A 98114-nucleotide genomic window follows, 5' to 3' on the forward strand; every position below is an offset into this window, starting at 1 on the left:
AGGACACCAACAACATCTGCCCGTCATAGGAAACGAAAAGCCCGCATCACCATCAACTGGAAACAACCATATCGGGGAGCACCGACAAGATCGGCTGACAAGCGTTTGTGGAGGCTTGGTTTCGATACGCACGCTCGTTCCTCGCGGGCTACTCAACCAGCAGGATGGGTACACGCGCTTTGTTCGCGGCTACTCGACCAGCGGATGGGTACACGCGCTTTGTTCACGGTTATTCGACGAGCGGGATGGGCGCACCCGGCTGGTCGAGAACGCCTACCGTCTCGCCGACGAGCTCCTCTTCCCGGCAGCGGCGGAGGTGGACCACACCGGCGTGATCCCGGCCGGGCATTGGCCCGCGATCGCCGACGCCGGGCGTTCGGGATCGCGGCACCCGAGAAGTCCGGCGGGCCCGGCCTTGAATTCGCACAGCTCATCGAGGTGATGGAGGTGATGGCCAGCGGCTGTCTCACCACTGCGTTCACCTGGTTGCAGCATCACGGCGTGGTCATCACCCTGGCCGCCACCACGAACGGGGCGCTGCGCGATGAACTCTTCGAGGCCACCGTCTCTGGAAGGCTACGCGCCGGGGTCGCCTACGCCGGCGTGGTACCCACACCGCCTCGGATGCGGGCCACCCGCGTCGACGGCGGGTGGCGCTTCGACGGGTACGCGCCGTTTGTGAGCGGTTGGGGCATCGTCGATCTGTTGCAGATCTCCGCACGCGACGTGGCCACCGACGAGGTGATCGCCGCGATCCTGCCGATCGAGCCGGCACCGTCGGCCGTCACCGTCACTTCCCGTTGCATCTGGGCGCGGCCGACGGGACCCGAACGGTGTCACTGAAACTCGACGGTCTCGTGATTCCCGACTACCGGGTGGTGAGCCGGGTCGATCTCGACGTCTTCTTCGCGTCGCAGAACATCGGCGTCCGGATCAACGGCACACTTCCGCTGGGGCTGCTCCGACGATGCGCAGCACTGCTCGACGTCTCCGGCCACACCGATGCCGCCCGCGCCCTGCGCGAGCGCAGCAGCATCGTGCGGACGCGGCTCGACGACGGCATTACCGATGCGGCCGGGCTGATCTCAGCCAGGGCCGAAGCCGCCACGCTCGCCCTGGACGCCTCGGCCGCGCTGGTGGCCGCCGAGGGCGGACGCCGGCTGCTTCGCGGCAGCCACCCCGAGCGCCCGGCACGCGAAGCCGTGTTCACCCTGGTCGCCGCGAGCCGTCCCCAGCTGAAAGACCTTCTGGTGGCCCAGATTCAACTCCGGCTGAGGCGGGTGGGGTACTCCCGCAGGAACATCGCCTCCACCGCCGCCATGTTCTCGATCTCGGTGGGATCCACACTCTCGTTGGGTGCATGGATGAGGCAAAGTGGCTCCTCGACGCCGAGGAGCATGATCTCCGCGTCCGGGAACGTCTGGGCGAACACATTGCACAACGGGATCGAGCCACCCTGCCCTTGCAGCAGGACGTCGGTGCCGTAGGCGGTCGTCATGGCGTCGACCATGGTGTCGAAACCGGCTCCCGAGGTGGATCCCGTGAAGGGCGACCCATCGGCCTCCCGCTCGAACGAAACGTTCACGTGCCACGGGGCCGCATCCTCGAGATGTGCGATGAGCGCATCCTGCGCATGACGGGCGTTCATCCCCGGCGGCACACGGAGGTTGATGCGGGCGCGGGCCTTTGCCTGAATGGCCGCCGACGACCCGACGACCGGCGGGCAATCGATGCCCAGCACGGTCGCGGCCGGGCGCGCCCAGACCATGTCCGACACTCGTCCCGAGCCGACGAGGTCCACGCCGTCGAGCACGGTGGCGTCTCGCCGGAACGCGTCTGCCGGATAGTCGACGCCCTCCCAGACCGCATCTGATCTCAGGCCGGCCACGGTGGTGTTGCCGTCAGCATCCCGGAGGCTTGCGAGCATCGAGATCAGCGCCGCCAACGCATCCGGCGCCGCACCACCGAACATTCCGGAATGCATTGCCGACGAGAGGGTTTCGACGCTGACGACGATGTTCGCGATACCTCGGAGGCTCGTGGTGAGGCTCGGTCGCCCCACCGCGAAGTTGCCTGCATCGCACACCAGGATCGCGTCTGCCCTCAACAGTTCGGGGTTCTTCGGCACAAAATCCTCGAGACCGCCGGTGCCCTGCTCCTCGGAGCCCTCGCCGATGATCTTGATGTTCACCGGGATGTCGCCGTCCAGTGCGCGCAAAGCGGTCAGGTGGGTCGCGATGTTGCCCTTGCAGTCCGCTGCCCCGCGGCCGTACCAGCGACCGCCCCGCTCGGTGAGCGACCAGACTGGCGAATCCCATGCCGCATCGTCCAGCGGGGGCTGCACGTCGTGGTGGAAATACAGCAGCACGGTCGGCGCATCATCGGGCCCGGCGAGGCTACCGGTGACCGCCTTGCTCCCGTCCGATGTCTCGTGCGCCGCCACATCGGACAAGCCGAGTGATGTGAAGGTCTCCTGCAGCCAGTCGACCATCTTGTCGCACTCTTCGGGCGGCGACTGCGCCGGATCGTGGACGGAGCGGAATCCCACCATCTCGGTGAGATCTGCCTGAGCCTGCGGCATCAGACCACGGATTCGTTCGCGCAAGGCTTCGTCACTCATCGCTGTCCCTCGATCTCGACTGTTGTTTCCAGGTTCTCATGACTCGCCGGTTCCGTCTGCCGTCCCGGCATCCTGACGCGGCCACACCCACCAGACCACCAGCGTCGCCGCCGCGATCAGTACCGCGGTGGCAACCGTCGTCACGGCCAGACCGTGGGTGAAGGCATCGACGACGGCAGCGGTGACCTTCTGTTGCAGTTCGGCCGGCAGTGTCGCCAACGCGTCGGTGTATGAGGACGAGTTGACGAGCGCGGCATGCGCCTGATCGACCTCGCCAGAGCTGAGTCCCGATTCCTGCACCGCCTCGTGGGAGTCGGCGATCGTCAGCCCGTGCGTGATCGCGGTCAGCAGGGCCACCCCGACCGCACCGCCGACCATACTCGACATCTTGAAGACGCCTGCGGCTGTTCCCGAGAGGCGTTCGGACACACCGCCGACGGCCGTGTTCGACACCGGCGTGGACAGGAGGCCGAGACCGGCGCCGATGACGATCAACGCGATCACCACCAGCCACAGGGACGAATCGGGTTGCAGCGGACCGAGAACAGCCGTCCCCACGGCCAGCACCACCAATCCGACGAGCACGGGGAGGCGGCCGCCCACACGTGCGTCGAGCCGGCCACCGATCGGGATGAGCGCGAAGATGCCGAAGGTCGCAGGCAACAGGAGCAGACCCGCCTCGACCGCGCTGTATCCGCGGGCGTTCTGCAGCCAGAGAACGAGCACGTAACTGAGTCCCGCATAACCGAGATTCATCATGAGGTTGGCGACGAGGGCACCGTCGTAGGGCCGGAGACGGAAGAGCGAGAGGTCGACGAGTGGGGACGCCACCGTGCGTTCGATCAGCACCCAGGCAACGGCGAGAACCACGGCGGCGATGAACAATCCGATCACCACCGGGCTGTCCCAGCCGGCCGTCGGACCATCGGTCAGGGCGTAGAGCAACGCGAAAACCGCGAGCCCGATGGCGCCGAGACCCACCCAGTCCACCGAACGATTCGCTTTCTCGTCGCTCGCCTCGGGAGTGGCCCAGCGGATCACCAGCAACGCGATGATCGCCAGCGGCACGTTGATCCAGAACATCCACCGCCAGCCCGGACCGTCCGTGATGAGTCCACCGACGGTGGGCGCCAGCGCCTGGCCACCCCATGCGACCGCCTGCCATACCCCGAAGGCGGTCAGTTGCGTACGCCCCGAGAACTGCATCGGGATCAATGCGAGAGTGGCCGGAAGGATCAGGGCCGCACCGATTCCCATCAGTCCGCGACCGGCGATCAGAGTGGTGACCCCGGGCGCCAGTGCCGCGACGATGGAGAACACCCCGAACACGGCGATGCCGATCTGCAGCACCCTCCGCTGACCGAACATGTCCCCGAACTTGCCGGCCGCGATGACCAGGGCACCGGCCACCAGGCTGAAGGCATTGTTCGCCCACTGCAATCCGGAGAGATCCGCGTGCATCTCGTCGGCGATCGTCGGCGTGGCCACACCGAAGTCGGCGAACGCCAGCCACACGAGCCCGGCCGCGGTACAGGTCGCCGCCAGCGAGATCCAGCGGCGAGAACCCACACCAGCGGATTCCGCGTGGATCATTGTGCGTAGCGCTGATCAGCGATGAAGTCCCGCACGGTCGAGATGTTCTCCGGGCAGTAGACCTGGACTATCAGCCGAAACCCTTCGAACACGTTCTCCTTCAGGATTATCGGCCGGACATAGAACTCGCCGCCCACTCCGATCTGAGTCTTCAGTTGCCCGAGCTGCGCCTCGCTCCCGGCGGCGGCGCACACCGTGCCGCCGTCGTCGCCGAGAACCTGGGCGACCTGATCCACCGAGAACGATGTCGCCAGACCATTCGCCTCATAGGCAGAGATCAGACTGGCTGCCTTGGCACGCGCCTCAGGACTGTTGCGGTCGTAGTCGAAGCTGACCAGCATCACGACCAGCAGCACCGCCAGGACCGCGCCTACGGTCCAATAGATCGCTTTGGGGCTCATGCCTTCTCCCCCTCGGTCTCGACCGGGAGATGCCAACTGGGTTTCCGGAATGCGATGAGCGCGGCCGGGATGATGAGGCCCAGGAGCAGGATGCCGCCGCCGACGATCGCGACGAACACCCACGGACTGCCACTGCCGAACTGTGAGGGCGGCACGAAGCTGATCGCGATCGCCGCGATCGACGAGAGGAACCCGACCGCGCACAGCAGGGGGAGAGCCGGAGCGCGGTACCCGCGCGGGTGATCGGGAGCGATCTTGCGCAGTCGATATGCGGCGATGAACAACCACAGGTACACGAGCAGATAGACCGACGTGGTGATGGTCATGAAGATCCAGTAGGCATTCGACACCGCGGGCACGAGCGCGAACAACAGCGCGAGCACGGTGGTCACCCACCCCTGGACGACCAGGATGTTCTGTTGCACACCGGCTTTGTTGGTCTTCTGCAGATAGGGCGGCAGATACCCGCCGTCCCTCGCGACGAGCAGGAGACTCCGCGACGGACCGGACAACCAGGTCATGAATCCGGCCAGGGACGCGATCACGATGGCAAGACCGATGAGAGGTACCAGCCATTGCAGGCCGAAGTGTGCGAACACCACCTCGATGGCCTGCATCACCCCGGCCGTGAGACTGATCTGGTCCGAGGGCACGACCCACGAGATCGCCAGGGGCGGCAGGATCAGGATCACCAGGACGAGGGCCACCGCCACGAACATCGCGCGCGGGAACTGTTTCGCCGGCTCCTTCAGCTCGTTGACGTGCACGGCATTCATCTCCATGCCCGAGTACGCGCCGAAGTTGCTGACGATCAGCACGACACTGGCGATACCGGTCCACGCCGGGAGCAGATGGCCACCGGTCATCGGCGCCGCCGAGGGGTTGCCCTGGAGCAGGTAGATGATGCCGAGCAGGACCAGCAGGGCGCCCGGGATGAGCGTGCCGATCAGGACACCGCTCGACGCGAGTTTGGCGATCACGCCGATCCCGCCACGCAGGGCCAGCAGCACGCCCGACCAGTAGACGACGATGATCACGACAGCCGTGAACACCCCGTTCGACGCGAGGTCCGGATCGATCACGTAGGCCAGCGTGCTCGCGACGAAGGACAGCAACGTCGGATAGTAGAAGATCGTCATCGCGAACTGATGCCAGGCCGCGGCGAAGCCCATGTTGGGCGAGATCCCCTCGGTGACCCAGCGATAGACGCCACCGGACCACCCGGACGCCAGCTCCGCCGACACCAGTGACGTCGGGATCAGGAACAGGATGGCGGGCAGCACGTAGAGGAACACACAGGCCAGCCCATACACCGCCATGGTCGGCGCCGGCCGCAGACTCGCGACCGACGACACCGTCATCAGCGCGAGGGCAGTCCAGGTGATGTAGGTGACCGGCCGCGGGGTGGCAATCGTCCCGGCTCGCCCCTTGGTCGCAGAATCGTCTTCTGCGGAATGCTCGCCCATCCAGCACACTCCTACACCGAGAACCGCCGCCGGCGACGATTCGTTGAGAGAGCTCAGCATTCCGACAGTCGCACCTGCACCGTCTCCGCACCTCACCCGCCGCGGGTGAATTGTCCAGGCACCGCTCCCGAGTCCCGTGCGTGCCTCTTCGAAGAATGGCATGGTCGGTCACTGTCGTTGTGTTGCATATGATTTGGCCACGATCTGCATGCCTCACGACGCCGGCGACGAGAATCCACCCGCACCTCACCCCTCACGGATGATGCCCCGACGACGGCCGGTGGAGGACCATCGGCAGGGGGAAGCGGACCCCGGACCATGCGGCAGGTGGACGTGAGCGCAGAGGAATACGAGTTCGTCGTCGACGGGACGTTGTCAGACCGCGCGATTGCATGTTTTCCGGAGCTGACCGCCGACATCGATCACCGACACACCACCACCCGACTCACCGGCGCGCTCACCGACACCGCGGCCGTCCGGGGAGTGATGGCCAGAATCGACACCCTGGGACTGGTTCTGCTGGAGTTTCGCGTTCGCTGATCCCCCGGCCCGCGCGGGTCAGATCAGCCCGGTCGAGCGGGCCACACTCACCGCGTCGCGTCGTGACCCGACACCCAGCTTCCGGTACACACCCCGCATGTGTGTCTTCACCGTGTTCACCGACACGGACAGGAGCTCGGCGATCTCGCCGGCCGTCTTGGCCGACGGGAGCATGCTCAGCACCCGCATCTCGGAAGGGGTGAGGCGGGCATGGTCGACCCGGTCAGAGGTGGTCGCCAGCAACAGCACCCGGTCCGCGAGACCGTCGAGATGCCCGAAGGTCCCGATGTCACGCGCCAGAGCGTCCGTCACCGCAGCGCCCGCCTCGAGGAGCGGAGCCACCACACCGGTCCGATCCGCGACGCCGAGAGCCGCACTCAGGGCCAGGTGAACGGCGCGGGTCTCGCCCAATTCGCACGCCACCGCCGCCTCGAGCGACCACGCCGACGACGCGGTGTGGGGATGCAGACGTTCCGCATCACACAGGACCGGGGCCAGCGTGCGGTGCGCCGACTCCCAGCGACCATGAAAGACCTGGACCGCGGCAGACGCGACCGCAGCCTCGGGGCGAGGTCCGTGGGAACGATCCGCGATCGCGATCAGCTCGGTGACCCAGTCCGGCCGACCCACCGCCAGGCACATGTGGGTCACGCTCATCAGCAGCACGCAGGCCGGCACCGGGGCCGGGTCGTCGGCCGCCATGACCGCGAGGATTCGGCGTGCGCGGTCCGCCGACACATAACGCTCGGCAGTGCGATCGAAGGTGGCGATGAGTTCGCTCAGCTCCGTCAGGGCATCGACCACCACCACCACCACCGCGTCGGGTTCGTGCGGCTGCCCGATGAACGACAGATCAGCGGCGCCTGCGACATCGTCACGGTCGCCGAGAAGGTAGTCGGCCATCGCCACCGTCGCCGCACACCGGGCGATGTCGTGTACGCCGATGGCGCGAGTACGTGCCAGTGACATCGCGCTGACAGCAAGGGATCTCATCGACAGCGCGTCGCCCCGACACCAGGCGAGGCGCGCCAATTCGGTACCGACCCGGACGCGCAGCGGCGGCCGCGCGGCACCTTCGGCCAGAGCGAGCGCTCGCCGAAGGCGCCGCTCGGCGGAATCATGCTCTCCCACTGCACGACATCCGATGCCGGCCGCGATCAGTCCGACGATGACGAGATCGTCCGGGGCACCAGACGGCGGGTCGTCGAGAGCGGGGATGAGTCCCACCACATCGCGGCCCCGGATGCGGGCGGACACCCGCACCAGCAGTGCCCGGTACAGATGCGTAATCGCATCGTCCCCCGGGTGGGGATCATCGAGCGCCGGCGCAAGTGCCACGGCATGGTCGAGATGGGTGCTCGCACTATCGGGATCACCGGTGTCACAAGCGATCAGCGCGTGCAGCAGCGGTGACAAAGGGCTGCCCGCGAGCACGGTGTGGGCGGAGTCCAGCAGCGCGAGAAGATGATTCAGGTCGCCATCGATCGCCATCGGCAGTCCGCACTCGAGGAGGGTCGTCTCGAGCACACCGCCATCGGCGAGATCGAGCGCGAGCCGGAGTGCGCCGTGGTTTCGCCGGTTCCGCACGGACCAGGCGATCGCAGCCGTGATGATCTGCTTCCGTGCCGCAGGCTCTCGGGTCCGCAATTCCCCTCGCAGATACGCGCGGACGATACCCGGGTAGGTGTACGACCTGATACCGGAGGTGAGTTCGCCCGCGACGACGGGGAAGTTGTGGTCGACCAGGCCGCGGAGCGCACGAGCCGCGTCGACCGAGCAGATCGCGTCGGCGAGCTCCAGCTCGAACTCCGGCAGGACCGCGGTCGCGGAGACGAAGTCGAACAGATCTGCCGGCAGCGCGGTGATCAGATCGCCCACCAGGTAGTCCGACACCGGCCGTGGGGAGCGCTCGAGTTGATCCAGCGCGCCGGCGACGTCCGATCTCCCGGCGAGATGATTCGCCGCGACCCTGACCAGGGCCGCCCATCCGCCGGTCAGGAACAGGAGCCGCTCGGCCGCGCCGTCGGTCAGCTCGGTGTGCTGACGGAGCATCACATCGCGTATCTCGGCCACCGTCAACGACAGAACATCTTCGCCCATCCGCGTGAAACGCGCTTCGCGGGCGTACCGATGCCACGAAAGCGGGGGATCGTGTCGCGCGATCAGCACGACCGCGACATGGGCCGGCAACACGGCGAGGAAGGTGTCGAGGCTGTGCACTCCGACGGGATCGGTCAATCGGTCGACGTCGTCGACGATCAGGACGACCGGCCGATCCGACCGCGCCAGCCGCTGCTCGAGTCGTCGCGCCGTATCGGCGAAGTCCGTCGACGGTCCCGCGGACGACAATTGTCCCGCGATCTGTGCAGGCCGGGTATCCGTCGCCTCGAGTCGCTCGTGGCACCGTCGCCAGATACGTTCCATTGATTCGGCGGGCGAGACGGCGATCTCGATGGTCAGCACATCCCGAAGTGTGCGGACCCAGGCACCTACCGCCGAGGTCTTGCCGGTATTCGCCGGGGCGCTGACGAGGATGATCGGCCCGCGTCGGGAATCAGTGGCCCGCTCGGAGGTCGGCGCGATCGCCTGATCGAGGAGTCCCGCGATCCGTGGGCGCTCCGTGACGAACGGACCTGCCTCGGCCCCGTGCACGTCGATCGGCACGTCCGCGGCACTGGCCGACATACGCTCCACCACACACCCTTCTGCGTACCCCCACCCATCATCTTGCCCGAGTCGATCGGACGTCTCGTGGATTTGGTGGGCCGTTCGCCCGGCGTGTGCCGTCAGGTCGTACCACGTTCACCCTCCGGGGCTCAGCGCAGCTCGTTCGACGGCACATCGCCACGCTCGATCGCGGCGACGAGCGACGCGTGATCTGTGTCGTTGAGCTCCGCGTACGCCGCCGCGAAATCGGAGATGGCGGAGGCGAATCCCTTGCCACTCCGGAGAAAGTCGACGATCGCCAGTCGGTCCACCGTACGCGCGTGTGCCTGCGCCAGGACACGGCCGCACAGCCGCGCATAGAGATTCATCTCGTCGGGCGTCAATGCCTCGATGACCACCGATCCCTTGCCATCGCGCAGCTGACGCACATAGAGATCGCGTCTCTCGTCGTTCTCGTCCAATCCCGAAGTCCACCCGAGGAACAGATCGCTCGCCGCCTGCAACAGTCGCTGTCCCTCGACCACTCGTTGACCCTGGTTCGGATAGGGCTGCACCGGAACATGATCCATGATCACCGACCGCTGCGCCTCTTTGAGTTGCAGGAAGAGCGGATCGCCCTGCGGTCCACGCATCAGCACGATCCAGGAACGGGTGCCCACACTCCCGACGCCGACCACCTTGCGCGCGCTGTCGACAACGGTGAACTGATCGAACAGTGCTCGGACGTAGTCCGGCAGCATCGACCGATATCCATCGATGCGCACCGCGATCCGTTCGGCGACGACGTCGGCATGGTGATCCGGGAAGAGTTCGTCGATGGGTACCAGGAGTGGTGGGTCGCTCCGGATCCGGAGGTTGCCGTCGTCGTCGGTGACGCACAGCTTGCCCACCGCCTGCAGGCTGTTGCGGTGGCGGGCCTTTCGGAGGCCTTTGACGGTGCGGGCCGCCGTGGACGTGTCAAGCGTCGAACCCACCGTCGCCAGCATCTCGTCGGCGTCGATCCGCGCATACCAGCAGTCCATGGTCGACTGGTCGGCACTGGCCACGATCCATCTCCGGTACGACTTGGCCACCTCGCGGGCGATCGCCCGGCTGGTCTTCGCGTCGAACCCGTTGTAGCGTGCCGCGACCACGAAGCTGGCCGCCAGCCGTTTCACATCCCATTCGAAGGGGCCCGGGCTGGTCTCGTCGAAGTCGTTGAGATCGAAGATCATCCGGCGCTCGGGCGTGTAGAACAGACCGAAGTTGCTCAGGTGGGCATCTCCGCACAGCTGAGCATTGACCCCCGAATCGGGTGTTGCGGCGAGATCGGCGGTCATTACGGCAGCGGCGCCGCGATAGAAGGTGAACGGGGTCGCCGCCATCCGGGCGTTGCGCACCGGGACCAGCTCTTCGACCCGCGAGGTCGCCTGCGTGGTCAGGATCCCTACCGGGTCGGCCCGGCCGGCAGGGTCCGGGCAGGTCGCCAACTCGGGAATCGTCGCGGACATCTGCGCCTCCTCGTCCCCCGAACGAGAATTCTCCCACTCGATGCGCCCGAGTGGCGCGGATTCAGCCGGTCGCAGCTCCGGAGCCCAGGCGCGATCGATTCAGGCGCAGTCTCGCCGTCGGAGGTTCAGCACCACCAGTTCGTCGTGGATGCGTTCGGAGTCGGGGCCGAATCCGAACGGCACCCGATTCAGGTGTGAGGTCTGTCGGTCGGCTCGGTACACGAGGACGATGGCGGGCGCGACGATGACGACGAGCAGGGTGATCATCAGGAATGCGTTCATGACAGAAAGTATTTCTCCGTCAAGATCCCGCCAACAGTGGCTTGAATGACATCGTTCACAAATTTGCTGCCATAATGGTGAGATGTTGAGCAAGGTCGCGGTACTTCTCTATCGACGGGTCTCCTTGTTCGAATTCGGCGTGGTCAACGAAGTGTTCGGGCTCGACCGCACCGACGACGGCGTGCCGCCGTTCGAGTTCGTGGTGGGATCACCGGAGCCCGGCGTCCCGCTGAGCATCGGGAACGGTGCATACGTGATACCGCCCGCAACGCTCGAGGACTGTCTCGATGCAGATCTCGTCGCCATCCCCGGAGGCAGCACCGACCCCGACTTCCCGCCCGAGATCCTCGACACGCTACGTGGCGTGGTCGACAACGGCGGCCGCGTGCTGACGGTGTGTTCGGGCGCGTTCGCGGCAGGCGCCGCAGGTCTGCTCGACGGCAGGCGCTGCACCACCCACTGGCGGTTCGGCTCCCAGCTCGCGGAGACATTCCCGAAGGCGATCGTCGACACCGACGTCTTGTTCGTCGACGACGGGCCCATCACCACGAGCGCCGGCACCGCCGCCGGCATCGACGCGTCACTGCATCTCGTACGGGAAGAGTTCGGCCCCGAGGTGGCCAACCGGATCGCACGCCGCATGGTGGTACCGCCACATCGCGACGGCGGCCAACGGCAGTTCGTCGAGTCGCCCATGCCGGAATGCGAATCGGACGGCTTCGCCGCCATGCTGGAGTGGATGATCGAGCACATCGACCACGAGATCTCCGTCGACGAACTGGCGCGCCGGATGCACATGTCGACGCGCACCTTCGCCCGGCGATTCGTCGACGAGGTGGGCATCTCACCTCACAAATGGCTGACCGAGCAGCGGGTACTCCACGCGCGGCGCCTGTTGGAGTCGACCGATCTGGCCGTCGACGAGGTGGCCGGCTCGGTCGGTTTCGCCTCCGGCACCCTGCTCCGTCACCATTTCAACGCCACGGTCGGGGTGACCCCGACGATCTATCGGAAGCGCTTCGCGCGCTGAAGAGCGATTACTCCGTCTCGGCGGAACCCGCGTACGAATCGGCAAACGACACCCGCGGTGTCGTCGCGGTGTGGAAGACGGCCAAGGCGGCGAAGGCCACGGCCCCGATCCCGAAGCCGACCGCGACGATGATGGCGACGATGTGCACGACCGAGTACAGGAGGCCGTCACCGGGCCCGGTTGCCAGCGCCGCGGTGACTGCCAACACGGCACCCAGGAGCGCCCAGGCGGCACTCCGGATACGCGGCGCGACCACCGACGCATAGAACAGGCGCTGGTAGATGGCCAGCTCGAACTCATCGACGGCGGCGACGCGTACGTCGTCGCCGCCCGCGAGGTCACGCATTTCGCGGGCCAATGCAACGTCTCGCTGCAGAGTGGTCGTCTCTCGTTCTCGATAGCGGACGAACGCGATCACGCTCACCGCTGCCGCGAGTAGTCCCAACCCCACAACTGCTCCCCAACTGTCCACGCTGACACGCTACATGCGACCGAATCGGCGGAGTGCGCCCGGTCACACCGGACTTTTGGTCCGAACACGACGAAACGCGCGCCGTCCGTTCGGTCGCGCACGGGGATTCCGTGCACGCCCGGACGAACGACGCGCGTCCGCGACCGAGGCTGACGGTCGCGACGACCGGGGCTGACGGTCGCCACTGCGCGGGTGGGGTCAGGCGGCCTGCGCCTGCCACATCCAGTGCAGCTGCTCCAGCTTGGAGGCGAATCCGATCAGCAGGTCCTGGGTCACCGGGTCGGCCTTCTCCGTCGCGTCGATCCGCTCGCGCAACCCGGCGATGACCGACTTGAGATTGTCGACAACGGCGGCCACCACATCGGCATCCTGGGTCCAGCCCTCGCCGAAGCCCTTGGTGTGCGCGGTCTTCGCCACCGTCTCCGCACGTCCGTCGGGGCTGACCCCGATGGCGGTCGCACGCTCGGCCGCCGCGTCGGTGAACTCACGGCACACCGCGACGAGCTCGTCGAGTCCGAGATGGACCGACCGGAACTGACGTCCGACGACGTTCCAGTGAGCCTGCTTGGCGATCAGCGAGAGATCGATCAGGTCGACGACGGTGTCTTGCAGGGCCCGGCCGGTGACCGACTGCTGCTCCTCGGTCAATGTGCTGGTGATGGGGGTCTTGGTGGTCATGTCACCACTCCTTTCGCGGCACGGCGCTCGCCGTGCTCATCTGACGTCCGAGGTCACACCGTGACGGTGACGGTCTGAGCGATGTTCCCTCGCGTGGCCTTGGAATACGGGCAGAAGGCGTGGGCGCCGTCGGCCAGCTTCTGGGCGGTGGCCTCGTCGACTCCCGGGATGTGGGCCTCGATGGTCGCGGTGAGCCCGAATCCGCCGTCCGCCGGATCCTTGCCGATGCCGATGGTTACGGAGACCGTCGAGTCGTCCGGAACCGGCGATCCGGCCTGCTTCGACGTGGCCCGCAGCGCGCCCAGGAAGCATGCCGCGTAGCCGGCGGAGAACAATTCCTCCGGGTTGCTGCCGTCACCGCTGCCGCCCATCTCCTTCGGCGGCCGCAGCTCGAGGTCGATCTGACCGGTCGCCGAGACGACCTCTCCGTCGCGGCCTCCGCCGGACGCCTTGGACGAAATCGTGTATACCGGGTCGATTGCCATCGTGTTCTCCTCCTGTGGGTCGATACTTTTTCGGTGAACTGTCTTCTACTTCAGCAGTTCTCGGCTTTTGTTCATTTCGGGTTGATCTGTGAGCTTCGTCGCGTAGATCGCCCTTGTCGATCAAAGTCCCTGTCGGACAATCTCTTCGACCTTCTTGCGGAGATCGTTTCGGATGAACGGCATCGGTTGGGCTGCGATGCGATCGATGAATTCGGTTGTGGTCGAGGTGTCACGAAACCGGTCGGGCGGCCGCGCTCTGGCAATCGGGGCACATTCCCCAGAAGATGACCTCCGCCTCGTCGATACGGTATCCGTGGTCGCGATCCGGGGCCAGGCACGGCGCGTCACCCACCACGCAATCGATGTCGGTGATCTCTCCGCACGTGCGGCAGATCAGGTGGTGATGGTTGTCCGAGGTCCGGGTCTCATACCGCACCGGCGACCCCGCAGGCTCGATCCGCCGCAGCAGGCCGCGATCCGTGCACGCGCGCAGCACGTCGTAGACGGTCTGCGTGGACACCGCGCCGAGATTCTCGCGAACGCCCGCGGTCACGAAGTCCGCCGTCGAATGCGGATGCTCATGCAGGATCTCCAGCACCGCGAGTCGGGGCGCAGTGACGCGCAGACCGGCCTCTCGGAGCTGTCGATGGAGCATGTGGCGATCGGACATGACTCAACCGTACGCCCCTTTCTGGAGTTGTTCCAGAAATTGGATGAACTCCAGAAAATGAGGGAAACCTAACCTCGGCCACGCTCAGGTCAGCACAGTCGAGTCGCATCCTCTGCCGTCGTGCCCTAATCTGTGGTGGACGAGATCGTGTGTAGCAGCGGGCCGGAGTTCCCACTGTTCGCGTCCGCGATGTCCCTCTCTCAGGCTTCGCGTCGAAAAGCGCACGCGAGCTCACGCACACGAGAGAGAACACCCATGTCCGACATCACCACACTGTCCGACGACCACCGGCCCGAGGCCGCCGCGCCTCGACCGGGCGAGCCCTACGGGATGACCGAACTCAATCGCGAAGCATCGATGGGCGGCCTCGGCACCGAGACCACCGACCGCGAGGTACGACGGATCAGCCTCGCCGACTTCGATGCCCGACGCGACCAGATCACCGACGAACTGTGGTCCGCAGCAACAGATATCGGGTTCTTCCAGGTCGTCGACCACGGCATCGATCTCGACGATGTGGCGCACGCGTTCGACATGTCGGCCAAGTTCTTCGCGCTACCCGGCGACGTCAAGGCGCAGTACCCGCTGAAGAAGGGCCAGAACGCCGGGTGGGAGCACACCTCCCAGGTCCGCCCCTCGGTCGGCACGCCCGACCAGAAGGAGTCCTACCAGCTCACCCTGCCCCGGATGGACGGGCTCTGGCCGTCCGGCGCCGAACTCGCGGGATTCCGGACGACGATCCTGGAGTTCGAGCGCAAATGCTGGCGTCTCGCGATGGATCTGCTGGGGTGTTTCGCAACCAGGCTCGGATTCGACAGTGAATTCTTCACCCGCGCACATGATCCCGGTGTCGACACCTACCAGAGCACTCTTCGCTTGTTGCATTATTACGCCTTCCCCGAGGAGTTGCTCGGCGCGGACAACGCGTGGCGCGCGGGTGCGCACACTGACTTCGATGCGCTCACCCTGCTGTTCCAGCGGACAGGCCAGGGTGGCCTGCAGGTGCTGCCCGGCGCCGAGGCGAACGGCCAGGCCTGGACGTCGGTGGAACCGTCCGACGAGGCGATCACCTGCAACATCGGCGACATGCTGATGCGCTGGTCGGATGACCGCCTCCCGTCGAACTTCCACCGGGTGCGCGCACCGCGCCGAGACGAGGACACCGGTCCGCGCTACTCGATCGCGTTCTTCGCGCAGGCGAACACCGACGCGGTCATCGAGAGCGCGGCAGGAAAGTACCCGCCCATCACCGGGGGCGACTACATCGCCCAACGCATCGCGGCCAACTTCGCGAAGTAGGACCGACGTCATGACACCATCCGACGCCCCCGCCTCCCACTCCCCCTCCTTCAGCGACGTCACCGTGTTCTCGGGCGGCGCGTGGCACACACACCAGGATGTCCACATCGCCGGCGGCGTGGTCGCCTCGATCACCGACACACCGGCGCCGGCGGACAGCGGAAACGGCTTCCTGATCCCGGGATTCGTCAACACACACACGCATCTGCAGCAGTCGCTGATGCGCGGGATCGCCGAATGCACCCCCCTCCTCGAGTGGCTGCTGGCGGTGGGTGAGGAATCGGTCGCGATCACGCCCGAGCGCGCCTACCTCGCCGCGGTGTCGGCCTGCCTCGAATCGCTGCGGTCGGGCACCACCACCGTCGTCGAACACATGTGGCCCCACCCGTCCGACGAGGTGCACGGCGCAGTGATCCAGGCGTTGCGCGACACCGGGATTCGCGCCGTACTGGGCCGTGGTGTGGCTGATCGTGCCGACGCGTCCCGGAAGTGGGGCTTCGAGCCGCGCCTGATGCAACCGCTCGGCGATGTCCTCGAACACGTCGATCACCTTCGTGCACAGGTTAAGGACGCGCCGATCACACTCGCGCTCGCCGTGCCCAACCCGCGGTCGGTGACCGAGACCGGGATGATCACGCTGCGCGAGTTCGCACAGGCGCGGGATCTGCCGGTGTCGATCCACCTGCTGGAGACACCGACGGACGACCGGATGTGCCTCGAGCACGCCGGGGTGGGTGCGGTCGAGTACCTGGACAGCAATGGATTCCTGTGGGATCGGGTGCTCGCCGTCCACTGTGTCGAGCTCGACGACATCGGGCAGGGCATCCTCGCCGACCGTGGTGTCGCCGTCTCGCACAACCCGCTGTCGAACATGCGGCTGGGCAGTGGCATCGCACCCATCCCCGCAATGCTCGACCGTGGGCTCGCCGTGGGACTCGGTGTCGACGGCGCCGCCAGCAACGACACCCAGGACATGCTCGAGACCTTCCGGATCGCGTCCTATGTCCAACGTGCGGTACACAAGCGCGCCGACCTGCTGGGCTTCGGCGAGATGCTCGACATCGCCTGCGGAGGCGCCAATGTCGCGCTGGGGCTGCCCGCGGTGGTCGGCGGCGTGAGCGTCGGGAGGCCGGCGGATCTGACCTTGATCCGGTTCGACCGCGACTACGCGACCCTGCCCGTCCGGGACCCGGGGGCATCGCTGCTCACCACGGGCTCACGATCGATCGTCGACACCGTGATGGTCGACGGGCAGATCGTCGTCGAGGACGGGCGCAGCACCCGGGTCGACGAGGCGGAGTTCACCAAGGAGTTGCTCGCGCTCCGGTGATCGGGTGGTGGTCTCGATACGTCGCTCGCGAGCTCGCTCCTACTCGACCAGCAGGAGCGGGTTCGCTGATCGGGCAGCCCGAGCAACGATCACCGCGCTCGCATCATCTTCGTCGGACGCATCCGGGTGGATTCGGGGAGCCATTGATTGACGCTGCGGCGCACGGTGAAGATCGCCGCGACGACCAGCAGGGCGAACTGGATCCACGAGATCACCACCATCGCCGACCACACCTCGGGGTACTGGAACAACAGGTCGATCCCGATCGGGATGCACAGCAGGTTGACCACCACGGCCGCGAGGAAGAAGTTCCGGCAGTTGCGGCTGCGGTGATGCACCGCGGCGACGAGCAGCGCGTATTCGACCGCGAGGAACACGACGATCATGATCAGCATGAACGGCGGGAAGAAGCCGGCCAGCGAGTCGACCTGACCTTGCGGACTCGCATTGCGCGGGTCGTCGATCACACCGTCGAGCAGTCGTTGCCGCAGCGCGTCGCTGATCAGTCCCAGATTGACGAAGCCGTACACGACGCTGACCAGCCCCGCGACCGCCGCGCCCCAGAACGCCACGCGGGCGTGCAGCGACAACGCCACCGGCGCGGGTCCCGGGTCGTCGGCACGGGGCGGGTACAGATTCGCCTGGTCGCGGTCCCGCGAACTCCGCTCGATCTCCGCCAGGTCCTCCGCGTCGAGCTCGGCCTGGGACGGGATGCGATCAGGGTCGTCGGGTTGGGTCATGGGCCGATTGTCCCATGCAGCGCGACGCGCTCCGGCCGGGTCATCGAGCGATCTTCAGCATCCGGCCGAGGGTCGCCTGCCACATGGTCCCGTCGCGGGCGATGGTTCCGGTCAGTTCCAGCGGCTCGTCGATGGGCGCGTCACCGACCTTCAGGGTCCGGACACGACGTCCGGTCGCGAAGTCGGTGGCCACGTAGTCGACGGGTCCGAGCTGCTGAACGGCGCCCGGCACGTACGGCCCGTACCCGAGCGCGTGGATGAGGCCGTCGGCGCGCGACAGGTGGGGCAGCGTCGCGATCCGGTCGTTGTTCTCCCAGATCCGGCGGCAGCCCTGCGCGGACACGTCGACGCGGGTCGATCCCCCGACGAACGGCGCGTTGGCCGGCACGCTCGGTCCGGTGACCGCCATGGGCGGGTATTGGTAGCCGTAGGTGCTCGGGATGACCAGCGAATCACCCCAGGCCATCGGCGAGTTCTCGGTGCCCTGGCCGGAACGGTCGAACGCCGGCATCCGGCAGACGGTCGAGCCGGTATCACTGTCGTAGACGATCAGCTGTGGGCGCCGGGCGTTGTCGACGATCGCGACCCAGCCGTCGCCGCCCGGCCCGAAGTAGGTCGGCGTGGTGCCGGATCCCCAGGTCAGCTGGCCGGGCATGCGGGCGGTCCCCCGGTCGTACGCGCGGCGCCACACCACTCGCGGGACACCGTTCGCGTTCGCCCGCATCTCGTAGAGCGCATGGGTCGTGAGGACGGAGGCACCGTCGGCGCGGATGGAGAGCCCGTTACCGAGTTCTTCCCCGCGCGGCAGATGCATCGACCGGACGTTGCGTGCCTTGTCCACGGTCCCGACGACACCGTGGGTCGTCGCGAACCAGACCCGCCCCGAGAAATCGGGAGCCAGGCCGGTGATCGCGTCCCCCGCCGGGATGTGCTTCGCCACGTCGATCCGGTCAGCGACGTAGACCTGCCACCCGCGTGCCGTCTTCCGGTGCGCGACACGGAGGATGGCGCCGGACCCGTCGGCCACGACCACCCGGTCACGGTCGTCGAGATAGCCGTAGACGCCTCCCAGCAGACCGCCCTTGGCCAGCTGCAGACGCGCGCGCGGAGCCGCGGTCGCCGGATCGAACAGGGTGACTGTGGGCACCGCGACGGTGGGTGGTCCGGCGCCGGGAGCGGAGCGAGCGGGCCGATTCGTAGCCACCGTCCCGACGAACTGGGTGCAGAGTGACACCGGCAGGCCGTCGTGCCCGATGAACGTTGCCGCGCAGGCACCCCCGGGCACCGACGATGCGGCGAGCCGCGCCCCCCGGCCCGGACCGGGGAAGGGCGTCGAGTCGGTGGACCACAGATCTCCGTGCATCAGCGAGGTGCCGGTCGGGCCGACGCCCGTGGACGGCGATGGCGCAGCCGGCGCGGCATCCGCCGCCGAGCCGAGCAGACCCCATGTCAGCAGGGCCGCGACAAGAACCGCCGACCACCGAAACCGACCACCGCGCAACGCTCCACACCCCGACGACACCGCGACAGCAAACCACATTTCGGCGGACGTCGGAAGCTTCTCGGTCAGCTCACTTCGGTGGTGCCGTCCACTCCCGTCATCGATCGAAGTTGGCCAGCAGGAAGTTCGTCGCCGGCAGGAGTGTGGTCAGCATCGGCAGCGCGTGGTTGACGACGAGGCCCGGGAAGATCGGCGGGATGCCGTTGGTCACCATCCGCACATCGGCTCCCTGGGCACGCCAGTCACGCTCGAGCGCGACGACCTGACCGTAAGGGATCACGTCGTCGTTGATGCCGCCCTCGAGGAGCACGGGCGCATTGGGCTTCAGGGTGCCGATCCGCTGTTCGGCCACCACCTTCTTCGCCTCCGGAATCCTGTCGATCACCTGCGACAGCGGCTGGCCGGTCCTGGTCCACTGGTTGGTCCGCTGAAAGCCGAAGGCCAGGCCGGTGTCACCGATGCACTGGGTGGCCACCTGCGACAGCACCCGCTTGCCGGCCGGAGTGGTCTCCCGGTCCAGGATCGGCCCCAGCTCCGGGTACCGCGCGGTCAGACCGTTGATCGCATAACCGATCCCGCCGACGATGAACGTCCCGTCGATGCGGTCGATCACCTTGGCGAGGTCGGCGGGCGGGGCACCTGCGTAGGTAGCCTTCACGTTCAGATCGGGTGCGTACGTCGCGGCCATCTCCGCCGCCGACGCGGCCGCGCCACCGCCCTGGGAGTAGCCGGAGAAACCGACCGGAGCGTCGGCGCCTGCCTTCGACAGCCGCAGTGCGGCACGCGCGCCGTCGAGCATGGCGGCGCCCGACTCACGACGGTTGACGTAGGTGTGGATGCCGGGTGTACCCATCCCGATGTAGTCGGTGATGAACACCCGCACACCGTTGATGAGCAACAGGTTGAGTTCGGGCGCCGTGTAGTTCACCGCGATACTCGGCTTCGCCGGGTCGATGGCGAGCGGGAAGTTCATGAGTTTCGAGCCCGCGCACTGGTCGCCCTGGCCCACCGTCCCCGGTCCGAGCACAATCGTCGGTCGTTCGCCCTTGCCGCGCCACGCCGCGGTCGGTTCGACCAGGGTTCCGGTGACCGGCGCCGGCTTCCCGTCCTGGTAGCTCGACGTGTACATGACTCGAGTGGCGGTCCCGGGCCACTGGTTCTTCACGCCGGGGATCTGCAGGAGCAGCGGACTGGGCTGACTGCGGATGACCGAGCCCGGTTGGGACGCGAACGTCGACGGCGGCGTATAGAAATCACCGGCCGCCGATGCCGCCGGCGATGCCATCGTGATACCTGCGGCCGCCACCAGACCGGTGGTGACCAAGGCCGCCAAGCGTTGCGTCGACCTCGATCTACGTGCCGATCGACCGAACAGTTTCCCCCACGTTCTCCTCATGGAGAGGTAAGCTACCGCACAGTAACTTGGTCAGGTGACCCGGGTCATCGTAGGTGGTGGAATTCGGACATCGCAGGTCAACGGGCCGGCATCACGCCGTTCAGGAATGTCATCGTGTCGTCGAGGCCGCCTTTGTCACGCACGTCCTCGTGACCGGAGTTCACCACGTGGAACTTGGCGGGGATATCCCGAGGTGTGTCAGCTCGTCAGGTCGTCGAGCCCGTCCACCGCCGCCGCGATCAATTCGTGCACATTATTTGCGACGTCGACGGTCGATCCCGCCTCGTCTTCGCGCAGCGGTTCGAGGGTCTCGAACTGAGACGTCAGCAGGGTCGAGGGCATGAAGTGTCCCGACCGTCCGGCCTGACGGCGTGCGATGAGCTCGGGAGACCCCGCGAGATGCAGAAACCACGTCGACGGCTCGTGTGCGCGCAAGCGGTCCCGATAACCCCTGCGCAGCGCCGAACAGCTCATCACGCCACCATCGGAATGCCGCGCCAGCCACGCCCCGACCTCATCGAGCCAGGGCCACCGGTCCGCGTCGCCGAGCGGATGCCCGGCGGCCATCTTGGCGATGTTCGACGGGGGATGCAGATCGTCGGCATCGGCGAACGCCACGCCCAGCCGCACGGCGAGCGCCGCACCGATCGTGGACTTGCCGGAACCGGAAACACCCATCACGACCACGGGTGGCGTGATGGGTGTCCGCACGGTCGAGTGGATCTCAGACCAGCAGTTCGGCGATCTGGATCGTGTTGAGCGCAGCGCCCTTTCGAAGGTTGTCCCCCGACACGAAGAGCGCCAGCCCACGGCCCTCGGGTGCACCCTCGTCCTGACGGATCCGACCCACCAGCGACACGTCCTTGCCCGCGGCGTCGAGCGGTGTCGGCACGTCGACCACCTCGACCCCGGCCGCACCGCCCAGGATCTTTCTGGCCTGTTCCGGTGAGAGCGGATTCGCGAACTCGGCGTTGATGGACAGCGAGTGGCCGGTGAACACCGGCACGCGCACGCAGGTGCCGCTCACCAGCAGACCCGGGATGTCGAGGATCTTGCGCGACTCGTTGCGCAGCTTCTGATCCTCGTCGGTCTCGCCCGACCCGTCGTCCACCAGCGAACCGGCCAGGGCAACCACGTTGTAGGCGATCGGCGCGACATACTTGACGGGCTCGGGGAACGACACCGCGCCGCCGTCGAGCACCAGCTTCTCGGCATCGTCTGCGCCGGCGCGGATCTGCCCCGCGAGTTCCTCGACGCCGGCCAGGCCACTACCCGACACCGCTTGATACGACGACACGACCAGGCGCTGCAGGCCCGCGGCATCATGGAGCGGCTTGAGCACCGGCATCGCGGCCATCGTGGTGCAGTTCGGGTTCGCGATGATGCCCTTCGGCGGGGTCTTCGCGAGTTCTCCGTTGACCTCCGCGACGATCAGCGGGACGTCGGGATCCCTGCGCCAGGCCGACGAGTTGTCGATGACGGTGACACCGGCGGCGGCGAACCGCGGCGCCTGCTCCTTCGACATCGTGCCGCCGGCGGAGAACAGCGCGATGTCGAGGCCGGTCGGGTCCGCGGTCGCGGCATCCTCGACGACGATCTCGCCGTCACCCCACGGCAGCTTCTTGCCTGCCGACCGCGACGACGCGAAGAAGCGCACCTCGTCGGCCGGGAACTTGCGCTCCGCCAACAGGGTTCGCATGACGCCGCCGACCTGACCGGTCGCGCCGACAACTCCGATGCTGATACCCATGCCTACCGCCCCGTTCCTGCGTAGACGACCGCTTCTTCTTCGCCGCCGAGGTCGAAGGCCTGATGCAGCGCGCGCACGGCATCGTCGAGTTCGGTGTCACGGCAGAGCACCGAGATGCGGATCTCCGAGGTCGAGATCAGTTCGATGTTGATGCCCGCGTCCGACAACGACTCGCAGAAGGTCGCGGTCACGCCGGGGTGGCTCTTCATGCCCGCACCGACGAGGGAGACCTTGCCGATGTGGTCGTCGAAGAGGAGCTCGGTGAAGCCGATCTCGTTCTGCAGCTTGGTCAGCTTCTCGACGGCGGTCGGGCCGAGCTCACGCGGCAGGGTGAAGGTGATGTCGGTCTTGCCGGTGTCCACCTTGGAGACGTTCTGCAACACCATGTCGATGTTGATGTCTGCCTCGGCGACGGCCCGGAACACCTTGGCGGCGTACCCCGGCTTGTCGTCGAGACCGACAACGGTGACCTTCGCCTCGCTGCGGTCGTGTGCAACTCCGGTGAGAATGGCTTCTTCCACTGGAATGTCCTCCATCGAGCCGGCCACCATCGTGCCGGGTTTTGTCGAGTACGACGAGCGCACGTGAACGGGAACGTTGTAACGCCGTGCGTATTCCACACAACGCAGCATCAAGACCTTCGCCCCGCACGCCGCCATCTCGAGCATCTCCTCGAAGGAGACGGTCTGCAGATGTCGCGCGTTCGGCACGATGCGCGGGTCGGCGGTGTAGATGCCGTCGACGTCGGTGTAGATCTCGCAGACATCGGCCTTCAACGCCGCGGCGAGCGCGACGGCGGTCGTGTCGGAGCCACCGCGGCCGAGCGTGGTGACGTCCTTGGTGTCCTGGGAGACACCCTGGAATCCGGCGACCAGGACGATCTTGCCGTCGTCGAGGGCGCTGCGGACTCGACCCGGCGTCACGTCGATGATCTTCGCGGCGCCGTGGGTGCCGGTGGTGATCACACCGGCCTGCGAGCCGGTGAACGACTGCGCCTGCGCACCGAGGGAGCTGATGGCCATGGCGACCAGCGCGTTGGAGATGCGCTCGCCGGACGTCAGCAGCATGTCCATCTCCCGCGCCGGCGGCGCGGGGCACACCTGGTTCGCGAGGTCGAGCAATTCGTCGGTGGTGTCGCCCATCGCGGACACCACCACGACCACGTCGTTGCCTTGTTTCTTGGTCTCGACGATGCGTTCGGCGACCCGACGGATGCGCTCGGCCGTCGCGACCGACGATCCGCCGTATTTCTGCACAACGAGTGCCACGTCGAACCACCTTCCGGGATTGTCGGATGCATCGGTTCGGATGCATCGCCCCTGCTCGGGATCGGTCTCCGATTGAGCATTCGGGGCCTTCCTTGCGGGCATCACCTTACCGGCGGCGCGGTAAGTGCCCGAATCGAGCGCCGTTCGCGCAGGCCAGACACGACGTCGGCGCGAGCGCCGGACGTGCAGAAAGTCCGGTGGACATCCGGACTCGGACGGTGTTGTGGTCGTCGGCGGCGCATCGCCCTAACATCGCTCAGGTGGCCACTGGAACCGACGTCGGCACGACCCCGGCTGGTCGTCGCGAGCCGGACGACCGTCGGTCGGGTCCGCGATCGGGTCGGCAGCGCACCGACGACCGTCCGTCGCGCCTGAGGCCTCGGCCTCAGGCGCCGGTGCGGACCTGGCTCCAGCCCATCCTGTTGTTCCTCGCCATCCGAGGTGTCGGCATCCTGGTCCTCGCGCGTTTCGCCCAGCTGAGGGACACCACGCTCGGCGATGCGCTGTGGCTCTGGGACGGCAAGTGGATGGTGGCGATCGCCGAGTACGGATACACCGATGTGCCGTTCACCCAGACCGACGCCCGTGGCCTGCACACCCCGGACACCGCATATGCCTTCTTCCCCGGTTATCCGATGCTCGTCGGCGCCGTGGCGAAGTTGCCACTGATCACGCCCTATGGAGCCGCGATCACGGTCAATCTGGTTCTGGGCTGCATCGCCGCAGTGGGGGCTGCCCGCCTCGGTGCCCTGTGCGCACGCGCGATGGCCGACAAGTCCCCGATCGGAGCGGCGAATCCCCGTCGCACGGGACTGTTCCTCGTCGCCCTCTTTGCCGCGACGCCGATGTCGGTGGTGCTGAACATGGCCTACACGGAAGCGCTGTTCTGCGCCCTGGCCGTCTGGGCGCTGATCGGCATCCTGGAGCGGAACTGGCTGCTCGCCGGCATCTGTGCCTGCCTCGCCGGTGCCAGCAGGCCCACGGCGATGGTGCTGATCGGAGTGGTGATGCTGGCGGCATTGCTGGCACGACACGACGGCTGGCGGGCGTGGACGGCGGTGGTGATCAGTCCGCTCGGATATCTCGGCTACCTCGCCGTCGTGTGGGCCCATACGGGATCGCCGACAGGCTGGTTCACGATCCAGACCGTCGGCTGGGGCACCGAGTTCGACTGGGGCCGAGCCACCTTCAATTTCGTGAACGACGCACTCGTGCACGCCGGAGAGGTCGCGCCGGTCGCCTCGGCGTTCATCATCCTCTCGACGATGGCGATGCTGGTGATCGCGGCATGGTCGAGGCTGCCGTGGCCGGTGCTGCTCTACGGTGCGCTGGTCATCGCGTCCATCGTGCTCTCGAGCGGGTTGATGATGAGCCGCGCCCGACTTCTCCTGCCGGCCTTTGTCCTGTTGGTTCCAGTCGCGATGGTTCTCGCCCGCTGGCGCCCCGCCGTCGGGATCGCGACGATGGTGCCGATCGTCATCGGCAGCGCATGGTTCGGAGCCCACATGCTCACGGTCTACCCACACGCGATGTAGCCCACCCCTGCTGATCGAGTAGCGCGAACGGAGTGAGCGCGTATCGAGATCTCGCGCTGCAGGTCTCGATAGGTCGCTCGTTCCTCGCGACTACTCGACCGGCGGGGGGCGGGGCGCAGGTGGCGGGTGGCGCGACCGGCGGGGGCGGGGCGCAGGCCGCGGGTGGAGCGAACTGCAGTGGGCAGCAGGCCGACCCGATCACCGACCCGGCGGCCGCAGACCGTCGAGGACCACGCCGATGAGCCTCCGGCGGGTCTCCTCGGTGTCCTCGGCCACGCACGTCATCGACAGACCGCCCATCAGACGGGTGATGTCCGCGGGCTCCACGTCGTCGCGAAAATCTCCACTGCGTCGACCGGACTCGAGGATGGCGGTCATCAGTTCTCGCGAGTTGGTGCGGGTCTCCTCGAAGACCGGCGCATCGTTGCCGACCGCGACCAGGATGGCCTCGCGCATCCCACGCTTCGTACCCGCCGTGGCCATATAGGCCGCGAACATACCCTCGAGCGCGACGACGGCGGACTCGCTGTCGAGCAGACGCCAGCCGTCGGCGACGATCTGCGCCGAGTAACTGCGGAACGTCGCCTCGAGCAGCGCGGTGCGATTCGGGAAGTGACGATAGAGCGTCCCGACCCCTACCCCGGCCTCGGCGGCGACCTTGTCCAATGCGACATCCGTGCCCTCGGTGGCGAACAGTTCCTGTGCCGCCGCGACCAGCTTGTCGTAGTTGCGAGCGGCGTCGGCGCGGGTGGGGCGCTTGGATGCCAGGGCCGGCGCCTTCGTCTCGTCATCAACGGCCTTCGCGACATCGACGGCCTTCGCGGCAGGACGGGATCGGGCGCCCACGACATCCACTCCTCTCGGTCGGTACAGCACCTGTTTCGACACCACTGGTTCCACAATGCTGTTGCCAAACGGAGGAATCCTCCGTATATTAATCGGAGGAAGCTTCCGTTTCACCGCTGAGTGTACTCCACAATCCCTACTCGAAAAGAGCTCATCAATGTCTCTTTCGCCCTCACTCGAACGCATCCGGATTCCGGGACAACCGTCACTCACCCACCGGCTGTGGTCACGGATCAACACCGACGCACTGGTTCTCCTGGCGGTGCTCGGATGCCAGCTGATGGTGGTCGTGGACGCCACGATCGTCAACGTCGCCCTACCCGATATCCAACGGTCCCTTGGCTTCTCGACCTCGAGCCTGTCCTGGGTACTCAACGCCTACACTCTCACCTTCGGCGGCCTGCTCCTGCTCGGCGCCCGACTCGGCGACATCCTGGGTCGTCGGGGCACCTTCCTCGGCGGACTCACCCTGTTCGTCTCGGCATCGATGTTCGGCGGTTTCGCCACCGATACCTCGATGCTGTTGGTGGCCCGGGCATTTCAGGGCGTCGGTGCCGCACTCGCTGCGCCGGCCGCGCTGGCCCTGCTGATGACCCGATTCCCCGAGGGAAACCAACGGACACGCGCATTGGCGCTGTTCACCGCGGTGTCGATCGGCGGATTCTCGCTGGGACTCGTGCTCGGCGGCGCTCTCGTCCAGTGGCTGGACTGGCGTTGGGTGTTCTTCGTCAACGTGCCCATCGGTGCGGTCGTGATGATCGCCGGCCTGCTGTCGCTGCCACGAACCGCGGCCCAGCCCGGCGCGTTCGACCTCCAGGGCGCCCTGTACTCGACGGCCGGCATCGGAGCCATCGTCTATGGTCTCGTCAACGCTGCCGAACACGGATGGTCGTCATCGGTGACGATCGCGGCGCTGATCGTCGGACTCGCCTTCCTGATCGGTTTCGTCTACACCGAAAGCCGTGCACCACAACCCATCACACCGCTGCGGCTGTTCGCGAGCGTGTCTCGCAGCTCTGCCCACCTGGGCCGGCTGGTGATGGTCGCCGGGTTCATGGGCATCATGTTCTTCCTGACCCAGTACCTGCAGGAGGTCCTGCACTACGGCCCGTTGGAGACCGGTGTCGCCTACCTCCCGATGACGGTGGCCACCTTCGCCGCCTCGCAGGTGACCGCACGCGTGCTGGTGGGGCGGTTCAGTACTCGCACCCTCCTCATCACCGCGTTCTCCGTGGCGGCGGCCGGCCTGTTCTGGCTGACCACTCTCGATGCCCAGACGCCGTATCTCGCCCTCCTGGGACCGTTCGTGCTGATCGGTGCCGGTGGCGGAATGGCCTTCCTGTCGCTGACCACCGCAGCGCTGCGGGGTGTGCACCCAGACGACGCCGGGGCGGCATCCGGGCTGGTCAACACTGCACAGCAACTGGGCGGCACCGTCGGTCTCGCCATCATGGTCGCCGTGTTCGGGGCCGCGACACGCGGCCTCTCACCCTCGACGACCACCTTCGCGCACGGCATGACCGTCACGGTCCTGGCGGCCGCCATCCTGCTCACCGTCGGCGCGGTGCTGATGGCGATCACCCAGGGTGAGCGTCGGGCGCTTGCCCCGGCAACTACCGGCCCCGTGCGGTGAATCCGGCACACAGATAGGCGATCCCGTCGTCGAGGCGCGATCGCGGGTCGAGAAGCCGTGGCGCCGTGTCACATCCGGACAGTTCGGAGAGATGCGGCGCCGCGGCCTTGCTCCGGCCCCCGATCAGGTCCTCGAGTCCGTCCGGCCGCTCCGAGGGTTTCTCGGTGCGCAGCAGGTCGTCGCTGACGGCCACCAGCGCGACGCCGTGCACATGCGTCCAGACCGCGAGCGCCATCCCGGTGGCCTCGACGAGGTCGACACCGAGATCCAGGAAGCCGGCGGCGAACCAGTCCAGACACCGTAGCGACTCGTCACCGAAGCTGTGCCTGGGTGACGAATATGCGAGCACCACCCAGGGATGGCGGCGATACAACTCCCAGTCGATCTCGACGACGATCCGCACCCGCTCCTGCCACGACGACGGCTCCGCCTCGTCGACCGGGTACGGGAACCGCCTGCCGATCTCCTCCGACATCTGCTGGAGCAGGGCGTCCTTGTCGGCGACGTGCCGATACAGAGACATCGCGCCGACACCGAGTTCGTCGGCGATCCGGCGCATCGACAACGCGCCGATGCCGTCCCGGTCGGCGACGTCGATCGCGGCGTCGACGATCACGGCGAGAGTCAGCCTCGCGCCGACCACGGACTTGTCTGGAGCGGACTTGTCTGGAGCGGACCTGTCTGCAGCGGATTTCTCGTCAGGCGACAATCTGTCGATTCCTCTCCCGGTGCCGTCCACCGATCACGCCGGTGACCTGTGGGAATAATTCATTTGCGTACAGCGTACCCATTCTCGTACCCTTCGAAGCGTACGGCGTACGCGGCCATGGGCGGCGTACGCCTTCGCCAGTATTGCGAGATCCAGGAGAGTTCGACATGTCCACCCTCATCCCATCGTCAGATCAGCGCCAACGGGATCCCTCCGGCGCCGACCGACGCATGTGGTGGGGACTGGGTGTCCTGACCCTCCCCGTGTTGTTGGTGTCGATGGACTTCTCGGTCCTCTACCTCGCCATCCCGGCGATCACCGAGGCTCTCGACCCGTCGGCCGCCCAGCAGCTCTGGATCCTCGACATCTACGGATTCCTCATCGCCGGCCTGCTCATCACGATGGGCAACGTGGGTGACCGGCTCGGGCGTCGGCGCATCCTGCTGGCCGGTGCGGCGCTGTTCGGGGTCGCCTCGGTGATCGCCGCGTTCGCGCCCACCGCCGGGGTGCTGATCGCCGCCCGAGCCCTGATGGGCGTCGGCGGTGCGACCCTCATGCCGTCGAGCCTGTCGCTGATCGCCAACATGTTCCCGAACGCCCGTGACCGGGCCAGGGCCATCGGCGTCTGGACGGCCGCGTTCGCCGGCGGCAGTGCGCTCGGCCCGGTGATCGGCGGCGTGCTCCTGCACCACTTCTGGTGGGGCGTCGTGTTCCTCATCAACGTGCCGGTGCTGGCGGTGCTGTTCATCGCCGGTCCTCGACTGGTGCCCGAGTACCGCGCGCCCAACACGACGCGGTTCGACGTGGTCGGCGTGGCCCTGTCGATGCTGGGCATCCTGCCGCTCGTCTACGCGGTGAAGACGATGGCGGCCGACGGTTTCAGCGCAACCGTCGTCGCGATCGGTGTCTTCGGTGTCGCGATGCTCGCACTGTTCCTGGCCCATCAGCGTCGGGTGGCCGCCCCACTGCTCGATCTCGCCTTGTTCCGGAACCCGCAGTTCAGCGCCGCTGTCTCGGTGGCACTGGTCGGCATGATGGCGCTCGGCGGGATGTCGTACCTCACGGGCGTCTACCTGCAGTCGGTTCGCGGGTTCGACGTCCTCACCGCGGCCCTCGCCGGGTTACCGATGGCGGTCGCGGTGGCGGTCTTCTCGATCGGCGCGTCTCGGGTCGTCGCGGCGGTCGGACTGCGAGCCGCCTTTGTCGGGTCGGTGCTGCTCGCGGCGGTCGGCAACCTCGGCCTGCTCGCGCTGTCGATGTCCAGCCCGCTGTGGATCTACCTCGTGTTCACCTCGATCGCGGGCATCGGATACGGCATCCAGTTCAGCCTGGTCTCCGATGTGGTCGTCGGATCGGTCCCGGTCGAGCGCTCGGGTGCGGCGTCGGGGATCTCCGAGACGAGCTTCGAGCTCGGCACGGCCCTCGGTCTCGCGCTGCTCGGATCGCTGGCAACGCTGGTGTTCCGGGAGAACTCCGGCGGCTGGACCTTCGGCGACACACTCGGCGACACGATGCATCGCGCCCTCGAGATGGGAGACGGCGGAACAGGATTGGTGGACGCGGCCCGCAACGCCTACGTCGACGGGATGCATGCCGCATCCCTCCTGAGTGTGATCGCACTCGGCGTGCTCGCCGTCGTGCTGACCGTCGTCATGCGCGATCGCACCGCAGCCGACGTGCGGCAGGACTGATCGGATCGGACGCGCTAGCCTTGCCTCGTGCACGAGCTGATCGAAGGACGCTGGAGCGCGCGAGGTTACGACCAGGACGCGACGATCTCCACCGACGACGTGACCTCGATCCTCGAGGCCGGCCGCTGGGCGCCGACCTGGGGTCGGGTCCAGCCGGTCCGGTTCGTCGTCGGTGTACGGGGCGACGCGACATTCGGGAAACTCACCGACGCACTGACCCGCGGGAACGCCGGGTGGGCGCCTGCCTCGGCGGCGCTTGTCCTGGTGTGCACGGCCGCCGAGCCCGACGACGAGAAGGCCCGCACCTACGCCACGGTCGACACCGGACTCGCGGTGGCGCAGATGATCCTGCAGGCCGCGAACCTGGGTTTCAACGGTCATCCCATGGCGGGGTTCGATCCCGAGCGCGTGCGGGAACTGTTCGCCATCCCCGACGACCGGCGCCCGTTGGTTCTGCTGGGCATCGGCAAGCTCGCCGATCCCGCGACAGTCGCGCCGGAGATCCGCGAGCGCGACGAACGCCCGCGCACCCGGCTACCACTCGACGAGGTGGCGTTCATCGAGACCTGGGGTCACGCCTTCGGAAGCCCCTGACCCCGCCGACCGGGCACAGTCCCCCGCCGACCGGGCACCAGCCCGGGTTCGTGCGCACGCTGGGCGCGATCCCGCGCACGATCGATGGAGTCGTTGGCCCGGTCGGCGAGTCAGTGACACGCAGGACCGATCAGAACTGCTCGCAGGTCGCCTTGGCCTTCTTGATCGCGTCGTGGTTCTTCTTCATCTCCGTACGCATCGGCGGCATGATGTGGTGATCCCGCATGAACTGCCTGATCGATGAACGAGTGGGGTGGTTCTTGCGGAACTCCGCACGCTTGGCCTGCTTCTGTTCCTTCGTCATCGTCATCGCCGACTCGAAGTGCTTCTTCATCTTCGGATGGCCGTCGATGCGCTTCCACAAGGCCGGGTCCTGCTTCGAGAGAGCGCCCTCCACCTGGGACACGCTGCAGTGGGTGCCTGGCACGCTCGAGTGCGGCGCGGGTGCCGCCGGGGCCGCAGTGGCGACGCCTCCGACCGCGATGGCCGACGCGATGCCGGCGCCGGCGACGCTGCAGGCGACACCGCGGGCGAACCGCTTACCTGGGCGAGTGGAATGAGTCATGCACACATCCTTCGTTGTCGGTCGAACGACAGAGCCGTCGCGTGACATGCACGGCCCAACGGGCCGGGCATGCGACGAAAACTAGCGGCGCCACATGAGATACGACTGAGAATCACCCAACAGTCTGCGTTTATTTTTCGCTGGTCAGAGCGTTTTTGCCGGGTTTGTGCCCACATGCCCGAATCCGCGGGCGGCGATTTGGTGGGCACACCCGGGGTGCCGACGGCATTTGATCGGCGCCGTCGGTGAGGAGTACAGTCCGAGACATGCAGCGCGCGCTCCTCCTCGGTTGCCGCGGCGGGGTCTGAATGACCGGCCCTCCGTCGCGGGCCTACTCATGCGCCGGTCATCTTCCCCATTCGATTCACGGAGATTGACCACCAATGGCAGCAGCAGACTCATTCACTTCCGGCACGAGCCGTATCGTCGAGCCGTCCGGCCCCATCCCCTCCGGCCAACCGGTCTGGAACACCCAACGCAGTTCGGCGATGCCGTCTCATCGTTATCGTCAGTTCGCCGATGAGGTCGAGAACGTCGCCGTCCCCGATCGCACCTGGCCCGACAAGATCATCTCCGGCGCTCCGATGTGGTGTGCGGTGGATCTCCGCGACGGCAATCAGGCCCTGATCGACCCCATGAGTCCGGCCCGTAAGCGGCGGATGTTCGATCTGCTGGTCCGTATGGGCTACAAGGAGATCGAGGTCGGTTTCCCGGCGGCCAGCCAGACCGACTACGACTTCGTCCGGGAGATCATCGAGGAGAACGCGATCCCCGACGACGTCACCATCCAGGTGTTGACGCAGTGCCGCGACGAGCTCATCGAGCGCACCTTCGACGCGTGCCGCGGTGCCGCCAATGTGATCGTCCACTTCTACAACTCGACGTCGGTGCTGCAGCGCCGCGTGGTGTTCCGCGCCGACAAGGGCGCCATCAAGAAGATCGCCACCGACGCCGCCCACAAGGTGCTCGACGAACAGAAGAAGTACCCCGACACCAACTGGCGCTACGAGTACTCGCCCGAGTCGTACACCGGTACCGAACTCAGCTTCGCCAAGGACGTCTGCGACGCCGTCACCGAGATCATCGCGCCGACCCCGGAGCGTCCGATGATCCTCAATCTGCCGGCCACCGTCGAGATGGCGACCCCGAACGTCTACGCCGACTCCATCGAGTGGATGCATCGCAACCTGGCCCGTCGTGACTCGGTCATCCTGAGTCTGCACCCGCACAACGATCGCGGAACGGCCGTCGCCGCAGCCGAACTCGGCTACCAGGCCGGCGCCGACCGGATCGAGGGCTGCCTGTTCGGCAACGGCGAGCGCACCGGCAACGTCTGCCTGGTGACGCTGGGCATGAACCTGTTCAGCCGTGGCGTCGACCCGCAGATCAGCTTCTCCGACATCGACGAGATCCGCCGCACGGTCGAGTACTGCAATCAGCTGAACGTTCCCGAGCGCCACCCGTACGGCGGCGACCTCGTCTACACCGCCTTCTCGGGCAGCCACCAGGACGCCATCAACAAGGGCCTGGACCAGATGAAGATCGACGCCGATGACGCCGACCAGGACATGGACGACATCCTGTGGCAGGTGCCGTATCTGCCCATCGACCCCAAGGATGTCGGCCGCAACTACGAGGCCGTGATCCGGGTCAACAGTCAGTCCGGCAAGGGTGGCGTCGCCTACATCATGAAGGCCGACCACGGCATGAACCTGCCGCGTCGCCTGCAGATCGAGTTCAGCCGCGAGATCCAGAAGATCACCGACGGCGAGGGCGGCGAGGTCAACCCGAAGGCCATGTGGGACGTGTTCGCCGAGGAGTACCTGTACCCGGTCCGACCGCTCGAGCGCATGCGCCAGAAGGTGGATGCGGCCGAGGTCGACGGCGGCGAGGACAGCATCACCGTGGTCGTCAAGGTCGACGGTGTCGAGCGCGAGATCAGCGGTAGCGGCAACGGACCGCTCGCGGCGTTCGTGGACGCGTTGTCCACGGTCGACTTCGACGTCCGGGTCCTCGACTACAGCGAGCACGCACTCACCGCAGGCGGAGATGCCAGCGCAGCGGCCTACGTCGAGACCGAGGTCAACGGCGAAACCGTCTGGGGCGTCGGCGTCGCGTCGTCGATCACGACGGCCAGCCTCCGCGCGGTGGTCTCCGCGGTCAACCGCGCGAACCGCGTGACCGCGCCGGCCCCCGACGATGCCGCCGCCGCACCGCGCACCTGGGCCCCGTAGCCGCGAGCAGCCTCCCCCCGCCGATCGAGTAGCGGCGACGTAGAAGCCGCGTCTCACCCGCCGATCGAGTAGCGGCGACGTAGGAGCCGCGTATCGAGATCACCAGCGCGCCAACCCCATTCGGCGCGCCACCAGACCCACGATGGTCGGGCGACCCCCGATTCACCGTGCCCAGGCGTGGGCCGGGATCCATCGAACAGCGGGCGATCCCTGCTGCCGGGTCCCGGCCCACTCCCTTTGGCGTTCGATGCGATTGTCGTGATCATCCTTTCCGGATGACGACTTCCGCCCCGGCGCGGGAGAGACTCCAAGGAGAGGATCGGGCGCATCGTCCGCGCGGCACGGTCCACTCCGCGAGAGGGGTCAGCATGGCCGACCCGGCCGAGCTCGGGCCGATCGACTACATCGTCGTCGAACTCCCCGACGACACAACGACTCTCATCGACCACATGATCGCAGAGATCGCCGCGCTCATGGCGACCGGCACCATGCGCGTCCTCGACCTGGTGGCGATCTCCGTCGACGTCACCGGCACGGTTGACGTGACCGAGGTCGAGAAGGTCGGAGATCCCCGGCTCGCGGACCTCTCTGCATCACTCGCCGAGATCCTCGCCCTCGAGGACGTGGAGAACATCGCAACCGCGGTCACACCAGGGCGGAGTGCCATCGTGATCGTGTGGGAATACCTGTGCGCCCGACCTTTTGCCACGCTCGCGCAGATGTCGGGGTCGCAGATCATCGCCCAGGGACGCATCCCGACCGGGGCGATCGTCGCGGCGCTGTCGACCGAGCCCCCCGGATGAGGCCGTATCGACGATCAGATCAGGTCCTGTTCGCGGGCCCGGTCGACGGCCTCGCGACGGGTCGACACCCCCAGCTTCCGATAGATCGACTGCTGGTGGGTTTTCACGGTGTTGACCGAGACGAACAGATCCGCGGCGATCTCCGACGCCTTGTACATCGTCGGCAGGTATCGCAAGATCACCAGCTCCCGCTCGGTGAGCACGCCTACCGGCGAGCCATCGACCGGTCCAGCAATGCCACCGCACGCCGCGACGAGCTGCCGGATGAATCCGGCGTTGTCGTCGGCCAGGTGCTGGTGCTTGTCGAGCAGCGCCCGCACCGGCGGCCCCGCCGTCACGAACGGCCGTATGTGACCGATCGGCGCCGCCAGCCGCGTCGCGTCGCCGATGCGTTCGAGCGCGACCGACTCGCGTTGCAGCCGCGCCGAGGCCACCGCCGACAGCACCGCGGCCTCGACGGCCTGCAGACGGTGCGGTGCAAAGGTACTCGTCGCGCCCAGCACGTCCGCCGCGTCACCGGGTCGATCCGTCGATAGGTACGCCCTGGCGAGGGTGACCCTCGTCAACGCACCGGCGTACGAATCGGCACGAGCCGGATCGCGTAGCCGTGTTATCACCGCCTCGGCCTCGCCGGCGAGTATCTGCACCTCAGCCGACGTGGCCTGATACCACGTGCTGAGCAACGAAGGCAGCCGGCCGGCCTGCTCACGTGCGGCCTCGAGCCGCTTGGATGCGGCTCGCGCGGCATAGAGATCACCACGCACCACCGCCAGCCAGACCGCCGAGATCTCCAGGATCAACCAGGCCCCACTGTCCGTACCCAGCTCGACAGCACTGCGCCCCATGGCGATCGCGCGCTCGGCCTCCTCGAGCTCATGGCTCTCGAGGTGGGTCAGCGCGGACGCCGCGTAGAGCGCCATCGCCTGCGGCTGACGCGTCCACCCGCGCCGCTCGGCGAGCGACCTGACCGCCGTCGTCCGGGCACGGACCTCCGGCAACGCGCCGCCAGCGAGATCGACGAGCGCCAGGTAGGTGTCGGCCGCCATCGACATCAGACTCAGCCCCGCACCGGCGGCGCTGACCCGGCTGGATTCGAGTTCTTTTGTGGCCAAGTCGATCTCACCACGATGGAACAGTCCGATGGCCCGGTTGTTCCTGGCTATCAACGCATAGGCCTGGGCGGCCGGCACCTCACTCCGCGACACTCCGGCCACCAGTCCGAGCACCTCGTCGCACCTGTCGACGACATCGTCGAGCGAGCTCAGCCGTGCACGCACCATACGTGTCAGGGCGAGCACGATCTGTGTTGCCGCAGGCGGAGTCGGACTGGTGCGCAAGGCATTCGTCGCGTCTTCGGCGTCTCGGATCATCGAGTCGTAGTCGCTGCGGTGATACGCCAGGATCGACGCCACGATCAGCGTGTCGGCCGTCGGCTGTCGGCCGGCTTGCGCGGCCGTCGGCGCCAATGCCGCTGCGAGGGCAGGCGCCTGCGTCGACAACACCAGGGGCAGAGCGATCCGGCACAGCACCTCCGCCACCTCGGCCCAGGCGTGTGCCAGACCGAAATGTCGGATGGCCGAGATCGGATCACCGCTCTCGGCGAACCATGCCGCCGCTCGACGATGGAGATCGGCAGGGGCATCAGGGTTCTCGGCAGCGAGACGATCCAGCAACAGTTCACGGAACAGTGGGTGATAGGCGTACCAGTCCGGCCGATCGGACAGCCGAACGGTGAGCAGATTGTCGTCGACCAGGCTGTCGAGGACGTGCCGACTGTCGATCCGACCGGTCAGGGCACGCGCGAGATCACCGGTCATCATCTCCACGATGCTGCTCGACAGCAGGAATTTCCGATCTGTCGGTGCCAGATTCTCCAGCACCTCCTCCACGAGATAGGCTGCGACGGTCTCGTTGCGACCCCCGAATTGCGCCAGTGCATCGTGGATGTCGGCGTCGCGGGTACTCAGCAGTGCGAGCCGGAGGCCTGCGGGCCAACCCTGCGTCCGCACCAGCAACGTGTCGAGATCCGCGTCGGAGACTTCTGCTCCTGCGCGCGTGCAGAATTCGAGTGCGTCGGCGTGGGTGAACGCCAGCTGATCGGAACCGATCTCGGTGAGCCGATCCGTGAGTCGCAGTTTCTGGAGCCGGAGTTCGGAGGCCGCACGGGTGATCAGGATCAGCCGCAGTTGCACGGGCTGACGGGAGATCAGGTACCGGACGGACTCGAGAACCGCCTGGTCGGCGATCCGATGTAGGTCGTCGACCACCAGCGTCACCGGCGTCTCGGTGGCCGCGAGGCCGTCGATGACGAGCTCGACCTCGCTGCGATCGAACCCGACTCCTGGGACCACATCGGTCACGGCCGTGCCATCACGAAAAGCGCCGGCGGCCGACAGGGCCCCGACGACGCCGCCCCAGAACGACCGGAGACCATCCGAGTCGTCGGCCGCCAGCCACGCCACCGGTTCCGTCGCGATGTGACGGCTCCACGCAGCAACCGCAAGTGTCTTCCCATAACCGGGCCCCGCCGACACCACGGCGACCTGACCCGGGCGGCACTTGGTCAACGCACGGTCGATTCGACGCAGCCGGACATGACCCGGAGGTAGGTCCGGGCGCGAGATACGCAGCCTGGCACCCGGCGCTAGGTGACCGATCGACTCGTTCACACGGATCCCGTCTACGACGCCCCGACTGGCCCGGGGTGCCTGCAGAGAGTCTAGTCCGTCCGATCGTCGGACCCGTTCACTCATTCGAATGGAATGGCGACAGCACGGTGTCCGGTCTGTGACGATCAGATGAGCACGCGGCGAAGCATCGCCGCAGGCACGGAGGAGGTGGTGGCCGTGGCCCTACGCCCCGGACGGTCGAACCGTCGGGCCGTCATCGGTCATCCCATCGTTCGATCGACGCCACATCCGGAGTCCGCTGCCCTGCTCGAACGCGCCATCTCCCGTCGCCGAGACGACTCCGGGGCGGGTGGGCCTGCGCACTCCACGAAACACGCCGACCACAGTCAGGGTCGCGACGAATGATCAGTCCTCATCGCCGCGGGCGCTGACGGGCGAGTCGGTCGGTTCCGCCGTCTCGTCATCGGCTGTGTCCTCGTCTGCTGTGTCCTCGTCTGCTGTGTCCTCGTCTGCTGTCTCTTCGTCTGCCGTGCCCTGATCCGCAGTGCCCTCGGCCACCGGGACCGGGGCGCGGCGCGCGGGCTGCATGGCCACTTCCAGTGCCGCCAACACCACGCACGCGATCACCACCGTCCAGATCACCACCAGACCCGTCGGATACGGCCAGAACATCAACACCAGTGCGGCAATCGCGACCACGCCGATCCGCACCGCGATCCGCGCCTGCCAGAGGACGCGCTCGAATGTGTTGGGCTGTCGTGCGGCCCGACGGGAGTCGATGGCCCCGACACCGCGGGAGAATCCGTGACGGACCGCGAGGGCCGACCGCGATCGACCGGAGAGGAACGCCGCCACCGCCACTACGAGGCCCACCACCGCGACCGCCCGCAAGGCGAGACGTAGGGGCGCCACGACGGTGTCGAAGATGACCCGTGCGGCATCGGGTGCGAGCACGTCCGGCGGAACCTGGCCGAGATAGATCGCCCGTCCGGCGAGCAGCCCCAGGGCCAGGACGAGCATGCTGAGGGCGATCGCGATCCCCACGATGGCGAGCATGCGGAGTCGTCGTCCCGCCCCGATCAGCAACACGGCACCCACGCCTGCGAGGATGGCCAGCCACGGCAGGATGGACGCGATCTTGTCGAGCGCCCGCACCCACCGCTGCGCCTTGGCCAGGTCGGGCGACTGGAACACGACGAATTGCTTGTCGACCTTCGGGATGCTGCCGGCGAAGCCGAAGCCGCGGTCCTGGAGTCGCTGCTTCACCTGTTCGATGATGGGGCCCAGCTGGATGCTGATCGTCCCGTCCGAACCGATCTCCACGGCATCGCGCTGGGTTTCGCCGGTGACCGCGGCGACCACCGATCGATGAGCGGCGCGATTCGCCGCCACCCAGAGGTCCTTGAACGCCGACGAGCGGACGAAGTCGTCGACGGTCTTGTGCACGAACGACTCGGCCTGCGATGCGAGAACGGGCGCCAGACCGACGAGCGCCTGATCGACACGGGGCCGGTCTGCGGGGGTGAGATCCACGATCTGCTGCAGCGCTTGCTGGGTCATCTGCTGGATGTCGACACGCGAATCGATCTGCTCGGTGACCGCGGCGGAGACCTGCGCCTGCACAGCGGGATCGGAGGCCAGCGGCGTCACCGTGGTCAAATAGTGCTCGGTGTCGAGGAGCTCACCACGCACATAACGGGTGGTCACAGAGCTGAGCGCGAGGAGCGCACACAAGATGACCAACACGGTCGCACCGATTCGGCGCCATACCGACGGCCCTTCCCGCCGACGGTCGGATCGGGCCGCCACCTCGGCTCTGAGGCGCTCGAGTTCGGCGCGTTCGTCGGCGTCGAGGGGGCGAGCGTCGAGGGGGCGAGCACTGTCGGATCCGGCTTCCGCCACGTCCGGGCCTCCTAGTAGTCGGCGATCGCTTCGATCGCACCACGGTCGATGGCCGCCACGAAGGCGGCGTGATCGCGGGCGTTGCATTCCGCGTATCTGAGAGCGAATCGTCCCATGGCGCGATCGAATTCGTCGGTCGACCCGAGGAATTCCGAGATCGCGATCGGATCCCCGGAGCGCGCGTGACCGTATGCGAGGACGCGACCGCACACCCGCCCGTACGCCAGGAGTGCGGCGGGATCGAGGCTCTCGATCACCACCGAGCCCTTGGCATCTCGCAACTGGCGGAGGTAGAAATCCCGGTACACACCGTCGAAACCGACACCGGAATCCCAGCCCAGGAACACGTCGCTGACGGCCTGGATCAGCCGCTGGCCGTTGACCACCCGCTCGCCCTGGTTGAGGTGCTCGGGACCGTCGAGATAGCGCGCGAGCACCGACTCCTGCGCCTCCTTGGCCTGCAACAGCAACGGGTCGCCGTCGTCCTTGCCGCGGAGCAACACCACCCAGGCCCGCGTCCCGACGCTGCCCACGCCGACCACTTTGCGCGCCATCGCGACGAGTTCGAACTTGTCCAGCAGGACACGATGATGCGGCGGCATCGTCTCCCGGAAGTCACCCAGCCGCTCGCGGAGTTCGGCATAGGCGCCTTCCATCTCCGTCGGGTCCAGCAGCTCTTCGACCGGCACGATCAGCGGCGGCGAACTGACAAAGCCGATCTTCCCGTCGATCACCGTGGTCAACTTCGAGAGTGCTTGGAGGCCGTTGTGCCGCCACGCCTTCTTGATCTCCTTCTCCAGGTGCTTGACGGTCGAGGCGTTGATCGTCTGCCGGATCCCGTTCAGGTTCCCGGCCGGCTCGGTGTGGCTGTACCAGCTGTCCAGGGTCCCGAGATTCGCCTGCGCGGCCATCGTCTCGCGGTATTCGCAGGCACACGCCCGCGCGATGGCCTTTCCCTCTTTGCGTCCGAATCCGTTGTCGAGCGCGGCCACCACCAGGCTCGCCGCCAACCGCTTGACATCCCATTCGAACGGACCGGGATATGTCTCGTCGAAATCGTTGACGTCGAAGGCGAGTCGACGCTCCGGTGTCGCGAAGAAGCCGAAGTTGCTCAGATGGGCGTCCCCGCAGAGTTGTACGGTCATGCCACTGTGCGGCGTCTGCGAGAGATCGTCGGCCATCGGGAGAGCTGCACCGCGATAGAACGTGAACGGGGACCGCGCCATCCGCCCGTGACGGATCGGCACCAGTTCGGGAACCCGGGAATCGGCCTGCTGCAAGAGCAATTCCATCGGGTCCCGGTGGGTGCCCGCATCGAGCACTCCGGGCGGCACCTCGCCGAGGTCACCCGGCGCCACCCGCTTCCTCGCGGCGCGTCCGGACGCCACGCGCTCGGCGATCGAGAGATAGCCGGGGCCGGCGTGCATCACCGGCTCACCGCCGGTCGCGTTGACTGCCGTCTTCATCATCCGACGATGACAGTTCTGCCGATGAGCAGGCATCACCCAGGCGGTATGAAGATCCCCGCGCCGCCTGCGAAGTCACCCGCTCCGGATGAGCCGCCGGCACTCGGTGCACTCGCATAATGAGGCGAGCCCGACACCTCAGAGGTATCGGGTGCCTCGGTATCGAAGGAGACGACCATGTGGGATTCATTCTGGGACTTCATCTGGTACACGCTGGTCGTGTTCGCCTTCTTGGCCTACCTGATGATCTTGTTCTGGATCATCACCGACCTCTTCCGCGATCGGGCATTGTCCGGCTGGTGGAAGGCGGTGTGGGTGGTGTTTCTGATCATCGTGCCCTGGCTGACGGCACTCGTGTATCTCATCGCACGCGGGCAGGGCATGTCGCACCGTGCGGCAGATGCCCAAGCACAGGCAAAGCAGCAGGGCGACGACTACATCCGATCGGTCAGCGGACGTTCGTCGGCCGAACAGATCGCCGATGCCAAGGCTTTACTGGATGCGGGGACGATCGACGAGAAGGAGTTCGCGCAACTCAAGGCCAAGGCACTCGGCTGATCCCACGGGTGTTATCGTTCCGAGAGCGCGCGACGGCCGGCGGTTGTCGTGCGTCACATCTGCGCACCCACTGTGAAACTCCGGACGATTCGGCCCGGAGACGTGCCATCGGGCCTGTTCAGGCGGAGGATGGATTCATATGGACACCACACTCATATTTGCCCTGCTTTCCGTTCTCATCGTGACCACTGTCGGGATCGGTGCGATGATCGGACTGCTCGCACACGCAGGCACCCGCCCGGTTCCGGTTCGTGTCGACGATCAGCTGCCCGAGGTCATTCCGACCCGCTGACCCGAGCACGGCTCAGACCCGGCGAACCGGCATCCGCTTGATCCCGTGGACGAAGTCACTGCGCACGTACTCGGGATCGCCCAGTTCGACGTCCGGCAGCCTCGTCAGAAGCTCGGTGAACAAGTGCTTCAGCTCCATCACGGCGAGCTGCTTACCGAGACAGAAGTGCGGGCCTCCGCCCCCGAATCCGATGTGCGGATTCGGAAAACGGTCCAGGTCGAACCGGTACGGGTCGTCGAAGACCTCACCGTCGAAATTGCCTGAGCAGTAGAACAGGACGACCTTCTCCCCTGCCGCGATCGGCGTCCCGGCGATCTCGGTGTCGACAGCCGCGTGCCGCGCGAAGCTGATCACCGGCGTCGACCATCGGATGAACTCGTCGACGGCCCCGCCGATCCGCCCCTCGAGGTCCTCGAGCAACCACCGGCGCTGATCCGGATTATCCATCAGCGCCTTGAAGGCATGCGATGTCGTCTGCTTGGTGGTGTCGTTGCCTGCCGAGCCCAGCAGCACCATGAATGCGCCGATCTCGTCGTCGGTGAGCCGGCGCCCATCCACCTCGGCATTGACGATGTTCGTCATCAGATCCTCGCGCGGGTCCACCCGACGCTTCTTTGCCAATTCCACTCCGGCATCGGTCAGGATGCCGAACTGGGTCATCAGGAAGGCCGCCTGCTCCTCCAGGCCACCGGCGTAGTCGTCGTCGCCGGCGCTGAAGACGCTCTCCGCGGCGAACGCGACGGCCTCGTACTCGTCGGGATGGATACCGATCATCTCCGAGATCGTCAGCATCGGGAGCTTCTTCGAGACCGCATCGGTGAAGTCCACGGGCGCGCCAGAATCCAGTTCGTCCAGCAGTTCCCCGACGATCCGCTTCGCATTCGCCTCGATCTGCGCCTCGATGCGACGGACCTGCTTGGGGGTGAACGCCATCGAGATCAAGCGCCGATAGCGGGTGTGCTCGGGCGGGTCCATGGTCAGGAAGAAGGCCATGTTCCGCTGGATCTCTGCCGGCATCGGATCCATGCTGATCCCGTTGCTCGAACTGAAGAGTTCGGGGTGTTGGCTGACATGACGGATGTCGGCGTGCCGCGTGACCGCCCAGTATCCGGTCTCCTCGTGCGGGAACATGGATTCGGTCGGACAATGCCTGGTCAGACCGTCGATGGCGCGGAGCTCGGCGAAGGTGTCATCGCGGTTGCGAAAGTCCTTTTCCCAGAACGTTGTTGCCGATATGTCGAGCGGATGAAAGGCATGAGTGGAGGTCACTTCGCTGGTCTCGGGCATGATTCCTCCAAAGAGTCGGGCTGCGCTGACAGGATTTACCGTATGCCATCCAGTACTGTCAATCGAGCAATCGCCCGGCGCCTTCCGCAGACCACCGGGCGGCCGCCGTCGCCGACGGCGATGCGGGTAATCTCGAACACACCGGCCGAGATTTTCCACGGCCACCACATCCGAACACGAGATCGACACCGAGGTGACCACCATGAAGACACGACTGACCTGCCCATGCGGCGAGATGATGAAGGGCGCCGACGAGGACGAGTTGGTGACACTGGTCCAGAAGCACCTGGCCGAGAACCACCCCGATCACGACTACAGCCGGGACGAGATCCTGTTCATGGCCTACTGAGGGCCGATTCGCCGCCCCGCGTCGACCGCACGGCCGCAGGTCCCTACTGTTGCCCCTACAGCAGAGGTGACCGGGCGGCCGGCCTGTCCCCGGCGGAAGGACCGTCACGATGCGCATCACCGAACCCTGACAGGGGCCCCGGAAACCTGACGGAGGCCAACCCGGCCGAAATCACCTGAGCCACCCCGATTTATGCCATGTCACGCACCACAGCGCACCGGCAGGGGGATCCCGTATGCGCTACAGTGGCGGCATTACGGGCTGTCAGAGAGGCTGGTTGACGGATGGCACGCAAGGAGAACGCCCCGAAGCGCGAACGGCGGGAGCGGGGATCCATCGATCCCGAGGAAATCATCAAGGGCGCTTTCGAACTCGCCGAGGAGATCGGCGTCGACAATCTGAGCATGCCACTCCTCGGCAAGCATCTCGGTGTCGGCGTGACGAGTATCTACTGGTACTTCCGCAAGAAGGACGAGCTGCTCAACGCGATGACCGACCGCGCCCTCGAACGGTACGGCCTCGCAGCCGCCCTCAAGCATTCGAGCGACGACTGGCGGACGCGTCTCCATGATCACGCTCACGCCATGCGGGACGTGTTCTTGAAGAACCCGATCCTCTGCGATCTCATCCTCATCAGGTCCTCCCTCGGGCCGCGCAACGCGCAACTGGGCGCGCTGGAGATCGAGCGGTCGGTGGAGAATCTGATGCGCGAAGGGCTGTCCCTCGAGGAGGCCTACGACAGCTACTCGGCAGTGCAACTGCACGTGCGCGGGTCGGTGGTGCTCGAGCGCCTGCACGAGAAGAACAAGGCCGAGGACTCGGCCGCCCAGGCGTACTACGAGAATCTGATCATCACACCCGATCAGACCCCGCTGCTCGCCGAGGCCGCCGCGAAGGGTCGCGTCGGCGGCGCCCCCGACGAACAGAACTTCGAGTATGGGCTCAGCTGCATTCTCGACCACACCAGCCACCTCATCGACGAGCAGAAGAACGCACCGAAACCTCCGGCCAAGCGTTCACGGGGCGCCACCAAGGCGCCGGCCACCAAGGCCGCTCCGCGTCGACGGGCGAAGTCTGCAACCGGCAGCTGACCGGGGCGCGTCCGAGTAGGCCCATCCTACGAATCATGTTCGGGAACGGTCGGATTCACGTTGGGCCGACTCCACGAGGTGGCCCACCACGGCCTGCACCGCAACCCGCGACGACGGCCGGGTCAGCGCCTCGTACACCCGTGCCGCCCGAACACCCTTGAGTTCCAAGCGTTTCACCCCGGGGTGGCGCACCGCGAACCGCGGTATCAGCGCGATTCCGTGGTCGGCCGCGACGATGGCCTCGATGGTCGCGAAGTCGAGCATCCGTTGTGTCACCCGGGGAGCCACCCCGGTCACCGCCGAAATCGACAGCAGCACATCGTCGACGGGGAATCCCCCCTCCACGCTGATCCAGTCGTGGTCGGCCAACTCGCCGACCTCGACCTCGTCGTGGCGCGCCAGTGCCGATTCGCGGGCGACCACCACATCCACCGGCTCCCGCATCAACTCGGTCACCTCGACACGGGGTTCACTCACCGACGCGGTGCGCTCGTCCCGGTGGGTCACCACGATGTCGAAATCGGCCAGCGAGGGCGTCGCTTCGGAGTAACCGACGTCGAGTTCGGAGGCGTGCACATCGATCCCCGAACCCGAGACCCCATCGAGGACGGCCGGCAGCAACAGCGCCGCGCCCGACGGGAACATCGCCAGGCGTACCGAGCTCTTCCCCGAGCGATACCCGGCCATCTCCTCCTGGGCCCGCTCGACGGCGGCGATCACCTCGTCGGCGCGCAGAACCAGGGCCCGACCCGCGTCGGTGAGCCGTATCCGCCGACCGTCCTGCTCGAGGAGTTCCACACCGGACTCCTTGGCGAGCACCTTCAGCTGTTGCGACACCGCAGACGGCGTCATGTGCATGGCATCTGCAACCGCCCCGACCGCACCGCGATCGGCGAACTCCCGCAACAACCGCAGCCGCTTCACATCCATGAGGAAGAACTCTATCGAAGTGCCACAACGATTCGGACTTGCTACATCATTGCGGAGGTGACGTCGCGGTCGCCGCGACGCCGAAGGTCGCTCGATAGGCGGACGGCGTGGTCGCGTACACCTTCACGAAGTTCTGCCGCATCGTCACCGCACTGCCGAATCCGCAGGCGTGGGCGATGCGGTCCATTCCCCAATGTGTCCGCTCGAGCAGCACACGGGCCTCATCAAGGCGTTGTTCCAGAACCCATCTCGCCGGCGACATCCCCGTGGCCCCCCGAAAGTTGCGGACCAGGCTCCGCCGGCTCATGCGCGCACGCGCAGCCAGTCCGTCGACCGAGAGATCGTGGTCGAGGTGGGCCAGCGCCCAGACACACACGTCCGAGATCGGGTCGCCGGCAGGATGGTCGGCCACGGGTCGCTCGATGTACTGCGCCTGGCCGCCGCCGCGGTGTGGTGCCACCACCAGACTGCGCGCCACCCGGTTGGCCGCCGACGCACCGAGGAAACGACGGACAATGTGCAGACACGCGTCGATGGACGCCGCCGTCCCGGCCGACGTGATCACGTCACCGTGGTCGATGTAGAGCACCGACGAGTCCATCCGCAGGGTCGGATCACGCTGGGCGAGTCGAGACATCCACTGCCAGTGGGTGACCGCCGACCGTCCGGCGATGAGACCCGTGTCCGCAACGGCCACCGCACCCAGGCACAGGCCGACGATCACCGCGCCACGCGCATGCGCGTCGCCGATCACCGTTCGGAGGCCATCGCCGATCTGCGGCAGGTCGGCCGGCCAGGTGGGGATGACCACGATGTCGGCGTTGTCGGCCACCGACGGATCCCCGACATCGGACAGCGTGTTGCCCTCGGCGGTCCGCACGGCGGCGCCGTCGAGCGACCAGAGCGCCGTCGTCCAATCCTCGGCAAGACCCAGCCGCGCCACCTCGCCGAACACCATCTGTGGAGCGGCGATGTGAAACAACGACGCGTCATCGAACACATGGATGGCGGTGCGCATATCCCTCCGCATCTGATCGGTCACCCGCTACCGACTGACCTGTGGCCCGATTTCATCGAAACTGTGCATGTGGGCCACTACCCAACAGAACCACACCGCGGCAGGCTTGGCCATACCCGTTCTGCACCCACGAGGAGAGTGACCATGACCGCCACACCGCGCCGCGCCCTGATCGTCGTCGACGTCCAGCAGGAGTACTTCGACGGACCGCTGCAGATCCAGTACCCGCCGCGGGACGGCGCGCTCGCGAACATCGTGACCGCGCTCGACGCCGCGACGTCGGCGGACATCCCGGTCGTCGTCGTACAACACACCTATCCCGATGGAACGCCGGTGTTCGCCGAAGGCACATCCGGCTGGCAGTTGCACCCCTCCATCGTCGAGGCCGCGCCGGCTTCGGCCAAGTACGTGCGAAAGCAGTTCGGATCGGTGTTCGCCGGCACCGATGTCGCCGACTGGCTCGCCGGACACGACGTCGACACCATCACCATCGTGGGGTTCATGGCCAACAACTGCGACATCGCGACCGCGGTCGAGGCCGAGGGCCTCGGCCTGAACAGCGAGATCCTGTCGGATGCAACCGGCGCGATCCACCTCGCCAACGAGGCCGGGACGGTCTCCGCGGAAGATCTGCACCGGACTCTGATGGTGCTGCTGCAGTCGAACTTCGCCGCCGTCGCGACCACCGCGGACTGGCGGACGGCGCTCGGCGCGGGCAGCGCCCTCACCAAGAACAATCTGGTGAGCTCCGCCGTGGAGGGTCGCGCGGCCCTGGTCTGAGCACCCGGGAATTAACCGGACCCGAGTACCATTTAACCCACCATGAAGAACATCGGCTTCCTCTCCTTCGGCCATTGGTCCGACGCACCCGGCTCGCAGGTCCGCTCCGGCTCCGATGCGCTGCTGCAATCCATTGATCTGGCCGTCGCCGCCGAGGAGCTCGGCGCGGACGGCGCCTACTTCCGAGTGCATCATTTCGCCCGGCAGTTGGCGTCGCCGTTCCCGCTGCTGGCCGCCGCGGGCGCCAGGACCAGCACCATCGAGCTGGGCACCGGCGTCATCGACATGCGCTACGAGAATCCCTTGTACATGGCCGAGGACGCCGGCGCCGCCGATCTGATCGCCGGCGGCCGGTTACAACTCGGCATCAGCCGGGGATCCCCTGAGCAGGTCATCGAGGGGTACAAGTATTTCGGCTATGTGCCACAGGAGGATTCGTCGGACGCGGAGATGGCCCGCCAGCATGCCGACGTTTTCCTCAAGGTCATCGACGGCAACGGCTTCGCGCAACCCAATCCGCAGCCGATGTTCCCGAATCCACCCGGCCCACTGCCCATCGAACCCCAGTCCCCCGGCCTCCGAGATCGCATCTGGTGGGGCGCGGGGTCCCGCGCGACCGCGGAATGGACTGCGCAGCAGGGCATGAACCTGATGAGCTCCACCCTGCTGACCGAGGACACCGGCGTCCCGTTCCACAAGCTGCAGGCCGAGCAGATCCAGCGGTTCCGCGATGCCTGGACCGAGGCGGGCCATCCCCGCGAACCACGAGTATCGGTGAGCCGCAGCATCTTCGCACTCGTCGACGACCGCGACCGCGCCTACTTCGGCCGGGGCGGCAGCGACGACGATCAGGTCGGCGTCATCGACAACACCGTCGCCCGGTTCGGCCGGAGCTACGCAGACGAGCCGGACAAGCTGATCGAGCAACTTCGCGAGGACGAGGCGATCGCCGCCGCCGACACCCTGCTGCTGACCGTGCCCAACCAACTGGGCGTCGATTACAACGCGCACGTCATCGAGGCGATCCTCACGCACGTCGCGCCGGGACTCGGCTGGCGCTGATCCTTCCCCGCCGACGGCAACGCGTTTCCCGCCGACAGCAACCGGGCTCTGGTGCTGTCGACGGAATTCGCGTTGCTGTCGACGGATGTTCGTGCAGCCCAGCTACATCATTGATGCGATTTATTTCGATTGTCCTGGAGGACTTTCGTCCGCACGATGGTCGTCATGACAAGTCGCGATCGGCTCCTCGGGCTCGGCGTGATCGTGCTGTGGGGATTGAACTTCATCGCGATCCGCCTCAGCCTCGACCACTTCCCGCCGTTCTTCTGCGCCGCGCTGCGCTTCGCGGTGATGGCCGTCCCGGTCGTACTGTTCGTACGGTTCCCCACGGTCCGGGTGAAGTGGTTCCTGCTCTATGCCGTCGGCTTCGGCATCCTGCAGTTCGCCTTCCTGTTCCTGGCCATGAACCTCGGGATGCCGACCGGCCTGGCGTCGCTCGTGCTGCAGACCTCCGCGCCCTTCACAGTGCTCCTCGGTGTCCTGTTCCTGCGGGAGCGGATGAGTCCGCTGCAGGTCGTCGGCATCGCGGTGGCCGTGGTGGGAATGATCGTCATCGGCATCGACCGCGCCGCGCACAGCTCGCTCGGTGTCGCCGCGGTCGTCCCGATGCTCCTGACCGTGCTCGGCGGCCTCGGCTGGGCTTTCGGCAACATCGGCTCACGCCTGTCCCGACCGGATGACGCACTCCGCATGACGCTCTGGATGTCGGTCGTGCCGCCGATCCCGTTCTTCCTGATGAGCCTGGTCTTCGACGGCCCGACCGCCGGGATCGAGTCGATGACGACGCTCGGATCGCACACCGGGCTGCCGGCCCTCGCCGGACTCGCCTACACGGTGATCCTCGGTACCGTCGTGGGCTCGGGCCTGTGGACGCATCTCATGTCGAGGTATCCGGCAAGTCGTGTCGCTCCGTTGTCACTGCTCGTGCCCGTCGTCGGGATCACCGCCGCCTGGCTGTTCCTGGGTGAGACGCCTACCGTCATCGAGCTCGTGGGTGCGGTGACCGTGATCGGTGGATGCGCCGCGGGCGTAATCGCATCGCCGATGTCGAATCCCAAGGCGTCGACGGCAGAGCCGTCAGCCCAGCGAGTCGGCCAGAGCGGCACCGATCCGGTCGACGGCCGCCCGGGCATCCGGACTGATCAGCGTCATGTTCGCGAACGCATGCATGAGACTGCCGGCCCGGTCGAGGGTCACCGGGACGCCCGCCGCATGCAGCCGGTCGGCGTAGGCGATGCCCTCGTCGCGCAGCGGGTCGAAGCCCGCGACGATCACGTAGGCGGGCGAGAGGCCGGAGAGGTCGTCGGCCAGTAGCGGCGACACCCGCGGATCGGTGCGCTGGTCGACGTCGGGGACGTAATTGTCGAGGAACCAGTCCATGTGCTCATCGGTGAGGTACAGCCCGGTGGCGAACTCACGACGCGACTGCCGTTTCGTCGACGCATCGGTGACCGGGTAGATCAACATCTGCAGGCATGGCGTGACCGCGTCGTCGCGGACCTGCTGGGCGACCACCGCGGCGAGGTTGCCTCCTGCGCTGTCCCCGGAGACGGCGATGTGATCGGTCGGCACACCCCAGTCCGGCGCCTTGGCGACCGCGAACCGCCACGCCGCGAGGGCATCGTCCACCGCGGCCGGAAACCGGTGCTCGGGTGCGAGCCGGTAGTCCACCGAGAGGATGTCGGCCCCGGTGGACAACGCCAGCCTGCGGACGAGGTTGTCGTGGCTGACCCGGTCGCCCTCCACCCAGCCTCCGCCGTGAAAGAAGACGACGATGCCGACCGAGTCGACTCTTGCCCGATACCGCGTCGCCGGGATCCGGCCGCCGGGACCGTCGATGACGAGATCCTCCTCGACCGCCATCGGCGGCAGCTTCTCGGCCATCGTCGTGGCGTTGTCCCGCACATCGGCGCGTGCCTGCGCGACCGATTTCCCGGCGAGTGCGAAGGCGGGCAGACGCTCGGCCACCCAGCCCGTCAACGCCATCTCCGGCGCCAGCCTGTCCCCGTCCGCGTTGGCGCGGCCCCACCGGCCCGCGAAGCGCAACAGTGCCGGCGGAACGTGTCCGGCACCGCGCATCAAGGCCCGCTGGACGCGGGCGGGGAAGGGAAGCGACATCGCTGTGGCCTGGCTCACGATCGTGAGCGTACCCCCGGCGCACCGCCGTACTGCCCATCGCCGCCTGTGTCAGACTCGATGCCATGCCCGACCGCGTGAGAACTCCGATGCGCACCCACGTCGCACTGGCCGCCGCATCCGCGGCCCGCTGGGCGTCACGAACCGCAGGCCGCGGCAAGGGCTCGATGATCGGCGGTCTGGTGGCCGCCAAGATCGACCCGAACATCATGGGACGCCTTGCCGCGGGCAAACGTACCGCGCTGGTGACGGGCACCAACGGGAAGTCGACCACCACGCGGATGACCGCCGCTGCGCTGTCCGAACTCGGCGAGGTCGCCACCCAGGCGGACGGCGCCAACATGGACGCCGGCATCATCGCCACGCTCACCCTGCACCGCCCGGCGACCATCTGCGCGCTCGAGGTCGACGAACTACACGTGCCACACGTCAGCGATGCGGTCGATCCAGAAGTCCTTGTGATGCTGAATCTCTCGCGTGATCAACTCGATCGCGTCGGCGAGATCAACATGATCGAACGCCGCCTTCGCGACGGCCTCGCACGGCACCCGTCGACGACGGTCATCGCCAACTGCGACGACGTCCTGATCACCTCGGCCGCATTCGACGCTCCCAAGGTCATCTGGGTGGCGGCGGGCGCCGGCTGGGTCGGCGACTCCGTGAGCTGCCCGCGCACCGGCGAGCCCATCGTCCGCAACGGCGACGACTGGCACTCCAGCGGCGACGACCAGTTCCGCAGGCCGTCGCCCGACTGGTGGGTCGACGGCGAGAATCTCTATGGCCCAGATGGTTTCGTATCGCCCATGACCCTGTCGGTGCCGGGGCGAGCGAATCGGGGTAACGCCGCCCAGGCGGTCGCGGCGGCCGTGGCGATGGGCGCGGATCCGGCGAAGGCGGTCGCCGCGGTCGGCACCGTCGGAGAGGTGGCCGGCCGCTACGGGATCCATCAGGTCGGCAATCATTCCGTCCGGACCCTGCTGGCCAAGAATCCGGCCGGATGGCAGGAGGCCCTGTCGATGATCGACCAGGACGCCGACGGACTCGTGATCGCGGTCAACGGGCAGGTCCCCGACGGCGAAGATCTCTCCTGGTTGTGGGACGTGCGGTTCGAGGCGTTCGAGACGATGCAGGTGGTCGCGGCGGGTGAACGTGCCGCGGATCTGTCGGTGCGCCTGCTGTACGCCGGCGCCGAACACACCACCATCCCCGACCCGATGAAGGCCATTGCGTCGTGCCCGCCGGGGCGCGTCGAGGTGCTGGCCAACTACACGGCGTTCCGTGACCTCGGCGTCGCACTGGATCGCGCCGAACGCGCACGAGGCTCCGACCTGCAGAGGGACGCGGAACAGTGAGCGAATCGACCCTCCGAATCGGACTCGTCCTGCCCGACGTGATGGGAACCTACGGCGACGGCGGCAACGCGCTGGTACTCAAGCAGCGGGCGCGCATGCGGGGTATCGACGCCGAGATCATCCAGATCACCCTCGACGACGAGGTGCCCGACTCCCTCGACGTGTACGCCCTCGGCGGCGCGGAGGATTACGCGCAGCGTCTGGCTACCCGCCACCTGACGCGATATCCGGGCCTGCAACGCGCGGCGGCCGCCGGACGTCCCGTTCTGGCCATCTGCGCGGCGATCCAGGTCCTCGGACACTGGTACGAGACGTCGGCCGGCGAACGCGTCGACGGGATCTCGCTGTTCGACCTCACGACTGCACCACAGGCCCAGCGCAGCATCGGCGAACTGATCACCACCCCCGCCGTCGACGGACTCACCGCCCCGCTCACCGGGTTCGAGAATCACCGGGGCGGAACCACTCTCGGTACCGACGCGAGACCGCTGGCGCGCGTGCGAAGTGGCGTCGGCAACGGTGTCGGCGACGGCGCGGAGGGTGTCATCCAGGGATCGGTGCTGGGTACCTACATGCACGGCCCGGCATTGGCGCGCAATCCCGAGCTGGCCGACTATCTGCTGGCCCGCGCGACAGGCTCTGATTCCCTTGCACCGCTGAATCTTCCGGAGGTCGAGCGGTTGCGGAAGGAACGGCTGGCCGTCGGTCGACGCGGCTGAGTGATCCGGCAACCCCGGACCCCGACGCACGATCGGCGCGAAACTGCGCACAATGGACGAGTTTTGGCGCCCACTCGAGGTCGATCATCGCCGCGGTCACCTTCCCGGCCTCAGCCCGGCATGGCCGGCCGCCGCGCTCAGTACCTCGACGAGCATCTCCGGCGTCAGGCGACCGGTGAACGTATTGTGTTGGCTCACATGGTAACTACCGAATATCGCCAGTTCACGATCATCGCGACGGATTGTCGTGCGGGCGCCGTGGGCGAACTTCGGCTTCGGCCGCTCGACGTTCCAGCCGAGGTCACCGAAGGTGCGCAACGCGGACTGCCACCCGAACGCCCCGAGCACCACCACCGAGCGCAACGTCGGCAACAGCAGGTCGATCTCGGCGTCGAGCCAGTGCGCGCACCGATCGCGTTCGGTCACCGTCGGTTTGTTCTGGGGAGGTGCGCAACGGACCGGCGCGGTCATGCGCACCCCGAACAATTCCATGCCGTCCTCGGCGGACACCGCGACCGGTTGGCTCGCCAGGCCGACGTCGTACAGGGCGCGGAACAGCACGTCGCCGCTCTGATCGCCGGTGAACATCCGACCCGTGCGGTTGGCGCCGTGGGCGGCCGGCGCCAATCCGAGGATGATCACCCGGGCGTCGACCGGACCGAAGCCGGGAACGGGTCGGCCCCAGTAGGTCTGATCGACGAACGCCGCCCGTTTGTCACGGGCCACCCGCTCTCGCCACTCGACCAGTCGTGGACACGCGCGACACTCGACGAGTTCGTCGTCGAGCGCCGCCACACTGCGATAGACCACACCTCACCGTAGCGCCCCCGAGATCCGTTCAGTCCAGTACGCGGCACCGATCACGGGTCCGATCGACCGCGAACCAGCCGCGCTCGAACTGCTGCCACCGTTCCAGCTCGGTCCGTGATTCCTCCCCGTCACGGGCGACGGCCCGTTCCAGCCGTTCCCGGGCGGGACCGCCGTCGAGCCACAGAGAATGGGTGAGCCGCTCGGCGATCCTGCGTCGCGCCGATGACACACCTTCGATGATCAGCAATGGTTCCCATCGGAGCCAGACCCGACGCCCCACCTCGGGAACCCCGCCGCGCCACACCCTCGGCCGGTAATGGTAGTCGTGCCGACGGATGAAGGCATGCAGCACATCGGTTTCCAGCTCCGGCCACCAGGCGACCGGGTTGTCCCAGGTGGCGAAGTCGTCGGTGCGGATGAGTTGTACGCCGGTACCCCGTTCGCGCAGGCGGGCCACCAGCGCGTCGGCGACCGTGGATTTGCCCGCCCCCGAGGGCCCGTCGATCGCGACGATTCCGGCCATCAGTTCACCGGCCAGTTCGTCGAGGTGCGCCACGACGGCGGGCGACGGGCCGGAGAAGTCCACGGTGTCGAGGATATCCATCACTCCCGGCGCGTGACCGCGGTCAGGCCAGCGCCCGACGGCCCGACAACGCGCGACCGAGCGTCAGTTCGTCCGCGAACTCCAGGTCACCGCCCATCGGGAGCCCGGAGGCGAGTCGGGTGACCGACAACCCCGGGAAGTCCTTGAGCATGCGCAGGAGGTAGGTCGCCGTGGCCTCGCCCTCGGTATTGGGGTCGGTCGCGACGATCACCTCGCTGACGTCCACACCGTCCTCCTGATTGGCCAGCCGACGCAGGAGTTCACGGATCCGCAGCTGGTCGGGCCCGATCCCCGACAACGGGTCCAGGGCTCCGCCGAGTACGTGATACCTGCCGTTGAACTCCTTGGTGCGCTCGAGGGCGTGCACATCCTTGGGTTCCTCGACGACGCAGATCTTCGTGGCATCACGGCGCGCATCCGAACAGATCCGACACAGCTGGTTCGCCGAGACGTTGCCGCACTCGGCGCAGAAGGTGACATCGTCGCGCACCCGGCCGAGCGCCGCGATCAACCGATCGATCTCGTTGTTCTCCACGCCCAACAGGTGGAAGGCGATTCGCTGGGCACCCTTCGGGCCGAGTCCTGGTTGTTTGGCCAGCTCGTCGATCAGGTCCTGAATGGGTCCCTCGTACATGATGGCCTAGCCGAGACCGGGCAGACCGCCGCCGAGCCCGCCGGCGAGCGGTCCCATCTTCTCCTGCGTCAGCGCCTCACGCTTGGACGCGAGATCGGCGAGCGCACCCAGGACGAGATCCTGCAGGGTCTCCACGTCCTCGGGATCGACGACCTTGGGGTCGATGGCCACCCCGGTGACCTCGCCGGTGCCGCTACCGGTCACCGTCACCAGGCCGTTGCCGGCCGAACCGGTGACCTCGGCGGCCGCGATCTCGTTCTGCGCGGCCAGCAGCTGCTCCTGCATCTGCTGCGCTTGCGCGAGCAGCCCGGCCATCGGGTTGTCGCCGCCGGCGTTGTCGCCGCCGCCGAAGAGTGCGCTGGGGTCGAATGGTTGAGTCACGGGCTCCAGAGTAATCGCCGGGTCAGCGCAGGAGCCGATCGACATGCTCGGCGAGCTCCTCGACGGTGACGCCATGACCGGGGCTGACGATGAACGAGATCACATCGTCGCCGAACAGTCGGCCTGCTCGCCTGGTCAGAGCGAATTCGAACCGGTCGTCGACCCTGCGCCACTCGGTGATCGCACCGTAGATCGGGGCGCTGGCGCCCGTGGTCACGCAGTATTCGTCCGACCTCGGCCCGCCCACCAGGTCACGCTGGATCTGGAAACATGCCATCGACTCGTCGTCGATGAAGACGACGGCCTCGCACCCCAGATCGGTGTGCCGCTCGTAGGTCGCCTGTATGGCCATGGGGTCAGGGTAACCACATCGGCATCAGCCGAGCGGGTCGGTGACCGTCCGCCGGGAGACGAAGTGCCGTTTCTCTCCGGTCAGCGGGTCGGCGAAACGCAGCGTGTGCGCGACCAACCGCAACGGCTCGGAGAAGTCGCCGTGATCGGGTCGCGCGGCGAGTTCCGGACGGACGTCCGGATAGAGCGGATCCCCGACGATCCCGACACCGAGTTGTGCCATGTGCAGCCGGAGCTGATGCGTGCGCCCGGTGAACGGTCGGAGGTCGTAGACCCCACCGGCGGCGGCCTGCTCGACCAGGGTGATGTCGCTGATCGCGTTGACCTCGCCTGCGAGCACGCGTGCGCGCAGGTCACCGGCGGTCTTCTCGATCCGGTTGGCGACGGTCGTCGTGGTCTCCAGATCGGTGCGGACGGGTGCCAGCGCCCGATACTCCTTGATGGCCAGTCGTTCGGCGAACAATGCCTGGTAGGCCGCCCGCACCTCGGGCCGGAGCGTGAACAGGAGTACGCCCGCGGTCAGCCGGTCGAGGCGATGCGCCGGGGACACCAGATCGGTCCCGAGCTCCCGTCGCAACCTGACGAGCGCGGTCTGGGTGACGTGACGCCCACGCGGCATGGTGGCGAGGAAGTGCGGCTTGTCGACGACGACGATGTTGTCGTCGGCGTACAGGATCGGCAGGTCGAACGGGATGTCCGGCTCCTCGGGCAGGTCCCGGTACAGATAGACCGACGTGTTGAGACGAGCGGGTGCGTCGAGGACGATCGGCTGACCGTCGGCATCGACGATCTCACCGAGCGCGGCCTGGGCCGCGAGATCGTCGCGGGTCATGCCGGCCAACGAAGGCGTCGCGAGCAGACATTCGCCGACGGTCCGCTCCGGACCGGCCCGGAGCACCACACGTGTGGCATCGACCCCGTCACGCGGCGACAGCGGCGTGACGGGCCCTCGACGTCGTCGGCGGGTCAGTTCTCCAGACGCTTCTTGAGATTGCCCAGCAGCTCCGCCTGGATGCGGTTGAGCCCCTTGGGCGCGAACGTCTTCTCGAAGAACCCGCCGATCCCGCCGGCACCGGTCCAGGTGGTCGTGGTGGTCACCGCACTGCCCGAACCGGACTTCGCGACTGTGTAGGTCGTCACCATCGACGAGTTCTCGTCGTTCTCGGTGACGGTGTCCGGCACCACCGAGACGGTCGCCTTGACGTCACGCTGACGTTTCTCGGTGGCCTGCAGGATCCAGTGCACCACCGTTCCCTCGCCGTTACCGCCGCTGATCACGGCATAGTCGCGGTACTGCGAGGGCAGGATCGCCGGGCGCACCTCGTTGTAGTCGGCGAGCGCGGCGACCACGGCGTCCGGGGTGGCGGCGATGTCAATCGACTGGGTTGCGGAAACCTGACCCACGGCGGGCACTCCTTAGAACTGATTGGCGGGGGGCAAACTCACGACCTAGGCTATCCAAGTGAACTCTGACCGGTTGGAGATGGGGGCGCAGGGATTCGACCAGGGTGTCGCAACCCTCCTGAAGAGCTACCGCGACATTCCGCCCGGTGCGACGGTCCGGTTGGCGAAGAAGACCTCGAACCTGTTCCGCAAGCGTGCCGAGAACCCGCATCCGGGCCTCGACGTCTCCGGCCTCGATCGGGTGATCTCGGTCGATCCGGATGCCAAGACCGCCGACGTCGCCGGCATGTGTACCTACGAGAACCTCGTCGCCGCGACCCTGCCCTACGGGCTGGCACCCAAGGTGGTCCCGCAGTTGAAGACCATCACCCTGGGCGGCGCGGTCACCGGACTCGGGATCGAGAGCACCTCGTTTCGCAACGGCCTGCCGCACGAGTCGGTCCTCGAGATCGACGTCCTGACCGGCGACGGTGAGATCATCACGGCCACCCCGGCCAACGAGAATGCCGATCTCTTCTTCGGATTCCCCAATTCCTATGGCACGCTGGGCTATTCGGTCCGGCTGAAGATCGAGCTGGAGTCCGTGCAGCCTTATGTGGCGCTACGGCACGTCCGGTTTGACCGGGTCGAGGACCTCCAGGTGGCGATGGCCGCGATCATCTCCGACGGGTCGTATCGCGGCGAACGGGTGGACTACCTCGACGGCGTGGTGTTCACCGCCGACGAGTCGTATCTGACGATGGGACGCCAGACCGACGAATCCGGCCCTACCAGCGACTACACCGGGATGGACATCTTCTACCGGTCCATCCAGGCGCGAACGGCGGCCGCGAGCGGGACCGGCACCGACCGCCTCACCATCCACGACTACCTGTGGCGGTGGGACACCGACTGGTTCTGGTGCTCACGCGCGTTCGGTGCCCAGAATCCGCGGGTCCGCCGATTCTGGCCCAAGAAACTGCTGCGCAGCAGCTTCTACTGGAAGCTCATCGCCCTCGACCATCGGTACAACATCGGCGACAAGCTCAGTGCCCGCAAGGGCGAGCCGCCCAATGAGCGGGTGGTCCAGGACATCGAGGTGCCGATCGAGAACACCACCGCATACGTGGAGTGGTTCCTCGGCAACATTCCGATCGAGCCGATCTGGTTGTGCCCGCTGCGCCTCCGAGAGCCCGCCGTCGAGGGTTCGGACCCGGTCCGGCCGTGGCCGCTGTACCCTCTCGAACCGCGGCGGACGTATGTGAACATCGGCTTCTGGTCGGCGGTGCCCGTCACCCCTGGCGATCCCGGGCACACCAACAAACTCATCGAACACAAAGTGGCCGAGCTCGATGGCCACAAGTCCCTCTATTCGGAATCCTTCTACCCCCCCGACGAGTTCGACGAACTCTACGGGGGCGAGAATTATCGGCTGCTCAAGAAGCAGTACGACCCACGAGGCCGTCTGCTGGACCTGTATGCGAAAGCGGTGAAACGACAGTGACAACATTCAAGGACAGTCCCTTGCACGCCGGTGGTGACGCGGCGACGGGCAGGATGACGCTGGCCCAGATCTTCGAATCGCTGATGGGCGGCGACCTCACGATTCGCATCACCGCCTACGACGGCAGTGCGGCCGGACCCGAGGACGCGGAGTTCGGGCTCAACCTCAAGACATCACGCGGTACCACCTACCTCGTCACCGCCCCCGGCGACCTCGGACTGGCCCGCGCCTACATCGCCGGCGATCTCGAACTCGTCGGCGCGCACCCGGGTGACCCCTACGGGGCACTGCGCGCCCTCGCCGCCGATCTGCATTTCAGTCGGCCCTCCCCGCTCGTCCTCGCGAACATCGCCCGCTCACTCGGCATCGAGCACTTCAAGCCGATCGCGCCTCCGCCGCAGGAGGCCCTGCCGCGCTGGCGCCGCTTCGCCGAAGGCCTGCGCCACAGCAAGGCTCGCGACGCCGAGGTCATCCACCACCATTACGACGTCTCGAACACCTTCTACGAGTGGGTACTCGGGCCGTCGATGACCTACACGTGTGCGGTGTACCCCGAACTCGAGGCGTCGCTCGAGGCCGCCCAGGAGAACAAGTACCGGCTCATCTTCGACAAGCTGCGGCTCAAGCCGGGCGACCGTCTCCTCGACATCGGTTGCGGCTGGGGCGGAATGGTCCGCTACGCCGCACACCGGGGGGTCAAGGTCATCGGGGCCACCCTCTCCGCCGAGCAGGCGCAGTGGGCGCAGAAAGCCATCATCGACGAAGGGCTCTCGGACCTGGCCGAGGTACGGCACAGCGACTACCGCGACGTCACCGAGACCGGCTTCGACGCCGTGTCGTCGATCGGATTGACCGAGCACATCGGGGTCGCCAACTACCCCGCGTATTTCAAGTTCATCCGAGACCGGCTACGGGTCGGCGGAATGCTGTTGAACCACTGCATCACCCGACCGGACAACCTCAAGAGCGGCCGGGCGGGCTCCTTCATCGACCGTTATGTGTTCCCCGACGGCGAGCTCACCGGGTCCGGCAAGATCATCTCCAAGCTGCAGGACATCGGCGGCATGGAGGTCGTGCACGAGGAGAACTTCCGCGACCACTACGCGATGACCCTGCGCGACTGGAACAAGAACCTCCTCGAGCACTGGGACGAAGCCGTCGACGAGGTCGGCGAGGGAACCGCCCGCCTCTGGGGCCTCTACATGGCCGGCTGCCGGATCGGCTTCGAGCGCGACATCATCCAGCTCCATCATGTGCTCGCCACCAAGCTCGACGACAAGGGCGGCAACGACCTCCCCTTGCGTCCCTGGTGGAACGCCTGAGCTCCCGCTCCACCCGCACCGGCATCTCCACCCACACCGGCTCCCGCACCCGCACCCGCACCCGCTGACAGCAACCGAAATCCCGCCGACAGCAACCTGTTTTGCGTCGACAGCAACCGGCTACGCGCAATTCCGGGTTGCTCTCGGCGGGATTTCTGTTGCTGTCGGCGGGATTTCTGTTGCTGTCGGCGGGAGACCAGGAGCCACCTTCACTCGAGGGGGCGGGCTCCCAGCTCCGACTTGAGCAGTTCGAGCGCCACCTGATCGGGATCGAGGCGACGCTCCGGCGGCCCAGAGTGCGCGTCGGCGACCATCTCGTCACGCTCCGCATCGGTGATCTCCTCGTCCGGCCGTGGCGGCTCGGGCTCCTCGGGTTCGGGAGCGTGTTCCGGTGGCGGAGTGGCGGATTGCGACTGATCACGCGCGCGACTCGGCCGCGAATAGGCGGGCCGTTTCGGCGCCGGCCGCGACGGCTCGCGGTCCCCGGCACCGCGCGGGGGCTGCGCCTGAACGGTCGGCCCGGACGCGTGGACACACCGGGCATCCATGCCCGGGCCGAAGACCCGCTGGACCGCGGCACGGAGATTGCCCGCGTGCTCGTTGCTCAACCGGCCGACGAGCATCTCGGTGGTGTGGCCGAACACGATGGACTGCCCGTCCACCCCCTGGATGGACGCCCCGGAGAGCATTACCTCCAGCACGGGCGTGATACCGCGGGCCGCTTCGCGGATCTCCGGCCACCGGGCCTCGACGTCGGCGACAGCGAGTCCCGGGGCCGCTTGCGACTCTTCGGGATCCGAGTCATCCACGGCCTCGGCGTGGGCGGCGCCGTCGTACGGCGGAGCGGCGCCGTCGGTCGGGTCCTCGGTCGGCTCATCGGGAAGCGGGATGTCGTCGTCCGAGGCGGACGCGGACGGCAGTTCGGAAACCGGCAGTTCGGAAACCGGTGGCTCCGGGGCGGTCGGCGTCGGGGCGGTCGGCGTCGGGGCGACCGGTGGCGAATCCGGCTGCGCGGGCGCCGGCTCCTCCGGCACGACCGGCTCGGGTTCACGTTCGGCCGGCATCCGCGCCGGCGGTTGCGGCGACGTCGGGTTACCGCCGCCGCGCGGTGCGGTCGGCTGGGGGACCGCCGGCGGATCCGACGGTGCCCGATCGGCTGATTCGTCCGGAGCCTGCGGGGTGACGGGCGAAACCTGCTCGACAACAGGCGGTTCGGTCGGAGCGCTCACCTCGGCCGCAGGTTGTTCGGCAGCCTTACGCTGAGACGGGCGCACGTATTTTGGTGCGGACTCGGGCTCGGTCGTCGGGCCGGGCAGCTCTGCGCCGGCGGTGACGGACGCGGCCGCTCGAGCCCCCGACGACGACCCACCCGACGTCACGACGCCGGACTCGAGACGTTCGAGTCGGTGCAGCAGTGCCGCATCCTCCGTCGATGCCGCCGGCAGCAGCATCCGGGCGCACATCACCTCCAGCAACAGCCGGGGCGAGGTGGTACCGCGCATCTCGCCGAGAGCCGCGTGCACGATCTCGGCGAATCGGGTCAGTGCCGCCGGCCCGAGGATCTCGATCTGGGACTGCATGCGCTGCAACTGATCACCGGGAGCCTCGACGAGTCCACGATCGGCGGCGTCCGGAACCGCCTGCAGCAGGATGAGATCGCGTAGTCGTTCGAGGAGGTCGACGGCGAACCGACGCGGGTCGTGGCCGGCATCCACCACTTTCTCCACAGCGCCGAACAATCGTGCCCCGTCGGCATCCGCCAGCGCGTCGATCGCCTCGTCGATGAGGGCGATGTCGGTGACGCCCAACAATGCGAGCGCGCGGTCATAGGTGACGCCCTCGTCGCCCGCCCCGGCGAGAAGCTGATCGAGGATACTCAGCGAATCGCGCGGTGAGCCGCCGCCGGCCCGGATGACCAGCGGATAGACGTCGGGCGCGACCGTCACGTTCTCGTTCGCGCAGATCTTCTCCAGCAGCCCACGCATCACCGGCGGCGCGAGCAGACGGAACGGATAGTGGTGCGTCCGTGAGCGAATGGTGGGGAGCACCTTCTCCGGCTCGGTGGTCGCGAACACGAAGATGAGGTGTTCGGGCGGCTCCTCCACGATCTTGAGCAACGCGTTGAATCCCGCATTCGTGACCATGTGGGCCTCGTCCACGATGAACACGCGGTACCGGGATTCCGAGGGTGCGTAGAACGCTCGGTCGCGCAGTTCTCGGGTGTCGTCGACGCCGCCGTGACTGGCCGCATCGAGTTCGATCACATCGAGGTTGCCGGCTCCGCCCGGCGCCAGCGCCTGGCACGAGTCACACACGCCACACGGCGTCGACGTCGGGCCCTGCACACAGTTCAGCGAGCGGGCCAGGATGCGGGCCGACGACGTCTTGCCACATCCGCGGGGTCCGGAGAAGAGATAGGCGTGGTTGATACGCCCCGAGTCGAGCGCATGACTCAACGGATCGGTGACGTGCTCCTGGCCCACGACGTCGGCGAAGGTAGCCGGGCGATAGGTGCGATACAGAGCCACGTGACGAGACTACCGGCGATCGCCGACAGCCGAACCCGCTCCCCCACCCTGTCCACACCCGAACGCCGTTCTGTTGTTTCCGGGCGAGCGCGACACGGGTGTGGGGTCAGACGGTGGCGGTACCGCTGCACACGGGAGCAGGCAAGGACGGGATAAGCCCATGACCCACGGAACGGATGGTGACCCTGATGGGACCGCTGCCATGGAGGCCGTCGATCCAGTAACCGGGGAGATCGCCGAGGCCGTGTTGCCAATGCCGTTGGTGGGATTGTGCACGGCCGGTCGAGAGCTCCGTGACCGTCACAGTGGTGTCAGTGGTGTACGGGAACAGGCTCTTGCTGTCGGCCCAGATGCTGAACTCGCCCGGTCGGCCGGTGTCGGTGCGGACGGTGACTCCGGCAAAGAACGGGACGTCGACGATGTTCGGGTTGAGGCTCCAGCAATTCATGCCGATGTTCTGCGTTCGAGGGGCGGCCTGGGCCGGCCCGGCCACCCCGATCGTCGCGAGCACGGATGCCCCCAGCATCACGGTCGCGGTTGCCACTGTTCGATGTCGCATTCGTCTGCCTCCCAGTCACCCCGTGATCGGCTCTCCCTGACAGGTATGTCGTCTGTCGCAGTCACGTCATTACACGCAGGGCGGGATGCGACGACGGCCGGATCGGTGTCGGACACCGCGTTCTCGCGTCGTCGGAACACCACGATCGTCGCGATGGCCGTCACCAGGAAGACCGCGTTGTACGGGTAGTACGTGAACCACGTCAGCCACCCGATGCCGGTCTTGAAGAACAGCCCGATCAGATACGCGTCCGGGACGGTCCTGTTCACGAACCAGATCGGATGGGCGAGGTAGCTCCGCCAGGAGAACGTGACCAGGATCAGTGCGATGAGCCCCACCGTGATCAGGACGTAGGTCGTCGGGCGGCGGCCCGGCGTCATCAGCATGTGGAACCCGATCACCACCAGCGGGACGAACCACACCCAGTGATGCCCCCAGGACATGGGTGAGATCGCGCAACCGCTCATCCCGACGATGGTGATCGCGAGCAGTTCCTGTCCGTGCCGGTGCGCCAGCACTGCCGCATACATCCCGAGCGCCAGCGCGGCGACGACGACGGCGAGCCAGAGGAAACCGTTCGGGTCGTCGCTGTGCAAGAGGTTCGCGAGCAGACCGCGGATCGACTGGTTGCCCGGCGTCTGGGGTGCCCCCACTCGGTCGGAATCGAACAGTTTGCCGGTCCAGTACGACCACGATTCCCGCGGCAACGCCACGAAGCCGACGACAGCCGTGCCGACGAATCCGGCGGCCACACCGGCCACTGCGCGCCACTGACGCAGCAGTGCCAGGTAGAAGACGAAGATCAGCGGGGTCAGCTTGATCCCGGCGGCGATGCCCGTGCCGACACCGTAGAGCCGACTGCGCTCCGGGCGGGCCAGGTCGGCGACGATGATCAGCAACAGGAAGACGTTGATCTGCCCGTACCAGATCGTCGTGCGGACGGGTTCCAGCAGCAAGACCACCGCCACCAGCGACATGCCGATACAGCGCAGCGGCCAGGTCGCCTGACGCCCAAGACTTTTGAAGCTCAGCATGACGATGAGATAGAGCGCGACAAATATCCCCGCGGTCCAGATGATCCGCGCCGCCTCGAACGACACCCAGGTGAACGGTGCGAACAGGAAGATCGAGATGGGCGTGTAGGTGTAGTCCATCTGCCCGAGGAACTTGGCGTCGTAGAGGTGGCCGCCGGTGAGCACCGTCCGGGCGCCATCGAGGTAGACCTGGAGGTCGAGCTGGTTGTCGAACAGTCCCCAGAACGGGGTGTTCAGGGGCACCACGACGTCCTGCAGCCAGATCGCGAGAAGCCCGACGAGCACAAATCCGACGGCGACCAGCGCCGATCGGTGGGTCCTCACGCTCTGCGGATGGTCACGGGCACGAGTCCGATCAGGATTCGCGCGTCGCCAAGAGGGTCTCCGAAGCTGCCAGCAGCACGCAGGTCGCGACGCCGTCCATGGCGGTTCGGAGATCATCTGTGGAGGGGAACGTCGGTGCCAGGCGGATGTTGCGGTCGAACGGATCTTCCTTGTAGGGGTACGTCGACCCGGCTGCGGTCAGTGCGATGCCCGCCTGCTTCGCGAGTTCGATGGTGCGTCGAGCAGTCCCGTCGATGACGTCGAGGCTGATGAAGTAGCCGCCCTCCGGCTCCGACCACGCGGCGACCTTCGAGTCGGCGAGGCGGTCGGCGAGGATGTCGAGCACCAGCCGGAATTTCGGCGCCAGGAGTTCCCGATGGCGGGCCATGTGCGCCCGGACGCCGTCGGCGTCGCCGAAGAACTTCGCGTGCCGGAGCTGATTGACCTTGTCCGGGCCGATCGTCTTGAACGCGAGGTGCCGGCTGAACCAGTCGACATTCGCTTTCGACGACCCGAAGAAGGACACACCGGCGCCGGCGAAGGTGATCTTCGACGTCGAGCCGAGCACGTACACGCGGTTGGGGTTGCCGGCCTCGGCCGCCATGTCGATCACCGGCAGCGGCGTCGGGGGCGCCTCGACGAGGGTGTGCACCGCGTAGGCGTTGTCCCAATAGATGCGGAAGTCGTCGGCGGCGGGCATCTCCAGCAGACCGCGCGTCACGTCTTCGGTGAACGTCACGCCGGTCGGGTTGGAGTAGGTCGGTACGGCCCACAGGCCCTTGATGCTGGGATCGGCTGCCGTGAGCGCAGCGCAGGCGTCGACGTCGGGGCCGTTCGGCAACATCGGCACCGGGATCATCTCGATGCCGTAGCTCTCGGTGATCGCGAAATGCCGGTCATAACCGGGCGCCGGGCACAGGAATTTGATGGGACCAGATCCCCACGGCTGCGCGGAATCGGGGTTGCCGTTCAGGAGCGAGAACACCGTGAGGTCGTGCATCAGCTCGAGGCTGGAGTTACCGAACGCGATCAGGTGGGCCGGGTCGACGGCGAGCAGTTCGCCGAACATCTCGCGGAGCTCCGGGAGGCCGGCCAATCCGCCGTAATTGCGGGTGTCGGTCCCCGCGGCGTCGCGGTATTCGGTCCCCGGCAGCGCCAGGAGCTCGTTCGAGAGGTCGAGCTGCTCGGGCGCGGGCTTGCCGCGGGTGAGGTCCAGTTTCAGGCCTGCCGCACACAATGCGTCGTAGAGATTCTGCAGTTCGGACTTGGTTTCACGGAGCTGGTCGGCACTCAACGAGTGATAGTTCAACGCAGGGACCTCTCCAGTGACACCGGCGTGGGTTGGCGGTGACGCTCCAAGCGGATGATTGTGTTTATGGGGACCCCGCGCACCCGAGAGAGCCCGTTGACCCTTGCTGCCTTCCGGCCCTGGGGGAGTTCACAGGATGCACGCCGCGCGGGATCCGCCGTCAAGTGTAGCGGGCGGTCGGCGCCGATCGACAATCGGTGGTCCACCACCCTGCTCACCGGCCCTTACGCGCAAAGACCTCATCTCCGGCCGGGGACCTTTCGCGCGCGCAGGGTCCCTGATCACAGGTGAGGTCTCCGTCGTCATCGAGGTGGCCGTCGCGCCCGGTTTTGGGCCAGCAGCCCCTCGGCCGCTATCATCCCTGACGGAGGATTCGCCTAGTGGCCTATGGCGCTCGCCTGGAACGCGGGTTGGGTTAACAGCCCTCAGGGGTTCGAATCCCCTATCCTCCGCCACACGAGATCCGTGGCCGTTCTTCTCGCTCGTCGGTGAGAATGGCTGCGGATCTTTCGTCTCTGCGGGTTCGGTCTGCGGGTTCGGGTGGTGCGATCAGCACAAAACCGCGCCGGGCAGCACACATCTGTGCCGACCGGCGCGGTGGAAGTTTGGACAAGACCGGGGGTTTCTGTAATCACCCCGGCCTCTGGTTCAACAAGCGAGTTACAGCATCGCGTGAACGTGGCCCCAACGATAGCAGGCCGGTGCACGCACCGACGAATCGTCCAAGTGGGAAGCTGATGGGGTGCTGTTTCCGACGCTGACACCCAACGCACCCGACATCCCCGACGCGATCACGATCGGCGACGACCGACTCTCCCGGGAGGACCTGGTCGGCGCGGCGACCGCCGTCGCCGAGCGAGTCGCCGGCGCCCGGGTTCTGGCGGTCTACGCGAGGCCGACGACGGACACCGTGCTCGCCATCGTCGGCTGCCTGATCGCCGGTGTCGCCGCAGTGCCCGTGCCGCCCGACTCCGGGCCGCGCGAAATCGAGCACATCCTCGGCGATTCCGGCGCGCAGGCCTGGCTGGGTGCCGCGCCCGACGATCCGACCCTCCCGGTGATCCCGGTGCGGCGCTATGCCCGATCGTGGCATCGCCATCCCGAGCCGCCCGAATCGTCGATCGCCCTCGTCCTGTACACCTCCGGCACCACCGGGCTACCCAAGGGCGTTCCGATCACCCGCTCCGCCATCGCCGCGGGCCTCGACGCGCTGGGCGACGCCTGGCAGTGGACCGCCGATGATGCACTCGCTCACGGTCTTCCGCTCTTTCATGTTCATGGCCTGATCCTCGGGATGCTCGGTCCGTTGCGCCGGGGCGGACGCCTGATCCACACGGTCACGCCGACACCGCAGAACTACGCAGCCGCGATGAGCCGTGGCGCGACCATGTTCTTCGGCGTGCCGACCGTCTGGACTCGTGTTGCGTCCGATCCCGCTGCAGCACAGGCACTGTCACCGGCACGGCTGCTGGTGTCCGGCAGCGCCCCGCTACCGGTCCCCGTCTTCGAGAAAATCCGCGACCTCACCGGCCACGAGATCATCGAGCGATACGGCATGACCGAGACGATGATCACCGTGAGCACGAGGGTCGACGGAGAACGCCGTCCCGGCTGGGTCGGCTTCCCGCTCGACGGTGTCGAGACCCGACTACGCGAGGGCGACCTCGACCTCCCGCACGACGGCGAGTCGGTCGGCGATCTCCATGTACGCGGCCCGATGATGTCTTCCGGTTATCTCCATCAGCCGGAGAAGACTGCCGGCGCCGGGAGCGGAGCGAGCGGGCCGAATCCCAACGAGTCCTGGCTCGACGACGGGTTTTTCGCCACCGGCGATGTCGCGGTGATCGATCCGGGCGGCATGCACCGGATCGTCGGACGGCGGGCCACCGACCTGATCAAGTCGGGCGGCTTCCGCATCGGGGCCGGCGAGATCGAGACCGTGTTGCTCGGTCATCCAGCCGTCGACGAGGTGGCCGTGATCGGCGTCCCCGACGACGACCTCGGTCAGCGCATCGTCGCCTACGTCGTCGGCGGACGCGTCCCCGACACCGAGCTCATCGACCTGGTCGCCGGGGAACTGTCACACCACAAGCGGCCCAGGGAGATCCGCTTCGTCGAGTCACTCCCCCGCAACGCCATGGGCAAGGTTCAGAAGAAGCTGCTCGACTGAGGGTCACCCACCCCGACAGTTCCTGCGCCGGAAATGTGTTCGTGTGCGGAATGTATTCGACGCACGAACACGAGACCGGAGAAGGAACGCGGTCGGTCAGTGGACGGGCGCCGGAAACCCGCCCGCATGCAGGACCATGGCGGGCAGTCGGCGCCCGAAGATCCCTTCGAGCCATTCGCCGGACGCCTGCAGAGCAGTGGTGTCGAGCCCGTGTGCGATCCCGGTGCGGTCCAGCGCGTAGGCAAGGTCCTCGGTGGCGATGTTGCCGGTCGCGTTCGGCGCGAACGGGCAACCACCGATACCGCCGAGGCTCGCATCGAGGATGGTGACGCCGGATTCGACGGCGGCGAGTGCGTTGCCGATGCCGCAACTACGAGTGTCGTGGAAGTGGGCCCGCAATGCGGCGCCCGAGGGCACCAGAACCGACGCGACCCCGAAACGCTCCCGCACGTCCTTCGGTACGGCCACCCCGATGGTGTCCGCGAGGGACAGCTCCGTCGGCGGTTCCTCGACGACACGATCAAGGATGGTCCGCAGTCGATCAACGGGAACCTCGCCCTCGAACGGGCAGCCGAAGGCGACCGCGATCGTCAGGTTGGCGGTGATGCCCGCCTCGCGTGCGGTACGGGCGATGCGGTGCCAGATCGCCACCCCGCCGTCGACGTCGGTGCCTTGATTCCGCCCACTGAAGGTGTCGGTGCAGTGGACGACGGCATTGATCTCGGTGACGCCGGCGGCGAGCGCACGGTCGAGTCCCCGCTCGTTGAGCACCAGCGCGCTGTAGGCCACCCCGTCCCCGCTCGGCAGCAGGCCGACGAGGTCCTCCGCGTCCGCCATGGCCGGCACCTTCTTGGGATGGACGAAGCTGGTGACCTCGATGTTGCGAGCCCCGTACTGCACCGCACGTTCGACGAGTTCCCGTTTCTGGGCGGTGGTCAGCTCCACCTTCTCGTTCTGGAGTCCATCGCGAGGCGCAACCTCGACGATGGTGACCCGGGGCTCACTGGGACCTGCCACGCTCATGCCGTCAGCCTACCGATCGCACCGTCCCGGTCGACGACGGCAGACTCGCACACGGCAGATTAGATTTACTCCCATGAAGCCAGTTGGTCTGTCCGCGGTACCGTCGCACCGTCGGATCGGCATCGTCGTGTTCGACGGCGTCAAGATGCTCGATTTCTCCGGTCCCGCAGAGGTCTTCGTGGAAGCGAATCAGCACGCCGGCGACTACGAGGTCGTGGTGTTGTCGCCCGGCGGCGGAGATGTGACGACGTCGGTCCACGCACGGCTGAGCACGGAAGCGGTGGCCGGCTCGGGCCGCTTCGACACCGTCCTGGTCGCGGGCAGCGAACTCGCTCCTCCGAAGTTCCTGACCGACGAACTCATCGACGCCGTCCTCGACCTGTCGTCACGCACCCGCCGGCTGGCCTCGGTGTGCACCGGCTCCTTCGTCCTCGCCGCGGCGGGACTCCTGGACGGGCGCGCCGCGACGACGCACTGGAAGTTCACCGCCGACCTCGCACATCGCTACCCGTTGATCAAGGTCGACGACGACGCGATCTTCGTCCGCGACGGCGACGTCTACAGCTCGGCCGGGGTCGTTGCGGGCATCGACCTGAGCCTGGCCCTGGTCGAGGACGACCACGGCGCGGAGGTCGCTCGACGAACCGCGCAGGGCCTGCTCGTCTACATGCAACGCGGTGGCGGTCAGTCGCAGTTCTCGGCGTCGTTGCAGGGGCCGATCCCCCGCAGCAGCGTGGTCCGCAGGGTCACCGACCACGTCCGCGGCAATCCGCGACTACCGCACACGGTCGGCAGCCTCGCGGCGCACGTGAACGTCAGTGCCCGCCAACTGACCCGCTTGTTCCGGGACGAACTGGCCACCACACCGGCCGGTTATGTCGCGGCGACGCGCTTCGAGGTGGCCTGCGAGAGTCTCCACGTCGGATTCAGCGTCGCCCAGACCGCGCGCGCCGCCGGCTACAGCAGTGGCGAAGTGATGAGACGTGCGTTCATCGCGCGGATCGGGATCTCGCCGCGGAAGTACCAACAGCGGTTCGCCAGCACCGGACCGATCGCGGTCTGACCACACGACTTCACCGACGGGAGGTGTGGCGCAAAAGGGGGTATTCCTGGCGCGTGAAGTGGGACCACGACAGCCGAGGCCACGGCACACTGAAGTGGCCGGTTGCGCCCGGATGTCTCACGGCGCGGCAGCCGACGTCCGAGCACTGTCGCCCCATTTCGAAGGAGCACCACCATGCCCACCATCACCACCTCCGACGGCGTCGAGATCTTCTACAAGGATTGGGGTAGCGGCCGGCCCATCGTCTTCAGTCACGGCTGGCCCCTGTCCTCCGATGACTGGGATACCCAGATGATGTTCTTCCTGGCGGAGGGGTATCGGGTGGTCGCCCACGATCGCCGTGGACACGGTCGCTCGACGCAGGTGGCCGACGGACACGACATGGACCACTACGCGGCCGATCTCGCCGCGGTCGTCGAGCACCTCGACCTGTCCGATGCGATCCACGTCGGGCACTCGACCGGTGGCGGCGAGGTTGCCCACTACCTCGCACAGCACGGCCAGGACCGCGCAGCCAAGGCCGTCCTGATCAGCTCGGTTCCCCCGCTCATGGTGAAGACCGACGCCAACCCGGACGGGATTCCCAAGGACGTCTTCGACGGCATCCAGGCGCAGGTCGCCACCGGCCGAGCCGACTTCTTCCGTACCTTCGCCGAAGGTCCGTTCTACGGTTACAACCGGGAGGGCGCCGAACCGTCCGAGGGCGTCATCGCCAACTGGTGGCGGCAGGGGATGATGGGCGGCGCCAAGGCGCACTACGACGGTGTGGTCGCGTTCTCCCAGACCGACTTCACCGACGACCTGCGGAAGATCACCATCCCCACGCTGGTGCTGCACGGCGAGGATGACCAGGTGGTCCCCTATCAGAACACCGGTGTGTTGTCGGCGGAGTTGCTGCCCAACAGCACCCTGAAGACCTACCCCGGGTTCCCGCACGGCATGCCGACCACCGAGGCAGCGACCATCAACGCCGATCTCCTGGAGTTCTTCCGTTCGTGACGACCGCGTCGACAGGCGCCGGCGGTCTTGCCGATCCGGTGCCCGTCGACGATGGTGGAACGCATGGCGATCGAGGTACGCCCGGCGACGCGGTTCGCCGACGTCCGCACCATGGTCGGGCCGAAGCGCCCGGATGCCAACGTGTGCTGGTGTCTGAGCTATCGGATTCCGAACAAGCTGAACCAGCAACTCGCACGTGAAGAGCGCGGCGCGTACGTGAAGAAGCTGTGTCGGCAGAAGCCACCACCAGGTGTCCTCGCCTACGACGGTGACGAGGTGGTCGGCTGGGCGGCGGTCGCGCCGCGGGCCGACACCACGTTCGCCGGCAACCGCAAGATCCCACACGTCGATGACCTCGATGTGTGGTCGGTGTGGTGCATTCGCGTGCGGCCGGGCCATCGCAAGCAGGGCATCTCGCATCCGTTGCTGGCGGGCGCGATCGAGTTCGCCAGCGACCACGGCGCGCCCGCCGTCGAGGGCTATCCGGTGGACAACGCCGGCGACAAAGTGGACCTGACGATGGCCTATGTGGGAACGCGAAAGCTGTTCGAGGCGGCAGGGTTCCGATGGGCTGCCGACACGACTTCGGTGCTGAACGGATTTCCACGCGTGCTGATGCGACTCGACCTGCGGTAGTCGCTGCATCGTTTCGTTCCCGCTGCTCCGATCGAGGGAGCGCGAACGTGATGGTGCAGCGGCGACGGTCAGACGAGTTCGGCCCAGCGCCGCGGCACGTGCGATCAGCGCGGTGATGACTGCGTCGAAGGCGTTGTCGTCGTGGACGATGAGCTCTTCGTGCGCAGACATATCCAGCCACGGCGCCTGCTCGGCCAGGGACCGATACGACGCGGCGAGCACACTCCGGCGGGTGACTCCCTTGTAACCGCGATAGGTGAGTTCCCCATTTCTTTAGCGCGGCAGCCGGATACGCCTCGACCGCCCACCCCTGCACCCGGTCGGTAACGCCGAGGTCAGCCAACAGCCCCACACATCGGAACGCCGCATGGGCGATCTGATCCGCGGAGACACTCAACGGATTACCGAAGCCCGCCGACGCGACAACGCGATCCGTCCGACGGTAGGCCAGTGGTCGACGCCGGTCGATGTCGTCGAGTCCACGTCCGGCACTGAGTTCACCCCGATGCTGCGCGACGACCATGTCCACGAACGCGTCCGGCCAGCCGAACGGCGCGTCGATGCCGATTCGATCGACCCCGTCGACGAGCTCGCGAATCCGGGCGTCATCGGCGGGCAGCATCAGGTCCACCAGCCGCGTCGCACCGGGCTCCCAGTCGAGCACCGCCACCGCCGTGCGTTTCGGCGACGCGGCGAGATCGACACCGGCAGTGCGCATCAGGTCTCCACCCTTCGTGACGCTCGGCTGGCGCCTCGCTCCTCAGAGATCGGTTGAGGGGTTGGTGGCGTCCACGTTCATCGTCATGCGAACACCGTAAGCGGGCTGTTGCGGGCGGTGGTCTCGATACGCCTCCTCGCTACGCTCGTCGGCTACTCGACCAGCGGACAAACAAACCGCGCCACCCCTCCCCGATCGACCAGCGGACAAACAAACCGCGCCACCCGTCGCCGATCGAGTAGGACGAGGCGCCAGCCGAGGACGTATCGAGATCCCCGCCGCGACCGCTACGACCAGGTCCAGTCCCGGATCTCCGGGAGGTCCTCGAAGTACTCGCGGACGTGATCGTGATGGCGGGCCAACTGCCGGTGGCAGAACTCGACGAGTTCCTCGGAACGTTCGGGCACCCGACGCGATCGGCGGAGCGCTTCGAGGACAAGGTGATAGCGGCTCATCTTGTTGAGCACCACCATGTCGAACGGCGTGGTCGTGGTGCCCTGCTCGGAGAATCCGCGTACGTGGAATCGGTCCGCGTCGGGCTGCCCGTGCAGGAGTTGATGGACCGCGCGCGGGTATCCGTGGAATGCGAACACCACGTGACCGTCGCGGGTGAACAGGTCGACGAAGTCGTCGTCGGACATCCCGTGTGGATGGTCGGCCTGCGGCAGCAACGACATCAGGTCCATCACGTTGACCACCCGGACCCGCAGATACGGCACCCACTCACGAAGCATCTGGGCCGCCGCGAGGATCTCCTGAGTGGGCACATCACCGGCGCCGGCCAGCACGATGTCCGGGTCGTCGTCGTTGTCGCCCTCGGTCCCCGCCCACGGCCAGATCGAGATACCGGCCGCCGCCTGGTCGTTGGCCTCGTCGAGCGAGAGGTACTGCAGATGCGGCTGTTTGTCGACGACCAGGAGGTTCACGTGGTTGCGGCTGCGAAAGCAGTGTTCGGCGATGGAAAGCAGCGAATTGGAGTCCGGCGGCAGCCAGATCCGCACCACGTCGGGTGCCAGCGGCAGCACCGCGTCGATCAACCCGGGCCCTTGATGGGAGAAGCCGTTGTGATCATTGCGCCAGCAGGTGGAGGTCAACAGGATGTTCAGCGACGCGACCGGCTCACGCCAGTCCAGGGTCGCGGCGTGCTGCAGCCACTTGGTGTGCTGGATGACCATCGACGCACTCACCATCGCGAACGCCTCGTAGGTGGCGAAGAGTCCGTGCCGGCCGCTGAGGAGGTAACCCTCCAACCAGCCCTGACACAGGTGTTCGCTCAGCACCTCCATCACTCGTCCCGATTGGGACAGATTGTCGTCGTGCTCGTTGGTGGGGAGTTGCCAGCAGCGATCGGTCGCCTCGAACACCGCGGCGAGACGATTGCTCGCGGTCTCGTCCGGACAGAACAGCCGGAACGCACCACCGTCGTCGTCGGACGACGAGTTCTCGGAGTAGATGTCGCGCATGTACTCGCCGAGCACGCGGGTGGTCTCGTGGATCGTCGCTCCCGGCTTGTCGACCTCGAGTGCGTAGCGGGCGATCGGTGGCAGCTTCAACGGGGTCAGCAGCCGACCGCCATTGGCATAGGGCGTCGCACCCATCCGCCGGTCGCCCTCGGGGGCGAGCCCGGCGATCTCCTCGACGATCGAACCCGCCGCGTCGAAGATCTCGTCGGGCCGGTACGACCGCAACCAGGTCTCCAGGATCTCCAGGTGTTCCGGATTCTCGCGGACGCTCGACAGCGGCACCTGATGCGCCCAGTGCGTGCCCTCGATGAGTTCGCCGTCCACCTCGTGCGGACCGGTCCAGCCCTTGGGGGTGCGCAGCACGATCGCCGGCCACCGGGTGCCGACCGACGGCCCGTCGTCGCGCGCCTCGGCCTGGAGGTCACGGATGATCCGATTTGACTGGTCGATCGCCGACTTCAGATCGCGGAACACGGTCTTCGGGTCATCACCCTCGACGAACATCGGGGTCCAGCCCTGTCCGCCGAGATAGTCGGCGATGTCGCTGTCGCTGCTGCGGCCGAGGACGGTCGGTCCGGCGATCTTCGCGCCGTTGAGATGCAGGATCGGCAGCACCGCCCCGTCGCGGGCGGCATTGAGGAAGGCCGGGATCTTCCACGATCCCGACAGCGGCCCGGTCTCCGCCTCCCCGTCGCCGACGACGCAGACCACCGTGAGGTCGGGATGGTCGAAAGCGGCACCTGCGGCGTGCACCAGGGCATAGCCGAGTTCTCCGCCCTCGTGGATGCTGCCCGGCGTCTGCACGCTGACGTGACTGGGGATACCGCCCGGGGTGGAGAACTGGCGGCACAGCTTCAGTACTCCCCGCGCGTCCCGCGAAACGTGCGGATAGACCTCGGTGTAGGTGCCTTCGAGATAGACGTTGGCGACCAGCGCGGGCCCGCCGTGTCCCGGCCCGGTGACGTAGAGCCAGTCCGAATCCGTTTCGCGGATCACGCGATTGAGCACGGTGTAGATCGCGGACAGTCCGGGGCTGGTGCCCCAGTGGCCGAGCAGTCGCGGCTTGATGTGGTCTGCGGTCAGTGGTTCGCGCAGTAACACGTTGTCCTGCAGATAGATCTGCGCGACCGTCAGGTAGTTGGCGGCCGCCCACCATCGGAGGTCGGCGGCGAGCTCATCGTCGGTGTAGGCGGCGTGGTCGGTGCGGGTCTCGGTCAACGAGGACTCCTTCGGTGTGCTCCGGGCGTCGGACACTCCCCCTCCACTGTTCTAGCCCGGCGATCAGGTGCGGTCCAGCAAACTCTTGTGGGTTGCGTCGAATCCGCGAGCTCGGCGCCGCTCTCAGTCCATCCCGTTGGACAACGAGATCGAATCGCCCGATCGGCAACGTCCCTGCTCGGAGACGAGGTACAGCACCGCATTCGCGACATCGTCGGGTTCCAGCAAGCCCGGCCGCGGACGCCCCTGCGCGAACATCTCCTCGACATCGTCGCGGCCGGGGTTCTCGACATCGGGCCGGATGAGCCGGTAGGTCGCCGGGTTGTGGATCATCATCGTGTTCACTCCGGACGGCAGCACGGCGTTGACCGTGATCCCGTATTCGGCCACCTCGTAGGCCACCGACTGCACCAGCGCGACGACCCCGGCCTTGGCTGCCGCGTAGTGGCCCGAGTTGGTCGCGCCGGTCTTCGCGACACTCGACGACGTCGCGACGATGCGCCCGGCCCGGCGCTCGATCATGTGCGGCAGGACGGCCCGGAAAGAGTTGAAGACCCCGGTGAGGTTGACGTCGATCATCGTCTGCCAGCGCCGCGCCGACATGGTCGCGATCGGGCCACTGCTCGCTATGCCGGCGTTGGCGATCAGGACGTCGATCCGGCCATGGGCGGCGAGCACCCTGCCCACGACTCCCTCGACCGCCGACAGATCGCGCACGTCGGCCGTGATGCCGAGACAGCGTCGACCGAGCGATTCGACGTCACGCGTCGTGCGCTCGACGTCGTCGGGGGTGGCCGTCTCGTACTCCACCTCCGACACCGGTGCAGCGATGTCGCAGAACACGATGTCGGCGCCTTCGCGTGCCAGGGTCAGCGCATGCGCGCGACCCTGTCCGCGGGCACCGCCGGTGATCATCGCGACCTTGCCTTCGAGCAATCCCATTGCGGCGCCCTTCCACTCGTCTCGGAAACGTCGTTGAGGGTGCAGACCGGCCCGGCCCGTCGAATTCATCGCGGTCGACGGAAGTCCCCAGGTCAGCCCGACAGCCGGTACTCCTGTCGTGGCCGCCCCGTACTCCCGTATTGCAGCGACATCCGGAGCCGCCCCGCGGACACCAGATGTGCGAGATGACGACGCGCGGTGGCCGCCGAGACACCGACCGCCTCCGACACCTGGTCGGCGAACAGCGGCCCGCCGGCGGTTGCGAACAGTTCGAGGATGCGCTGTTCGGTATGTGAGCCCGCGTCCGGTCGATCGGATCCTCGGGTGCCGAATCGCAATGCCGAGAGCGCCGAATCCACGGCGTGCTGATCGACGTTGTCGGCGGCGAGGACGCGCCGGTACTGGGCGTAGCCGGCCAACCGCCTGGCGAGTTCGGTGTCGTCGAAGGGCTTGATCAGGTAGGCCAGCGCTCCGGCACGCATCGCCCGGCGCACCGCGGCCGCATCCGTCTCCGCACCGACGATGAACGCGTCGCACGGCAATTCGGCGACGAGGTCGATACCCGAGCCGTCGGGCAGATACACATCGAGCAACGCCAGGTCGACGTCGGGATGATCGGCGACGGCGGCGCGGGCCGCGGCGATGTTGCCCGCCCGCGCGACGACACGGAACCCGCGCACGGCGTCGACGATGGTGGCGTGCAACGCGGCGACCCGGAAATCGTCGTCGACGATGAGGACACCGAGGTCGTCACCCATCTGCGCCACCTCCGCTCGTCTCGTCGTCGGTCGTCGCGGAACCGGTGTTGATCACGGCCGGCAGGCGAGCGACCAGGACCGCACCCGCGAGCTCATTCTCCACCCCGCCGACAGCGACCCCGTCGTCGCCGAGAGCACCCGCACGGCCGCCCGGGTCCGCCACCCAGATGTCTCCTCCGATGCGCCTCGCGACCTGCCGAGATAGCGCCAACCCCACCCCCCGGCCGCCGGGCACACCCGGGTCGACCTTGGTGGTCACGCCCTCGTCGAAGATCACGTTCGGATCGTCGACGCCGAGTCCGGGGCCGGAATCGCTGACCGTGATGAACATGTCGTCGCCGTCGGTCAGCACCTCCACCTCGACGACGGCCTGCCGCTCATCTCGACCGGCACTCGCCGAACCCGGCGCGCTCGCTTCGATCGCGTTGTCCACCAGGTTGCCCAGCACCGTCGTCACCACCACCGGATCCCGCAGAGCGCCCTGCACCCAGGTCTGTTCACCGAGCCGCAAGGTGACCCCGCGCTCCCGGGCGTGGGCCGCCTTCGCGTCGAGAAACGCCTGCAGATGCGGTTCGCCGATGTTGTCGAGTCCCTCGAGCCGAGAACTCCGCGGACCGGCGCCGCTCAGTTCGTCGAGGTAGGCGATCGCCTCGGCCGTGTGGTCGTGGCGCAACAACCCTGCAAGCACGTGCATCCGGTTGGCGGTCTCGTGGCGATGCGCGCGCAAGGCGGTACTCATCGCCCGGATCGAGTCCACCTCTCGGGTGAGTCGCTCCACGTCGGTCCGGTCGATCACCGACATCACCATGCCGAGGTCACGTCCGTCGGCCTCCACGGTGTGCGAACTGACGAGCACCACCCGATCTCCGACGGTGGCGGCGATGGGCTCGGCGATCGGTTGATCGAGCACACTGCGGACGCGCGGCGAGAGCCCGAGCTCGTCGACGTTCCGGCCGACCGGATCGGTGAGGTCGAGCAGTCGCCGGGCCGTGTCGTTGAGGACCCGGACGATCCCCGTGCTGTCGACGGCGAGGACTCCGTCGGCCATCGAGTGCAGGACCGCGCCTTGTTGCCGGACGAGTTCGGTGAGCTCGTCGGGTTCGAGTCCGAGCGTCAGTCGGCGCCATCGTCGGGCCAACAGGGCAGAACCGACCGCACCGACGGCGAGCGCGACCAAGGCGATGAGGACGGTTGCCACGGTGTCGCGGCGGGTCTCGCCGGCCAGCCGTGCCGTCGACACCCCGACACTGACGAAGCCGACGACCCGCCCGTCGTCGTAGACCGGCACCTTCGCGCGGACGGACTCTCCGAGAGTGCCACGGTCGGTGCTCACCTCCTCGTTGCCCGCCAACGCGTTCGACGGGTCGGTGGAGACCTGCCTGCCGATCTCGTCGGGTTCCGGATGTGCGAGCCGGACCCCGCTGTCGTTGCCGATCACCACGAACAGTGCACCCGTCCGCTGTTGCACGGCGATCGCTTCGGCCTGCAGCGGCCCGGATACGAGTTCGCCATGGTCGACGGCAGCACCTCGATGGCTCGCGACCTGACTCTGGACGTCGGAGTCGGCGGCGACCGATTGTGCGATCGCGAGGGCGCGTTGCGCGTATTCCTCCCGTACGCGATCATCCGATCCGGAAATCACCAGCCCGAAACCGACGCTCAGGCTGATCGCGATGACGGCGAGTTGCAGGAGGAGAACCTGCGTTCGCAATCGCATGCGGTCAGCCTAGGCGTCGGTATGCCGGATCAGGTCAGAACGGAATCGCGCCGACCAGGCACCCGACGACGAGCATCACGATCGACACCGCGGCCGCTCGCCACAGCACCTTCTTGTGATGATCGGCCAAGCTCACCCCGGCCAGTGCGACGAGCAGCAGGATCGCCGGGACCAGCGGGCTCTGCATGTGGAACGGCTGACCGGTGATCGACGCCCGGGCCATCTCCGAAGGGTCGATGCCGTAGCGGGTCGCGGTCTCCGACATCACCGGCAGCACCCCGTAATAAAAGGCGTCATTGCTCATCAAGAAGGTCAGCGGGATGGAGAGGACGCCGATGACGACCGCCATGTGGGGACCCATCCAGTCCGGGATTCCGGAGGCCAGCCAGTGGGCGATCGCATCGACCATGCCGGTCCCGCTGAACACACCGGTCAGCACCGCGGCCGCGAGCACCATCGCCACCACCGACACGATGCTCGACGAGTGCCGGGTGATCGCCTCCTGCTGATCCTTCACGTGCGGGAAGTTGACGGCGAGCGCGATACCGGTGGCGATCATGAACAGCACGGGAATGGCCACGATGTCGAGACCAAGCACGGCGAGCAGGACGACGGTCAGGCCGGCGTTGACCCAGAACAGCTTGGGGCGCAGGGTCTTACGATTCGGATCGAGAACGCCGGTGAAGTTCGATTCATCGTCCGGCTCGTCGTCCTTCGACGTGCCGTCGCCCGAACCCGCAGAATAGGTTGCGGCAGAACCCGTTGCCGGTACGCTCGCGTGGCGTCGACGGGAGGTCGGCGGGACGTCGGTGCCTGCGCCGCCACCGGCGGCCACCAGGACCTCCTCGCGCGGCATCAGAATCGAATCCCTGATCTCGATCTGCCCGATACGGCGCCGCTCCAGGACGCCGAGGTGGTACGAGAACAGCAGCACCACCACGAGACCGGCGATCAATGCGGGGACCATCGGGAGGAACACCGCGTTCGTGTCGATCTTCAGCGCGCTCGCCGAGCGGGCCGTCGGACCACCCCACGGAAGGATGTTCATCGTCCCGTTGGCCAGGCCCGCGGCCACGGTCAGGACCACCGGACTCACGCCCAACTTCAGATACAGGGGGAGCAGGGCGGCGGTGGTGATGATGAAGGTCGTCGACCCGTCCCCGTCGAGGGAGACCACCATCGCCAGCACCGCCGTGCCGACGACCAGTCGCGCGGGGTCGTTGCGGACCATCCGAACCACCAGGCGGACCACCGGATCGAAGAGTCCGACGTCGATCATGATGCCGAAGAAGATGATTGCGAAGAACAGCATCGCCGCCGTCGGGGCGAGTTCCTTGATGCCGTCGGTGATCATGTCGCTGATGTCGAGGCCGGCCCCGGCAAACAGACCGAACGCCACCGGCACCAGGATCAGCGCGACCACCGGGGTCGCGCGCTTGGTGATGATCAGGAACATGAAGGTGGCCACCATTGCGAGGCCGAGTGCTACCAACATTTGTCATGCTCTTTCTGCGTGTGGGGAACGGCCGCCGGGTCGCCGAACTGTCATGCCAGCCGTTACAGGAGCAGTCTTCGGGTAACCCACGTCACAGTCACGCTTGCGCTCATAAGTCGTCTTTTGCGCATTTTGCGCACGTCCCCCATCCCTCTGCCGGTCGAGTAAGCCGCGAACCCTCTGCCGGTCGAGTAAGCGGTCCCCCAACCCTCTGCCGGTCGAGTAAGCCGCGAACGGAGTGAGTGGCGCATCGAGACCCCGCTCGTGATCTCGACAAGCTCGATCGGCGGGTTGCGGCGTCCGATCGGCGGGTTGCGCCCGATCGGCGGGTCAGTCCGGCAGCATCGGGGCGTCGTCCCCGTGGTGGCGACCCACGAGGACCGCCCGGGTCACCGCGTCGCGCCCGAACCGGTTACGCAGGAGGTCCATCGCGATGTCGAGTTCGACACCACGGTCGGAATCGAAGGGCAATGCGAGCTGCACACTGTCGTGGTCGTCGAGGTTGGTCAGCGACAGCCCGATGAGCGTGCAGCCGCGCTCCCGGATCAACGGCATCGCATCGGCCAGCAACCCGCGCGCGACAGCCATGACAATGTCCGTCCGGTCCGTCGACTCGAGGAAGGAGCGCGATCGGGTGGCACGCGCGAAATCGTCGAACCTGAGTCGCAGAACGACTGTGCGGCAGACACGTTCGGCACCTCGAAGACGTTTTCCAAGGCGCTCGACTATCGCGACAAGGGTCGCCTCGAGGTCGGCTTCGGTCTTCGGTCTGCGCCCGAGTGCACGCTGCGATCCGATCGATCGCCGGCGACGCCCCGTCTCGACTCGCCGCGGGTCCCGAGCCATCGACAACGCGTACAGGTGACGCCCGGTGCCGGGCCCCAGCAGTCCGCAGAGTCCGTGCTCCCCGAACGCGGCGAGGTCGCCGACCGAGGTGATCCCGGCGTCGGCGAGTTTCGCCTCGGTGACCGCGCCGACGCCCCACAGGCGCCGCGCCGGGAGTGGATGCAGAAATGCGAGCTCGGTGCCCGGAGCCACCTCGAGCAACCCGTCGGGCTTGCCCACCGCGCTGGCGACCTTCGAGAGGAATTTCGTCCGCGCGATCCCGACGGTGATCGGCAGGCCGACCTCGGTCGCCACTCGCGCCCGCAACCTTTGCCCGATCTCGGCCGGTGTCCCGCTCACGCGGCGGAGTCCGCCGACATCGAGGAAGGCCTCGTCGACCGAGATCCCCTCGACGATGGGGGTGGTGTCGTGGAAGATCTCGAAGACGGCGCGGCTCGCCTCCATGTACGCGTCGAAACGGGGACGGACCACCACTGCACGTGGGCACAGGGCCCGGGCCTCCCGTCCGGGCATCGGTGTCCGGACCCCACACGCCTTCGCCTCGTAGCTTGCGGCGAGAACGACCCCGCCGCCGACGATCACCGGCAGGCCGCGGAGTTCAGGATCGTCGCGCTGTTCGACCGAGGCGTAGAAGGAGTCCAGGTCAGCATGCAGAATCGTCGCTTCCGGACGCTCCTTCCGCTCGATGCGCATAGAACATATGTTCGCATGCGGGTCCGACAGGTACGGTCGGGTCATGAGTGAGACAGCGAGCGGGTCAGATTTTGACGACGCCGGGAGCGCAGCGAGCGGGTCAGATTTTGACGACGCCGGGAGCGCAGCGAGCGGGTCAGATTTTGACGGCGCAGCCGAATGGGATGAGCGTTACCGCAGTGCGGATCGGCTCTGGACCGCCGACGTCAATCCCGCCCTCATCGCCGAGGTCTCCGACGTCACGCCGGGCACGGCCCTCGACGTGGGGTCCGGGGAAGGCGCCGATGCCCGATGGCTCGCCGACCGGGACTGGCAGGTGACCGCCGTCGACATCTCGCAGGTCGCCATCGACCGCGCCCGCGAGACCGATGCCCGCGAGTCGATCACCTGGCTGCAGGCCGACCTCACCGAGGACGAGATCCCCGGCGTCGAGTTCGGGCTGGTCTCACTTCAGTACTTCCCGATCGCACGTTCCGACGACCGCACGATGGGGAAGATCCTCGACGCCGTCGGTCCGGGCGGCCATCTCCTGGTGGTGTCCCATGAGGCAGAAGGCATTCGCGCACACGGGCGCAACCCGGACGACTACTTCCAGCCCGGCGACATCGCGGCGCTGCTCGGCGACGGCTGGACCACCGTCACCGAAGAGACCAGGGAACGCGGGGTCGCAGCGGGCGGTGGCGCACACACCCACGACGTCGTGCTGCACGCCCGCCGCAAGTCCTGATCGGACCCCGCAGCCGCAACCGGATCAGACGCCGTAGCGCCTGTCCAGCAAGCGGATCCGGCCTCCGACGAGAGCGCGGTCTGGGTGTCCGGGCGCCAGGCGGTGCTCGAGACGCCGCCATGCGGCCAAGTCGTCGCGACCGTGCGCCGACGACGTCCACGTGCGGAGGACACCCACATCACCTTCGGCGATGACCCGGGACCGAACGTCCTCCCTGATCTCCTCGAACAGTTCCGTGATCCCGGGCGCCGACGATTCGGCGAGCAGACCGCCACGGCCGAGTTCGTCTATCACCGAGCCGAGTTGGTCGCCACCGGCGACACGATCCCGGATCTCGGAGACGTCCGAGATCAGGTCGACGGTCAGCCGGTATGGCCGGGACTCGACCACATCATTGCCCAGATCCCTACGCAGTCTGGAGATCTCGGCGCGCACCGTCACAGGATCGAGGGGATCCTCCGCAAGCAGCGTCGCGAGCTGCTCGGTACTGAGACCTTCGCGGTATGCCTGGAGCAGCAACAGGATCTCCGCGTGCCGTCGGGACAATGTCCGTTCACCGGTCGCATCGCCCTCGCGACGCCATCGAAGGGTGTTGCCTGCCAGCACGGTCAGACGGGCACCACCAGGCGCCACGAACGTGGCCGGATCAGCGAGATCGACTGCTCGCGACTGCATTTCGCGTTCCACAGCGGCCACCACCGACCGCACGGCGGCCAGCGCGAAGGGCGCTGCGACCTCGCGGCCGCCCGTCACGTCGATGACACCGATGACATGACCGGTGATCGGGTCGTGCACCGGCGCGGCCGCGCAACTCCACTCCTGGACCGGCCCGGCGAAGTGCTCCGGACCCACAACCTGCACACCGCGGTCCACCGCCAGGGCGAGTCCGGGTGCGTTGGTGCCGGCGACCTCCTCGCTCCACAACGAGCCCTCGATGAAGTTGATGTTCGCGGCCTTGTCCCGCGCATCCGTCGCTCCCTCGACCCACAGCAGCCGGCCCGACTGATCGGTCAGCGCGACAACGACGCCCGAATCGGCGATGTCGTCGAGCATGAGGGACTGTACGAGCGGTCGGACGGCGGTGATCGGATGGGCGTCGCGGTACTCGACGAACTCCGCCGCCGTCATCGACGCGGTATCTGTCTCCGGCGCCGACACCGTGGGATTGACGCCCCTCGTGACCGAGCGGACCCATGAATCGCGCACCAGTGACCGGACGGAGTCCGCCGGTGGCGTGATCCCCGTCAGGAAGTCCTCATACGCTCGGCGCACGCGCGAGGACGCCGAGGCAGAATCGCTCATACGTCCTCCGTCAATCGCCTCACCCGGTCCCATCGTGTCGCTCCGTCTGTGACTGCGACAACAGGACCTCTCTGCGCTCAGAGTAGCGCGCCGCCGAGATCGTCGAGGCCGGCGCACGTGTGCAGGGGTGCCGCCACCTGCGGGAACGTCAGTCGAACCGCGATCCGAACCGTCCAGGCGTCATGCCCGTCACCGTGCGGAAATCGCGCACCAGATGTGCCTCGTCGGCGTAACCGAGTTCGGCCGCGATCATCGCCAGGGTGGTCCCCGATCCGCGGAGCCGTTCGGCCGCCTCCTGCAGCCGGCGCCGCTGGATCAACCATTTCGGCGTCAGCCCCAGTCGACGCTGGGTGAGTCGTTGCAGACTGCGTTCGGTGAGGTGGAATCGGTCGCAGATCTGGGTCACCGACGTCACCGTCGAATCGTTCTCGACGAACTCGACGACGGCGTTGATGAGCAGACCGTCGTCGTCGGCAGGTAGGCGGGGACGGATCCACGCCTCGACGAGGTCGGTGGCCTCGTGCTGACGCGCGGAATCGTTCGGATCGGCGGCCATCACCGAACGGATGTTCGCGGTGAGTGTTGACCCGTCGGCGCCGGCCACCTCGGTGAGGTCGGCGAACCGGTCGGTCCAGTCGGCGACCGGGCCGCCCGTGATCAGCGCACCGGCCGCCGGGGCGAACATCGTCCCGATCGCCCATCCCCGACCGGTCAGCACCGTCTCCGACAACCCGGTGTTGACCCCGTAGAAGCGTGCGTAGTCGTCGGTGACCACCATCAGACACACCGGATATTGCAGGACCCGCTGAGGTGCCGATCGGCCTGCAGGTACCGACCAGGTCGGCACCCAGAATCGTCTGATGAGGTCCGTGAGATCCGGCGATGGAGCCCAGCGCCCGATCGCGAACGACGTGTCGTCGGGGTCGACGAGGTGTGCACGCTCCACGTCGTCGATGCGTGTCGCGGACTCACCTGATCTGTCGGATTTCATCAAGCCCCACTCCGGTCGTTCTCCGTACCTTTCCATCATGACCACTTCATCCGACATCACCCAGACCCTCACAACCGAATATGCCCGGCTGGCGACCGGCTTCGGCGACGTCCTCGACGAGATTCCGTCCGACCTGTGGGCGGCACCGTCCCCCTGCGAGGGCTGGACTGCGCGTGACGTCGTCGGCCACGTCATCGAGACCCAGCGCGACTTCATCGCCCGACACGAGATCGACCTGGGCGAGGCCCCTGACCTCGACGACCCGGCCGCCGCGTGGCGGGCGCACCGCACCGCCGTCGCCGACCGACTGGCCGATCCGGCCGTCGGCGCCATGCCCTTCGACGGCCATTTCGGCCCGACGACGGTCGGCGAGACCCTGTTGCGCTTCTACGGCTTCGACATGGTGGCCCACCGGTGGGATGTGGCCTCGGCCACCGGCCGCGAACTGCGCTTCACCGATGCCGAACTCGAGATGATGGAGACCGCGGCCGCAGGCTTCGGCCCCGCGCTCTATGGCGACGGAGTGTGCAGATCCGGTGTCGAGGCACCCGCGGGCGCCGATCGCCAGGCGCGCGTACTCGCCATCCTCGGTCGGTCCGCCTGACGACGCGCCCGATGGCCCCCGGACGCCCTCACGGAATCCATCCGTTGCGCCGGGGGTAGCGGGCGCGCAGAAAGCTGTAGAGGTAGGTGCTCACCAGCAGGACGCCCGCGGTGATGACCGTCGGCCACAGGTAGGCATTGAGCAACGAACCCCGCACGGCCACCACCACCCATCCGATGGCCAACAGCACCAGGGCGATCGTCGCGAGTATGCGGACCACCAGCACGAGCGTGGTGATCACCGCCCACACGGCTTCGCGTCCCCGATCGCCCATGGCGTCAGGGTAACCGCGTGAACGGCCCGGCACCCGTCGACGACGAACGGGCACGATCGGTTTCTCGACTTGCGGCCCCGCGGTAGCGGAGAATGATGGCATGAAGACCGTTCTCAACGTGATCTGGCTGCTGCTGTGTGGCGTGTGGATGGCCATCGGCTACGTGGTGGCGGGGATCATCTGCTGCATCCTGATCATCACCATCCCGTTCGGAATCGCCTCGTTCCGCATGGCGAATTACGCGCTGTGGCCGTTCGGCCGGACGGTCGTACGCAAACCGACCGCCGGGGCGATGTCGCTGATCGGGAACATCATCTGGCTCATCGTCGCGGGGATCTGGCTGGCGATCGGCCATATCGCCACCGGAATCGCCATGTGTCTGACCATCATCGGCATCCCGTTGGGTATCGCGAGCTTCAAGATGGTGCCGGTCTCGCTGCTGCCGCTGGGCGCCAAGATCGTCTCCAAGGACGAGTACCTGCCCGCCGGCCCGCCACCGGCACAACGCCCCGTCTACTGACGAGACGTCTCTCACACCTCCCGGGCCGTTCGGCGGCCCTGTCCGACCCATCCGAACTGCTGGTAGTTCCGAACACCGGACATGAGCCTTTCACCGTCCCGGTCCATCGCGGTCATCGGTGGCGGCGTGTCCGGACTGACCGCCGCCCACCTGCTGTCCGGGCAGGGTCGGGTCACGATGTTCGAGTCGGACTCCCGGCTCGGCGGGCACGCCCACACCCACGACGTCACCATGCCCGACGGCGAGGTGCTCTCGGTAGACACGGGCTTCATCGTGCACAACGACCGCACCTATCCGACCCTCGTGCGGATGTTCGACGAGCTGGGGGTGGCCACCCAGGAGACCGACATGTCGATGTCGGTCCGGTCGGAGATCACCGGACTCGAGTACGCCGGCGCGCTCGGAGTGCGGGGCATCTTCCCCACCGCGCGCACACTGACCCGCGGGCGCTATCTGATGATGCTGGGCGAGGTGATGCGCTTCCACCGCGCGGCGCGCCGGCTCCTCGACGTCCCCGACTCGGACGAACCGCTGCGTGAGTTCGTCGTCCGTGAGGGCTTCTCGGACTATTTCCTGGAGAACTTCCTGTTGCCGTTGGTCGCCGCGGTCTGGTCGTGCGACGACGAGGTCGCCGCCGAGTACCCGGCCCGCTACCTGTTCACCTTCCTCGACCATCACGGCATGCTGTCGGTGTTCGGGTCGCCCGCCTGGCGAACGGTGGTGGGCGGTTCGGCCCGCTACGTCGAGAAGATCGCCGACGGCGTCGTCCGCCGTGGCGGGACGATCCACACCGGCTCACCGGTCCGCTCGGTCACGCCGGTCGACGGCGGCGTCGAGATCGCCGCCGACGCCATCGGCGCCGAACGGTTCGACTCCGTGGTGATCGCCACGCACCCGCATCAGGCGTTGGCCATGCTGACCGAACCGACCCGCGCACAGGAGCGCGCGCTCTCCGCGATCCGATACTCCTCGAAACCAGCTGTGCTGCACACGGATACCTCACTTCTCCCCCGCGCCCGACCGGCCCGGGCGTCGTGGAACTACCAGATCCGTGACGACGGTTCCGATGTCGCGGTGACCTACGACATGACCCGACTGATGCGCCTCCCGACGACGCAGCCCCGGATGCTCGTCACGCTCGGTCGAACCGACCTCGTGGACGAGTCGTCGGTGATCACCGAGATGACCTACGAGCACCCCGTCTACACCACCGAATCTGTTGCCGCCCAGGCGCTGCTCCCCGACGCCGAGACGGAGGTGATCCGCTTCGCCGGCGCCTATCATGGGTGGGGGTTCCACGAAGACGGCGCACTCTCCGGTGCCCGCGCCGCCGAGCGCCTCGGCGTGGCCTGGCAGACCTCCCCAACCCAGGTGACGGCATGACCAACGCATCGCACACCTCCGCTCAGCGCACCCGGCCCGACCACCCCGCCTCCCTCGCCGACCGGGCGCAGTTTTTCGCCGATCGGGCCCAGAATCTCGCCCACCGTGCGCAGATCTTCGTCGATCGTGCACAGATTTCCGTCGGGCGGGCGACGGAAGACCGCCGTGCGCACAGTCGACGCGAAACTGCGCACGATCGGCGAGATTCTGCGCCCGATCGACGCGAAACTGTGCACGGTCGCGGGGTCGGCATCTCGTGTCCGACGCCTGCGGTGGTGGCCACCCGAATCTCACACAGCCGTACCACTCCGATCCGCCACGCGTTCGTCTACCGAAGCGCGTCGTGGCTGATCGACATCGATCACCTGCCGTCGCCGGCGAAGCCGTTGCGCCCCTTCGCCCGTTTCGACGCCGCCGACCACTTCCCGGAGACACCCATCGCAGGGCAGACCCTGCGTGATCGTCTCACCGACCACCTGATCTCGGCCGGTGTCACACCGCCGGCCGGCCAGGTCGTCGCGCTGCTCTCACCGCGGGTCGCCGGCTACGTGTTCAACCCGCTGAGCGTGTTCTGGTGCCACCACCCCGACGGGACCCCGGCGTGCGTCGTCGCCGAGGTGCACAACACCTACGGGGAGCGACACACCTACGTCGTCACCCCCGACGACGACGGACATGCCCAGGTGGACAAGGAGTTCTATGTGTCGCCGTTCAACGACGTGAGCGGTACGTACCGGCTTCACATGCCTCCGCCGACAGCCGACGGCCGGATCGCGGTGTCGGTGACCCTGGAACGTGACGGCCATGATCCGTTCGTCGCCGCCCTGTCGGGTCGCGCCCGCCCGGCCCGGACGGACGCCATTCTGGCCACCCAGCTTCGCACTCCACTCGCGCCACTGGTCGTCGCCGCGCGCATCCGCTGGCACGGAATCCGGCTGTGGCTCAAGCATCTGCCGGTGATCCGCCGTCCCGACCACCCACATACCACCACCATCTCCACCGCCTCCGGCCGGAAGGAACGACGATGAACGCCCCGATTCGCAACTTCCCCAACGACTTCCCACCCGACGAGGCGGCGCGATGGCCCGATGTCGCCCGCGTGCCCGACGGACTGTCCGTGGCCCTGCGGAGCTCGGCCGCGGCATGGCTGTTCCGTCACGCCTCGCGCCGCGTGGACGTCCGGGTCGAGTACCCCGACGGCGAGTTGTCGGGGCTGCGGAGCTCCGGCATCCAGCCCCGGATGATCATCCGGCGACCGGAGGCCTTCGCACGTCGCGTCGGCGCCGACGGTCTCATCGGATTCGGCGAGGCTTTCATGGCCGGGGACTGGACCACCGACGATCTCGTCGGTGTCCTCACCCCGTTCGCTGCCCGGATGGCACGCCTCATCCCCCGGCCGCTACAGATCCTGCGGGCCGCGGTGCTGCCGAGCCAACCGAGTTCCGAAGAGAACACGGCCGCCAACACGCGCTCCAACATCGCGCGGCACTACGACCTCTCCAACGACCTGTTCGCCACCTTCCTCGACGACACCATGACCTACTCGAGCGCCTTCTTCGACAATCTGACGCCGGGCACCCGGCCACCGTGGGCGGACCTCGCCGACGGGCAGCGACGCAAGATCGACCGGCTGCTCGACCTCGCCGGTGTCGGCCCGGGTAGTCGGGTCCTCGAGATCGGGACGGGTTGGGGTGAACTGTGCCTGCGGGCCGCGGCTCGCGGCGCCGTCGTCCGTTCGGTCACACTGTCCGTGGAACAACAACAGTTGGCCCGGCAACGAGTGGCCGACGCCGGGTTCGCCGACCGCGTCACCGTCGACCTCCTCGACTACCGGCAGGTCGACGGAGAGTTCGACGCGGTCGTGTCGGTGGAGATGATCGAAGCCGTCGGTGAGAAGTACTGGCCGGTGTACTTCCAGACCATCGACCGGATCCTGGCTCCCGGCGGCCGGGTGGCGATCCAGGCGATCACCATGCCCCACGACCGGATGTCGGCCTCCCGTAACACCTACACCTGGGTGCACAAGTACATCTTCCCGGGCGGGCAGCTGCCATCGCTGCGCGCCCTCGACTCGGTGACGCGGCGGCACACCGACCTTCGTCTGGTCGAGGTGCAGGCCATGGGCGACCACTATGCCGAGACCTTGCGCCTGTGGCGCGAACGGTTCGTCGGCCGTCACGACGACGTTGCGGAACTGGGTTTCGACAGCACCTTCATGCGGATGTGGGAGTTCTATCTCGCCTACTCCGAGGCCGGTTTCCGATCCGGCTACCTGGATGTGCACCAGCTGGTGTTCGCCCGTGACGGCGAGCAGCGGGACACGCGATGATCTCCGGACTGCACGGCTGGGCCGCCTTCGGCGTACTCACCGGCGCCTCCCTGATCCTGCTCGCCGTCCTGCACGGGGTGACGATGGCGATCGGTCATCGCATCGGTCGCTACAACGTCGTCGACGTCGCGTGGGGGCTCGGATTCGTCGGGATCGCTGTGCTGTCGCTGATTCTGGGGCCAGGTGACCTGGGTCGCCGGTGGTTGCTGGCGGTGCTGGTGACCGTGTGGGGTTCACGACTGACCTGGCACATGTACGTGAAGTCCGCCGGCAAAGGCGAGGATCCGCGCTACACCGAGTTGCTGTCGCGCTCCGGCGGCGACGGACTCGGCGTCGTGGCCCGCAAGATCTTTGCCACCCAGGGCATCTCCCAGTGGTTCGTGTCCTTGCCGATCCAGGTGTCAGCAGTGGTCGGACGCACCGAGGGGATCTGGATCGTCGTGCTGGTCGTCGGAAGCGGGTTGTGGGTGCTCGGCATGGCCTTCGAGACCGTCGGCGACGCCCAGCTGCGCCGGTTCAAGGCCGACCCGGCCAACAAGGGCGAGATCATGGACCGCGGGCTCTGGTCGTGGACGCGCCATCCCAACTACTTCGGCGACGCGAGCGTGTGGTGGGGGTTGTGGCTCGTCGCGGCGAGTGCGTGGCCGGGAGTGCTCACCGTGCTCTCGCCCGTCGCCATGACCTATTTCCTCGTGTACGCCACCGGGGCGCGACTGCTGGAGGAATCGATGAGCCGCCGGCCCGGTTACGCCGCCTACCAGGAGCGGACGTCCTACTTCCTGCCGCGACCACCCCGGCGGACCCTGCCATGACACCGCTCGAATCGTTGAGGACCCGGCATCGGCCGGATAGGCTGATCGACGATGACGACGGAGCGCTCGCGGTGACTGCAGATTCCGCATCCGATGTCGCTGCGCTGCCCGCGCTGCTCGACAGGATCGGATCGGGGGATGCCGATGCGTTCGCCCGGTTCTACGACCTCACCTGCGACCGCGTGTACGGCATGGTCCTGCGCGTGCTGCGCGATCCCGGCTACAGCGAAGAGACCACGCAGGAGGTCTTCCTGCAGGTGTGGCGGTCGGCGCGTTCGTTCGATCCCCAGGCCGGTTCGGCCCTTTCCTGGTTGATCACGCTGGCGCATCGCCGGGCCGTCGACCGGGTACGCTCCGAATCCGCGGCCACCCGACGCGATGTCGCATACGGCCTCGAGGACACCCGGTCCAGTTTCGATCAGGTCGTCGACGCCGTGGCCACCCGGGAGACCACGCGCGAGGTGGTCGGCTGTCTGGAGACCCTGACCGACGTCCAACGTCAATCGGTGGATCTCGCCTACTACCACGGTCTGTCGTACCGCGAGGTCGCCGAGCGCCTCACCGTCGCGCTACCGACCGTGAAGTCGAGGATTCGAGATGGCATGAAACGGCTCCGCCGGTGTCTGGGGGATCGCGATGCCTGACGACGAACTCCTCGACCTCGCACCCGCGGTGGGTCTGAATGCCGTGCACGGTCCCGAACTCGACGAGGTGACCCGCGAAGCCGACGGCGCATCGCCGGCGATCCGCGACGAATTCCACCGGCAGGTCCAGGCCACCCGCGAGGCGATGGCCCGGGTGAGCGACGCGACCGCCGTGTCACCGCCAGAGACGCTGCGCGAGCGCGTCCTGGCCGCGGCACGCGCCGAGGCCGACTCGCCGCAATCGGGACCGGCCCCGGCCACCCAGACCCCAGAGACAGCGACGGTGACCCCGTTGCCCAACCGACGACGCCGCGTCGCCTATCTCGCGGCCGCCGCCATTGTGGCGATCGCCGTCGGCGCGATCGGCTGGGTCATCGGCGCATCGTCGGATACCGAACCCACCCAACCTCCGACGGCCGAGCAGGTGTTCGCCGCGAAGGACGTCCGAACCTCGTCGGGTGATGTGGCAACCGGCCGCGCCACAGTCACGTATTCCCCGTCCGAGGACGCCGGGGTCCTGGTGATGAACGACGTGCCGCCGCCCCAGCCGGGCACCGTCTATCAGATGTGGCTGGTCGGCCCCGACGGCCGGTCGTCGGCGGGCACGATGACCGACAAGGACGTCGCGCCGTCGACGACGGCGGTACTGAAGGACCTCGGCGACGCCACCACATTGGCGTTCAGCGTCGAGCCGCCCGGTGGTTCGCAGCAGCCGACCGGCCCGTTCGTCGCGCAACTCCCGCTGAGCTGACAGTCCGGTCCTGTCCCCTGAGGTGCGAGCGAAGCGAGCCTCGAAGGGTCACGGCAACTTCGCGCGGATCGCGTCGATGGTGTCCGCCTCGGCCGCCGTCTTGTCGGGCCGGTAGCGCACGACGCGCGCGAATCTCAGGGCCACGCCACCCGGATAGCGCGAACTACGTTGCACACCATCGAGTTCGATCTCGACGACGAGTTCCGGGCGCAGATACACCGTGTAGGAGTCGCGGCGGGTTTCGTGGCGCGGGAACTCGTCGGTCTGCCATTGCAGCAGCGCATCGGTGAGACCTTTGAAGGTCTTGCCCACCATGACCGGCGGGCCGCCATCGGGATCACGCGCCCCGAGATGCAGATTGGAGAGGAAGCCGCTGCGCCGTCCGGAACCCCATTCGGCGGCGAGCACCACGAGATCGAAGGTGTGCACGGGTTTGACCTTCTGCCAACCTTTTCCGCGCCGGCCGGCCGCATACTGTCCGGCCAGCGACTTCACCATCACACCCTCGTGGCCGGCGGCGAGGGCGGCATCGAAATGCTGCTGTGCCTCTTCGACGGTCGGATCGGTCACCGAGGGGATGCGCAGTCCCGGTGCGACCGACGTCAGAGCTGCCAGCCGGTCACTCAGTGGCCGATCGATGAGGTCGACACCGTCGAGATGCAGACAGTCGAAGAAGAACGGGCGCAGTACGCCGGCGGGATCGTCGCTGAGCTCACCAGCCGAACCGAACCTGCTCATGGTGTCCTGGAAGGGGCGCGGACGACCATCGGCGTCGAGTGTGAGTGTCTCACCGTCGAGGATCGCGGTGTCACAGGGCAATTCGCGAACCACCGCGACCAGATCGGGTACCGCATCAGTGATGTCACGCAGGGTGCGGGTGTACACCGAGATCTCGTCGCCACGACGATGAACCTGGATACGCGCACCGTCGAGCTTGAAGTCCACCACCAGATCCGGGCCGAGCGATGTCACCGCGTCGGCGAGTGAATCGGCCGGGGTGGCGAGCATCGGAGCCACCGCGCGACCCACCTGCAGGCCGACATCGGCCAGTGCCTGCGCGCCACCGTGGACCGCGAGCGCCGCTGTCTCCGAGAGCGATCCGGTGAGCATGTGGGCACGCCGGACCAGGTCGACCGGCTGCCCGGATGCCGAGGCGATCGCTTCCACCATCACCCCGGCCAGGGCACCTTGGCGGAGTTCGCCGGTCATCAACCTGCGAAGCAGATCTTGCTCGGATTCGGTTGCCGAGCCGAACAATTCGTCCAGCAATGCGCGCCGTCGGGCGGCCGATCCCGTTCCGGCGGCGGTGGACAGCCGCGTGAGTAGGTCGTCCACACCGGCCACGGTGAGCGTCGGGTCGGTCGCCGGCGAGAGTTCCAACGCCACCAATGAGCGCCATCCCACGCCGAGGCGCCCCTGCGGGATCACCCCGGACAGCCATGCCACGACGGTGGGGATCTCGTCGGCCGATGCATCCGCGAGCAGCGCGCCGAGCTCTTCGGTCTTCTTCTTACGAGACCGAGTGGCGGTGACGGCGCTCGACGCCTCGACGACACGGGACAGCTTCATCCGCGCTGACGTTACCCGCACAGATGACACCAGAGCGGGCCTCCGAGACGAATAACGTCACGAAGGACCGCTGAGGTGTCGATTGTGTCGTGCCCGGATGAACAGATCGGAACGACGAACAGTGCCGGTCAGCTTCCCCGCTTGATCCACTCCTCGAGATGCGGCGATTCCGCGCCGACCGTGGTGCCGTCACCATGGCCGGTGTGGACCTTGGTCTCCGGATCGAGCGTGAAGATCTTCTCCTGGATGGACGCGATGATCGTCGGGAAACTCGAGTAGCTCCGCCCCGTCGCTCCGGGACCGCCCTGGAACAGGGTGTCACCGGAGAACAGCACGCCGGCCTCCGGCGCGTAGATCACCGACGAGCCGGGTGAGTGTCCCGGTGTGTTGATCACCGTCAGCGTCGTGCCGGCCACGACGATCTGTTGGCCGTCTTCGAGGTCCTGATGGGTCACGTCCGGGTGAGTCTCGTTCCACAGCATGTCGTCGCCCGGGTGCAGCAAGATCGGGGCGCCCGTCTCCTTCGAGAGTTCGGGCGCGACGGTGATGTGGTCGTTGTGGCCGTGGGTGAGCACGATCGCCTTCACGGTTCGGTCACCGACCGTCTCGAGGATCGGCGCGGCACTGTGTGCGGCGTCGATGATGATCGCCTCGTCGTCGTTGCCCACCACCCAGATGTTGTTGTCGACGTCCCAGGTGCCACCGTCGAGCGAGAACGTACCCGAGGTGACGACATTGTCGATGCGCAAGTCACTCATGCCTTCACCTCCACCACCGACCGCAGCACCTTGCCCGCCTCCATCGCCGAGAACGCGGCCTCCACATCGCCCAGGCCGACGCGCTCGGTGACGAATTTGTCCAGCGGCAACCGGCCCTGCTCATAGAGATCGATGAGCATCGGGAAGTCACGCTCGGGCAGGCAGTCGCCATACCACGACGACTTCAATGCACCACCGCGGGAGAAGAAGTCGATCAGCGGCAACTCGAGCTTCATCTCCGGTGTCGGCACCCCGACCAGCACCACGGTGCCCGCCAGGTCTCGCGCGTAGAACGCCTGCTTGTAGGTCTCCGGGCGGCCGACCGCGTCGATGACCAGATCCACCCCGTTGCCATCGGTCAGATCCTGAACCGCGGTGATCACGTCATCGACCTCGGCACCGTTGACGGTATGGGTCGCGCCCAGATCCTTCGCCCACTCCAGCTTGGTCGGGTCCCGGTCGATCGCGATGATCGTCGTGGCCCCGGCCAGCCGCGCACCCGCGATCGCCGCGTCACCCACACCGCCGCAACCGATCACCGCGACCGAGTCGCCGCGGACCACGTTGCCGGTGTTCATCGCCGCACCCAGGCCTGCCATCACGCCACACCCGAGCAGTCCCGCGACGGCGGGATCGGTCTCGGGATTGACCTTGGTGCACTGCAATTCGTGAATCAGGGTCTTGTCGGCGAACGCCCCGATCCCGAGCGCGGGGGTCAGTTCGGTGCCGTCGGTCAACGTCATCGGAACGCTCGCGTTGAAGGTGTCGAAGCAGTACCACGGCCGACCACGCTTACACGCCCGGCACTGACCGCACACCGCGCGCCAGTTGAGCACCACGAAGTCGCCTACCTCGACGTGCGTGACGTCGGAACCGACCGACTCCACCACTCCCGCGGCCTCATGACCGAGGAGGAAGGGGTATTCGTCGTTGATGCCACCCTGCTTGTAGGCGAGGTCGGTGTGGCACACCCCGCACGCCTTGATCGCCACCACCACATCCCGCGCACCCGGATCCGGGATCACCACGTCGACCAGTTCGGTCGGCGCCCCCTTGCTGCGAGAGATGACTCCCTTGACGGTCTGCGACATGCGCTGCTTTCCTTCCACGACTGCGTTCACGATGTGATCGAACGTCGGCATCAGCCTAACGACGAGGCAACACCCGCTCCACTCAGAGTGGACGTTGTTTAGTTACGAGATTGAGCTCGTCGGCGTTCAGATTCCCTCGCACGCAGCCTAGACAAGTGTCCAGTCGATACGTACGCCAGGCCTCAGTTGAGCGCGTCGAGCAGTTGCGCCTTGGTCATCGACGAATAGCCCTTGACGCCCTTCTCCTTGGCCTGGGTGCGTAGCTCGGCGACAGTCGGGCCGCTCCGACGTGCTCGGGGCGTCGATTGTGCGGGGGCCTTGGCCGCGGGCTTGGCGGTGGCGGGCTTGGCGGTGGCAGGCTTGGCGGGAGCGGGCTTGGGCGCAGATTTCGCCGGGGTCGACGGCTTGGTCACCACCTCCGGCACCACGGCAGGCCGCGGGGCCGGTTTCTCCGTGACGGCCGGCTTCGCGGACCCGCGCTGGCCGATCAATCTCAAGACCTCGGTGCGCAGAGAGGCGACATCGCTGTCGGCCTTCTTCAGCCGCTTCTTGGCTTCCTTCTCCACGCGGGACAGTTCCTGCTGCAGCCTTTCGACTTCTTTCTCGAGGCGCCCGATCAACTTCTGCTTCTTGCCCATGTGTCGTCCCTCTCCGCTTCGGCTGTCTCCCAACCCTAGAACGAAACCGGCGCTTCGGGCACCAACCCGGCCTTTCGATATCGATTCTCACCAGACAGCATGTGCCGGCCGCGAGCGGTTGCGTTGTCTGCACTGAGCGGCCGGGGCGCTCCCGTCTCGTCCTTCTTTGTCGCACTGGGAGACTCCATGTTCCGCTGAGGCGAACTGCCACCGGGCGTGCGGTGATTCGTCAAATTTCCGCCCCGCCGGCGTAGCCTCGAAAACAGGCCCTCGGTTGAGAAGACAGACGAGACCACGAGATTTCGAAGCTCAGTTTCGATGATCAGAGGAGGCAGCCATGCCAGAACGCGACCCCGGACCTTCCGTCAAGGACGACGAGCTGTACGAGAAGTTGCGCGACGAAGGCAACTCCAAGGAGAAATCCGCCCGGATCGCGAACGCCGCCGCCAACCAATCCCGATCAAAGGTCGGCGAGAAAGGTGGCGAGTCCGGCTCCTACGAGGACTGGACCGTCGATGAATTGCGAAAACGCGCAAAAGAACTCGATCTCACGGGTTACTCGGACCTGAACAAGGACGAGCTCATCGAGGCGTTGCGGAATCACTGAATCCGGTGACCACGGTGTTCGTCAGCCGGGCAGCAGACCTGCGCGGCGAGCGATGACGACCGCCTCCAATCGCGTCGACGCACCGAGTTTGCGCATCGCGTCTTTCATGTAACCCTTGGCGGTCTGCACACCGACGCCGAGGCTCTCGGCGATCCGCGCATTGCTGTAGCCGAGAGCCGCCAACGACAGCACATCCTGCTCTCTGCGCGTGAGCGCGACTCCCGGGCCTCCCGACGAGCCGATCAGCGATTCGGTGATCAGGTCGAGTTCCCGCGTGAACGCCGGGTCGTCGACGGCTTGTGCCAGCACCCGCAGCCGGGCATACGCGTCGGTGATCCGGTCGCGCAGTGCACCCATCTCCGGGGCGGCTGCCTCCGATTCCACGGCGGCACGGGTCGCGACGATCTGCTGTTCGAGTGCACGCGCCTCCATCGCCAGGACGTCGAGCGTGCGGTTTCCGATCGGGTCGTCGGTGTGCAGCGCACCGTACAGAACCGCGACGGGCGTGCGGTCGACGATCACCGGTGCCGCGGCCATCGCACGGAGTCCCTCGGTCGCGATGATCGTGTTGTAGCGATGGGTGATGTTCGGGGTGCGCAGATAGTCGTCGACGGCGACCGGGCGGCTCACGCTGACGACCTTGCCGCCGAGACCGTGCCCGACGTCCACCGACACCCCGGCCAACGCGCCGATGGTGTTCCCGACGAAATGCTCGAGTCGCACACTCCGTTGTCGGGTCCCGACCGCGGGTTTGACCATGCCGGCAAACGCGAGCGATACCCCGCTGGTTCGGCGGACGCGGCGCAGCGCATCTGTGACCAGCGTCGATTCGCTCATGGCAGCCTCCAGGCGTCTCGGCGTCGACCCGCGATCTCGGCGCGACCCCTCTTCGGGGGGTGTTCGGAATGCGCCACCACCGGGACAATGTGACCTAGCTTACCCGTGGGCCGGATCCGATCCGGCCCGCTCGTTCCGCCCCCGGCACCGACAGAGGTTCACCATGACGCAGACCGCTCCCACCCCCGCCGACCACGCCTCGGTCACCGCGACCATCGACGCCTGGCTCACCACCTTCGGCGCCGACGACGCGAACGCCGCCGAACTCCTGGTGGATCGCCACGACCCGGCCACCATCGCCTTCACCACCATCGAGGTCGACGGCGACGATCTGGTCACCGTCGACCTCACCTATGGCGAACTCGCCGATTCCTCCAAGCGATTCGCCACCGCGCTCGCCGAGGCGGGCATCGGTCGCGGGGACACCGTCGGAGTCCTGATGGGCAAGCGCGCTGAACTGGTCGTCGCGTTGCTCGCCATCGCGCGACTGGGCGCCGTCTACATCCCGCTGTTCACCGCCTTTGCACCGCCGGCCATCGAGATGCGCCTGACGGCCGGCGAGGCACGCGTGGTGATCACCGAGCCGAGTCAGGCCTCGAAGCTCGACGGCGTGGACGGCATCAGCACGATCGTCGCCGGTGAACAGTTCGACGATCTCGTCGCCACCAGCGCGCCCATCGCCGAATCGGTGGCCGTCGGCGGCGACGACGCGCTCATCCTGCTGTTCACCAGCGGCACCACCGGCGCACCCAAGGGCGTTCCGGTGTCGGTACGCGCGCTCGCGTCGTTCGCCTGCTACATGCACTACGGCCTCGACGTCGCCGCCGACGACGTGTTCTGGAACGCCGCCGATCCCGGCTGGGCCTACGGGCTCTATTACGGCGTGCTCGGCCCGTTGTCGCTCGGTCGTCGAAACCTGTTGCTGCACGCCGGTTTCTCACCTGAGCTGACCGCGCGCATCATCCGGGAACTGGGCGTCACCAACTTCGCTGCCGCACCCACGGTGTACCGGTCGCTGTCGAAGGACCCGTCGTTCACCGGCTTCACCCTGCGGCGCGCGTCGTCGGCGGGTGAGCCGCTGACCCCCGATGTGATCGAGTGGGCGAAGACCGCACTGAACACTGAGGTCCGTGATCACTACGGGCAGACCGAACATGGCATGTTCATCAACAATCACTGGCACCCCGACGTCGCCGAACCGCTGATTCCCGGCTCGATGGGCAAGCCCATGCCGGGCTTCGCGGCAGGCATCGTCGGCGGCCAGATAGCCATCGACGTGGCGCGGAGTCCGCTGATGTGGTTCACCGGTTATCTCGATGCGCCGGACAAGACCGCCGCGCGTTTCACCGACGACAAGACGTGGTACCTCACGGGTGACACCGGCCGGATGGACGAGAACGGTCGCTATTTCTTCACCGCCCGCGACGACGACGTGATCATCATGGCGGGCTACCGGATCGGCCCCTTCGACGTGGAGAGTGTGCTGATCACGCATCCCTCGGTGATGGATGTGGCCGTCGTCGGCCGCCCCGACGAACTGCGCGGTGAGGTCCTCGAGGCCTTTGTGGTACTCGCGGAAGGAGTCTCCGGGACCGATGACCTGGAGAAGGAACTGCAGCAGCTCGTGAAGACCGGATTCGCGGCGCACGCCTATCCGCGGACCGTGCACTTCGTCGATGCGTTGCCCAAGACGCCGAGTGGCAAGATCCAGCGATTCATCCTCCGCAAGCAGGAGTGAACCAGTGGTCTCGATACACCGCTCACTCCGTTCGCGGTTACTCGACCGGCGATATCGGCAGCGGCCGTTCCTGCCGATCGAGTAGCCCCCGGGCGCAGCGCGCCCCCTCCCGCCGATCTCAGTGTGAAGGTTGATGTGCCACTTCGGTGGTGGTTGGGTTCTGATCACCAGTTGTCTGGCTCTCCCGCCGGGTGC

At 67.0% G+C, this 98114-nt stretch carries 90 protein-coding genes, 1 tRNA gene, 1 other RNA gene and 3 pseudogenes; 40 read left to right on the top strand and 55 right to left on the bottom strand.

Annotation, left to right across the window (positions count from 1 at the left end; all coding sequences use genetic code 11):
* Positions 1–259: 259 nt before the first annotated feature.
* A pseudogene (locus ACPXCG_RS22995) lies at positions 260–1253 on the top strand (acyl-CoA dehydrogenase family protein); the annotation flags it as partial.
* A gap of 8 nt (positions 1254–1261) precedes the next feature.
* On the opposite strand, the gene ACPXCG_RS23000 reads toward ACPXCG_RS22995, so the two are convergent.
* Genes ACPXCG_RS23000 through ACPXCG_RS23015 form a run of 4 tightly spaced genes read right to left on the bottom strand, consistent with a single transcriptional unit; the run spans position 1262 to position 6080 of the window.
* Positions 1262–2620 carry a dipeptidase gene (locus ACPXCG_RS23000; RefSeq protein WP_425794665.1) on the bottom strand — a complete coding sequence of 453 codons (1359 nt, stop codon included), beginning with the start codon at positions 2618–2620 and terminating at the stop codon, positions 1262–1264.
* 36 nt (positions 2621–2656) lie between these two features.
* On the bottom strand, positions 2657–4189 hold the full coding sequence (locus ACPXCG_RS23005) for an MFS transporter (RefSeq protein WP_425794666.1): 1533 nt from the start codon (positions 4187–4189) through the stop codon (positions 2657–2659).
* 20 nt (positions 4190–4209) lie between these two features.
* On the bottom strand, positions 4210–4614 hold the full coding sequence (locus tag ACPXCG_RS23010; RefSeq protein ID WP_425794667.1) for a hypothetical protein: 405 nt from the start codon (positions 4612–4614) through the stop codon (positions 4210–4212).
* Positions 4611–6080 (bottom strand): APC family permease, encoded by a 1470-nt coding sequence (locus ACPXCG_RS23015; protein ID WP_425794668.1) that lies wholly within the window; start codon positions 6078–6080, stop codon positions 4611–4613. The genes ACPXCG_RS23010 and ACPXCG_RS23015 overlap by 4 nt, the downstream gene beginning before the upstream one ends.
* Positions 6081–6413: 333 nt before the next feature.
* Between ACPXCG_RS23015 and ACPXCG_RS23020 the strand changes: the two genes are divergently transcribed.
* Positions 6414–6620: a hypothetical protein gene (locus ACPXCG_RS23020; RefSeq protein ID WP_190267370.1), complete on the top strand. Its 207-nt coding sequence runs from the start codon at positions 6414–6416 to the stop codon at positions 6618–6620.
* 18 nt (positions 6621–6638) lie between these two features.
* Here the strand turns inward: ACPXCG_RS23020 and ACPXCG_RS23025 are convergent, their stop codons facing one another.
* From ACPXCG_RS23025 to ACPXCG_RS23035, 3 genes are all read right to left on the bottom strand, one after another.
* Positions 6639–9305 carry a LuxR C-terminal-related transcriptional regulator gene (locus ACPXCG_RS23025; protein ID WP_425794671.1) on the bottom strand — a complete coding sequence of 889 codons (2667 nt, stop codon included), beginning with the start codon at positions 9303–9305 and terminating at the stop codon, positions 6639–6641.
* 131 nt (positions 9306–9436) lie between these two features.
* Positions 9437–10777, bottom strand: a complete 1341-nt coding sequence (locus ACPXCG_RS23030; protein WP_425794672.1) for a DUF2252 domain-containing protein — start codon at positions 10775–10777, stop codon at positions 9437–9439.
* Between the two features lie 99 nt (positions 10778–10876).
* Complete coding sequence (locus ACPXCG_RS23035) at positions 10877–11059, bottom strand: hypothetical protein (RefSeq protein ID WP_425794673.1); 183 nt, start codon at positions 11057–11059, stop codon at positions 10877–10879.
* Positions 11060–11141: 82 nt separating this feature from the next.
* On the opposite strand from ACPXCG_RS23035, the gene ACPXCG_RS23040 reads away from it, so the two are divergent.
* Positions 11142–12089: a GlxA family transcriptional regulator gene (locus tag ACPXCG_RS23040; RefSeq protein WP_425794674.1), complete on the top strand. Its 948-nt coding sequence runs from the start codon at positions 11142–11144 to the stop codon at positions 12087–12089.
* Between the two features lie 7 nt (positions 12090–12096).
* On the opposite strand, the gene ACPXCG_RS23045 is transcribed toward ACPXCG_RS23040, so the two are convergent.
* From ACPXCG_RS23045 to ACPXCG_RS23060, 4 genes are all read right to left on the bottom strand, one after another.
* Positions 12097–12561, bottom strand: a complete 465-nt coding sequence (locus tag ACPXCG_RS23045) for a hypothetical protein (protein WP_425794675.1) — start codon at positions 12559–12561, stop codon at positions 12097–12099.
* Positions 12562–12759: 198 nt separating this feature from the next.
* Positions 12760–13239, bottom strand: a complete 480-nt coding sequence (locus tag ACPXCG_RS23050; protein WP_425794676.1) for a Dps family protein — start codon at positions 13237–13239, stop codon at positions 12760–12762.
* Between the two features lie 53 nt (positions 13240–13292).
* Entirely contained in the window at positions 13293–13724 is a 432-nt protein-coding gene (locus tag ACPXCG_RS23055; protein ID WP_267630760.1) for an organic hydroperoxide resistance protein, read from the bottom strand.
* A gap of 229 nt (positions 13725–13953) precedes the next feature.
* Positions 13954–14394, bottom strand: a complete 441-nt coding sequence (locus ACPXCG_RS23060) for a Fur family transcriptional regulator (RefSeq protein ID WP_425794677.1) — start codon at positions 14392–14394, stop codon at positions 13954–13956.
* Between the two features lie 330 nt (positions 14395–14724).
* Here ACPXCG_RS23060 and ACPXCG_RS23065 point away from each other — a divergent pair, with 330 nt between their 5' ends.
* Entirely contained in the window at positions 14725–15693 is a 969-nt protein-coding gene (locus tag ACPXCG_RS23065; RefSeq protein ID WP_425794772.1) for an isopenicillin N synthase family dioxygenase, read from the top strand.
* A gap of 10 nt (positions 15694–15703) precedes the next feature.
* On the top strand, positions 15704–17023 hold the full coding sequence (locus ACPXCG_RS23070) for an amidohydrolase family protein (protein ID WP_425794678.1): 1320 nt from the start codon (positions 15704–15706) through the stop codon (positions 17021–17023).
* An 89-nt stretch (positions 17024–17112) separates the two neighbouring features.
* Here the strand turns inward: ACPXCG_RS23070 and ACPXCG_RS23075 are convergent, their stop codons facing one another.
* From ACPXCG_RS23075 to ACPXCG_RS23100, 6 genes are all read right to left on the bottom strand, one after another.
* Positions 17113–17763, bottom strand: a complete 651-nt coding sequence (locus tag ACPXCG_RS23075; RefSeq protein ID WP_425794679.1) for a hypothetical protein — start codon at positions 17761–17763, stop codon at positions 17113–17115.
* A 40-nt stretch (positions 17764–17803) separates the two neighbouring features.
* Positions 17804–19303, bottom strand: coding sequence for a hypothetical protein (locus ACPXCG_RS23080; protein ID WP_425794681.1), 1500 nt, complete (start codon positions 19301–19303; stop codon positions 17804–17806).
* 58 nt (positions 19304–19361) lie between these two features.
* Positions 19362–20660, bottom strand: coding sequence for a lipase family protein (locus ACPXCG_RS23085; protein WP_425794683.1), 1299 nt, complete (start codon positions 20658–20660; stop codon positions 19362–19364).
* 198 nt (positions 20661–20858) lie between these two features.
* Positions 20859–21359, bottom strand: a complete 501-nt coding sequence (locus tag ACPXCG_RS23090) for a gluconokinase (RefSeq protein ID WP_425794773.1) — start codon at positions 21357–21359, stop codon at positions 20859–20861.
* A 25-nt stretch (positions 21360–21384) separates the two neighbouring features.
* On the bottom strand, positions 21385–22410 hold the full coding sequence (locus tag ACPXCG_RS23095) for an aspartate-semialdehyde dehydrogenase (protein WP_425794685.1): 1026 nt from the start codon (positions 22408–22410) through the stop codon (positions 21385–21387).
* A 2-nt stretch (positions 22411–22412) separates the two neighbouring features.
* Complete coding sequence (locus ACPXCG_RS23100; RefSeq protein ID WP_425794687.1) at positions 22413–23678, bottom strand: aspartate kinase; 1266 nt, start codon at positions 23676–23678, stop codon at positions 22413–22415.
* 260 nt (positions 23679–23938) lie between these two features.
* Between ACPXCG_RS23100 and ACPXCG_RS23105 the strand changes: the two genes are divergently transcribed.
* Positions 23939–25213 carry a hypothetical protein gene (locus tag ACPXCG_RS23105; protein WP_425794688.1) on the top strand — a complete coding sequence of 425 codons (1275 nt, stop codon included), beginning with the start codon at positions 23939–23941 and terminating at the stop codon, positions 25211–25213.
* A gap of 198 nt (positions 25214–25411) precedes the next feature.
* Here ACPXCG_RS23105 and ACPXCG_RS23110 read toward each other — a convergent pair whose 3' ends face one another.
* On the bottom strand, positions 25412–26059 hold the full coding sequence (locus tag ACPXCG_RS23110) for a TetR/AcrR family transcriptional regulator (RefSeq protein WP_425794689.1): 648 nt from the start codon (positions 26057–26059) through the stop codon (positions 25412–25414).
* Between the two features lie 157 nt (positions 26060–26216).
* On the opposite strand from ACPXCG_RS23110, the gene ACPXCG_RS23115 reads away from it, so the two are divergent.
* Positions 26217–27692 (top strand): MFS transporter, encoded by a 1476-nt coding sequence (locus ACPXCG_RS23115; RefSeq protein WP_425794690.1) that lies wholly within the window; start codon positions 26217–26219, stop codon positions 27690–27692.
* Here ACPXCG_RS23115 and ACPXCG_RS23120 read toward each other — a convergent pair.
* On the bottom strand, positions 27673–28335 hold the full coding sequence (locus ACPXCG_RS23120) for a TetR/AcrR family transcriptional regulator (protein WP_425794691.1): 663 nt from the start codon (positions 28333–28335) through the stop codon (positions 27673–27675). The two genes, ACPXCG_RS23115 and ACPXCG_RS23120, sit on opposite strands and share 20 nt — an antisense overlap.
* Here ACPXCG_RS23120 and ACPXCG_RS23125 point away from each other — a divergent pair.
* The 3 genes from ACPXCG_RS23125 to ACPXCG_RS23135 all read left to right on the top strand — a co-directional run bounded on the left by ACPXCG_RS23125 (position 28265) and on the right by ACPXCG_RS23135 (position 30686).
* Complete coding sequence (locus ACPXCG_RS23125; protein WP_425794692.1) at positions 28265–28459, top strand: pentapeptide repeat-containing protein; 195 nt, start codon at positions 28265–28267, stop codon at positions 28457–28459. The genes ACPXCG_RS23120 and ACPXCG_RS23125 overlap by 71 nt on opposite strands.
* A gap of 109 nt (positions 28460–28568) precedes the next feature.
* Positions 28569–30092, top strand: a complete 1524-nt coding sequence (locus tag ACPXCG_RS23130) for an MFS transporter (protein ID WP_425794693.1) — start codon at positions 28569–28571, stop codon at positions 30090–30092.
* A gap of 27 nt (positions 30093–30119) precedes the next feature.
* Positions 30120–30686, top strand: a complete 567-nt coding sequence (locus ACPXCG_RS23135; RefSeq protein ID WP_425794694.1) for a nitroreductase family protein — start codon at positions 30120–30122, stop codon at positions 30684–30686.
* Between the two features lie 130 nt (positions 30687–30816).
* Here ACPXCG_RS23135 and ACPXCG_RS23140 read toward each other — a convergent pair whose 3' ends face one another.
* Positions 30817–31251 (bottom strand): hemophore-related protein, encoded by a 435-nt coding sequence (locus ACPXCG_RS23140; protein ID WP_425794696.1) that lies wholly within the window; start codon positions 31249–31251, stop codon positions 30817–30819.
* 383 nt (positions 31252–31634) lie between these two features.
* Between ACPXCG_RS23140 and leuA the strand changes: the two genes are divergently transcribed.
* Positions 31635–33485, top strand: a complete 1851-nt coding sequence (gene leuA, locus ACPXCG_RS23145; protein WP_425794698.1) for a 2-isopropylmalate synthase — start codon at positions 31635–31637, stop codon at positions 33483–33485.
* A gap of 275 nt (positions 33486–33760) precedes the next feature.
* Complete coding sequence (locus ACPXCG_RS23150) at positions 33761–34288, top strand: DUF6325 family protein (RefSeq protein ID WP_425794699.1); 528 nt, start codon at positions 33761–33763, stop codon at positions 34286–34288.
* Positions 34289–34302: 14 nt separating this feature from the next.
* Here ACPXCG_RS23150 and ACPXCG_RS23155 read toward each other — a convergent pair whose 3' ends face one another.
* Complete coding sequence (locus ACPXCG_RS23155; protein ID WP_425794701.1) at positions 34303–36855, bottom strand: LuxR C-terminal-related transcriptional regulator; 2553 nt, start codon at positions 36853–36855, stop codon at positions 34303–34305.
* 231 nt (positions 36856–37086) lie between these two features.
* Here ACPXCG_RS23155 and ACPXCG_RS23160 point away from each other — a divergent pair, with 231 nt between their 5' ends.
* Positions 37087–37323, top strand: a complete 237-nt coding sequence (locus ACPXCG_RS23160) for a hypothetical protein (protein ID WP_425794702.1) — start codon at positions 37087–37089, stop codon at positions 37321–37323.
* Here the strand turns inward: ACPXCG_RS23160 and ACPXCG_RS23165 are convergent, their stop codons facing one another.
* Positions 37324–38820 (bottom strand): hypothetical protein, encoded by a 1497-nt coding sequence (locus ACPXCG_RS23165; RefSeq protein ID WP_425794703.1) that lies wholly within the window; start codon positions 38818–38820, stop codon positions 37324–37326.
* Positions 38821–38831: 11 nt separating this feature from the next.
* Positions 38832–40289: a DUF2252 domain-containing protein gene (locus ACPXCG_RS23170; RefSeq protein WP_425794704.1), complete on the bottom strand. Its 1458-nt coding sequence runs from the start codon at positions 40287–40289 to the stop codon at positions 38832–38834.
* A gap of 174 nt (positions 40290–40463) precedes the next feature.
* Between ACPXCG_RS23170 and ACPXCG_RS23175 the strand changes: the two genes are divergently transcribed.
* Together ACPXCG_RS23175 and ACPXCG_RS23180 are read left to right on the top strand one after the other, a co-directional pair.
* Positions 40464–40844, top strand: coding sequence for an SHOCT domain-containing protein (locus ACPXCG_RS23175; protein WP_425794705.1), 381 nt, complete (start codon positions 40464–40466; stop codon positions 40842–40844).
* Positions 40845–40983: 139 nt separating this feature from the next.
* Positions 40984–41136 carry a hypothetical protein gene (locus ACPXCG_RS23180; RefSeq protein ID WP_425794706.1) on the top strand — a complete coding sequence of 51 codons (153 nt, stop codon included), beginning with the start codon at positions 40984–40986 and terminating at the stop codon, positions 41134–41136.
* Positions 41137–41148: 12 nt separating this feature from the next.
* Here the strand turns inward: ACPXCG_RS23180 and ACPXCG_RS23185 are convergent, their stop codons facing one another.
* Positions 41149–42423: a cytochrome P450 gene (locus ACPXCG_RS23185; RefSeq protein WP_425794707.1), complete on the bottom strand. Its 1275-nt coding sequence runs from the start codon at positions 42421–42423 to the stop codon at positions 41149–41151.
* A 202-nt stretch (positions 42424–42625) separates the two neighbouring features.
* Here ACPXCG_RS23185 and ACPXCG_RS23190 point away from each other — a divergent pair, with 202 nt between their 5' ends.
* Positions 42626–42772, top strand: a complete 147-nt coding sequence (locus ACPXCG_RS23190; protein ID WP_164310371.1) for a DUF1059 domain-containing protein — start codon at positions 42626–42628, stop codon at positions 42770–42772.
* Positions 42773–43056: 284 nt separating this feature from the next.
* On the top strand, positions 43057–43863 hold the full coding sequence (locus ACPXCG_RS23195; RefSeq protein WP_425794709.1) for a TetR/AcrR family transcriptional regulator: 807 nt from the start codon (positions 43057–43059) through the stop codon (positions 43861–43863).
* Between the two features lie 33 nt (positions 43864–43896).
* On the opposite strand, the gene ACPXCG_RS23200 is transcribed toward ACPXCG_RS23195, so the two are convergent.
* Both ACPXCG_RS23200 and ACPXCG_RS23205 read right to left on the bottom strand, forming a co-directional pair.
* Positions 43897–44793 (bottom strand): LysR family transcriptional regulator, encoded by an 897-nt coding sequence (locus ACPXCG_RS23200; protein WP_425794711.1) that lies wholly within the window; start codon positions 44791–44793, stop codon positions 43897–43899.
* A gap of 46 nt (positions 44794–44839) precedes the next feature.
* A complete protein-coding gene (locus ACPXCG_RS23205) occupies positions 44840–45811 on the bottom strand; it encodes a GlxA family transcriptional regulator (RefSeq protein WP_425794712.1) in 972 nt (323 codons plus the stop codon).
* Positions 45812–45955: 144 nt separating this feature from the next.
* On the opposite strand from ACPXCG_RS23205, the gene ACPXCG_RS23210 reads away from it, so the two are divergent.
* The 3 genes from ACPXCG_RS23210 to ACPXCG_RS23220 all read left to right on the top strand — a co-directional run bounded on the left by ACPXCG_RS23210 (position 45956) and on the right by ACPXCG_RS23220 (position 48967).
* Entirely contained in the window at positions 45956–46591 is a 636-nt protein-coding gene (locus tag ACPXCG_RS23210) for a cysteine hydrolase family protein (RefSeq protein WP_425794713.1), read from the top strand.
* A 42-nt stretch (positions 46592–46633) separates the two neighbouring features.
* On the top strand, positions 46634–47653 hold the full coding sequence (locus ACPXCG_RS23215; RefSeq protein ID WP_425794715.1) for an LLM class flavin-dependent oxidoreductase: 1020 nt from the start codon (positions 46634–46636) through the stop codon (positions 47651–47653).
* A gap of 165 nt (positions 47654–47818) precedes the next feature.
* Positions 47819–48967: an EamA family transporter gene (locus ACPXCG_RS23220; protein ID WP_425794716.1), complete on the top strand. Its 1149-nt coding sequence runs from the start codon at positions 47819–47821 to the stop codon at positions 48965–48967.
* Here the strand turns inward: ACPXCG_RS23220 and ACPXCG_RS23225 are convergent.
* Positions 48869–49771 (bottom strand): annotated as a pseudogene (locus tag ACPXCG_RS23225) (alpha/beta hydrolase); the annotation flags it as partial. The gene ACPXCG_RS23220 and the pseudogene ACPXCG_RS23225 sit on opposite strands and share 99 nt — an antisense overlap.
* A gap of 83 nt (positions 49772–49854) precedes the next feature.
* Here ACPXCG_RS23225 and ACPXCG_RS23230 point away from each other — a divergent pair.
* Together ACPXCG_RS23230 and ACPXCG_RS23235 are read left to right on the top strand one after the other, a co-directional pair.
* Positions 49855–51141 carry a MurT ligase domain-containing protein gene (locus tag ACPXCG_RS23230; protein ID WP_425794717.1) on the top strand — a complete coding sequence of 429 codons (1287 nt, stop codon included), beginning with the start codon at positions 49855–49857 and terminating at the stop codon, positions 51139–51141.
* Entirely contained in the window at positions 51138–51860 is a 723-nt protein-coding gene (locus tag ACPXCG_RS23235) for a type 1 glutamine amidotransferase (protein WP_425794718.1), read from the top strand. The genes ACPXCG_RS23230 and ACPXCG_RS23235 overlap by 4 nt, the downstream gene beginning before the upstream one ends.
* Before the next feature lie 96 nt (positions 51861–51956).
* On the opposite strand, the gene ACPXCG_RS23240 is transcribed toward ACPXCG_RS23235, so the two are convergent.
* The 7 genes from ACPXCG_RS23240 to ACPXCG_RS23270 all read right to left on the bottom strand — a co-directional run bounded on the left by ACPXCG_RS23240 (position 51957) and on the right by ACPXCG_RS23270 (position 56044).
* Complete coding sequence (locus ACPXCG_RS23240) at positions 51957–52670, bottom strand: uracil-DNA glycosylase (protein WP_425794720.1); 714 nt, start codon at positions 52668–52670, stop codon at positions 51957–51959.
* Positions 52671–52698: 28 nt separating this feature from the next.
* Positions 52699–53274, bottom strand: a complete 576-nt coding sequence (locus tag ACPXCG_RS23245) for a uridine kinase family protein (protein WP_425794721.1) — start codon at positions 53272–53274, stop codon at positions 52699–52701.
* 22 nt (positions 53275–53296) lie between these two features.
* Positions 53297–53908, bottom strand: coding sequence for a recombination mediator RecR (gene recR, locus ACPXCG_RS23250; protein WP_425794722.1), 612 nt, complete (start codon positions 53906–53908; stop codon positions 53297–53299).
* Between the two features lie 6 nt (positions 53909–53914).
* On the bottom strand, positions 53915–54334 hold the full coding sequence (locus ACPXCG_RS23255; RefSeq protein WP_425794723.1) for a YbaB/EbfC family nucleoid-associated protein: 420 nt from the start codon (positions 54332–54334) through the stop codon (positions 53915–53917).
* Entirely contained in the window at positions 54312–54641 is a 330-nt protein-coding gene (locus tag ACPXCG_RS23260) for a hypothetical protein (RefSeq protein ID WP_425794724.1), read from the bottom strand. Before ACPXCG_RS23260 ends, ACPXCG_RS23255 begins: the two co-directional genes overlap by 23 nt.
* Before the next feature lie 24 nt (positions 54642–54665).
* Positions 54666–55472: a pseudouridine synthase gene (locus ACPXCG_RS23265; RefSeq protein ID WP_425794726.1), complete on the bottom strand. Its 807-nt coding sequence runs from the start codon at positions 55470–55472 to the stop codon at positions 54666–54668.
* 134 nt (positions 55473–55606) lie between these two features.
* Complete coding sequence (locus tag ACPXCG_RS23270; protein ID WP_425794727.1) at positions 55607–56044, bottom strand: SRPBCC family protein; 438 nt, start codon at positions 56042–56044, stop codon at positions 55607–55609.
* Between the two features lie 79 nt (positions 56045–56123).
* On the opposite strand from ACPXCG_RS23270, the gene ACPXCG_RS23275 reads away from it, so the two are divergent.
* A complete protein-coding gene (locus ACPXCG_RS23275) occupies positions 56124–57527 on the top strand; it encodes an FAD-binding oxidoreductase (RefSeq protein ID WP_425794774.1) in 1404 nt (467 codons plus the stop codon).
* Entirely contained in the window at positions 57524–58849 is a 1326-nt protein-coding gene (locus tag ACPXCG_RS23280) for a class I SAM-dependent methyltransferase (protein WP_425794729.1), read from the top strand. Before ACPXCG_RS23275 ends, ACPXCG_RS23280 begins: the two co-directional genes overlap by 4 nt.
* A gap of 209 nt (positions 58850–59058) precedes the next feature.
* Here ACPXCG_RS23280 and ACPXCG_RS23285 read toward each other — a convergent pair whose 3' ends face one another.
* The 5 genes from ACPXCG_RS23285 to ffs form a co-directional block, all read right to left on the bottom strand.
* The gene (locus tag ACPXCG_RS23285; protein ID WP_425794730.1) at positions 59059–61377 is read right to left on the bottom strand and encodes a DNA polymerase III subunit gamma and tau; all 2319 of its coding nucleotides are present in this window, start codon (positions 61375–61377) and stop codon (positions 59059–59061) included.
* Between the two features lie 106 nt (positions 61378–61483).
* The gene (locus ACPXCG_RS23290; protein ID WP_425794732.1) at positions 61484–61936 is read right to left on the bottom strand and encodes a hypothetical protein; all 453 of its coding nucleotides are present in this window, start codon (positions 61934–61936) and stop codon (positions 61484–61486) included.
* Positions 61903–63294, bottom strand: a complete 1392-nt coding sequence (locus ACPXCG_RS23295) for a glycosyltransferase 87 family protein (RefSeq protein ID WP_425794733.1) — start codon at positions 63292–63294, stop codon at positions 61903–61905. Before ACPXCG_RS23295 ends, ACPXCG_RS23290 begins: the two co-directional genes overlap by 34 nt.
* 31 nt (positions 63295–63325) lie before the next feature.
* Positions 63326–64603 (bottom strand): aminotransferase class I/II-fold pyridoxal phosphate-dependent enzyme, encoded by a 1278-nt coding sequence (locus ACPXCG_RS23300; RefSeq protein ID WP_425794734.1) that lies wholly within the window; start codon positions 64601–64603, stop codon positions 63326–63328.
* A gap of 64 nt (positions 64604–64667) precedes the next feature.
* An RNA gene (gene ffs / locus ACPXCG_RS23305) (signal recognition particle sRNA small type) lies at positions 64668–64762 on the bottom strand.
* Between the two features lie 207 nt (positions 64763–64969).
* Here ffs and ACPXCG_RS23310 point away from each other — a divergent pair.
* Both ACPXCG_RS23310 and ACPXCG_RS23315 read left to right on the top strand, forming a co-directional pair.
* Positions 64970–65058 (top strand) — tRNA-Ser (locus tag ACPXCG_RS23310).
* 287 nt (positions 65059–65345) lie between these two features.
* Positions 65346–66773: an acyl-CoA synthetase gene (locus tag ACPXCG_RS23315; RefSeq protein WP_425794735.1), complete on the top strand. Its 1428-nt coding sequence runs from the start codon at positions 65346–65348 to the stop codon at positions 66771–66773.
* 96 nt (positions 66774–66869) lie between these two features.
* Here the strand turns inward: ACPXCG_RS23315 and ACPXCG_RS23320 are convergent, their stop codons facing one another.
* The gene (locus tag ACPXCG_RS23320; RefSeq protein ID WP_425794736.1) at positions 66870–67796 is read right to left on the bottom strand and encodes a hydroxymethylglutaryl-CoA lyase; all 927 of its coding nucleotides are present in this window, start codon (positions 67794–67796) and stop codon (positions 66870–66872) included.
* Positions 67797–67869: 73 nt separating this feature from the next.
* On the opposite strand from ACPXCG_RS23320, the gene ACPXCG_RS23325 reads away from it, so the two are divergent.
* The 3 genes from ACPXCG_RS23325 (at position 67870) to ACPXCG_RS23335 (ending at position 70494) form a co-directional block, all read left to right on the top strand.
* Positions 67870–68859 (top strand): GlxA family transcriptional regulator, encoded by a 990-nt coding sequence (locus ACPXCG_RS23325; protein ID WP_425794737.1) that lies wholly within the window; start codon positions 67870–67872, stop codon positions 68857–68859.
* A 174-nt stretch (positions 68860–69033) separates the two neighbouring features.
* Complete coding sequence (locus tag ACPXCG_RS23330) at positions 69034–69858, top strand: alpha/beta fold hydrolase (RefSeq protein WP_425794738.1); 825 nt, start codon at positions 69034–69036, stop codon at positions 69856–69858.
* Between the two features lie 63 nt (positions 69859–69921).
* Positions 69922–70494, top strand: a complete 573-nt coding sequence (locus ACPXCG_RS23335; protein ID WP_425794739.1) for a GNAT family N-acetyltransferase — start codon at positions 69922–69924, stop codon at positions 70492–70494.
* A gap of 69 nt (positions 70495–70563) precedes the next feature.
* On the opposite strand, the pseudogene ACPXCG_RS23340 reads toward ACPXCG_RS23335, so the two are convergent.
* From ACPXCG_RS23340 to dinB, 7 genes and pseudogenes are all read right to left on the bottom strand, one after another.
* A pseudogene (locus tag ACPXCG_RS23340) lies at positions 70564–71212 on the bottom strand (DUF429 domain-containing protein); the annotation flags it as partial.
* 287 nt (positions 71213–71499) lie between these two features.
* Positions 71500–73893 (bottom strand): phosphoketolase family protein, encoded by a 2394-nt coding sequence (locus ACPXCG_RS23345; RefSeq protein ID WP_425794740.1) that lies wholly within the window; start codon positions 73891–73893, stop codon positions 71500–71502.
* A gap of 123 nt (positions 73894–74016) precedes the next feature.
* Positions 74017–74835: a mycofactocin-coupled SDR family oxidoreductase gene (locus ACPXCG_RS23350; protein ID WP_425794742.1), complete on the bottom strand. Its 819-nt coding sequence runs from the start codon at positions 74833–74835 to the stop codon at positions 74017–74019.
* Between the two features lie 92 nt (positions 74836–74927).
* Positions 74928–75593 carry a response regulator gene (locus tag ACPXCG_RS23355; RefSeq protein WP_425794744.1) on the bottom strand — a complete coding sequence of 222 codons (666 nt, stop codon included), beginning with the start codon at positions 75591–75593 and terminating at the stop codon, positions 74928–74930.
* On the bottom strand, positions 75586–77310 hold the full coding sequence (locus ACPXCG_RS23360) for an ATP-binding protein (protein WP_425794745.1): 1725 nt from the start codon (positions 77308–77310) through the stop codon (positions 75586–75588). Before ACPXCG_RS23360 ends, ACPXCG_RS23355 begins: the two co-directional genes overlap by 8 nt.
* 34 nt (positions 77311–77344) lie before the next feature.
* Positions 77345–78805 carry a CitMHS family transporter gene (locus ACPXCG_RS23365; protein WP_425794747.1) on the bottom strand — a complete coding sequence of 487 codons (1461 nt, stop codon included), beginning with the start codon at positions 78803–78805 and terminating at the stop codon, positions 77345–77347.
* 330 nt (positions 78806–79135) lie between these two features.
* The gene (gene dinB / locus ACPXCG_RS23370; RefSeq protein ID WP_425794749.1) at positions 79136–80344 is read right to left on the bottom strand and encodes a DNA polymerase IV; all 1209 of its coding nucleotides are present in this window, start codon (positions 80342–80344) and stop codon (positions 79136–79138) included.
* A gap of 43 nt (positions 80345–80387) precedes the next feature.
* Between dinB and ACPXCG_RS23375 the strand changes: the two genes are divergently transcribed.
* Positions 80388–81071: a class I SAM-dependent methyltransferase gene (locus tag ACPXCG_RS23375; protein ID WP_425794751.1), complete on the top strand. Its 684-nt coding sequence runs from the start codon at positions 80388–80390 to the stop codon at positions 81069–81071.
* Positions 81072–81095: 24 nt separating this feature from the next.
* On the opposite strand, the gene ACPXCG_RS23380 is transcribed toward ACPXCG_RS23375, so the two are convergent.
* Both ACPXCG_RS23380 and ACPXCG_RS23385 read right to left on the bottom strand, forming a co-directional pair.
* A complete protein-coding gene (locus ACPXCG_RS23380; RefSeq protein ID WP_425794753.1) occupies positions 81096–82373 on the bottom strand; it encodes a GAF domain-containing protein in 1278 nt (425 codons plus the stop codon).
* 148 nt (positions 82374–82521) lie between these two features.
* Entirely contained in the window at positions 82522–83364 is an 843-nt protein-coding gene (locus tag ACPXCG_RS23385; protein ID WP_425794754.1) for a helix-turn-helix domain-containing protein, read from the bottom strand.
* A 37-nt stretch (positions 83365–83401) separates the two neighbouring features.
* On the opposite strand from ACPXCG_RS23385, the gene ACPXCG_RS23390 reads away from it, so the two are divergent.
* On the top strand, positions 83402–83968 hold the full coding sequence (locus ACPXCG_RS23390) for a TIGR03086 family metal-binding protein (RefSeq protein ID WP_425794756.1): 567 nt from the start codon (positions 83402–83404) through the stop codon (positions 83966–83968).
* Between the two features lie 28 nt (positions 83969–83996).
* Here the strand turns inward: ACPXCG_RS23390 and ACPXCG_RS23395 are convergent, their stop codons facing one another.
* Entirely contained in the window at positions 83997–84242 is a 246-nt protein-coding gene (locus ACPXCG_RS23395) for a hypothetical protein (RefSeq protein WP_164310322.1), read from the bottom strand.
* Positions 84243–84342: 100 nt separating this feature from the next.
* Here ACPXCG_RS23395 and ACPXCG_RS23400 point away from each other — a divergent pair, with 100 nt between their 5' ends.
* The 7 genes from ACPXCG_RS23400 to ACPXCG_RS23430 all read left to right on the top strand — a co-directional run bounded on the left by ACPXCG_RS23400 (position 84343) and on the right by ACPXCG_RS23430 (position 90681).
* Complete coding sequence (locus tag ACPXCG_RS23400) at positions 84343–84762, top strand: YccF domain-containing protein (RefSeq protein WP_425794758.1); 420 nt, start codon at positions 84343–84345, stop codon at positions 84760–84762.
* A gap of 81 nt (positions 84763–84843) precedes the next feature.
* Positions 84844–86145 (top strand): NAD(P)/FAD-dependent oxidoreductase, encoded by a 1302-nt coding sequence (locus tag ACPXCG_RS23405; protein ID WP_425794759.1) that lies wholly within the window; start codon positions 84844–84846, stop codon positions 86143–86145.
* Positions 86146–86396: 251 nt separating this feature from the next.
* On the top strand, positions 86397–87173 hold the full coding sequence (locus ACPXCG_RS23410) for a DUF1365 domain-containing protein (RefSeq protein ID WP_425794776.1): 777 nt from the start codon (positions 86397–86399) through the stop codon (positions 87171–87173).
* Positions 87170–88474, top strand: a complete 1305-nt coding sequence (locus tag ACPXCG_RS23415; RefSeq protein ID WP_425794760.1) for a class I SAM-dependent methyltransferase — start codon at positions 87170–87172, stop codon at positions 88472–88474. Before ACPXCG_RS23410 ends, ACPXCG_RS23415 begins: the two co-directional genes overlap by 4 nt.
* On the top strand, positions 88471–89286 hold the full coding sequence (locus ACPXCG_RS23420; protein WP_425794761.1) for a DUF1295 domain-containing protein: 816 nt from the start codon (positions 88471–88473) through the stop codon (positions 89284–89286). The genes ACPXCG_RS23415 and ACPXCG_RS23420 overlap by 4 nt, the downstream gene beginning before the upstream one ends.
* 71 nt (positions 89287–89357) lie before the next feature.
* Complete coding sequence (gene sigK / locus ACPXCG_RS23425; RefSeq protein WP_425794762.1) at positions 89358–89930, top strand: ECF RNA polymerase sigma factor SigK; 573 nt, start codon at positions 89358–89360, stop codon at positions 89928–89930.
* Positions 89923–90681 (top strand): anti-sigma factor, encoded by a 759-nt coding sequence (locus ACPXCG_RS23430; RefSeq protein ID WP_425794763.1) that lies wholly within the window; start codon positions 89923–89925, stop codon positions 90679–90681. Before sigK ends, ACPXCG_RS23430 begins: the two co-directional genes overlap by 8 nt.
* A 48-nt stretch (positions 90682–90729) precedes the next feature.
* On the opposite strand, the gene ACPXCG_RS23435 is transcribed toward ACPXCG_RS23430, so the two are convergent.
* The 4 genes from ACPXCG_RS23435 to ACPXCG_RS23450 form a co-directional block, all read right to left on the bottom strand.
* Positions 90730–92250 carry an ATP-dependent DNA ligase gene (locus ACPXCG_RS23435; protein WP_425794764.1) on the bottom strand — a complete coding sequence of 507 codons (1521 nt, stop codon included), beginning with the start codon at positions 92248–92250 and terminating at the stop codon, positions 90730–90732.
* A gap of 128 nt (positions 92251–92378) precedes the next feature.
* Entirely contained in the window at positions 92379–93008 is a 630-nt protein-coding gene (locus ACPXCG_RS23440; protein WP_425794765.1) for an MBL fold metallo-hydrolase, read from the bottom strand.
* Positions 93005–94099: an S-(hydroxymethyl)mycothiol dehydrogenase gene (locus ACPXCG_RS23445; RefSeq protein WP_425794766.1), complete on the bottom strand. Its 1095-nt coding sequence runs from the start codon at positions 94097–94099 to the stop codon at positions 93005–93007. Before ACPXCG_RS23445 ends, ACPXCG_RS23440 begins: the two co-directional genes overlap by 4 nt.
* 182 nt (positions 94100–94281) lie before the next feature.
* Positions 94282–94737 carry a Rho termination factor N-terminal domain-containing protein gene (locus ACPXCG_RS23450; protein WP_425794767.1) on the bottom strand — a complete coding sequence of 152 codons (456 nt, stop codon included), beginning with the start codon at positions 94735–94737 and terminating at the stop codon, positions 94282–94284.
* A 337-nt stretch (positions 94738–95074) separates the two neighbouring features.
* On the opposite strand from ACPXCG_RS23450, the gene ACPXCG_RS23455 reads away from it, so the two are divergent.
* Positions 95075–95344, top strand: a complete 270-nt coding sequence (locus ACPXCG_RS23455; RefSeq protein ID WP_425794768.1) for a DUF7218 family protein — start codon at positions 95075–95077, stop codon at positions 95342–95344.
* Positions 95345–95365: 21 nt separating this feature from the next.
* On the opposite strand, the gene ACPXCG_RS23460 is transcribed toward ACPXCG_RS23455, so the two are convergent.
* Positions 95366–96181, bottom strand: a complete 816-nt coding sequence (locus ACPXCG_RS23460) for a LuxR C-terminal-related transcriptional regulator (protein WP_425794769.1) — start codon at positions 96179–96181, stop codon at positions 95366–95368.
* 163 nt (positions 96182–96344) lie between these two features.
* On the opposite strand from ACPXCG_RS23460, the gene ACPXCG_RS23465 reads away from it, so the two are divergent.
* Positions 96345–97919 carry an AMP-binding protein gene (locus tag ACPXCG_RS23465; protein ID WP_425794770.1) on the top strand — a complete coding sequence of 525 codons (1575 nt, stop codon included), beginning with the start codon at positions 96345–96347 and terminating at the stop codon, positions 97917–97919.
* Positions 97920–98114: the final 195 nt, after the last annotated feature.

It is taken from the genome of Gordonia sp. DT218 (genome assembly GCF_049847105.1).
Lineage (GTDB): Bacteria > Actinomycetota > Actinomycetes > Mycobacteriales > Mycobacteriaceae > Gordonia.

What these genes read in the sequence shown, in the direction of transcription:
- ACPXCG_RS23000 (WP_425794665.1), bottom strand. Translation starts at nt 2,620, where the DNA reads ATGAGTGACGAAGCCTTGCGCGAACGAATCCGTGGTCTGATGCCGCAG.
- ACPXCG_RS23010 (WP_425794667.1), bottom strand. Translation starts at nt 4,614, where the DNA reads ATGAGCCCCAAAGCGATCTATTGGACCGTAGGCGCGGTCCTGGCGGTG.
- ACPXCG_RS23015 (WP_425794668.1), bottom strand. Translation starts at nt 6,080, where the DNA reads ATGGGCGAGCATTCCGCAGAAGACGATTCTGCGACCAAGGGGCGAGCC.
- ACPXCG_RS23025 (WP_425794671.1), bottom strand. Translation starts at nt 9,305, where the DNA reads ATGTCGGCCAGTGCCGCGGACGTGCCGATCGACGTGCACGGGGCCGAG.
- ACPXCG_RS23030 (WP_425794672.1), bottom strand. Translation starts at nt 10,777, where the DNA reads ATGTCCGCGACGATTCCCGAGTTGGCGACCTGCCCGGACCCTGCCGGC.
- ACPXCG_RS23035 (WP_425794673.1), bottom strand. Translation starts at nt 11,059, where the DNA reads ATGAACGCATTCCTGATGATCACCCTGCTCGTCGTCATCGTCGCGCCC.
- ACPXCG_RS23040 (WP_425794674.1), top strand. Translation starts at nt 11,142, where the DNA reads ATGTTGAGCAAGGTCGCGGTACTTCTCTATCGACGGGTCTCCTTGTTC.
- ACPXCG_RS23050 (WP_425794676.1), bottom strand. Translation starts at nt 13,239, where the DNA reads ATGACCACCAAGACCCCCATCACCAGCACATTGACCGAGGAGCAGCAG.
- ACPXCG_RS23055 (WP_267630760.1), bottom strand. Translation starts at nt 13,724, where the DNA reads ATGGCAATCGACCCGGTATACACGATTTCGTCCAAGGCGTCCGGCGGA.
- ACPXCG_RS23060 (WP_425794677.1), bottom strand. Translation starts at nt 14,394, where the DNA reads ATGTCCGATCGCCACATGCTCCATCGACAGCTCCGAGAGGCCGGTCTG.
- ACPXCG_RS23065 (WP_425794772.1), top strand. Translation starts at nt 14,725, where the DNA reads ATGACCGAACTCAATCGCGAAGCATCGATGGGCGGCCTCGGCACCGAG.
- ACPXCG_RS23070 (WP_425794678.1), top strand. Translation starts at nt 15,704, where the DNA reads ATGACACCATCCGACGCCCCCGCCTCCCACTCCCCCTCCTTCAGCGAC.
- ACPXCG_RS23075 (WP_425794679.1), bottom strand. Translation starts at nt 17,763, where the DNA reads ATGACCCAACCCGACGACCCTGATCGCATCCCGTCCCAGGCCGAGCTC.
- ACPXCG_RS23080 (WP_425794681.1), bottom strand. Translation starts at nt 19,303, where the DNA reads ATGTGGTTTGCTGTCGCGGTGTCGTCGGGGTGTGGAGCGTTGCGCGGT.
- ACPXCG_RS23085 (WP_425794683.1), bottom strand. Translation starts at nt 20,660, where the DNA reads ATGAGGAGAACGTGGGGGAAACTGTTCGGTCGATCGGCACGTAGATCG.
- ACPXCG_RS23095 (WP_425794685.1), bottom strand. Translation starts at nt 22,410, where the DNA reads ATGGGTATCAGCATCGGAGTTGTCGGCGCGACCGGTCAGGTCGGCGGC.
- ACPXCG_RS23115 (WP_425794690.1), top strand. Translation starts at nt 26,217, where the DNA reads ATGTCTCTTTCGCCCTCACTCGAACGCATCCGGATTCCGGGACAACCG.
- ACPXCG_RS23125 (WP_425794692.1), top strand. Translation starts at nt 28,265, where the DNA reads ATGCCGTCCCGGTCGGCGACGTCGATCGCGGCGTCGACGATCACGGCG.
- ACPXCG_RS23130 (WP_425794693.1), top strand. Translation starts at nt 28,569, where the DNA reads ATGTCCACCCTCATCCCATCGTCAGATCAGCGCCAACGGGATCCCTCC.
- ACPXCG_RS23140 (WP_425794696.1), bottom strand. Translation starts at nt 31,251, where the DNA reads ATGACTCATTCCACTCGCCCAGGTAAGCGGTTCGCCCGCGGTGTCGCC.
- leuA (WP_425794698.1), top strand. Translation starts at nt 31,635, where the DNA reads ATGGCAGCAGCAGACTCATTCACTTCCGGCACGAGCCGTATCGTCGAG.
- ACPXCG_RS23150 (WP_425794699.1), top strand. Translation starts at nt 33,761, where the DNA reads ATGACGACTTCCGCCCCGGCGCGGGAGAGACTCCAAGGAGAGGATCGG.
- ACPXCG_RS23160 (WP_425794702.1), top strand. Translation starts at nt 37,087, where the DNA reads ATGAGCACGCGGCGAAGCATCGCCGCAGGCACGGAGGAGGTGGTGGCC.
- ACPXCG_RS23170 (WP_425794704.1), bottom strand. Translation starts at nt 40,289, where the DNA reads ATGATGAAGACGGCAGTCAACGCGACCGGCGGTGAGCCGGTGATGCAC.
- ACPXCG_RS23175 (WP_425794705.1), top strand. Translation starts at nt 40,464, where the DNA reads ATGTGGGATTCATTCTGGGACTTCATCTGGTACACGCTGGTCGTGTTC.
- ACPXCG_RS23180 (WP_425794706.1), top strand. Translation starts at nt 40,984, where the DNA reads ATGGACACCACACTCATATTTGCCCTGCTTTCCGTTCTCATCGTGACC.
- ACPXCG_RS23185 (WP_425794707.1), bottom strand. Translation starts at nt 42,423, where the DNA reads ATGCCCGAGACCAGCGAAGTGACCTCCACTCATGCCTTTCATCCGCTC.
- ACPXCG_RS23190 (WP_164310371.1), top strand. Translation starts at nt 42,626, where the DNA reads ATGAAGACACGACTGACCTGCCCATGCGGCGAGATGATGAAGGGCGCC.
- ACPXCG_RS23195 (WP_425794709.1), top strand. Translation starts at nt 43,057, where the DNA reads ATGGCACGCAAGGAGAACGCCCCGAAGCGCGAACGGCGGGAGCGGGGA.
- ACPXCG_RS23200 (WP_425794711.1), bottom strand. Translation starts at nt 44,793, where the DNA reads ATGGATGTGAAGCGGCTGCGGTTGTTGCGGGAGTTCGCCGATCGCGGT.
- ACPXCG_RS23205 (WP_425794712.1), bottom strand. Translation starts at nt 45,811, where the DNA reads ATGCGCACCGCCATCCATGTGTTCGATGACGCGTCGTTGTTTCACATC.
- ACPXCG_RS23210 (WP_425794713.1), top strand. Translation starts at nt 45,956, where the DNA reads ATGACCGCCACACCGCGCCGCGCCCTGATCGTCGTCGACGTCCAGCAG.
- ACPXCG_RS23215 (WP_425794715.1), top strand. Translation starts at nt 46,634, where the DNA reads ATGAAGAACATCGGCTTCCTCTCCTTCGGCCATTGGTCCGACGCACCC.
- ACPXCG_RS23220 (WP_425794716.1), top strand. Translation starts at nt 47,819, where the DNA reads ATGACAAGTCGCGATCGGCTCCTCGGGCTCGGCGTGATCGTGCTGTGG.
- ACPXCG_RS23230 (WP_425794717.1), top strand. Translation starts at nt 49,855, where the DNA reads ATGCCCGACCGCGTGAGAACTCCGATGCGCACCCACGTCGCACTGGCC.
- ACPXCG_RS23245 (WP_425794721.1), bottom strand. Translation starts at nt 53,274, where the DNA reads ATGGATATCCTCGACACCGTGGACTTCTCCGGCCCGTCGCCCGCCGTC.
- recR (WP_425794722.1), bottom strand. Translation starts at nt 53,908, where the DNA reads ATGTACGAGGGACCCATTCAGGACCTGATCGACGAGCTGGCCAAACAA.
- ACPXCG_RS23255 (WP_425794723.1), bottom strand. Translation starts at nt 54,334, where the DNA reads ATGTCGATCGGCTCCTGCGCTGACCCGGCGATTACTCTGGAGCCCGTG.
- ACPXCG_RS23260 (WP_425794724.1), bottom strand. Translation starts at nt 54,641, where the DNA reads ATGGCCATACAGGCGACCTACGAGCGGCACACCGATCTGGGGTGCGAG.
- ACPXCG_RS23265 (WP_425794726.1), bottom strand. Translation starts at nt 55,472, where the DNA reads ATGACCCGCGACGATCTCGCGGCCCAGGCCGCGCTCGGTGAGATCGTC.
- ACPXCG_RS23275 (WP_425794774.1), top strand. Translation starts at nt 56,124, where the DNA reads ATGGGGGCGCAGGGATTCGACCAGGGTGTCGCAACCCTCCTGAAGAGC.
- ACPXCG_RS23290 (WP_425794732.1), bottom strand. Translation starts at nt 61,936, where the DNA reads ATGCGACATCGAACAGTGGCAACCGCGACCGTGATGCTGGGGGCATCC.
- ACPXCG_RS23320 (WP_425794736.1), bottom strand. Translation starts at nt 67,796, where the DNA reads ATGAGCGTGGCAGGTCCCAGTGAGCCCCGGGTCACCATCGTCGAGGTT.
- ACPXCG_RS23325 (WP_425794737.1), top strand. Translation starts at nt 67,870, where the DNA reads ATGAAGCCAGTTGGTCTGTCCGCGGTACCGTCGCACCGTCGGATCGGC.
- ACPXCG_RS23330 (WP_425794738.1), top strand. Translation starts at nt 69,034, where the DNA reads ATGCCCACCATCACCACCTCCGACGGCGTCGAGATCTTCTACAAGGAT.
- ACPXCG_RS23335 (WP_425794739.1), top strand. Translation starts at nt 69,922, where the DNA reads ATGGCGATCGAGGTACGCCCGGCGACGCGGTTCGCCGACGTCCGCACC.
- ACPXCG_RS23350 (WP_425794742.1), bottom strand. Translation starts at nt 74,835, where the DNA reads ATGGGATTGCTCGAAGGCAAGGTCGCGATGATCACCGGCGGTGCCCGC.
- ACPXCG_RS23355 (WP_425794744.1), bottom strand. Translation starts at nt 75,593, where the DNA reads ATGGGTGACGACCTCGGTGTCCTCATCGTCGACGACGATTTCCGGGTC.
- ACPXCG_RS23360 (WP_425794745.1), bottom strand. Translation starts at nt 77,310, where the DNA reads ATGCGATTGCGAACGCAGGTTCTCCTCCTGCAACTCGCCGTCATCGCG.
- ACPXCG_RS23365 (WP_425794747.1), bottom strand. Translation starts at nt 78,805, where the DNA reads ATGTTGGTAGCACTCGGCCTCGCAATGGTGGCCACCTTCATGTTCCTG.
- dinB (WP_425794749.1), bottom strand. Translation starts at nt 80,344, where the DNA reads ATGCGCATCGAGCGGAAGGAGCGTCCGGAAGCGACGATTCTGCATGCT.
- ACPXCG_RS23375 (WP_425794751.1), top strand. Translation starts at nt 80,388, where the DNA reads ATGAGTGAGACAGCGAGCGGGTCAGATTTTGACGACGCCGGGAGCGCA.
- ACPXCG_RS23380 (WP_425794753.1), bottom strand. Translation starts at nt 82,373, where the DNA reads ATGAGCGATTCTGCCTCGGCGTCCTCGCGCGTGCGCCGAGCGTATGAG.
- ACPXCG_RS23385 (WP_425794754.1), bottom strand. Translation starts at nt 83,364, where the DNA reads ATGAAATCCGACAGATCAGGTGAGTCCGCGACACGCATCGACGACGTG.
- ACPXCG_RS23390 (WP_425794756.1), top strand. Translation starts at nt 83,402, where the DNA reads ATGACCACTTCATCCGACATCACCCAGACCCTCACAACCGAATATGCC.
- ACPXCG_RS23395 (WP_164310322.1), bottom strand. Translation starts at nt 84,242, where the DNA reads ATGGGCGATCGGGGACGCGAAGCCGTGTGGGCGGTGATCACCACGCTC.
- ACPXCG_RS23400 (WP_425794758.1), top strand. Translation starts at nt 84,343, where the DNA reads ATGAAGACCGTTCTCAACGTGATCTGGCTGCTGCTGTGTGGCGTGTGG.
- ACPXCG_RS23405 (WP_425794759.1), top strand. Translation starts at nt 84,844, where the DNA reads ATGAGCCTTTCACCGTCCCGGTCCATCGCGGTCATCGGTGGCGGCGTG.
- ACPXCG_RS23415 (WP_425794760.1), top strand. Translation starts at nt 87,170, where the DNA reads ATGAACGCCCCGATTCGCAACTTCCCCAACGACTTCCCACCCGACGAG.
- ACPXCG_RS23420 (WP_425794761.1), top strand. Translation starts at nt 88,471, where the DNA reads ATGATCTCCGGACTGCACGGCTGGGCCGCCTTCGGCGTACTCACCGGC.
- ACPXCG_RS23430 (WP_425794763.1), top strand. Translation starts at nt 89,923, where the DNA reads ATGCCTGACGACGAACTCCTCGACCTCGCACCCGCGGTGGGTCTGAAT.
- ACPXCG_RS23435 (WP_425794764.1), bottom strand. Translation starts at nt 92,250, where the DNA reads ATGAAGCTGTCCCGTGTCGTCGAGGCGTCGAGCGCCGTCACCGCCACT.
- ACPXCG_RS23440 (WP_425794765.1), bottom strand. Translation starts at nt 93,008, where the DNA reads ATGAGTGACTTGCGCATCGACAATGTCGTCACCTCGGGTACGTTCTCG.
- ACPXCG_RS23445 (WP_425794766.1), bottom strand. Translation starts at nt 94,099, where the DNA reads ATGTCGCAGACCGTCAAGGGAGTCATCTCTCGCAGCAAGGGGGCGCCG.
- ACPXCG_RS23450 (WP_425794767.1), bottom strand. Translation starts at nt 94,737, where the DNA reads ATGGGCAAGAAGCAGAAGTTGATCGGGCGCCTCGAGAAAGAAGTCGAA.
- ACPXCG_RS23455 (WP_425794768.1), top strand. Translation starts at nt 95,075, where the DNA reads ATGCCAGAACGCGACCCCGGACCTTCCGTCAAGGACGACGAGCTGTAC.
- ACPXCG_RS23460 (WP_425794769.1), bottom strand. Translation starts at nt 96,181, where the DNA reads ATGAGCGAATCGACGCTGGTCACAGATGCGCTGCGCCGCGTCCGCCGA.
- ACPXCG_RS23465 (WP_425794770.1), top strand. Translation starts at nt 96,345, where the DNA reads ATGACGCAGACCGCTCCCACCCCCGCCGACCACGCCTCGGTCACCGCG.